This is a genomic window from Mycobacterium sp. D16Q13, from assembly GCF_002013375.1.
GTDB lineage: Bacteria > Actinomycetota > Actinomycetes > Mycobacteriales > Mycobacteriaceae > Mycobacterium.
On record NZ_MAEW01000003.1, the window covers coordinates 513,142 to 628,484 of the forward strand.

107 protein-coding genes, 1 pseudogene and 1 riboswitch (2 of these 109 only partly in view) are annotated in these 115,343 nt (G+C 64.7%); of the genes and pseudogenes, 36 read left to right on the forward strand and 72 right to left on the reverse strand.

Going from position 1 to position 115,343, the window contains the following annotated elements; genetic code table 11:
* The 5 genes from B4400_RS05180 to thiO all read right to left on the reverse strand — a co-directional run.
* Positions 1–638 carry the 5' portion of an ABC transporter gene (locus tag B4400_RS05180; protein WP_078307614.1) on the reverse strand. The gene continues 115 nt to the left of window position 1, outside the view, so 638 of the gene's 753 nt are visible here — the first part of the coding sequence; the start codon lies at positions 636–638; its stop codon lies off the left edge, out of view.
* Entirely contained in the window at positions 638–1,612 is a 975-nt protein-coding gene (locus B4400_RS05185; protein WP_078307612.1) for an ABC transporter ATP-binding protein, read from the reverse strand. Before B4400_RS05185 ends, B4400_RS05180 begins: the two co-directional genes overlap by 1 nt.
* A 17-nt stretch (positions 1,613–1,629) precedes the next feature.
* Positions 1,630–2,352, reverse strand: coding sequence for a thiazole synthase (locus B4400_RS05190; protein ID WP_502688383.1), 723 nt, complete (start codon positions 2,350–2,352; stop codon positions 1,630–1,632).
* A gap of 65 nt (positions 2,353–2,417) precedes the next feature.
* Entirely contained in the window at positions 2,418–2,615 is a 198-nt protein-coding gene (thiS, locus tag B4400_RS05195; RefSeq protein WP_078290201.1) for a sulfur carrier protein ThiS, read from the reverse strand.
* Positions 2,612–3,673 (reverse strand): glycine oxidase ThiO, encoded by a 1,062-nt coding sequence (thiO, locus tag B4400_RS05200; RefSeq protein WP_078307606.1) that lies wholly within the window; start codon positions 3,671–3,673, stop codon positions 2,612–2,614. The genes thiS and thiO overlap by 4 nt, the downstream gene beginning before the upstream one ends.
* A riboswitch (TPP riboswitch) is annotated at positions 3,672–3,787 on the reverse strand. (Overlaps the previous gene by 2 nt.)
* Positions 3,788–3,811: 24 nt before the next feature.
* On the opposite strand from thiO, the gene thiE reads away from it, so the two are divergent.
* Positions 3,812–4,486 (forward strand): thiamine phosphate synthase, encoded by a 675-nt coding sequence (gene thiE, locus B4400_RS05205; protein ID WP_078307604.1) that lies wholly within the window; start codon positions 3,812–3,814, stop codon positions 4,484–4,486.
* 56 nt (positions 4,487–4,542) lie between these two features.
* On the opposite strand, the gene B4400_RS05210 is transcribed toward thiE, so the two are convergent.
* On the reverse strand, positions 4,543–4,914 hold the full coding sequence (locus B4400_RS05210; protein ID WP_078307602.1) for a hypothetical protein: 372 nt from the start codon (positions 4,912–4,914) through the stop codon (positions 4,543–4,545).
* 9 nt (positions 4,915–4,923) lie between these two features.
* On the reverse strand, positions 4,924–5,463 hold the full coding sequence (locus tag B4400_RS05215; RefSeq protein WP_078307686.1) for an NUDIX domain-containing protein: 540 nt from the start codon (positions 5,461–5,463) through the stop codon (positions 4,924–4,926).
* Positions 5,464–5,540: 77 nt separating this feature from the next.
* Here B4400_RS05215 and B4400_RS05220 point away from each other — a divergent pair, with 77 nt between their 5' ends.
* The 3 genes from B4400_RS05220 to B4400_RS05230 are packed head-to-tail and all read left to right on the forward strand — an operon-like array spanning position 5,541 to position 10,125.
* Positions 5,541–6,869: a GlnX family signal transduction membrane protein gene (locus B4400_RS05220; RefSeq protein ID WP_078307600.1), complete on the forward strand. Its 1,329-nt coding sequence runs from the start codon at positions 5,541–5,543 to the stop codon at positions 6,867–6,869.
* A complete protein-coding gene (locus B4400_RS05225) occupies positions 6,866–7,849 on the forward strand; it encodes a glutamate ABC transporter substrate-binding protein (RefSeq protein ID WP_078307683.1) in 984 nt (327 codons plus the stop codon). Before B4400_RS05220 ends, B4400_RS05225 begins: the two co-directional genes overlap by 4 nt.
* On the forward strand, positions 7,849–10,125 hold the full coding sequence (locus B4400_RS05230) for a serine/threonine-protein kinase PknG (protein WP_078307680.1): 2,277 nt from the start codon (positions 7,849–7,851) through the stop codon (positions 10,123–10,125). The genes B4400_RS05225 and B4400_RS05230 overlap by 1 nt, the downstream gene beginning before the upstream one ends.
* Here the strand turns inward: B4400_RS05230 and B4400_RS05235 are convergent.
* The 5 genes from B4400_RS05235 to fgd are packed head-to-tail and all read right to left on the reverse strand — an operon-like array spanning position 10,114 to position 17,738.
* Positions 10,114–11,232: an acetate kinase gene (locus B4400_RS05235; RefSeq protein WP_078307598.1), complete on the reverse strand. Its 1,119-nt coding sequence runs from the start codon at positions 11,230–11,232 to the stop codon at positions 10,114–10,116. The two genes, B4400_RS05230 and B4400_RS05235, sit on opposite strands and share 12 nt — an antisense overlap.
* Positions 11,229–13,316 carry a phosphate acetyltransferase gene (gene pta / locus B4400_RS05240; RefSeq protein WP_078307596.1) on the reverse strand — a complete coding sequence of 696 codons (2,088 nt, stop codon included), beginning with the start codon at positions 13,314–13,316 and terminating at the stop codon, positions 11,229–11,231. Before pta ends, B4400_RS05235 begins: the two co-directional genes overlap by 4 nt.
* The gene (locus B4400_RS05245) at positions 13,313–16,315 is read right to left on the reverse strand and encodes an alpha-mannosidase (protein WP_078307594.1); all 3,003 of its coding nucleotides are present in this window, start codon (positions 16,313–16,315) and stop codon (positions 13,313–13,315) included. The genes pta and B4400_RS05245 overlap by 4 nt, the downstream gene beginning before the upstream one ends.
* A 30-nt stretch (positions 16,316–16,345) precedes the next feature.
* Entirely contained in the window at positions 16,346–16,696 is a 351-nt protein-coding gene (locus B4400_RS05250) for a PNPOx family protein (RefSeq protein ID WP_078307592.1), read from the reverse strand.
* A 28-nt stretch (positions 16,697–16,724) separates the two neighbouring features.
* Positions 16,725–17,738 (reverse strand): glucose-6-phosphate dehydrogenase (coenzyme-F420), encoded by a 1,014-nt coding sequence (fgd, locus tag B4400_RS05255; protein WP_078307590.1) that lies wholly within the window; start codon positions 17,736–17,738, stop codon positions 16,725–16,727.
* Between the two features lie 68 nt (positions 17,739–17,806).
* Here fgd and B4400_RS05260 point away from each other — a divergent pair, with 68 nt between their 5' ends.
* Positions 17,807–18,538, forward strand: coding sequence for an MBL fold metallo-hydrolase (locus B4400_RS05260; protein WP_078307588.1), 732 nt, complete (start codon positions 17,807–17,809; stop codon positions 18,536–18,538).
* Here B4400_RS05260 and B4400_RS05265 read toward each other — a convergent pair.
* The 9 genes from B4400_RS05265 to B4400_RS05305 all read right to left on the reverse strand — a co-directional run bounded on the left by B4400_RS05265 (position 18,500) and on the right by B4400_RS05305 (position 26,175).
* Positions 18,500–19,858: an NtaA/DmoA family FMN-dependent monooxygenase gene (locus tag B4400_RS05265; protein ID WP_502688378.1), complete on the reverse strand. Its 1,359-nt coding sequence runs from the start codon at positions 19,856–19,858 to the stop codon at positions 18,500–18,502. The genes B4400_RS05260 and B4400_RS05265 overlap by 39 nt on opposite strands.
* Positions 19,843–20,955 (reverse strand): LLM class flavin-dependent oxidoreductase, encoded by a 1,113-nt coding sequence (locus tag B4400_RS05270; RefSeq protein WP_078307586.1) that lies wholly within the window; start codon positions 20,953–20,955, stop codon positions 19,843–19,845. The genes B4400_RS05265 and B4400_RS05270 overlap by 16 nt, the downstream gene beginning before the upstream one ends.
* Positions 20,952–21,992 (reverse strand): LLM class flavin-dependent oxidoreductase, encoded by a 1,041-nt coding sequence (locus tag B4400_RS05275; protein ID WP_078307674.1) that lies wholly within the window; start codon positions 21,990–21,992, stop codon positions 20,952–20,954. Before B4400_RS05275 ends, B4400_RS05270 begins: the two co-directional genes overlap by 4 nt.
* A gap of 89 nt (positions 21,993–22,081) precedes the next feature.
* Positions 22,082–22,276, reverse strand: a complete 195-nt coding sequence (locus tag B4400_RS05280; RefSeq protein ID WP_078307670.1) for a hypothetical protein — start codon at positions 22,274–22,276, stop codon at positions 22,082–22,084.
* Positions 22,277–22,287: 11 nt separating this feature from the next.
* Entirely contained in the window at positions 22,288–23,052 is a 765-nt protein-coding gene (locus tag B4400_RS05285) for a DNA polymerase beta superfamily protein (protein ID WP_078307584.1), read from the reverse strand.
* Between the two features lie 58 nt (positions 23,053–23,110).
* Positions 23,111–23,605, reverse strand: coding sequence for a GNAT family N-acetyltransferase (locus B4400_RS05290; protein ID WP_078307582.1), 495 nt, complete (start codon positions 23,603–23,605; stop codon positions 23,111–23,113).
* A 1-nt stretch (position 23,606) separates the two neighbouring features.
* Positions 23,607–24,539 (reverse strand): ABC transporter substrate-binding protein, encoded by a 933-nt coding sequence (locus tag B4400_RS05295; RefSeq protein WP_078307579.1) that lies wholly within the window; start codon positions 24,537–24,539, stop codon positions 23,607–23,609.
* On the reverse strand, positions 24,536–25,297 hold the full coding sequence (locus B4400_RS05300; RefSeq protein WP_078307577.1) for an amino acid ABC transporter ATP-binding protein: 762 nt from the start codon (positions 25,295–25,297) through the stop codon (positions 24,536–24,538). The genes B4400_RS05295 and B4400_RS05300 overlap by 4 nt, the downstream gene beginning before the upstream one ends.
* A complete protein-coding gene (locus B4400_RS05305) occupies positions 25,294–26,175 on the reverse strand; it encodes an amino acid ABC transporter permease (protein ID WP_078307575.1) in 882 nt (293 codons plus the stop codon). The genes B4400_RS05300 and B4400_RS05305 overlap by 4 nt, the downstream gene beginning before the upstream one ends.
* Before the next feature lie 123 nt (positions 26,176–26,298).
* On the opposite strand from B4400_RS05305, the gene B4400_RS05310 reads away from it, so the two are divergent.
* A complete protein-coding gene (locus B4400_RS05310) occupies positions 26,299–26,694 on the forward strand; it encodes a PPOX class F420-dependent oxidoreductase (protein ID WP_078307573.1) in 396 nt (131 codons plus the stop codon).
* Here the strand turns inward: B4400_RS05310 and B4400_RS05315 are convergent.
* A complete protein-coding gene (locus tag B4400_RS05315) occupies positions 26,691–27,311 on the reverse strand; it encodes a TetR/AcrR family transcriptional regulator (RefSeq protein ID WP_078307571.1) in 621 nt (206 codons plus the stop codon). The two genes, B4400_RS05310 and B4400_RS05315, sit on opposite strands and share 4 nt — an antisense overlap.
* 96 nt (positions 27,312–27,407) lie before the next feature.
* Between B4400_RS05315 and B4400_RS05320 the strand changes: the two genes are divergently transcribed.
* Positions 27,408–28,913, forward strand: coding sequence for a carotenoid oxygenase family protein (locus tag B4400_RS05320; protein WP_078307569.1), 1,506 nt, complete (start codon positions 27,408–27,410; stop codon positions 28,911–28,913).
* A gap of 15 nt (positions 28,914–28,928) precedes the next feature.
* Here the strand turns inward: B4400_RS05320 and B4400_RS05325 are convergent, their stop codons facing one another.
* The 7 genes from B4400_RS05325 to B4400_RS05355 all read right to left on the reverse strand — a co-directional run bounded on the left by B4400_RS05325 (position 28,929) and on the right by B4400_RS05355 (position 36,375).
* Entirely contained in the window at positions 28,929–31,922 is a 2,994-nt protein-coding gene (locus tag B4400_RS05325) for an MMPL/RND family transporter (RefSeq protein ID WP_078307567.1), read from the reverse strand.
* Between the two features lie 10 nt (positions 31,923–31,932).
* A complete protein-coding gene (locus B4400_RS05330; protein ID WP_078307565.1) occupies positions 31,933–32,406 on the reverse strand; it encodes a hypothetical protein in 474 nt (157 codons plus the stop codon).
* Between the two features lie 62 nt (positions 32,407–32,468).
* Entirely contained in the window at positions 32,469–33,701 is a 1,233-nt protein-coding gene (locus B4400_RS05335; protein ID WP_078307666.1) for an O-succinylhomoserine sulfhydrylase, read from the reverse strand.
* On the reverse strand, positions 33,698–34,111 hold the full coding sequence (locus tag B4400_RS05340) for a rhodanese-like domain-containing protein (protein ID WP_078307563.1): 414 nt from the start codon (positions 34,109–34,111) through the stop codon (positions 33,698–33,700). Before B4400_RS05340 ends, B4400_RS05335 begins: the two co-directional genes overlap by 4 nt.
* Before the next feature lie 46 nt (positions 34,112–34,157).
* Positions 34,158–34,607, reverse strand: coding sequence for an Rv0361 family membrane protein (locus B4400_RS05345; protein WP_078307561.1), 450 nt, complete (start codon positions 34,605–34,607; stop codon positions 34,158–34,160).
* Positions 34,604–35,995 (reverse strand): formate-dependent phosphoribosylglycinamide formyltransferase, encoded by a 1,392-nt coding sequence (purT, locus tag B4400_RS05350; RefSeq protein ID WP_078307559.1) that lies wholly within the window; start codon positions 35,993–35,995, stop codon positions 34,604–34,606. The genes B4400_RS05345 and purT overlap by 4 nt, the downstream gene beginning before the upstream one ends.
* Before the next feature lie 62 nt (positions 35,996–36,057).
* Positions 36,058–36,375, reverse strand: coding sequence for a UBP-type zinc finger domain-containing protein (locus tag B4400_RS05355; protein WP_078307557.1), 318 nt, complete (start codon positions 36,373–36,375; stop codon positions 36,058–36,060).
* A gap of 60 nt (positions 36,376–36,435) precedes the next feature.
* Here B4400_RS05355 and B4400_RS05360 point away from each other — a divergent pair, with 60 nt between their 5' ends.
* Positions 36,436–38,016 carry a Na+/H+ antiporter gene (locus tag B4400_RS05360; protein WP_078307555.1) on the forward strand — a complete coding sequence of 527 codons (1,581 nt, stop codon included), beginning with the start codon at positions 36,436–36,438 and terminating at the stop codon, positions 38,014–38,016.
* Positions 38,017–38,020: 4 nt separating this feature from the next.
* Here B4400_RS05360 and B4400_RS05365 read toward each other — a convergent pair whose 3' ends face one another.
* Together B4400_RS05365 and B4400_RS05370 are read right to left on the reverse strand one after the other, a co-directional pair.
* Entirely contained in the window at positions 38,021–38,683 is a 663-nt protein-coding gene (locus B4400_RS05365) for a PaaI family thioesterase (RefSeq protein WP_078307552.1), read from the reverse strand.
* A complete protein-coding gene (locus B4400_RS05370; RefSeq protein WP_078307550.1) occupies positions 38,680–39,975 on the reverse strand; it encodes an adenylosuccinate synthase in 1,296 nt (431 codons plus the stop codon). Before B4400_RS05370 ends, B4400_RS05365 begins: the two co-directional genes overlap by 4 nt.
* A 159-nt stretch (positions 39,976–40,134) precedes the next feature.
* Here B4400_RS05370 and B4400_RS05375 point away from each other — a divergent pair, with 159 nt between their 5' ends.
* Both B4400_RS05375 and B4400_RS05380 read left to right on the forward strand, forming a co-directional pair.
* Positions 40,135–40,806, forward strand: coding sequence for a diacylglycerol kinase family protein (locus tag B4400_RS05375; RefSeq protein WP_078307663.1), 672 nt, complete (start codon positions 40,135–40,137; stop codon positions 40,804–40,806).
* Between the two features lie 9 nt (positions 40,807–40,815).
* Positions 40,816–41,580 carry a site-2 protease family protein gene (locus B4400_RS05380; protein WP_078307548.1) on the forward strand — a complete coding sequence of 255 codons (765 nt, stop codon included), beginning with the start codon at positions 40,816–40,818 and terminating at the stop codon, positions 41,578–41,580.
* Between the two features lie 13 nt (positions 41,581–41,593).
* Here B4400_RS05380 and B4400_RS05385 read toward each other — a convergent pair whose 3' ends face one another.
* Positions 41,594–42,514 carry a cation diffusion facilitator family transporter gene (locus tag B4400_RS05385; protein WP_078307546.1) on the reverse strand — a complete coding sequence of 307 codons (921 nt, stop codon included), beginning with the start codon at positions 42,512–42,514 and terminating at the stop codon, positions 41,594–41,596.
* A gap of 156 nt (positions 42,515–42,670) precedes the next feature.
* Entirely contained in the window at positions 42,671–43,099 is a 429-nt protein-coding gene (locus tag B4400_RS05390; RefSeq protein WP_078307544.1) for a DUF3151 domain-containing protein, read from the reverse strand.
* Positions 43,100–43,203: 104 nt separating this feature from the next.
* On the opposite strand from B4400_RS05390, the gene B4400_RS05395 reads away from it, so the two are divergent.
* Positions 43,204–43,983 carry an Rv0361 family membrane protein gene (locus tag B4400_RS05395; RefSeq protein ID WP_078307542.1) on the forward strand — a complete coding sequence of 260 codons (780 nt, stop codon included), beginning with the start codon at positions 43,204–43,206 and terminating at the stop codon, positions 43,981–43,983.
* Between the two features lie 52 nt (positions 43,984–44,035).
* On the opposite strand, the gene fbaA is transcribed toward B4400_RS05395, so the two are convergent.
* Positions 44,036–45,094, reverse strand: coding sequence for a class II fructose-bisphosphate aldolase (gene fbaA / locus B4400_RS05400; protein WP_139360136.1), 1,059 nt, complete (start codon positions 45,092–45,094; stop codon positions 44,036–44,038).
* A gap of 119 nt (positions 45,095–45,213) precedes the next feature.
* Here fbaA and B4400_RS05405 point away from each other — a divergent pair, with 119 nt between their 5' ends.
* Together B4400_RS05405 and B4400_RS05410 are read left to right on the forward strand one after the other, a co-directional pair.
* Positions 45,214–45,873, forward strand: coding sequence for a DedA family protein (locus tag B4400_RS05405; RefSeq protein WP_078307657.1), 660 nt, complete (start codon positions 45,214–45,216; stop codon positions 45,871–45,873).
* The gene (locus B4400_RS05410; protein ID WP_078315164.1) at positions 45,819–46,337 is read left to right on the forward strand and encodes a hypothetical protein; all 519 of its coding nucleotides are present in this window, start codon (positions 45,819–45,821) and stop codon (positions 46,335–46,337) included. The genes B4400_RS05405 and B4400_RS05410 overlap by 55 nt, the downstream gene beginning before the upstream one ends.
* A 109-nt stretch (positions 46,338–46,446) precedes the next feature.
* Here the strand turns inward: B4400_RS05410 and B4400_RS05415 are convergent, their stop codons facing one another.
* From B4400_RS05415 to B4400_RS05445, 7 genes are all read right to left on the reverse strand, one after another.
* Positions 46,447–47,580: a DUF262 domain-containing protein gene (locus B4400_RS05415; RefSeq protein WP_078307538.1), complete on the reverse strand. Its 1,134-nt coding sequence runs from the start codon at positions 47,578–47,580 to the stop codon at positions 46,447–46,449.
* 76 nt (positions 47,581–47,656) lie between these two features.
* Positions 47,657–48,088 (reverse strand): acyl-CoA thioesterase, encoded by a 432-nt coding sequence (locus B4400_RS05420; RefSeq protein WP_078307536.1) that lies wholly within the window; start codon positions 48,086–48,088, stop codon positions 47,657–47,659.
* Between the two features lies 1 nt (position 48,089).
* Positions 48,090–49,187, reverse strand: coding sequence for a glycoside hydrolase family 76 protein (locus B4400_RS05425; protein WP_078307534.1), 1,098 nt, complete (start codon positions 49,185–49,187; stop codon positions 48,090–48,092).
* Positions 49,188–49,219: 32 nt separating this feature from the next.
* Positions 49,220–49,894, reverse strand: a complete 675-nt coding sequence (locus tag B4400_RS05430) for a TrmH family RNA methyltransferase (RefSeq protein WP_078307532.1) — start codon at positions 49,892–49,894, stop codon at positions 49,220–49,222.
* Positions 49,887–50,789: a hypothetical protein gene (locus B4400_RS05435; RefSeq protein WP_078307530.1), complete on the reverse strand. Its 903-nt coding sequence runs from the start codon at positions 50,787–50,789 to the stop codon at positions 49,887–49,889. The genes B4400_RS05430 and B4400_RS05435 overlap by 8 nt, the downstream gene beginning before the upstream one ends.
* Positions 50,786–51,358, reverse strand: coding sequence for an orotate phosphoribosyltransferase (gene pyrE, locus B4400_RS05440; RefSeq protein WP_078307528.1), 573 nt, complete (start codon positions 51,356–51,358; stop codon positions 50,786–50,788). The genes B4400_RS05435 and pyrE overlap by 4 nt, the downstream gene beginning before the upstream one ends.
* Entirely contained in the window at positions 51,345–52,109 is a 765-nt protein-coding gene (locus tag B4400_RS05445) for an SDR family NAD(P)-dependent oxidoreductase (protein WP_078307526.1), read from the reverse strand. The genes pyrE and B4400_RS05445 overlap by 14 nt, the downstream gene beginning before the upstream one ends.
* Positions 52,110–52,325: 216 nt before the next feature.
* Here B4400_RS05445 and B4400_RS05450 point away from each other — a divergent pair, with 216 nt between their 5' ends.
* Positions 52,326–52,793, forward strand: a complete 468-nt coding sequence (locus tag B4400_RS05450) for an MmpS family transport accessory protein (protein WP_078307524.1) — start codon at positions 52,326–52,328, stop codon at positions 52,791–52,793.
* Positions 52,793–55,591, forward strand: coding sequence for an MMPL/RND family transporter (locus B4400_RS05455; protein WP_078307522.1), 2,799 nt, complete (start codon positions 52,793–52,795; stop codon positions 55,589–55,591). Before B4400_RS05450 ends, B4400_RS05455 begins: the two co-directional genes overlap by 1 nt.
* On the opposite strand, the gene ttfA is transcribed toward B4400_RS05455, so the two are convergent.
* From ttfA to B4400_RS05480, 5 genes are all read right to left on the reverse strand, one after another.
* Positions 55,588–56,322 carry a trehalose monomycolate transport factor TtfA gene (gene ttfA, locus B4400_RS05460; protein ID WP_078307520.1) on the reverse strand — a complete coding sequence of 245 codons (735 nt, stop codon included), beginning with the start codon at positions 56,320–56,322 and terminating at the stop codon, positions 55,588–55,590. The genes B4400_RS05455 and ttfA overlap by 4 nt on opposite strands.
* Before the next feature lie 168 nt (positions 56,323–56,490).
* Positions 56,491–59,037: an ATP-dependent chaperone ClpB gene (gene clpB / locus B4400_RS05465; RefSeq protein WP_078307518.1), complete on the reverse strand. Its 2,547-nt coding sequence runs from the start codon at positions 59,035–59,037 to the stop codon at positions 56,491–56,493.
* Positions 59,038–59,178: 141 nt separating this feature from the next.
* Entirely contained in the window at positions 59,179–60,096 is a 918-nt protein-coding gene (locus B4400_RS05470) for an SRPBCC family protein (protein ID WP_078307515.1), read from the reverse strand.
* A 39-nt stretch (positions 60,097–60,135) separates the two neighbouring features.
* Positions 60,136–60,672: an SRPBCC family protein gene (locus B4400_RS05475; RefSeq protein ID WP_078307512.1), complete on the reverse strand. Its 537-nt coding sequence runs from the start codon at positions 60,670–60,672 to the stop codon at positions 60,136–60,138.
* A 37-nt stretch (positions 60,673–60,709) separates the two neighbouring features.
* Complete coding sequence (locus tag B4400_RS05480; RefSeq protein ID WP_078307509.1) at positions 60,710–61,282, reverse strand: SRPBCC family protein; 573 nt, start codon at positions 61,280–61,282, stop codon at positions 60,710–60,712.
* A 424-nt stretch (positions 61,283–61,706) separates the two neighbouring features.
* Between B4400_RS05480 and B4400_RS05485 the strand changes: the two genes are divergently transcribed.
* Positions 61,707–62,861, forward strand: a complete 1,155-nt coding sequence (locus B4400_RS05485; protein ID WP_078307506.1) for an FAD-binding oxidoreductase — start codon at positions 61,707–61,709, stop codon at positions 62,859–62,861.
* On the opposite strand, the gene B4400_RS05490 is transcribed toward B4400_RS05485, so the two are convergent.
* From B4400_RS05490 to dnaK, 4 genes are read right to left on the reverse strand one after another with little or no spacing between them, the layout of a single operon-like run.
* Positions 62,858–63,250 (reverse strand): heat shock protein transcriptional repressor HspR, encoded by a 393-nt coding sequence (locus tag B4400_RS05490; RefSeq protein ID WP_078307503.1) that lies wholly within the window; start codon positions 63,248–63,250, stop codon positions 62,858–62,860. The two genes, B4400_RS05485 and B4400_RS05490, sit on opposite strands and share 4 nt — an antisense overlap.
* Positions 63,247–64,431 (reverse strand): molecular chaperone DnaJ, encoded by a 1,185-nt coding sequence (gene dnaJ / locus B4400_RS05495; protein ID WP_078307501.1) that lies wholly within the window; start codon positions 64,429–64,431, stop codon positions 63,247–63,249. Before dnaJ ends, B4400_RS05490 begins: the two co-directional genes overlap by 4 nt.
* Positions 64,432–64,475: 44 nt before the next feature.
* The gene (grpE, locus tag B4400_RS05500) at positions 64,476–65,198 is read right to left on the reverse strand and encodes a nucleotide exchange factor GrpE (protein ID WP_078307498.1); all 723 of its coding nucleotides are present in this window, start codon (positions 65,196–65,198) and stop codon (positions 64,476–64,478) included.
* Complete coding sequence (gene dnaK, locus B4400_RS05505) at positions 65,195–67,063, reverse strand: molecular chaperone DnaK (RefSeq protein WP_078307496.1); 1,869 nt, start codon at positions 67,061–67,063, stop codon at positions 65,195–65,197. Before dnaK ends, grpE begins: the two co-directional genes overlap by 4 nt.
* Before the next feature lie 229 nt (positions 67,064–67,292).
* Here dnaK and B4400_RS05510 point away from each other — a divergent pair, with 229 nt between their 5' ends.
* Positions 67,293–68,009: an oxygen-binding di-iron domain-containing protein gene (locus B4400_RS05510; protein ID WP_078307495.1), complete on the forward strand. Its 717-nt coding sequence runs from the start codon at positions 67,293–67,295 to the stop codon at positions 68,007–68,009.
* Between the two features lies 1 nt (position 68,010).
* On the opposite strand, the gene B4400_RS05515 is transcribed toward B4400_RS05510, so the two are convergent.
* Both B4400_RS05515 and B4400_RS05520 read right to left on the reverse strand, forming a co-directional pair.
* Complete coding sequence (locus tag B4400_RS05515) at positions 68,011–68,862, reverse strand: cytochrome c biogenesis CcdA family protein (protein ID WP_078307493.1); 852 nt, start codon at positions 68,860–68,862, stop codon at positions 68,011–68,013.
* A 15-nt stretch (positions 68,863–68,877) separates the two neighbouring features.
* A complete protein-coding gene (locus tag B4400_RS05520) occupies positions 68,878–69,393 on the reverse strand; it encodes a redoxin domain-containing protein (RefSeq protein ID WP_078307491.1) in 516 nt (171 codons plus the stop codon).
* A gap of 113 nt (positions 69,394–69,506) precedes the next feature.
* On the opposite strand from B4400_RS05520, the gene B4400_RS05525 reads away from it, so the two are divergent.
* The 3 genes from B4400_RS05525 to B4400_RS05535 are packed head-to-tail and all read left to right on the forward strand — an operon-like array spanning position 69,507 to position 71,475.
* Complete coding sequence (locus B4400_RS05525; protein WP_078307489.1) at positions 69,507–70,442, forward strand: LLM class F420-dependent oxidoreductase; 936 nt, start codon at positions 69,507–69,509, stop codon at positions 70,440–70,442.
* Between the two features lie 25 nt (positions 70,443–70,467).
* A complete protein-coding gene (locus B4400_RS05530; RefSeq protein WP_078307487.1) occupies positions 70,468–70,935 on the forward strand; it encodes a hypothetical protein in 468 nt (155 codons plus the stop codon).
* 57 nt (positions 70,936–70,992) lie between these two features.
* Positions 70,993–71,475 (forward strand): hypothetical protein, encoded by a 483-nt coding sequence (locus B4400_RS05535; protein WP_078307654.1) that lies wholly within the window; start codon positions 70,993–70,995, stop codon positions 71,473–71,475.
* Here B4400_RS05535 and B4400_RS05540 read toward each other — a convergent pair.
* From B4400_RS05540 to B4400_RS05565, 6 genes are all read right to left on the reverse strand, one after another.
* Positions 71,469–71,873 (reverse strand): hypothetical protein, encoded by a 405-nt coding sequence (locus B4400_RS05540; protein WP_078307485.1) that lies wholly within the window; start codon positions 71,871–71,873, stop codon positions 71,469–71,471. The two genes, B4400_RS05535 and B4400_RS05540, sit on opposite strands and share 7 nt — an antisense overlap.
* A 77-nt stretch (positions 71,874–71,950) precedes the next feature.
* Positions 71,951–72,604 (reverse strand): hypothetical protein, encoded by a 654-nt coding sequence (locus B4400_RS05545; RefSeq protein ID WP_078307651.1) that lies wholly within the window; start codon positions 72,602–72,604, stop codon positions 71,951–71,953.
* Between the two features lie 19 nt (positions 72,605–72,623).
* Positions 72,624–73,280 carry a hypothetical protein gene (locus B4400_RS05550; RefSeq protein ID WP_078307483.1) on the reverse strand — a complete coding sequence of 219 codons (657 nt, stop codon included), beginning with the start codon at positions 73,278–73,280 and terminating at the stop codon, positions 72,624–72,626.
* A gap of 4 nt (positions 73,281–73,284) precedes the next feature.
* Positions 73,285–74,778: a dynamin family protein gene (locus B4400_RS05555; protein ID WP_078307481.1), complete on the reverse strand. Its 1,494-nt coding sequence runs from the start codon at positions 74,776–74,778 to the stop codon at positions 73,285–73,287.
* Entirely contained in the window at positions 74,775–76,634 is a 1,860-nt protein-coding gene (locus B4400_RS05560; RefSeq protein WP_078307479.1) for a dynamin family protein, read from the reverse strand. The genes B4400_RS05555 and B4400_RS05560 overlap by 4 nt, the downstream gene beginning before the upstream one ends.
* A gap of 126 nt (positions 76,635–76,760) precedes the next feature.
* Positions 76,761–77,978 (reverse strand): IniB N-terminal domain-containing protein, encoded by a 1,218-nt coding sequence (locus B4400_RS05565; RefSeq protein WP_078307477.1) that lies wholly within the window; start codon positions 77,976–77,978, stop codon positions 76,761–76,763.
* A 344-nt stretch (positions 77,979–78,322) separates the two neighbouring features.
* Between B4400_RS05565 and B4400_RS05570 the strand changes: the two genes are divergently transcribed.
* The 5 genes from B4400_RS05570 to B4400_RS05590 are packed head-to-tail and all read left to right on the forward strand — an operon-like array spanning position 78,323 to position 81,663.
* Positions 78,323–79,012, forward strand: coding sequence for a DsbA family protein (locus B4400_RS05570; protein ID WP_078307474.1), 690 nt, complete (start codon positions 78,323–78,325; stop codon positions 79,010–79,012).
* Positions 79,009–79,890 (forward strand): cytochrome c biogenesis CcdA family protein, encoded by an 882-nt coding sequence (locus B4400_RS05575; protein WP_078307472.1) that lies wholly within the window; start codon positions 79,009–79,011, stop codon positions 79,888–79,890. Before B4400_RS05570 ends, B4400_RS05575 begins: the two co-directional genes overlap by 4 nt.
* A 17-nt stretch (positions 79,891–79,907) precedes the next feature.
* Positions 79,908–80,270: a BlaI/MecI/CopY family transcriptional regulator gene (locus B4400_RS05580; RefSeq protein ID WP_139360138.1), complete on the forward strand. Its 363-nt coding sequence runs from the start codon at positions 79,908–79,910 to the stop codon at positions 80,268–80,270.
* Positions 80,267–81,190 (forward strand): M56 family metallopeptidase, encoded by a 924-nt coding sequence (locus tag B4400_RS05585; protein WP_078307470.1) that lies wholly within the window; start codon positions 80,267–80,269, stop codon positions 81,188–81,190. Before B4400_RS05580 ends, B4400_RS05585 begins: the two co-directional genes overlap by 4 nt.
* Before the next feature lie 47 nt (positions 81,191–81,237).
* The gene (locus B4400_RS05590) at positions 81,238–81,663 is read left to right on the forward strand and encodes a DoxX family protein (protein ID WP_078307468.1); all 426 of its coding nucleotides are present in this window, start codon (positions 81,238–81,240) and stop codon (positions 81,661–81,663) included.
* Here the strand turns inward: B4400_RS05590 and B4400_RS05595 are convergent.
* Positions 81,660–82,301 (reverse strand): Rv0340 family IniB-related protein, encoded by a 642-nt coding sequence (locus tag B4400_RS05595; protein ID WP_078307644.1) that lies wholly within the window; start codon positions 82,299–82,301, stop codon positions 81,660–81,662. The two genes, B4400_RS05590 and B4400_RS05595, sit on opposite strands and share 4 nt — an antisense overlap.
* A gap of 180 nt (positions 82,302–82,481) precedes the next feature.
* Between B4400_RS05595 and B4400_RS05600 the strand changes: the two genes are divergently transcribed.
* The 4 genes from B4400_RS05600 to B4400_RS05615 all read left to right on the forward strand — a co-directional run bounded on the left by B4400_RS05600 (position 82,482) and on the right by B4400_RS05615 (position 91,291).
* Complete coding sequence (locus tag B4400_RS05600; protein WP_078307466.1) at positions 82,482–84,311, forward strand: Hsp70 family protein; 1,830 nt, start codon at positions 82,482–82,484, stop codon at positions 84,309–84,311.
* A 74-nt stretch (positions 84,312–84,385) separates the two neighbouring features.
* On the forward strand, positions 84,386–86,782 hold the full coding sequence (iniR, locus tag B4400_RS05605) for an isoniazid response ATPase/transcriptional regulator IniR (RefSeq protein ID WP_212566636.1): 2,397 nt from the start codon (positions 84,386–84,388) through the stop codon (positions 86,780–86,782).
* Positions 86,783–86,943: 161 nt separating this feature from the next.
* Positions 86,944–89,973, forward strand: a complete 3,030-nt coding sequence (locus tag B4400_RS05610; RefSeq protein ID WP_078355996.1) for a (Fe-S)-binding protein — start codon at positions 86,944–86,946, stop codon at positions 89,971–89,973.
* Positions 89,974–89,980: 7 nt separating this feature from the next.
* Positions 89,981–91,291, forward strand: a complete 1,311-nt coding sequence (locus B4400_RS05615) for a pyridoxal phosphate-dependent aminotransferase (protein ID WP_078307395.1) — start codon at positions 89,981–89,983, stop codon at positions 91,289–91,291.
* An 85-nt stretch (positions 91,292–91,376) separates the two neighbouring features.
* Here B4400_RS05615 and B4400_RS05620 read toward each other — a convergent pair whose 3' ends face one another.
* From B4400_RS05620 to B4400_RS05640, 5 genes are all read right to left on the reverse strand, one after another.
* The gene (locus tag B4400_RS05620; RefSeq protein WP_078307393.1) at positions 91,377–92,720 is read right to left on the reverse strand and encodes a UDP-glucose dehydrogenase family protein; all 1,344 of its coding nucleotides are present in this window, start codon (positions 92,718–92,720) and stop codon (positions 91,377–91,379) included.
* Between the two features lie 97 nt (positions 92,721–92,817).
* Positions 92,818–94,563: a DUF7159 family protein gene (locus B4400_RS05625; protein ID WP_078307391.1), complete on the reverse strand. Its 1,746-nt coding sequence runs from the start codon at positions 94,561–94,563 to the stop codon at positions 92,818–92,820.
* A 117-nt stretch (positions 94,564–94,680) separates the two neighbouring features.
* Positions 94,681–95,250, reverse strand: a complete 570-nt coding sequence (dcd, locus tag B4400_RS05630; protein WP_078293146.1) for a dCTP deaminase — start codon at positions 95,248–95,250, stop codon at positions 94,681–94,683.
* 51 nt (positions 95,251–95,301) lie between these two features.
* Positions 95,302–95,982 (reverse strand): L,D-transpeptidase family protein, encoded by a 681-nt coding sequence (locus tag B4400_RS05635; protein ID WP_139360142.1) that lies wholly within the window; start codon positions 95,980–95,982, stop codon positions 95,302–95,304.
* A 43-nt stretch (positions 95,983–96,025) separates the two neighbouring features.
* Complete coding sequence (locus B4400_RS05640) at positions 96,026–96,733, reverse strand: L,D-transpeptidase family protein (RefSeq protein ID WP_078307389.1); 708 nt, start codon at positions 96,731–96,733, stop codon at positions 96,026–96,028.
* A 23-nt stretch (positions 96,734–96,756) separates the two neighbouring features.
* Here B4400_RS05640 and B4400_RS05645 point away from each other — a divergent pair.
* Positions 96,757–97,511, forward strand: a pseudogene (locus B4400_RS05645) (alpha/beta fold hydrolase).
* Here B4400_RS05645 and B4400_RS05650 read toward each other — a convergent pair.
* The gene (locus tag B4400_RS05650) at positions 97,504–97,923 is read right to left on the reverse strand and encodes an MmpS family transport accessory protein (protein WP_078299721.1); all 420 of its coding nucleotides are present in this window, start codon (positions 97,921–97,923) and stop codon (positions 97,504–97,506) included. The pseudogene B4400_RS05645 and the gene B4400_RS05650 sit on opposite strands and share 8 nt — an antisense overlap.
* Before the next feature lie 77 nt (positions 97,924–98,000).
* On the opposite strand from B4400_RS05650, the gene B4400_RS05655 reads away from it, so the two are divergent.
* The 3 genes from B4400_RS05655 to B4400_RS05665 all read left to right on the forward strand — a co-directional run bounded on the left by B4400_RS05655 (position 98,001) and on the right by B4400_RS05665 (position 101,257).
* Positions 98,001–99,428, forward strand: coding sequence for a DoxX family protein (locus tag B4400_RS05655; RefSeq protein ID WP_078307385.1), 1,428 nt, complete (start codon positions 98,001–98,003; stop codon positions 99,426–99,428).
* Positions 99,429–99,445: 17 nt separating this feature from the next.
* Positions 99,446–100,324: a formylglycine-generating enzyme family protein gene (locus tag B4400_RS05660; protein ID WP_078307383.1), complete on the forward strand. Its 879-nt coding sequence runs from the start codon at positions 99,446–99,448 to the stop codon at positions 100,322–100,324.
* Between the two features lie 129 nt (positions 100,325–100,453).
* Positions 100,454–101,257, forward strand: a complete 804-nt coding sequence (locus tag B4400_RS05665; protein ID WP_078307381.1) for a transglutaminase-like domain-containing protein — start codon at positions 100,454–100,456, stop codon at positions 101,255–101,257.
* A gap of 31 nt (positions 101,258–101,288) precedes the next feature.
* On the opposite strand, the gene B4400_RS05670 is transcribed toward B4400_RS05665, so the two are convergent.
* Positions 101,289–101,501 (reverse strand): CsbD family protein, encoded by a 213-nt coding sequence (locus B4400_RS05670; RefSeq protein WP_078307379.1) that lies wholly within the window; start codon positions 101,499–101,501, stop codon positions 101,289–101,291.
* A gap of 347 nt (positions 101,502–101,848) precedes the next feature.
* On the opposite strand from B4400_RS05670, the gene B4400_RS05675 reads away from it, so the two are divergent.
* A complete protein-coding gene (locus B4400_RS05675) occupies positions 101,849–104,356 on the forward strand; it encodes an arylsulfatase (RefSeq protein WP_078307377.1) in 2,508 nt (835 codons plus the stop codon).
* Between the two features lie 104 nt (positions 104,357–104,460).
* Positions 104,461–104,931 (forward strand): nucleotide triphosphate diphosphatase NUDT15, encoded by a 471-nt coding sequence (locus tag B4400_RS05680; RefSeq protein WP_078307375.1) that lies wholly within the window; start codon positions 104,461–104,463, stop codon positions 104,929–104,931.
* Between the two features lie 653 nt (positions 104,932–105,584).
* Here the strand turns inward: B4400_RS05680 and B4400_RS05690 are convergent.
* The 5 genes from B4400_RS05690 to B4400_RS05710 all read right to left on the reverse strand — a co-directional run bounded on the left by B4400_RS05690 (position 105,585) and on the right by B4400_RS05710 (position 113,468).
* Positions 105,585–105,857, reverse strand: coding sequence for a DUF2218 domain-containing protein (locus B4400_RS05690; RefSeq protein ID WP_078307371.1), 273 nt, complete (start codon positions 105,855–105,857; stop codon positions 105,585–105,587).
* Between the two features lie 32 nt (positions 105,858–105,889).
* The gene (locus tag B4400_RS05695; RefSeq protein WP_078307369.1) at positions 105,890–108,499 is read right to left on the reverse strand and encodes a LuxR C-terminal-related transcriptional regulator; all 2,610 of its coding nucleotides are present in this window, start codon (positions 108,497–108,499) and stop codon (positions 105,890–105,892) included.
* Positions 108,500–108,555: 56 nt separating this feature from the next.
* Complete coding sequence (locus tag B4400_RS05700; RefSeq protein ID WP_078307456.1) at positions 108,556–109,833, reverse strand: S1C family serine protease; 1,278 nt, start codon at positions 109,831–109,833, stop codon at positions 108,556–108,558.
* A 303-nt stretch (positions 109,834–110,136) separates the two neighbouring features.
* Positions 110,137–113,040 (reverse strand): MMPL/RND family transporter, encoded by a 2,904-nt coding sequence (locus B4400_RS05705; RefSeq protein ID WP_078307367.1) that lies wholly within the window; start codon positions 113,038–113,040, stop codon positions 110,137–110,139.
* Positions 113,037–113,468, reverse strand: a complete 432-nt coding sequence (locus B4400_RS05710; protein WP_078307365.1) for an MmpS family transport accessory protein — start codon at positions 113,466–113,468, stop codon at positions 113,037–113,039. The genes B4400_RS05705 and B4400_RS05710 overlap by 4 nt, the downstream gene beginning before the upstream one ends.
* Positions 113,469–113,633: 165 nt before the next feature.
* Between B4400_RS05710 and B4400_RS05715 the strand changes: the two genes are divergently transcribed.
* Positions 113,634–114,302 (forward strand): TetR/AcrR family transcriptional regulator, encoded by a 669-nt coding sequence (locus B4400_RS05715; protein WP_078307363.1) that lies wholly within the window; start codon positions 113,634–113,636, stop codon positions 114,300–114,302.
* A 20-nt stretch (positions 114,303–114,322) separates the two neighbouring features.
* Here the strand turns inward: B4400_RS05715 and B4400_RS05720 are convergent, their stop codons facing one another.
* Positions 114,323–115,343, reverse strand: partial view of a serine hydrolase domain-containing protein gene (locus tag B4400_RS05720; protein ID WP_078307453.1) — the 3' portion only. 203 nt of this gene lie beyond the right edge of the window; 1,021 of the gene's 1,224 nt are visible here — the last part of the coding sequence; its start codon lies off the right edge, out of view; its stop codon occupies positions 114,323–114,325.

Here is a 115,343-nt window from a genome sequence, read left to right on the forward strand (position 1 = left end):
GTGTACCAAGGCACGCCGGTAAACCTGATGCCGTTGGCGAAAGGAAGAAAGGGCTGCAACGCCTTTCCTGCGTCAGTGAGCCAGCCCAACATCAACTCGAGCACCGTCGGCCACAAGAGGAGTACCGCAACAGCGCCGGCGGTGTGTTTCAGCAACACTCCCACCGCCACCGCGAGAACGGCACACAAGAACGCGTACACGGTCACCGACCCGACCGTGTTCCACACGCCGGGTCCGTCGAGCGCCAGATTGGCACCGGCCACCGGACCAGCCATGGCACGCACCAGCACGATCGAGGTCAGCGCGGTGACCGCGGTGACCACGGCCACCCAGAGCCCCGCCACCAGGGCCTTGGCACCGATGACCGACAACCTGTTGGGCGTGGCCTGAAAGGTGGTTCGCACCATCGCGGTTCGATTCTCGTTGGTCACCGTCATGGCGGCCAGTACCATCAGGAGCGGAATCCCGACAACGGTCGCCCCGCCCGCGGCGTCGCCGGGAGAGATCGGCGTATAGACGGAGGCCGACCCACCCTGTAGGCCCGCTAATCCCAAACCCAATGCCAGGGCGAGCAGGCTGCACCACACTGCCGAGCGAGAGGTGCAGACCTTGATCCGTTCGGCCGCGATAACCCCCATCAGCGAGCACTCTCCGCGTCGGCGGGCACATCGGTAGCGGTTTCCGGCACCACGCCATCAACCCGGCTGCGGTACTGCACGGCATCGTCGGTCAACGACAGATACGCATCCTCCAGCGAAACTCGTTGTGGGGAAAGTTCGTACAACGTCACACCGCGACGTGCCGCGAGCTCGCCGACCTGCTCGATGAGAGCACCGCTGACTTCCAACACACTTTCTTCTCCACTGCGTTCCGAGACCTTCACCGAGAACCCGCTTTCCTCCACCGCCGCGCGCAGGATGTCGATCTGGGGGCTGCGCACCCGCACCACGTCGGCACCGGCCCGGCTCACAAACTCATGCATGGACGTCGCCGCGATCAGGCGGCCCCGCCCGATGACCACCAATTGGTCTGCGGTATTGGCCATTTCGGACAGCAGATGACTTGAGACCAGCACCGTGCGCCCCTGCGCGGCCAGGCTTTGCATGAGCGTCCGGATCCAGTGGATGCCCTCGGGGTCCAAACCATTGACGGGCTCGTCGAACAACAGCACCTGAGGATCACCGAGTAACGCCACGGCAATGCCCAACCGCTGGGACATCCCCAGCGAGAAGGTGCCGGCGTGCCGATTGGCAACTTCGGTAAGGCCGACCATCTCCAGCACTTCATCCACGCGTCGGGAGGGAATGTCATTGGCGGCGGCGATCCATCGCAGGTGGTTGCGTGCCGACCGGTTGGGGTGAAACTGCTTGGGATCCAACAGCGCACCGACCTCGCGAAGCGGATGGTCGATCTCGTGGTACTGCTTGCCGCCGATCGTCGCCGTCCCGGAGGTCGGACGCGCGAGCCCGACGATCATCCGCAGCGTGGTCGACTTACCTGCCCCATTGGGGCCCAGGAACCCGGTCACGACGCCTGGCTCGACGGTGACGGAGAGGTCGTCGACCGCCGGGGTCTGCCCATATACCTTGGTCAGCGACCGCAGTTCGATCATGCGGCCCACTATGCCAGCTATTGCTGCGTGCTTCCGTCCGGATCCGGGCTGGAGGCCTGCGCCCAAAAACGGCGGGGTATGCGACCCGCGTGACGGGCGAGGTGGCCAGCGGTCACGGCCGCCGCCATCGCCGCCGCCATGCGTTCAGGATCGGCAGCGCGGGTCACGGCCGTCGCAAGCAGCACGGCATCGCAGCCAAGTTCCATCGCGAGCGCGGCGTCGCTGGCGGTGCCGATTCCCGCGTCCAGGATCACCGGTACTCCGGCCGACGCCACAATCATCTCGATGTTATGTGTGTTGGTGATGCCCAACCCGGTGCCGATGGGGGCCCCGAGCGGCATCACCGCCACGCATCCCACGTCTTCCAATCTGCGAGCCAGCACCGGATCGTCGTTGGTGTAGGGCAGTACCACGAACCCGTCATCGACAAGCTGCTCTGCCGCACGCACCAACTCGACGGCATCGGGCAGCAGGGTGCGTTCGTCGGCGATGACCTCCAACTTGATCCAGTCGGTCCCAAGGGCCTCGCGCGCCAGCTGCGCGGTCAGCACGGCCTCGGCCGCACCCCGGCACCCCGCGGTGTTCGGCAACGGCATGATGTCCAGCCGCTTGAGCAGATCCAGCACCCCGGTGCCTCCGGCGGCATCGACTCTGCGGATGGCGACGGTGGTCAACTCGGTGCCGGAGGCGATCAGCGCCCGTTCCAGAATCGAGAGATTCGCGGCACCCCCGGTTCCCATGATGAGCCGGGAACCGAAGGATCGACCCGCGATACACAGCGGCTTATCTGCACTGGCCACCGCGCCTATCCCCCCTGCACCGCGGTGACGACGTCGACCAGGGCGCCATCGGAAACAGTGGTGTCCCAGTCGGATTTGGGTACCACGGTGTGATTGACGGCCACCGCGATACCGCACTCGGGAAAGCCCAGCTGGTCGAGCAGCTGCCAGATGTTGGCACCCTCGGCGACCTCACGCGCATCACCATTTACCTGAATGTTCATCGGGCCTCCTGACTATGTGCCTTCTCGAACCGGCGGGGATCGACGGCGGCCGGCGACTCGCCACCGTCAAGCAGCGCCCCTATCGTCTTCGCCGTCCACGGCGCGAGGAGAAATCCGGACCGGCCATGCCCGGCCGCCACGAGGGTGCGGTCATCGATCCTGCCCACCAAGGGCAGATTGTCCTCGGTCATCGGGCGAAGCCCCGCCGCGCATTCGGCGAATTCGTACTCGCCCAGACAGGGCAGCACCGCGCACGCGTCATCCAGCAGGTCCCGCACTCCCGCCACGGCCGGCGCGGTGTCGTGGCCGTGCTCGTACTGCGTGGCGCCGACGACGACGCCGTCCTCCCGGGGCACCAGGTAGACGTGTCGCCCATGGACCCGCGCCCGGATGACATGTGTGGGGGGCGGCATCGCGCCGGGACGCCGCCGGAGCCGCAGCACCTCACCCTTCACCGGGCGAACCGGCAGATCTGCGAGCGTTGCCGCCGCTACCCCGTTGGCGACCACGATCTGGTCGTCCGGCACCTCATCGACCGTGGCAACCGGCGCGCCCCTTCGCACACCGAGCGCCTCGCAGTCGGCGGTCAGGGCGTGCAGCACCTTGCGATTGTCGACGGCGAGTTCCTCGGGCGCGGTGAACCCGCGGCGGATGTTCTGCGCCAGCAGCGGCTCGACATCCCGGGCGTTGGCGGTCTCTGCGACGGTATGGCCCCGCCCGGCCAGCCAGTTGATCATCGTGCGCAGCTCGCCGACATCGGCGGTGTCGACGGCCACGGTAAGCGACCCCCGCGCGGTGATCACGGTGTTTTCCACGCCTTCGTCGATGAAGCCGTCCCGCCAGATCCCGAGGGATTCGATACCCAGACCCAGCAGGTCATCCTCACCGGGCCACGCCTCGCTGTACGGCGCGAGCATCCCGCCCGCCACCCATGACGGGCCCTTGCGGCCGTCATCGTGAACGGTGACCCGCCAACCCCGACGGGCGGCTTCACGTGCCACGGAAAGGCCGATGACACCGCCGCCGATCACGGCGACCGAGCCTTGTTGAGACGACATCACAATCGGAGTCACTCCCTTCGCCGGCATGACCCGGATCAGGTCGGACGGTCAGGGCTGGATTCGTTGGCCCACTCTCAGCCCGCTCATCCCGGGGCTCCCGCGTTACTTACACCTACAACGCTAGCGTCTTCGACTATGCACCCGCGTTCGACCCGTCTTGAGTCCGCTCACCTCTATCTCTGCACCGATGCCCGTCGGGAGCGCGGCGATCTCGCCGAGTTCGTCGACGCCGCCCTCGCCGGTGGGGTCGACATCGTGCAGCTGCGCGACAAGGGCTCGGTGGGTGAGCAGCAGTTCGGCCGCCTCGAGCCCCTCGAGGAGCTCGAGTATCTGGCGATTCTCGGTGCGGCCGCGGCCCGTCACGGTGCACTGTTCGCGGTCAACGACCGCGCCGATATCGCCCGGGCAGCGGGGGCCGACATCCTGCACCTCGGCCAGGACGATCTGCCGCTTTCGGTCGCCCGGGAGATCGTCGGACCCGATGTGCTGATCGGCCGGTCGACCCATGACGCCGACCAAGCCGCGGTGGCCGCAGCCGATGACGAGGTCGGCTACTTCTGTTGCGGACCGTGCTGGCCGACGCCCACCAAGCCGGGCCGCACCGCGCCCGGGTTGGGTCTGGTGAAAGCGGCCGCTGATCTTGGGACTTCTCAACCCTGGTTCGCGATCGGCGGCATCGACGAGGCGCGGGTGCCCGACGTGGTCGCCGCCGGAGCGTCACGAATCGTCGTCGTGCGCGCGATCACCGCGGCAGCCGATCCCCGCGCGGCGGCAGCGTCGCTTCGCGAGCTGGTCCTTCACCGAGTGTGAAGCTGCGGCGCGATTTCAGCCGAATCGTCGCCATAGCTTCACACTCGGCGTGAGCGTCAGGGCCAGATCTGCGCGGGGGCGTCCGGATACTTCGCCTTCCACCCCACCCAGGGCACGTCGGTGGGCCCGATCGCGCTCTCGAGAATGGTCCACTTCGGCCCGGTCTTTCTGAGCAGGCCCTCATACCGGGTCGGGTTGGAGCCGCCGGTGTCCTGCAGCTGACCGTCGATGAGCGCCCAGTCGTCAGCACTCTTGAACATCTTCACGTCGAGTTTGACGGGTTTACCCAGGTCAGCCTCGACGCGAGCGAGCGCGGTGGCCACCACCTCGTTGCGGTCACCCGGCCCACTCTCGGCTTTCTCTGAGCCGCAGGCGCCCATCAGCACGCTCGTGATCATCGCCAACGTCAGAAGAAATCCGATGCGCATAACGGCACGCTACGGCAGTTGCCAAGCGAAACGCCCGGGCTCAAGCTCGACAGTGCCGAGCCCATCCACGCCACTTGGCAACATTTCGACAACCCGCAGCATTGGCCAGGCCGATTTGAACCCGGGATGCAACCGCATCCCCTCGATTTTTTCCTCGGGCACCCACCGCAGCTCGGTGCTCTCGTGATTGGCCTCCGTGGGCAACAACTCGGTGGCATCGGCAACGACCGTGGTGTACGTCCAATGCGCCTGACCATCAATGCGTTTCGTCACCACCGAGGAGCGGATGGTCATCGCACCAGGTGCGATGCCCGCCTCTTCGGCTGCCTCCCGAAGCGCGGCCTGCTCGGCGGACTCATGGCTGTCCCGTGCACCCCCGGGCAATGCCCAGGTACCTCCCTGATGGCTCCACCAGGCGCGATGCTGCAGCAGGACAGCGGGCTGGCCGCTCGCCAGTGGTGCGCGCAACAGCAAACCCGCCGCACCGAACCGTCCCCAGAATCGTGCACCCGTGTCAGCGACAACCCATCCGTCACCGTCGCCACGCACAGAGTCCACAGTAGAGCCACCAAAGGCTAAATATGCTCTTAGACTTTCCATTAAGGCCGGGGAGAGGAAGGTAAGAGGTGACTGTCGGGACGACGCGGTTAGCGCACCCGTCGACCGAGCCCGTCGGCGCGACCACACCGGTCGTGCCGGCTCATCCGTGGTGGTGGTTTCTCAAGTCCACACCCGGCAAGATTCTGATGCTCGGTATCGTCCTGGCCACCGCTGGTGTGCTGTCCGCGGTGGCCACTTCGGCGAGCGTGCAGAACCGGCAACTCGCCCTGAGCACGGTGCTCAACCACACTGAACCCTTGGCCTACTCGGCCGGACAGCTGTACAGCACCCTGTCGGTCGCCGATGCCGCCGCGACCACAGCGTTCATCGCGGGCACCGAACCTCAGGGTGTTCGGGAACGGTATGAGCAGGCGATCACCGATGCCTCGACCGCACTCGTCGCCGCGTCCAGCGGTCTGACCGACAGACCGATGCAGGAGCTGCTGAGCCGGATCAACGCCGAACTGTCGGTCTACACCGGATTGGTCGAGACCGCGCGCACCAACAACCGGGCAAGCAATCCCGTCGGCGCCTCGTATCTGAGTGAGGCGTCCGCGCTGATGCAACACACGATCCTGCCCGACGCGCAGCTTCTCTACGAGGAGACGTCCAATCGGGTCGACCAGGAGACCAGTGCGTCCACCCGGGTGCCCTTCCCCGTGATCGTCATCGTGCTGGGCACCATGATCGGCGGGGTCTTCGGCCATCGCTGGTTGTCCAAGAAGACTCGGCGCATGGTCAATCCCGGCATGCTGGCCGGTGGTGCGGCGCTACTGCTTATGGTGGTTTGGGTGGGTATCGCATTGGCCGTCTCAGCCTCCCTGGGCACCGATGCGCGCAATGGCGGCGCTCATTCGCTGAAAACCATCACCCAACTGGTCATCTCGGCCCAGCAGGCACGTGCCGACGAGACCCTTGCCCTCATCCGTCGCGGCGACGAGAACGTCCGCAAGAAGTCGTACTACGACCGCATCGACGAGATGGAACGCAAGATCGACGAATACCTGAAGAATCCGGATGCCATCGCCCGGGCAGACCTGGAGCGGGCGCAGCAGCTGCTCACCAGGTGGCGACTGGCGGATGACCGGATCAACGCCTATATCGGCGTCGGCAACTACCAAGCCGCGACCCAGGTGGCTCTGGGCAGCAGTGAATCAGACTCGACGCCGGCCTTCGACAGTCTCGACGCGGCACTGCGCAACGGTGTGCAGGACAGCCGGCGTCAGCTCCGCTCGGGTGTCCTCAACGCCGAGCGCGCCTTGACCTTGTCCTCGGCGGGAGCGTTGATCCTCTCGGTGGGCGGTGCGATCTGCGTGGGAGTCGGCCTGTGGCCGAGGCTGAGCGAGTACCGATGAGCGGCGAAGTGACGCGGGGCAAGGCACGCAGGCTGGCGGCGCTGGCGGTCATCGCCACCGTGCTGGCCGGATGCACGACGCCCGAGAATTCCACCCCGTTGCCGCAACTCACCGTGCCGAGGCCAACCCCGGCAGAGATGACCGAACAGGAACCCAACCGGGCGCTCCTGGACAAGGTGGACACCTCATGTGACCCGACCGCGAGCCTGCGGCCCACCAATGACAGGGCCGCCAATGACGATGCGGTCGCGGCGATCCGCAAGCGTGGCCGGCTCATCGTCGGGCTGGACATCGGAAGTAACCTCTTCAGCTTCCGCGACCCGATCACCGGTGAGCTGACTGGATTCGACGTCGATATCGCCGGAGAGATCTCCCGCGATATCTTCGGCACCCCCGAGCGGGTGGAGTACCGGATCCTGTCCTCGGCGGATCGCATCGCCGCCCTGAAGAACTCGACCGTCGACATCGTGGTGAAGACCATGACGATCACCTGCGCACGGCGCAAGGAGGTCAACTTCTCGACGGTCTACCTGATGACGTACCAGCGGATTCTGACCTCACGCGATTCGGGTATCACCAACGCGCAGGACCTCTCCGGCAGACGTGTGTGCGCCGCGCGCGGCACCACCTCCCTGAACCGGCTCTCGCAGATCACGCCGCCCCCGGTCATCATGTCGGTGGTGACGTGGGCGGATTGCCTTGTGGCACTGCAGCAGCGGCAAGTCGATGCGGTGAGCACGGACGACTCGATCCTCGCCGGCCTGATGTCCCAAGACCCCTATCTCCATATCATCGGGCCCAACATGAGCGATGAACCGTATGGGATCGGCATCAGGCTCGAGAACACCGATCTAGTCCGGTTCGTCAATCGCACCCTCGAGCGCATCCGGCGTGATGGAACATGGAATGCCTTGTACCGCAAATGGTTGAGCGTGCTCGGGCCCGCACCCGCACCTCCGAGCGCAAGGTACCGGGACTGATGAGTGAAGATCCCGATGGCCAGGAAGACGAACCGGCCAACAACGCACCCGAGGACGAGGGCCCCGGGACGCGGCCCGCATCCCTCGCGGACCTAGACGCCGACTCCGCCTCCACGATGCGGCCCATGGCCACTCAGGCCGTGTTCCGCGCACCGGACTCCACTCAGCCCACGACGCAACCCACCACCCAGCCCGAGGCCCGCGCCACCACCACCCGGGTTCGGCTTTCCCCCACCCGCCGTCTCGGTGGCGGACTGGTCGAGATCCCCCGCGTTCCGGAAATCGATCCGCTGGCCGCCTTGATGACCAATCCCGTTGTCGAGGAATCCAAACGGTTCTGCTGGAACTGCGGTAAACCGGTGGGGCGGTCAACGGACAGCAGCCCCGCCCAGAGCGACGGCACCTGCCCGGCCTGCGGCTCCACCTTCTCCTTTCTGCCACAACTGAATCCGGGCGACGTGATCGCCGGACAGTACGCCATCAAGGGCTGCATCGCCCACGGTGGTTTGGGGTGGATCTACCTCGCGGTGGATCGCAATGTCAACGACCGGCCGGTGGTGCTCAAGGGCCTGGTGCACTCCGGTGACGCCGAGGCACAGAACATCGCGATGGCCGAGCGACGCTTCCTCGCCGAGGTGGCGCATCCCTCGATCGTGAAGATCTTCAACTTCGTCGAGCACCCGGACCAGCACGGGAATCCGGTTGGGTACATCGTGATGGAGTACGTCGGCGGCACCTCGCTCAAGCAGCCCAAGGGCAGCGCCCTTCCTGTCGCACAGGCCATCGCCTACATGCTGGAAATCCTTCCCGCACTGGGATTTCTGCATTCTGTCGGACTTACCTACAACGACCTCAAGCCCGAGAACATCATGATCACCGAGGAGCAACTCAAACTCATCGACCTGGGTGCGGTGGCCTCGCTGAACGCCTACGGCAACCTGTATGGAACTCCCGGCTACCAGGCGCCCGAGATCTCCAAGACCGGCCCAACCGTCGCCTCGGACATCTACACGGTGGGGCGGACCCTCGCGGTGCTGACCCTGAGGATGCCCACCCGCAAGGGCCGATACAAGGACGGTTTGCCGGGCGAAGACCCGGTGCTCACCAAATACGACTCCTACCACCGGCTCTTACGCCGCGCCATCGATCCCGATCCCGCCGCACGGTTCGGCAGTGCCGAGGAGATGGTCACTCAGCTGGTGGGGGTGCTTCGCGAGGTAGTGGCTCTGGACTCGGGCACGCCACGGCCGGGTATGTCCACGCTGTTCAGCCCGTCCCGCTCGACGTTCGGGGTTGACCTACTGGTGGCGCACACCGACGTGTACGTCGATGGGCTGGCCCATCCGCCCAGCCTGACAGCGCCGGATATCGTGACGGCCCTTCAGGTTCCACTTCTGGATCCCACCGATGTGGGCGCCGCGATCCTGCAGGCAACCGTGCTGAGTCAGCCTATCCAGACCCTCGAATCACTGAAGGCCGCGCGCCTGGGCCGGATCGACGCCGACGGCGTGGATCTGACCGAATCGATGGAGCTACCGCTGATGGAGGCCCGTGCGCTTCTGGATCTGGGCGATGTCGCCAAGGCCAACAGCAAGCTCGATCAGCTCGAAGACCGAGTGGGCACACCGTGGCGACTGACCTGGTACCGCGGCATGGCGGCACTTCTCAACGGCGACTACGACCAGGCCACCAAGCATTTCACCGCCGTCCTGGACTACCTGCCGGGCGAGATCGCCCCCAAGATGGCGCTGGCGGCGACTGCCGAACTTGCCAGTGACGAGAAGAATCTCGACTTCTACCGCACCGTGTGGTCCACCGACAACAGCGTCATCTCCGCGGGCTACGGGCTGGCCCGCACCCTGGCCGCACGCGGGGAACGGGCCGAAGCGGTGCGCATGCTCGACAACGTGCCCCCCACCTCGCGCCATTTCACCACCGCGCGCCTCACCAGTGCCGTCACGCTGTTATCCGGCCGCACCCTCTCAGAGGTCACCGAGGACGATATCCGCGAGGCGGCGCGCAGGGTCGAGGCATTACCCGAGACGGAGCCGCGCGTGCTGCAGATCAGGGCGCTGGTGCTCGGGACCGCACTGGACTGGATCAAGACCAATCATTCAACGGGACACCACATCCTGGGTGTTCCGTTCACCAAACGCGGCCTGCGCCAGGGTGTCGAGAGAAGCCTGCGGGCACTGGCACGCCGGGCTACCGAACGCGCCCACCGCTACGCGCTGGTCGACCTTGCCAACTCCACGCGCCCGACATCACTGCTTTAGAGCCGCCCCCACCGCCGCCCTGGCGATGGCCAGTTCCTCGTTAGTGGGCACCACCAGCACCGTCACCCGTGAAGCATCGGTGGAGATGCGGCGAATATCGCTGGATCTCACCAGGTTTCGTTCGGAATCGATCTCTATGCCGAGCACTTCGAGTCCGGCCATGGCATCGGCGCGCAGCACCGCATCGTTCTCGCCCACCCCGGCGGTAAACGAGATGACGTCGGCGCCACCCAATGTCGCGATGTAGGCGCCGATGTACTTACGGAGCCGATGTACGTACACGTTGTAGGCGAGCTCAGCCGCGCCATCCCCGGCCTCAATCAGGCGATGAATCTCGCGGAAATCGTTGGCACCGCACAGCCCGAGCATGCCCGAGCGGCGGTTGAACACCGTGTCGATCTCGTCGATGCTCATGCCATGGCGGGCCAGATGGAACACGATGCCCGCGTCGATATCACCGGTGCGGGTGCCCATCACGAGACCCTCGAGCGGCGTGAGCCCCATCGAGGTTTCCACGGCGCGGCCGTGCAGGATCGCCGATGCCGATGCCCCATTGCCCAGATGCAGCACGATCTGGTTGATCTCGGCGTACCCGCGCCCCAGGAAGCCGGCCGCCTGCTGGGACACATACTGATGCGAGGTGCCGTGGAATCCGTAGCGCCGCACGCCATAGCGCTCGGCCACCTCACGATCGAGCGCGTACGTGGCAGCTGCGGGCGGCAGGCTATAGAAGAACGCGGTGTCGAACACCGCCACCTGCGGCACATCGAGAAGCAGGCGGCGAGCGACCTCGATGCCCTGGACACCCGCCGGGTTGTGCAGGGGCGCCAGTGAGGATAGCTCGGCGATCTGCGCGACCACCGCATCGTCGAGCACCGTCGGCTCATGGAACTTTTGTCCGCCGTGCACCACCCGGTGGCCGACCACTTCCACATCGTCGGTGTTGATGGAGTCGAAGACGAGCCGCAGTGCCTCTTCGTGATTACGGACGGGTTCCTCGCCAATGCGCTCCACCAGCCCGTGGGCATCCACCCGGCCCGAATCCGGTTCGATGAGCTGATATTTCACCGAGGACGAGCCGCAGTTGAGAACGAGCACCGCACTCATCGGGTCAGATCCTGTGCCTGGATCGCGGTGATGGCGACGGTGTTGACGATGTCCTCCACCAGTGCCCCACGGGACAGGTCGTTGATGGGCTTGCGCAACCCCTGCAGGACCGGCCCGATGGCGATGGCACCGGCACTGCGCTGCACGGCCTTATAGGTGTTGTTCCCGGTGTTGAGGTCCGGGAAGATCAGCACCGTCGCACGTCCGGCGACCGGGGAGTCGGGCATCTTGGTGGCCGCCACCGAGGGCTCCACCGCCGCGTCGTACTGGATGGGCCCTTCCACCAGCAGCTCGGGCTGCCTGGCGCGCACCAGTTCGGTGGCGACGCGCACCTTTTCGACCTCGGCACCGCTACCGGAGGTTCCCGTCGAGTAGGACAGCATCGCGACCCGCGGGTCGATACCGAACTGTGCGGCCGTGCGCGCCGAGGAGATGGCGATATCGGCCAACTGCTCGGAGGTCGGGTCGGGCACGATGGCGCAATCGCCGTATGCCAACACCCGGTCGGCCAGGCACATCAAGAAGATGCTGGACACTGTAGAAACACCGGACGTCGTCCTTATGATTTCGAACGCTGGCCTAATCGTATGCGCGGTGGTGTGCGCCGCACCCGAGACCATGCCATCGACGATGTCGTTGTAGACCAGCATGGTGCCGAAATATGAGACGTTGCGCATGATCTCGCGCGCCCGATCGGCCGTCATGCCCTTGTGCTTGCGCAGCTCGAAATACTGGCCCGCGAACTGCTCGGCGAGCTCGCTTGTCTTGGGGCTGACGACCAGGGCGTTCGAGATATCGACACCGAGCTCGGCAGCACGGGAACGAATTTCGGCCTCTTCACCCAGGATCGTCAGATCAGCGACCTGACGTTGCAGCAGCCGGCCCGCCGCCTTGAGAATCCTGTCGTCGTCGCCCTCGGGCAGCACAATGCGCTTGCGGTTATCCCGCGCCCGGTCCAGCAGCTGATACTCGAACATCTGCGGTGTGGTGACAGACGGTATCGGGATGGCAAGCTGCGCGATGAGATCTGCGCCGTCGACATGCCTGTCCATCAACGCGAGCGCGGTGTCGATCTTGCGGGCGGAGGCGGCGGTCACCCGGCCACGGGCATGCGCCGCCGCACTCGCAGTCTCGAACGTCCCCGAATCCGTCGCGATGATCGGCAGCCTCAGTCCGATACCGTCCACCAAGTCGGCGATCCTCGGATGCAGCTTGAGTCCGCCGTTCAGAATGATGGCGGACAGCGATGGAAATCCCTCCGCCACATGAGCACTGGCCACCGCGAGCAACACATCGGAACGGTCCGCGGGGAAGATGACGGCTTGCCCCTCCTGCAGTCGTTCCAGGCAATGCTCGGCCGTCATGCCCGCGACCATGAAGCTGGTGGCCTCACGTGACACCAGCGCCTCGTCACCGCTGACCAACGAGCCGTTGACCGCCTTCATGAGTTCTTCAACCGACGGCGAGAACAACAGCGGCACCTCGGGCAGCACCCAGGCCGGCTTGTCGAACCGCGACAACGCCTGGCGCACCTCGGGCAGCTGATCGGGGTCACACCGGTTGGCGACAATGGCCGCGGTGTGCGCACGCTGCGCCTTGAGCTCTCCGAGGCAGACCTCGGCAAGAGCCGCTATCTCCTCGGGAGTCCGATCGAATCCCTTGATGGTCAACAGGACCGGGGCACCGAGATTGACGGCGATGCGCGCGTTGGTGCTCAGTTCGCTGGGACTGGCGACATCGGTGTAGTCACTGCCGACAATCACCACGGCGTCGCAGCGCTCCGCCACCGAGTGGTATCTGTCGACGATCGCGGCGATCGCCGCGTCCGGATCCTGGTGCAGATCGTGGTACGAGACGCCGAGACAGTCCTCATACGCGATGTCGGCGGTGCTCTGCTCCAGCAGCAGTTCCAGGATGTAGTCCACACTTTCCCCGGACCGCGCGATCGGGCGGAATACACCCACGCGCGCCACCGTGGCGGCCAGCCGATGCATCACACCCAGTGCGACGGTGGACTTTCCGGTGTCGCCTTCGGGCGAGGCAATGTAGATACTCGATGCCTTCAATCCTCTAGCCTCGGTCATGCGCGCCTTTCTACGCCGGGAAATCGCAGCGTCAAGATCTTGAACGGTCGGAGTGTCAGGTGCATCGCCTCACCGTCAAAACTGACGACACCGGCTGCGTCGGAGGGTTCAACGGAACGCTCCAGCAGGTCGGTGACGAGCGCCCGTTGGTGGTCGAAGTTCGTCAGGAGTGTCGTCTCGGCCCGTCCGCCGCGCGACTCATACAACCGCACGATCACATCGCCGGAGCCGTCCAGCGCCAGCTTCACCGATTCCACCACGACGGCCGGGTTATCCAAGCTGACAAGCGGTTCGATGTTCCGCACTGCGCCGCCGACAACGCGCGAGGCGAGGTTGCGCCGGTATCCCTGCTCGACGGCGTCGCCGATCATCGCGGCCGGCCGCACCGAGAACTTCAGGCGGTGATGCCCTTGGTCGCAATCGGGATCTGGGAACAGCGGGGCGCGCAGCAATGACATCCGCACGACGGTGGTGGAACCACTACGGCTGATGTCGTGCCCGTAGGTGGAATCGTTGGCCACCGCCACCCCGTAGCCGGATTCGCCCACATGTACCCAGCGGTGCGCGCATATCTCGAACTTGGCTTCGTCCCATGAGGTGTTGGCGTGCGTGGGCCGATACACATGGCCGAACTGAGTTTCCGATGCCGACCGGTCGGCCTGCACATCGAAGGGGAAGGCCAGCTTGAGCAGCTTTTCGGTCTCGTGCCAATCGATGTCGATGTCGATGTCCAGTGCGGGCGACTCGGCCTGCAATGTTATTCGTTGCACCACATGCGAATTCCCGAATGTCCGCTCGATGACCAGCGCACCGTCCACGACGGTGACCGAGTCCGCCGACGTGAGATGGGTGACGGTGTTCCGGTAGAAGCCGTCGATATCCCAGGCGTCCCATTGGTTCGGCGTATCACGATGCAACTGCAGCAGATTCCCGGGTGCGGCCATGGCCTCCCGGCCGGTGGCCGCGTCGACGAGCGAGACCAATAGCCCGTCGGCATCGAAGGTGGCGGCGAGAATCCCGTTGTCCAGCAGGAATCCTCTCCCGATCTTCGCGGGAGCGACCTGCCGCGGCTCGTCGACGGCGGCAGCGCCCAGGGCGGGCACCCCGTCGCGATCGTGCGGCGCGGCATTGAAGATCAGCCTGTGGTCACCCTTACCCGCCAGGGCCCGTGTCGCCGACTCGATGATGGTTTCGAGTCTTTTCGCGATGGCCGCATAGTTCCGCTCGGCGTCGCGGTGAACCCAGGCTATGGAGCTGCCGGGCAGGATGTCGTGGAACTGCTGCAGCAGCACCAGCTTCCAGATCTCGTCCAGCTCGACGTACGGGTACTCAAAGCCGGTGCGCACCGCGGCCGTGGCCGCCCACAGCTCGGCCTCCCGCAACAGATGCTCGCTGCGACGGTTGCCCTGTTTCGTATTCGCCTGCGAGGTGTAGGTGCCGCGGTGCAGCTCCAAATAGAGTTCACCGGACCAGCGCGGTGGGTTGACGTACTCGGCTTGAGCGGCGGCGAAGAACTCTGCCGGGGCCCCCAGGGACACCGTTGGGGAACCTTCCAGGGAACGTTTTCGCGTGGCATAGGCCAGCATTTCCCGCGTGGGGCCGCCGCCACCGTCGCCGTAGCCGAAGGGCACCAGCGACATGGTGCCCGCACCGGAGTCGCGATAGTTGCGCTGGGCATGAGCGAGGTCGCCGCCACCGAGGTCGGAGTTGTAGGTGTCGACGGGCGGGAAATGCGTGAACACCCCGGTGCCGTCGATCCCCTCCCAGATGAAGGTGTGATGCGGCATCCGGTTCACCGAGTTCCAGGAAATCTTCTGTGTCAGAAAGTATTCCGAACCTGATGCAGCAACAATCTGGGGCATGGCCGCGGAGTAGCCAAACGAATCGGGCAGCCACACCTCCGGGGTGTCGATCCCGAACTCGTCGAGAAAGAACTGCTTGCCCGCCACGAACTGGCGTGCCATCGCCTCCGCCCCGGGCATGTTCGTGTCGGCCTCCACCCACATGCCACCCACCGGAATGAACTGTCCCGCAGCGACCTTCTCCTTGATACGGGCGAACAGCGTGGGGTACGTGTCCTTGATCCACGCGTACTGCTGCGCCGAGGAGCAGGCGAAACGGAAATCGGGATGCCGGTCCATGAGGTCGACCATGTTCGAGAAGGTTCGCGCGCACTTGCGGACCGTCTCACGCACCGGCCACAACCAGGCGGAGTCGATATGGGCGTGCCCGACAGCGGTGATCCGATGGGCACTGGCATATGCGGGGCGCGCCAGCACCTCGGCAAGTTCGGCACGTCCGGCAGCCGCGGTGCCCGCGAGATCATCGGGATTCACCGTGTCCAGCGCGCGTTCCAGGGCGCGCAGGATCTCGTGCCGGCGCGGCAGATCCTCGGGGAGCGTGTGCATCAGCCCGTCGAGGGTGGCGATGTCCTGTTGCAGCCCCCATAGGTTCAGGTCTCGTAACGCGAGATCGATACCACCCAACCGATACAGCGCCTCGTCACCGGAGGTGGCCTTGTCTCCCAACGGCATTGGTGACCAGAAGTGCTTACCGATGTCCGGGTTGGCGGCGGCCTCGATGTAGAAGTCCACCGGGGCAGCCGGATCGTCGATGGGCACGAACGCGTTGCGCGGCGCGATGCCCTTCACCACGGTGCCGTCGGGCCGGTACACCAGCCCCTCGGCGTTGAAACCCGGCCCTCCGGTGAACCCGAGTTCCACCCTCATCTCCGGGGCACCCTCGGAGCGACCGCGCCACTGTTCCGGAACGGTGCCCGTCACGTGCAGCCACATCGTCGACCACGGTGGTCCCCATGGCGTCCCGGGAGTGATCTCGGTGAAGTCCTGTGTCGCCGCCTCGGCGAACGGCACGGGCTCCCCGGGCACGGCCCACGCCGTCAGCATCAGCGGTGCCGAATCCACATAGACGGCACTGTTCAGGCGCTTGTCGACAAAACGCCGGATGCGGTCCTCAACGATTCGCCGGTCGTCATGCATGAACTGACCCTATCGGCTAACTATTTCGCTCTAGGCACTCTCGCCCAGACGGACGGTCACCGTCACGCGGCCACTGTCGTCTTTTCTCGCGATTCCGTAACCGGGCACGTCAACGCCATTGAGCCGGAGCTGCAGGGGCCTGCCTTCGCCGAGGAAGTTGCGCCACCACTTCTTGGTTTCGGGGATGCCGACCCAGATCACGATGTCGTCTCCCGAGCGCCAGTAGTTCACCGGCGTGCTGAAGATCTGCCCGGATCGGCGGCCGGTGTAGGTGACGACGGTGAAGTACCGGCCCGCCAGGCTGCGCAGCCCCGGCACGTTCAGCGCTATCACCGGCACGGTGTTGACCGCGTCGACAAAGCGTCGAAGTAGGGAACTCATCGGTGCCTAACGGTCTTCGCGCGAGCGCTCATCCCAGCTTCCGCAACCGGGGTTCGAGGTCGTTCTTGAACAGCTCCAGGAACCGCTTCTGGTCGTGACCGGGCGCGTGGAACACCAGGTGGTTCAGGCCCCAGCCCACGTAGTCGGCGACCTTGGCGACCGCCTCGTCCGGGTCGGAGGCGACGATCCAGCGCTTGGCGACCTGCTCGATGGGCAGCTCGTCGGCGGCACGTTCCATCTCGATGGGGTCGTGGATGCTGTGCTTCTGCTCGGGAGTCAGCGACAGCGGCGCCCAGAAGCGGGTGTTCTCCAGTGCCTTCTCTGGATCCGGGTCGTAGGAGATCTTGATCTCGATCATCCGGTCGATGTCGTCGAAAGATCTCGACGCAGCCTCTGCGCCTTCGTGGACGGCGGGGATGAGCTTGTCCTTGTACAGCTCCTCGCCCTTGCCGGAGGTGCAGATGAATCCGTCGCCGGCGCGTCCCGCGTACTTCGCGACGACGGCGCCACCTGCGGCGATGTAGACGGGGATGCCGTCCTCGGGCACGTCGTAGATGGCGGCACCCTTGGTGCGGTAGTACTCGCCCTCAAAATCAACACGCTCACCGGTCCACAGTTCGCGCATGAGCCGGACGGATTCGCGCAGCCGCGCGAAACGCTCCTTGAACTCCGGCCACTCACCGATGAACCCGGTGGCGATCTCGTTGAGCGCCTCGCCGGTGCCGACACCCAGGAAGATGCGGCCCGGGTACAGGCAGCCCATGGTGGCGAAGGCCTGGGCGGTGACGGCCGGGTTGTATCGGAATGTCGGGGTCAGCACCGAGGTACCGAGCTGTAGGCGCTGGGTGCGCTCACCCACGGCGGTCATCCAGGCCAGCGAGAACGGGGCGTGACCACCGTTGTAGCGCCATGGCTGGAAGTGGTCGCTCACGGTGGCACTGTCAAAACCGTGCGACTCGGTGGCGACCGCCAACTCGACGAGCTCACGCGGCGCGAACTGCTCCGCCGATGCCTTGTATCCCAGCTTCAGTTCCCGTGCCATCCGCGCGCTCCTCGCCTCAATGTGAGTTCTCCAACCACCCTAACCAAACCCCGGATAGTCTCATTTCCATGGTCGAGATCACCCAGGTCAGCGACGCCGTGCACGTAGTCAACGGGGAGGCGGTCAACTGGGTGATCGCCTCGGACAGCTCGGGAGTCACACTCTTCGATTCGGGCTACCCCGGAGATCGTGACGACGTACTGAAATCGATTGCGGCGCTGGGACACAAACCTCAAGACGTGCGCGCGGTGGTGCTCACGCACGGACATATCGACCACATGGGGACGGCGATCTGGTGGGCCGCCGAACATGGCGTCCCGGTGTATGCCCACAACGCCGAGTTGGGCAATGTGCGGCGCGATTACGTGGACCAGGCCGAACCCTTCAGGGTGGTACTGAATCTGTGGCGGCCCGGATGGCTGCCGTGGGTCATCCACGCGATGCGTCTCGGAGCCGGGGTCCGTGACGGCATTCCGACGGCTGCTCCGATCGGTCCCGAGCTCGCGGATCTGCCGGGCGCGCCCGTTCCCATCCCGACACCCGGGCATTCCGGCGGTCACTGCTCGTACCTGGTCGCCGGTCACGTGCTGGTGGTCGGGGACGCCATCATCACCGGGCATCCGATCGCGACCCGTTCGGGACCTCAGCTGCTGCCCGCACCTTTCACCAGAGACATGGAGCAGGCGCGGCGCAGTGCCGAGGCCCTTGCCGATGTAGACGCCGATGTGCTGGCTCCCGGGCATGGTCCGGCGTGGACGGGATCACTGCGCGACGCGGTCGAGATCGCCCTGCGCCAGTGAGGTGACGGCGTCGAGCCCGAGATGCTCGCGCAGGGTGTCACCCTGGTACTCGGTGCGGAAGGCGCCGCGCTCCTGCAGCAGCGGCACCACGGTGTCCACGAAGTCATCGAGGCCCGCGGGTGTCAGATGCGGGACGAGGATGAATCCGTCGCAGGCATCGGCCTGGATGTAGCGGTCCACCTCCGTAGCCACCTGTGACGGGGTACCGATGAACTGCTGGCGCGAAGTGACTTCTTTGATCAGCTCGCGGATCGACAGGTTCTTGGCCTCCGCGAGCTCCCGGTACTTGGCGGCAATCTCCCGCGGATCGCCGTGGCGAGCCTTGCCGCGGGTAATCGACTCGTCCCCGGTCGGCTCCACGTCCGGCAACGGCCCGTCCGGGTCGTACCCGGAGAGATCACGACCCCAGACCTGTTCGAGATAGGCCAGGGCGGTTTGCGGGCCCACCTGCTGGTCCCTGATATACGCCGCCTTCTCGATCGCCTCGTGTTCGGTATCACCGAGCACGTACGTGACGCCCGGAAAGACCTTGAGTTGATCCGGGTTTCGACCGTGCGCGACGGCACGAGCCTTGACGTCGGCGTAGTACTTCTGCCCCGCGGGAATCGAGGAGTGGATGGTGAACAGTGCGTCGGCGTGCTTGGCGCCGAAGTCCCGCCCGTCCGCGGAATCCCCGGCCTGCAGCAGCACCGGATGCCCTTGCGGAGACGTCGGTGCGGTCGCCACACCGCGGACGGTGAACTGCGGGCCCTTGTGGTTTACCGGGTGGATGTCGTTGTCCCAGCTGTCCCAGAATTCGCGGGCCACCGTGATGAATTCCTCAGCCCGGTGGTACCTGTCGGCGTGGTCCAGGAAACCGCCGCGCCGGAAGTTCTCACCGGTGAAGGCATCGGACGAGGTCACCATGTTCCAGCCCGCACGCCCGTCCGTCAGATGATCGAGCGAGGCGAACTGCCTTGCCACATTGAAGGGTTCGTTGAAGGTGGTGTTGATGGTCCCCACCAGTCCGAGCCGCTCGGTGACGGCGCCCAGCGCGGACAGCACCGTGAAGGTATCGGGCCTACCGACCACGTCGAGGTCATGAATCCGGCCCCGATGCTCGCGCAATCGCAGGCCCTCGGCGAGAAAGAAGAAGTCGAACAGTCCACGCTCGGCGGCGCGCGCCACATGCACGAAGGAGGTGAAATCGATCTGACTCCCCGACGCGGGATCGGACCACACCGTGGTGTTGTTGACCCCCGGAAAGTGTGCGGCGAGGTGAATCGGCTTGCGGTGCACACCTTCCCGGACCTGGGTGTCCGTCATCAGATCAGCCCCCATTCCTTGGCGATGAGTTCGTAGGACCTGCGCCGGTCATCGTGCCGGTGGGTGATGGAGGTGATCACGAGCTCGTCGGCACCCGTGACCCTGGCCAGCGTGTCCAGCCGCTCAGCGACCTGGCCTGCATCGCCGACGAATTGAGTGGCGATGCGATCCTCCGAATGACGGCGTTCCTCATCGGTAAGTGGTTGTGCACCATCGGGATCGGGGTACGGAATGGCTCCATTCCCCGACCGGATCGAGTGCACCCAGCGACCAAACGTACTGGTGAGGTGGGCAGCGGTGTGCTCGTCCTCGGCGGCCACAGCATCAGCCGAGACGATGACATAGGGCTCGGCCAGCGCTTTCGACGGCCGGAACGCCTCGCGGTACGCCTGCACCGCCTCCAGGGTGGACCAGGGGGTGACGTGATAATTCGCCACGAACGGCAGACCACGCCGTGCCGCCACCAGAGCCGATTCGCCCTTGCTGGAGCCGAAGAGCCATAGCGGCAGATCGGCGCCCTCTCCTGGGCGGATATGCAGCGCAACACCTTCCGGGCTGACGTAGGTGCCGTCGAGGAATGCCAGGATATCGGACACCTGCTGGTCGAAGTCGGCGATCTGCGCGCCCGGCTGCTGGAGGGCGGCAACGGTGGCCCGCAGTTTTGGGTTGTCCTTGATGCCGAACTCTGTCGGCGCCTGCGGGATGAACAACCCGTCTACCTCATGTGCCGGTGCCGGTTCGGGCTTCTGCTCGTTTCCGGCGAGGCGGTCCCTGATGCGATGACCCGTGCGCCCGAGCCCCAGATCGATGCGCCCCGGGTAGAGCGCATCGAGGATGCCGAAGCTCTCCACGACTGCGGCGGCTGTAGTCGATGCGATCTGAACGGCACCGGCACCCACCCGGATCCGTTGAGTGGCGGCGGCGATATGGGCAATGACCAGAGCGGGAACGGTGCTCGCCACCGAGACGAAATGATGCTCGGCGAGCCAGTATCGCCGGTATCCCCATTGCTCTGCGTGCTGGGCCAGGTCGATCGAGTTGCGCAATGCCGCCGTGGCGTCCGATCCTTCGCTGACCGGAGACAAGTCCAGAACCGAGAGCGGGACGTTCATGCCGACTTCCTTGCGTAGCGGTTGGTGGCGGTAGGCAGGCCGAGCCGATCGCGCAGCGTTCCGTTTTCATACTCGGCGCGGAACCCGTGATGGGCCTGAAGAAGGGGCACGAGTTCGTCAACTATGACCGGGACGTCCAGCGCATTGACCGCGGGACGCAGGCGTACACCGTCGATACCCCATTCGTGCCATTGGGCGATGAGTTCGGCCAGTTCGGGAGCCTGTCCTGTGAAAATTGCTGCATCCGAATGGAACTCATCCTCACGGCCGAATGAGACCACGAGATCCGCCAACACCTTGATGATGCGATGACCTGCTGTGTTGTGCAGGCGGGCGGGGATCTCGGCGGCCGAGGCCCCGTCATGGGGGGTGACGAAGACGACGTCGGCGTTCTTGGCGGCGAAGGCCTGCCCGGGGCGGCTGCGCGCCAATGCCGCGATCACGGATTGGCCCTGCGGGGACCTGGGCGTGATGGAGGGCCCCTTCACCGAGAAAAACCGGCCCTCGAAGTCAATGTAGTGCAGCTTGTCCCTGTCGATGAAGCGCCCCGTCGCCACGTCTCTGATCTCGGCATCGTCCTCCCAGCTGTCCCAGAGCCGTCGGACCACCTCAACGGAGTCGGCGGCCTCCTCCAGCAGATCTTGCAGCGGCAGCACCTTGGTGCGGCCGAACGCGTCGGCCTCTTCCCCGGTGTCGGCGATGGTTACCTGCCAGCCGGCGCGGCCGCCGGACACAATATCCAGGGTCGCAATCGATTTGGAGATGTGAAACGGCTCGTTGTGGGTGGCCGGCGCGGTGGGAATGAGCCCGATGTGGTTTGTCACAGGCGCCACCCGGGCGGCGGTGAGTATCGCGTCCAGACGCCCGCCACGTGTACGCGCGAACGAATCCTCGAACGTCACGAAATCCAGCAGCCCGCGCTCGGCGAGCTGCACCTGCTGGGTCCAGTACTTGCCGGTCAGGGGGCTACCGGCATGCCTATCCGCGTCCGGATGCCAACCGTGTCCGTCCAGAGCCAGGCCGAGCAATGTCGTCACGACCTGTTCAACGGCTACGACCGGCACAATGACGGCGTTAATCTCAGCCTGAGGAAAAGGGCCGCGGCGCTGTCTGGTTCGCAGTGGCCCTACTCGCCGAATTCCTCCTCGACGCGGGGCCGATAGTAGCTCCACGGCTGAAATCGTTCCGGACGCTCCGAGACCATCTCCGATAACAGGTCCAGCTGGTAACGCGCCTTGTCGGCATGCGGATCATTGTCGATCGCGTCCAGTGTCACCTTAATATCGGCAATCGCCTTGCGAATCTGCCTGGGCAGCTTCATATCCGGATCCACTATGCCTCCCAATGGCGCTGGTATGTCTGGACCAGCCAGTTGTCGATGATCACCTGGTCCGGCTGCTCGGGCAGATCCGCGGTCGCCGTCAGAGACTCCAAACGTGCCGTCACCTCGTCGAGCCAACCCAGCACATCGGGCAGCGTGTACTTACCCTGACGCACGTCAACCAACTGGCTCCGGTACGGCTGTGGCATGGGCAGAGTGATCCTGCCGTGCTCCATCAGCTCGATTCCCTGAATGCCGAGACGTAAGGCGTGATACGCGAATTTGGTGTCGAACCCGTACCGCTCGATCAACTCGGGCCGATTGGTGCGACGCGAGAGGTCACCAGTCAGCCGCCTACGTTGGGAGTTCAGGTAGCCCAGAAACTTGCGGCCCGCCACGCGCGACAGGAACCGTTCGGGGTGCCGTTGCACGTCGTGTCCCACGTCGGTGCTGACCGTGAGCTCCTGATCGGGGATGAATAGCAGCAGCAGCACGGTCGGGTTGCCCGCGGCCGCGAGCCTCGCCCACTTGCGCAGTGAGTACACGACCAGGTCCAGGTCACCCGGTCCTGATCTGACACCCTCGGGTTGCGTCCGGAAGATGTACTGCTCGAATCGACGCAGACCGATCACGCATTCCGGGGGTTCGATGCACACGCCCATCTCGTCGCGATCATCGTCGCCCGTGGTGACGCCGTGCAGCCCAGAGCCCACCTGTCCGCGCAGGACGGTGTTCCCTTCGGCAATCAGACGGTGCTCATCACTGGAGTGCAACATGCAGCAGATTTCATCAGGAACGCCCTCACGTGGGCAACCGAAATTCGTTCCTGCCGAGTTAGGCCTCGAGGTCCTTCTCGAACGGGTGGATGCCAACCTCGTCGGCGGACAGGGTCTGGTCGTAGAGCGGTCGGTATCCCGCGGCGAGATACAGCGCCTTCGCTTCGGGCTGGCGCGGCCCGGTCGTGAGGTAGATGCGCCGGTACCCGCGGCTGCGGATCTCCAGCTCCAGCGCGCCCAGGGTGCGCACTGCCAGGCCCTGCCGACGGTGAGCGCTGGACGTCCAGATGCGTTTGAGCTCCGCGGTATCGGCGTCATAGCGCTGGAACGCGCCACCGGTCACCGCCACACCTGCTTGCACTCCGATCAGCAGCCCTCCATCGGGAGCGCTGAAGTGGACGGCCGGATAGTTGACCAGGAACTCATGATGCTCGTCGAGTGTCCCGCCGTAGCGCGTGCTGTATTCCACCGCCAGCTCGGCCAGTAGCGGGGCGGCCAGCGGATCCTGCTGCTGGACCGTGACGAACTGCAGTAGGTCCTCACATGCCGTCATGTCATCCTTGCCTGGGTAGTCCGCGGGGATTGATCTCCGACGTGGCGACCGCCTCGCTTTCCAATCCCCAGCGCTGCAACACCTTACGATACGTGCCGTCGGCAATAGCATGGTTGATGGCATCGGCGATTGGCCGCACCAGCCCGTTGTCCTTCTTGGTGAGCACCGCGATCTCGCCCTGCAGCGCCTCTCCCGCGCCGGAAAAGCTACCGATCAACTTGGTCTGCCCGGTCGCCTGGGAATGGAACACCGCCGTCGGGTTGGGACCCACATACGCATCGATGCGCCCCGACGCCAATGCCAGGTAGTAGCCGGTGGTCTGCTGAAAGTACTTCAGGTCTGCGGCCGGAAGACCCGCTGCGACATTCTGTTCGTTCCACTGCACCAGCAATGCTTCCTGGTTGGTACCCGACCCGACGCCGATGGTCTTGCCCGCGATATCCCTGGCACCCTGGACCTTCCAGTCCAAGGATCGCCGGACCTCAAAGGTGACGTTGTCCAAACGGTAGGTGGCGAAGTCGAACTTCTCCTTACGCTCCTCGGTCACCGTCACATTCGAAATGAACGCGTCGACCTCACCGGAGTCCACCTTGACGAAGTTCTGCGCCCAATCCGCCGAACGCAGATCGATGCGCAGGCCCAGAATGTCGGCCACCAGATAGGCGAAGTCCGTTTCGATCCCGATCATCGTCTTGTCGTCATCGGCGTAGAACCGCAGCGGCGGTGCGGAATTAGCATCTCCGGTGACAATCAGGGTGCCACGCTTGCGGACGGCATCGGGCACCTCGGCGGCGATGCCGTCCGCCTTCGCCGCACGCACCCGATCCTGGTTCGGGCTCAGATTGAAGGACGAGGATGCGCCCGGCTCCGCGCCCCCAGCACAACCGGTGAGCACAACGATCGCCGTGCAGAACAGCGCGATAAGCCCCCTCACGCGAGCACCTTCGACAGAAAGCCAATGGTCCGTGGATGTGATGGGTTGTCCAGCAGATCTTCTGGCGGTCCCTGCTCGACGATGGCACCGTGATCCATGAAGACCACGGTGTCGGCGATCTCCCGGGCAAGACCAATCTCGTGCGTGACGATCACCAGGGTGGCACCGTCACGGGCCAGCTGGCGGATCACATCGAGCACCTCGGTGACCAGCTCCGGATCTAGCGCGGACGTGGGCTCGTCGAACAGAATCACTTTGGGCTGCAACGCCAAAGCACGGGCGATAGCCACCCGCTGCTGCTGGCCACCGGAGAGCCGGCGCGGATACTCCGCCAGCTTGTCGGCGACCCCCACCCGTTCGAGCAGCCGGGTCGCCTCGGCCACCAGTTCGGCGCGCGGCGCCCGCCGCGCCGCCAGTGGCGCCTCGATGACGTTCTCCAGCACCGTCATATGCGGGAACAGGTTGAAGTTCTGGAAGACGAAGCCGACCTGCGAACGCTGACGCAGAATGGCCCTTTCCGAGAGCTCGTAGAGCACCGATCCACGCTGCCGGTAACCGATGAGCTCACCGTCGATGCGGATGGTCCCGCCGTCCACCTTCTCCAGGTGATTCAGGGTGCGCAGCAGCGTCGACTTCCCTGAGCCCGAGGGCCCGATGATGACTGTCACCTCCCCCTGTCGCACAGTCAGATTCACATCACGCAGCGCAACCACCTGGCCGTAGGACTTGCGCACACCACGCACCTCGATGGTGCTCATCGGTGCGTTCCCCGGGCGTAATGCCGTTCGATGTAGTACTGCACGACGGTCAGCACCGAGGTGATGACGATGTACCAGACCGTCGCCACCATGAGCAGTGGCACCACGCGTCCGTTACGCCCGAAGATGACCTGCACCTGGTAGAAGAGATCGGCGATAGCCATAGTGGACACGATGGATGTGCCCTTCACCAAACTGATGACCTCGTTGGCGGCGTTGGGCATGACCGACCGCATGGCCTGCGGCAGCACGATCCGGAAGAACTGGCGGCGCCGGGGAATCCCCAGGGCCGCAGCGGCTTCCAATTGCCCCTCGTCGACGGACAGGATTCCGCCGCGGATGATCTCGGCGAAATACGCGCCCTGGTGCAGGGTCAACCCGATCACGGCGGCGGTCAGACCGCTCAGTAGCTCATTGGTGTCGACGGTGATCAAGCCTGGCCCAAATGGGATTCCGAAGCTGATGCTGTCGTACAGGTAGGCGATGTTGAACCAGAACAGCAGCTGCACGATCAGCGGTATGGAACGGAAAATCCACACGTAGGTCCACGAGATGACCTTCAGAACGGGATTGTTGGACAGGCGCGCCGCCGCCAGCGCCACCCCCAGCACGAACCCCAGCACCGTGCCGTAGATGGTGAGCCGGATGGTCAACCACAGGGCCGCCAGCACCGACTTGGCGGTGAAGTACCGCGCGAATGTCGGCCAGTCCCACCCCGGGTTTCGCACCAGACCGTGCACGAACATGGCCACGAACAGCAGCGCCACGGCCGAGAGGATCCAGTTGCCCGGACGCGCCCGGCGCCGCACCCGCAGCACCGGCTCGGCGGCGTCATCCGACGCCCGGGCGCGCGGCGGCGCAGCGGGTGCCGATGTCATGCGGTCGAACCTAGGAACACCGACCAGTGCACAACAGTCTTTGGCTCCCGGCGAATCGAACGGCGGCTATCCGTCATGTCCGGCCGGGGAAGAATCCGCGCCGGCAGAGTGTTCAAATAGGTCATGCCAGAAATCCCCGCGGGCTTCGAAGATCTCCTGGAACAGCGCCTCTACGGTCACCTGGCCACGGTCGGTGGCGACGGTGGCGCGCAGTCCAGTCCGATGTGGTTCAGCTGGGACGGCGAACGGGTCCGGTTCACCCACACCAATAAGCGGGCCAAGTTCCGCAATATCCAGACCGAACCCCGCGTCGCCTTCTCGATCCTGGACCCCTCCAACCCGTACCGGTACCTGGAGGTGCGCGGCACCATCGACCAGATCGACGACGATCCGACAGGGTCCTTCATCCAAGAGCTTGCCCACCTGTACCAGGCGCCCTGGGCAGGGACGAGCACCGGTGACGAGGCAGACCGCGTCATTCTGTACCTGCGGCCCACCAAGTTCGTGAGCCACGGCTAGGCCAGCGGCCCCAGCAGGCGCATACACATGTCGGTGGCCTTGGCTCCCAGTTCACCGGCGCTGCACCTATTTTCATCGGCAAGCCAGTCCTCCATGAGGAGAGTGACGCCCCCAACGCCGAACACGGCGGCATCGAGCAGGGCAGGCTCCGGCTTGGACACCTCTGGCGCGATGGTCAGGAGTATCGCCCGCGCGACGCGGTGCTGAAGGCTTCGGCGTTTGGCGGCAAGTCCGGGATATCCGGCCAGGTCGGATGTCAGGATCCGCAGCACCGCCCGGTCCGCGACCGACTGCTCCAGGTACGCCGTGAGTCCCGCCGTCAGCTGCGCGTGGGGGTTGTCACCGGCCACCCGACCGGCTTCTGCCATCGACGCGAACAGTTCGGCGAACACGTCGTCCACGATCTGCAGAACCAAATCGCCGATTACCTCGAACTGCTCGTAGAAGTACCGATCGGTCAGCCGGGTCCGGGCACACACGCCCCGAACGGTGACCGCGGCCAGGCCCTTCTCACTCCACAGCTCACGGCCCGCACGCAGCAGGGCCACGCGCCGCTCATCTCGGCGCTGCTCTCGCGTCTTGCCACCGTACGTGCGGTGAATCTGACCGTTCGTCACGCGTAAACGCCCTTCGTCTTGACATAGGCAACCTACTCGCTAATGTTGAGGACACCCGTCATCAGAAACTGCCGACAATGCGGTCTAGGAGAGTTCATGACACTTGCGCCCGAGCATTCAGCCTCCGACACGGACTTCGAGGAGCTCGTCTCCCGGCCCTTCGAGTCCCAGCTGCGTGAATACGACTACGAGGTCACAGAGATCGACGGCACCCTGCCGCCCGCGCTGACCGGCACGCTCTTCCGCATTGGCCCCGGCAAGTTCGAGGTGGGCACCACCGTGCTGCGGACGATGTTCGATGCCGACGGCATGGTGTCCCGATTCATCCTGGACGGTTCCTCGGTCCGCTTCACTAACCGATATGTGCGCACTCAGCAGTTCCGGGACGGGCTGCAGCAGGGCCCGATGCGCAGACCCGGGATCACCACCCAGGTGCCCGGGAAGCTACTCGCCAACCTCCAGGTGCCGGCGAACACCGCGAACACCAACATCGTGTCGCTGGCCGGGGAAATGCTGGCACTCTGGGAGGGCGGCCCGCCACACCGGCTGGATCCCGATACCCTGGAAACGCTGGGCACCAACGACTTCAAGGGCAAGCTCGGGTATGTCGGCGCCTTCTCGGCACACCCGAAATGGGATCCTGTCACCGGCGAGATGTTCAACTTCGGCCTCGACGTCTTTCCCACACCACGACTGCGCTGCTACCGGGTGAGCCCCAGCGGTCAACTCTCGCAGATCAATTCGGTAACCCTGTGGGATATGGGCTGGAACCATGATTTCGCGCTGACCGAGAAGTACCTGGTCTTCGTGCTCGATCCGATTCGCCCCAACGTCGGCCAGCTGCTGCGCGGCAAGCGTTTTGACGAAAGCCTCGAGTACCAGCTGACCAATGGCAGTACCAAGTTCATTCTGGTGCCACGCGACGGGTCGAAGCCGCTCGTCATCGAACACGCCCCCCAGACTCATATCCATGTCACCAACGCCTTCCAGGACGGCCCCGATGCGGTGGTCGAATTCGTCAGATATGAAAGCCTCGAATTTTTACGACGAACACTGGACTCCGCCATGGGACCGAAAGACCACCCGAATCCTCATCACCATCTGGTGATCCGCGAATGGCCGGACAGTCACCTGGTGCGCTTCCGTATCTCACCCAGCGGCAAGATTACCGAGGAAGTGGTGTCACAGTCCGCGAAAATCGAATTCCCGCAATATGACTGGCGCCAGTCCACTCGCAATCATCAGATCACCTATACGGCCGGGACGCTGGAACGCAAGGGCCACTACAACGGCATCTTCAAGTTCGACCATCGCACCGGCACCATGACACACTGCGACTTCGGGAAGGCCTCGGTGTGCGAACCCCTCTTTGTGCCGCGCGACAAAGACTCCGCACAAGATGACGGCTGGCTGCTCGCGGTCAATCACGATCTCGTGGAAAATCGTTCGCAGTTAGTCATTCTCGATGCGCGTGATGTCGAGCGAGGTCCATTGGCGGTGGCGCACCTGACCCATCACTTGCCGATAGGGTTCCACGGAACCTTCACCAGACGGGTTGCCAATCCCGATGCGCCGCTGCCGCATCCGGGACTAGTGGCCTAGCGGGCCCGTGCCCGGTCACGCCTTGGAGGGCCACCAGCTCAGCTTGCCGAATGCCTGAGCAAGCGTCGGCACCATCAGGGTCCTGACGATGAAGGTGTCCAGCAGGATGCCCACCCCGATGATGAACCCCATCTGCACCATCTGATTGACCGACCCGACCATCATGCCCAGCAGGCTGGCGGCGAACACCAAACCGGCCGAGGTGATCACCGATCCGGTCTGACGCACGGTCCGGATGATGCCCAGCCGCATGCCCCGGGCGCTCTCCTCCCGCAGCCGCGAGATGAACAGCATGTTGTAGTCGGCCCCGACGGCCACAATCAGCACAAAGGTCATCGCCGGGACGGCCCAATCCAACTGTTGCCCAAGGAGAACCTGAAACACCAGCACACCGATGCCCAGTGACGCGATGTAGGTGAGGAGCACCGTGCCCAGCAGGTACAGCGGCGCCACCACCGCCCGCAGCAGCAGACACATCACCACGAAGATGATGAGCAGTGTGACCACGATGATCTCGCGCAGATCACTGTCGTAGGCCTTCTTCAGATCGGCGTTGATGGCGGGAAAACCGCCCACCGACACCGTGGCACCGGCCAGCGCGGTGTTGGGCGTGGCCTCGTTGCCGACGCGTTCCATGTCACGGCTCAGCTGCATCGCTTCGGGTCCATAGGGGTTGAGCGGCGACTGCACCAGATACATGGCGGTACGCCCGTCGTCCTGCAGGAAGGCCGAACTCAGCTCCTTGAATCCGGGATTCTGCAGCATCGCCCCTGGCACGGAGAATCCGGATGCCGCAGGAGAATTGGAGTCCTTGCCGATCGTCTGCAGGGTCACCGCGGCCTCGCCCATGGACCGCGCGGCGTCCTCGAGTTGGGTGTTCAAATCGCGGATCCGCACGCCCATCGTCTTGACAGAGTTCATGTCGACGCCCAGCCCCTTCAGCTGCTGGAAGTACCCCGATATGCGTTCGAATTTGCGTTCCATCTCGGGCAATTTCACGAGCAATCCGCGAATCTGCTTGAACTGACTGTTCATATCACCCAGCAGCTGGGTAATCGTCTTGCCGCCGGTGACCGTCCGCACCGACTCTCGCAGGCTCTCCACCGACGAGAGCGGCCCCGTGTCGCGCAGCGCCACCAGCTGATCGCGCAGCTTCACACAATCGGGCTGCACCGGACAGAACGGGGATTCGGTGAGCGTCTGGGTCAACGACACCCCGGCATCGAGCGCCGAGAAGGTCGCCTCGACCGAGGGCCCCATCGTGGCCAGCTGATCCACCATCCCCGCCACCGTGCCCATCTGGGATATCAGCGACTGATACCGGTCAAGCTGCCCCTCAACCTCTTTGGCCATCGACAACATCTGCGGCATCATCTGCTGCATCCGGGCCAGATCCCCGTCGCCCAGCTCGTTGGTCATGGCCGACATGACATCGGCGAGCTGGGACATCCGTTCGAGCTGTGGCCGCAGGTCGGCGTTGACCTGTCCACTCGTCTTGTCGATCTGCGTTCCCATGTACCCGATCTGCCACGCCAGCGTGGCCTGGGTGAGCTTGTTCCCATCGGGCCGGGTGATGCCGACAACCTTCCCGACTCCCTTGAGCTGGGAGATCCGCTCGGCCATCTGGTCAAGATCGCCCAGCGCACGCGGATTGCGCAGATCCGAAGGCGCCTGGATCAGAAGGTATTGCGGCATCACCGAATTGGCCGGGAAATGGGCGTTCAGGATGTGCATACCCTGGTTTGACTGGGCCGAATCGGGCAGTACCCGCGACATGTCGAAACTGGGTCGCATAAACGGGACGAAGGACGCGGCCGCCAACAGGATCACGATGGCCACACCGAAGACGGGCCAGGGGTGCCGCACGACGTTCGCACCCATGCGGTGCCAATACACCCCCGCCCGATCAGGTCCCGGCAGTCCCAACCCGCGCGTGGCCGCCAGGCTCAGCGTCGCCGGCAGCAGCGTGGTGACCACGAAGAACGCGACGATCACACCCATGGACACCGCCGGACCGGCCGCCGCGAGGAAGGCCAGCTTGGCGGTCAACTGCGCGATGTTGGCGATCGCCACGGTCGCGGCCGTCGCCAGGATGACCCTGGTCATCGAGCCACAGGCATGCGCCAGGGCCTCCGGCGGCTCCTCCCCCGCGCGTATTCGTTCGTGATACCGGCTGACCAGGAACACCGTGTAATTGACGCTGGCCCCCATCAGCACGGCCATCATCAGTCCGGCAGATACCGAGGACACCGGAACCAGGCTCCGATCGGCGAGCCCAGCGATGACGCCGCGGGCGATGAGCAGGCTCATTCCCATCACCAACAGCGGCAGCATTGCGGTGAACCACGATCGGAACACCAACAACAGGATGAGACCGATGACCACCACGGTCACCGCACCGATCTTGGGCAGGTCACCCAACGCGGCGTTACCCATATCGGTGATGGTGCCCGCCGCGCCAGTGATGTTCGCCGTAGTCGCCGATCCGGCGAAGGTCTGTTTCACCAAGTCATCGACAGATCGATATGACCTCTGCGCCAACGGAGTACCAAGATCCCCCGCCAATCCCGCCATCGCGTACCAGGTGGTGCCGTCCTCGCTGAGCACTTGCTTACGTGCCACCGGGTTGTTGCGCATCCGGGGATCGCCCAGCTGATCCTGGACGAAGGTGACGTACTCCTTGTTCCCGCCCAGCCGATCGATCAGCGCGGAGTACCGGGCCTGTGCGTCGGCGTCAAATCCCTTGTCGCTGTGCATCACGATGATGACGGCGTTGTCGATTCCGGGGCGGCCGAACGCCTTTCCCATCTCCTTCATCGATGCCAGCGCCGGGCTCACCTCACCCGTCGGCAGCGGACTGACCGAGTGCTCGTTGGCCACCCGCTCCAGCTGCGGCCAGGCGGTATTGACAAGAACCCCGACCGCAATCCAGGCCAGTATCACCAACTTTGCGTGCTTGGCCACCAGGCGTCCCGCCCGCTCGAACGCCGGACTGTATTGGTGCGACATGGTCGGCTCCTCAGATCAACGGCGGGAAGGTGACACTGGGCATGCCCGGCACACCGGTCATCGGCATCACGGTGTAGCGCAGGGTGAAGGCTCCACCGAGGTCGTCGCCGACCACCAGCACGGTGTACTTGTTGTTGAGATAGGCGTCCTGGCCCATCACGGTTTGATGTTCGAATCCGGCGTCGGTCAGCAGCTTGCCCGCTGCGGCCGTGGCCGATGCGTCGACACCGCTGACCGCCAGGGTCCGAGAATCGCCTTCGCCGTCCTGGCGATAGGTTCCCTTGACGACCGGGATATCGCGCGGAAAATCCGCAGGCAGAACGCTGGCACCCGGAGGGGGCGGCGGAATGGGCGTGATCGGCGGATATGTGGTGCGCTCCACGGCGCCGCCCACGAAATCGGACATCGAGCAGGCAGTTACTGCCGTCGTCATGACCACTGCGGCAAACACCAACACCGCGACATGGACGCTTCGTTGCGTCATGACGGGATACTACAAAGGAACTCCCAGGAATGCTAGCCCCTGCTAACTAAAGCTAGCCCGAGTTAGCTCAGCGCCCGATCCAGGTCCGCGATGACGTCCTCCGTCGACTCGAGCCCGACCGACAAACGCACCACACCGTCGGAGAGCCCGATCGCCGCGCGGCCCTCCGGCCCCATGGCGCGGTGGGTCGTGGTGGCGGGGTGAGTGATGAGCGACTTGGAGTCGCCCAGGTTGTTCGAGATGTCGATGAGCGAGGTCCCGTCGAGCACCTCGAAGGCGCGCTGCTTGCCCGCGTCGCCGTCGGCGTCGAGTTCGAAGGTAACGACGGTGCCGCCGCCGCTCATCTGCCGCTTGGCCAGCTCGTACTGAGGATGGCTCGGCAGGAACGGGTAACGCACCCAGCGCACCGCAGGATGCTGTTCCAGGAACTGCGCGAGCTTGGAGGCGGACTCGTTGGCATGCCGCACCCGAAGATCCAGCGTTTCAAGCCCTTTCACGAGCGTCCAGGCATTGAACGGGCTGAGCGCGGGCCCGGTGTGCCGCATCAGCGTCTTGACGGGACCCTCGATGTATTCGGTGTCACCCAGGATGGCGCCGCCGAGCACCCGGCCCTGCCCGTCGATGTGCTTGGTGCCGGAGTAGACCACCACATCGGCACCCAGCGGAATACCCTGCTGCAACAGCGGGGTGGCAAAGACGTTGTCCAGCACCACTTTTGCACCTGCGGCATGCGCCAGATTGCATACCGCCTCGATGTCGACCAGCGATTGCATGGGGTTGGAAGGAGTTTCGAAGAAGACTGCCTGAGTGGGAACGGACAGCGCCTCTTCCCACTGGGAGAGGTCCTCACCGTCGACGAACACGGTCTCCACGCCCCAGCGCGGCAGGATCTCATTACAGACCACGAAACAGGAACCGAAGAGACTGCGCGCAGCGACAAGTCTGTCACCAGCACCGAGCAACGCACCCAGTGCGGTGAACACCGCCGACATCCCTGTTGCTGTCGCAAACGCCGCCTCGGCACCCTCGATGAGCCGCAGCCGCTCCTCGAACATGGAGATCGTCGGGTTGCCGTATCGGGAGTACACATACCGGTCGACCTCGCCGGTGAAGGCGCGTTCTGCGGCGGCAGCACTCTCGTACACATACCCGGAGGTTAGATACATCGCCTCGGCGGTCTCTTCGAACTCGGAGCGCAACAGGCCACCGCGTACGCCGATGGTCGCCTGGCTCACGCCCTCGGGCAGCGCCCTGGGAATCCGCACCGAGGGGATACCGTCCGGCGTCTGGCTCATGACTGCCGCCATGGCAGACCGATGGCCCGCCAGCCGACGCCGCCACGGTGCCCGTTCTCATCCAGGTTGCCCTCGAACCCGTCAAGCACGTTGTAAGACGGGGCGATTCCCGCCTCGGTGGCCAGTTCCGCCGAGCCGATCGACCGGTTACCGGACCGGCACAGGAACACCACCGGGCGCTCGCCGGGTGTTACCCCGGCCGCGGTCAGCTCGTCGAGGAACTGCTCATTGCGTTCGCCGTTGGAGCGCACCCACTCGATGTACACGACATCGCGGCCGAGTTCGGTGAGGTCGGGAACCCCGACCCACTTCCACTCCGCCGACGTGCGCACATCAACCAGCACGGCTTCCGGGTTTTCCTTCAGCAGCGCCCACGCCGCCTCGGGGGTGATATCTCCTGCGTAGCCCACGAAGAGCCAGTGTATTGGTTGCGATGAACCGCTTGCGTGAAGACCTTCAGTACTGACTGCAGACCCTCCACGAGCCGTCTTCCTTGACGAAGGAGACGTCCGCGGTGAGCTTGTTGTCCTCGGATTTCATGTAGTGATAGGTCACCGTCGCGGTCGCGGTATCCCCGCTGATCTTCACGTCCTTGACGTCGTCCACGTACCGGTTTCCGTGCGATGCCTCGGATTTGTCCTGTGCGGCAATCACATTCTTTTCCGGCGTGACAATGGCCCGGCAGCTGTTCGCCACATAGTCGGCATACGCACGTCGCTGCAGCGCGTCATTCTGCGCGACCACGGACTGCCCCACCCTGCCCTCTTCGGTGAGGCCGTCGCCCGTCCGGAAGAACGCCGATATCGCGATACCGATCACCACGATTCCAAAGATCGCCGCCCCGGCGATGAATGGTGCAGGACTCCCGGTGTCCTCGTGATCGGCGGCCTGCTCGTCGGGTGTCACCGCAGATGCCGGGCGACCTGTTGGGCACGGCTCAGCGCCAGCGCGGTGTTGGGTGCGGTCGCCAGTGCCACGCCGACGCGGCGACGCCGGTGGATCTCCGAATGCCCGAACATCCGAAGATCGCTCTCCGGTATCTGCAGCGCCTCGTCGAGCTGCCGCGACGAGGGACCAGGGCCGTCGCCGTAGACCACCTCGGCGGCCGCCGGCGACACCAAAATGGTGTCGATCGGCACACCCAGCACCGCGCGCGCGTGCATATCGAACTCGGACAAGCGCTGCGATCGCACGGTCACCAGCCCGGAGTCATAGGGCCGCGCACTCACGTCGCAGAAGTACACCTCGTCGCCGCGGACAAATAGTTCGACGCCGTAGACACCATGCCCGCCAAGGGCATTGACCGCCCTGGCGGCAATCGACCGGGCCAGCTCCAGGGCCGCCTGACTCAGCGGTTGCGGCTGCCACATCTGCAGCGCATCCGTGCCGCTCTGCCGATGCGCGATGGGCTCGCAGAAATACAGTCTGGTCGCCCCGCCGACCCCGGCTGTCCGCACCGTGAGCAGCGTGATCTCGTAGTCGATCTCCACCACGGTTTCCACCAGCACCCGCTGGCTGCCTCCGATGTTCGACGCGACGGCCTGATCCCACGCCGGTTCGGCATCACTGTCACGCAGCACCACCGATTGGCCTTGGCCGTAGGCGGCCGACACCGGACGCACCACAACCGGGAAACCCGCGGTCTCGAGAACCTTGTGCAGCTCCTCGACCGAGTTCGCGAACCAGTACGCGGGCGTGGGCAGGCCCAGGTCCTCGGCGGCCATCCGCCGCATCGCCTCGCGATCGCCGGCCATCCGGACGGCCTTAGCCGTCGGAATCACCTGGGTGACCTTGCCCTCGGCCAATTTGTCGAGCGCCTCGCCCGACGCCGTCTCGACCAGCGGCACCACGAATCGGGGCCGTTCTTTCTCGACGAGCGCCAGCAGGCTCTCCGACTCACCAATCGGCGCGAGCACCGAACGGTCTGCGGCGGTATGGGCAGGTCCGCCCTCGCCGGTATCCACCACGACCACCTCAGCGCCCAGACGCTGGAAGGAGATGGCCAGTTCCCTGGCCAATTCACCCGACCCCAGCAGCATGACGGTGGTGCGGTTGACGGCCACGGGTTCCGGTGCCTTCGACGCCGGGGACTCGGTGCTGGCCAGTTCGGAGAGGGGTTTCACGCTGTTGGCAGCCTTAGCAGCCTTAGCGGACTTGGCGCCATTGGTGGCACGCACGGCGTCTTCGGTCACCGGCGCGGCCTCGGCGGGCCCGGGCTCGACGGTGCCCGTGGAACCCGTCGAGCCGTGCTCGCTGGGGGGCGAACCCTCCTGCGTCACCACGATGCCTTTCACGCCTTCCGGTCGACCTGTAGCCCTATTGGACCGTGCCTAGCGTGCCAGATTGCCACACATCCTCAACCGAGAGTGCTGTGGACATAACACCAGCGCCAATCCTCACCCGGCTCGTGTGACCGCATCACCGGATGCCCCGAGGCATGAAAATGTGCGGTGGCGTGCTGGTGGGGGCTCGAATCACAGCAGCTGACCCGGCCGCATTCCAGACACAACCGCAAATGGGCCCACACCTGCTCACCCAGTGCCGCGCAGTCCTCGCACTGCCCCGGGGTCCGGGGCTGTGGGTCTTGCCCGGTGGCGGCGGCCAGCTCAGGACAGAGGCCTTCGCCCTGTGTCGACTCGGGAGCGGCGGATCCACGCCGGAACAGCCGCTTCATATATGCCCTCTCAACATGCCCGCTTAGGCGCCAGAACCGCTCTCCGCACAGAATACGAAGGTGAACGTTTCCCTGCTGGCGGTACTGACGGTTGCCCTGGTCCTGGCCGCGATTTCCCGGCGATTTGGGCTTCCGACCCCGTTGGTGCTGGTCGTAGCCGGATTAGCGGCCACCGCCATCCCCGGCCTGCCGTCCATCGAGATGGATCCGGACCTCGTCCTGTTCGTGATCTTGCCGCCGCTGCTGTACACGACGGCGCTCGAAAGCTCCTACGTCAACCTGCGCAAGAACATGCGGGCGGTCAGCAGCCTCGCCGTGCTGCTTCCGCTGCTCACCACCGTTGCGGTCGGGTTCGTGGCCTTTTACACCGTCCCCGAGCTGCCGTTGGCCGGCGCACTCGTGCTGGGTGCCATCGTGGCACCGCCCGACGCGGTATCGGCCACCGCGATCGGCCGGCGCCTGGGGCTGCCGCGCAACATCATGACGCTGCTGGGCGGCGAAAGTCTGCTCAATGACGCGACAGCGCTCACCGCGTACCGGGTGGCGATAGCCGCGGCGATCGGGCTCGGCGCCACCGTGGCCGACGGGCTCAAGATTTTCGCGCTCGCGGCCATCGGCGGGGTGCTCGTCGGGTTCATCATCGGCAAATTGGTCAACATCATCCGGTGCAAGCTCGATGATCCTCTGTCCGAGAGCGCCATCGGCCTGGTGGTGCCGTTCTTCGCGTACCTGCTCGCCGAGGAGATTCATGGCTCGGGCGTGATCGCCGTCGTGGTCGCCGGGCTCATGCTGGGACACCGCTCGGTGCACGCCGGATACGCCACCCGGCTCCAGGACGACGCGGTGTGGAAGGCCGTGCAGCTGCTGCTGGAATCCTTCGCCTTCCTGCTCATCGGGTTGCAGCTGCCCAAGGTCGTCGAAGGACTACGAGGCCTGTCCTTCGCCACCATCGTGCTGTCTTCGATCGCGGTGCTCTCCACGGTGATCGTGGTGCGCATCCTGTTCGTCTTCGCGTTCGCGTATATGCGTCCACCCGGCCAACGACCCTCGGCGCGTGGGGTTTTCGTGGTGGCATGGGCCGGAATGCGGGGCGTGGTGTCCCTGGCGATGGCCTTCGCGGTACCACTGACCACCATCACCGGCGAGCCCCTGCCCGGGCACCCGCACATCGTGTTCCTGACCTTCGTCGTGGTGGTGGGAACCCTTCTGTTGCATGGGCTTACCCTGCCGTGGGTGATCCGGGTACTCGGCGTGCAAAGCGATGACGAACGCAAGGACGCGCTCGCCGAGGCCGCCGCTCAGGACAAGGCCGCCCGTGCGGCCGCGGACCGTCTCGAGGAACTTCTCGATGACAATGACGGCATCGAGGACACCAATGTGCGCAGCCGCGCCGCAGAAATCCTGCGGCACTGGAACACCCGCCGCCGCAACGCGGCGTGGGAGCGCCTCGGTCGCAGCGACGAAGACGCCGGCGAGAGCCCCATGGCGGCATTCCGGAATCTGCGGCTGGAGATGCTCGAGAAGGAGCGCGAGGTGTTCATCGCCGAACGCGACGCGGGCAATATCGACGACGAGGTGCTGCGCACCGTGCTCCGCGGACTCGACCTCGAAGAGGCCACCATGAATCAGGCCGACCGGTAGCCGCTCACGGCTGTCCGGGCAGTAGCTGCACCATCAACCCATTCGCATCGGCCAGCACCGTGCCCTGCGCGTCGTAGAGCTCTGCTGAGACGAACGCCTTGCGGCGATCCACCTCGTCGATGCGGCTGCTCGCCGTCAGGGCCACACCCACCGGCACCACCTGGCGATAGTTGACGTGCAGGAAGGCCGTACGGCTGATGGTGCGGCCCGCCATGATCACCGTCATCCCGAAGAGATGATCGAACAGCAGCGGCAAAATGCCGCCGTGCACGGCGCCGTTGCCGCCGAGGTAGAACCGCGGAAAGTCGCCGTGAGCCTGGATACCGTCCGGACCGGCCTTGTCGATGAACCACGGCGGCAGCAGCAGGTGCCCGTTGGCGGGCTCGTCGGCGACCCGGTTGGCGGGTCCAACGCCTTCGGGTGCCTCATACGGGTCCATCAGCTCGACGAGCTTCTCGGTGAGATCGGCCGCCTCGTCCCAGCGCGGGTCGTCCATATCGGCGGATACCGCGAGATCCTGCAGCCGCCGCACGGCAGTCAGGAAGCGCCCGAACCCCGGCCCCACCGAGGAGGGCGAGTACTGCGGGAATCCCCCGCCACGGATTTCACGGATCGCCCGATTCATCTCTTCATGCAGTGCGGCGAGTCTGTCCCCGTCGGCGGTCATGACCTCGAGAGTATGTCCCGCCGCACAATCGTCTGATCCCGGCCCGGCCCGACACCGATGCACGACATCGGCGCACCGGCGAGCTCTTCGAGGCGCAGCACATAGTCCTGCGCCTTGGCGGGCAGATCGCCGAACTCGCGGGCACCGGAGATGTCCTCCCACCAACCCGGAAGCTCTTCGTAAACCGGTGTGGCGCGGTAGATCTCACTCTGGGTCATCGGCATCTCGTTGGTGCGCTTGCCGTCCACCTCGTACCCGACGCAAATCGGGACGGTCTGCAGGCTGGACAGCACGTCCAGCTTGGTCAGGAAGTAGTCGGTGATGCCGTTGACCCGGGTGGCATACCGGGCGATGACGGCATCGAACCAGCCACAACGCCGGGCACGCCCGGTGGTCACGCCCACCTCGCCGCCGGTCTTGGCCAGGTAGGCACCATGCTCGTCGAACAGTTCGGTGGGGAACGGACCCGAACCCACCCGCGTGGTGTAAGCCTTGAGAATCCCGAGCACGGTGGTGATCCGGGTGGGGCCGATGCCGGACCCCACGGATGCACCGCCCGCCGTGGGGTTCGAGGACGTCACAAAGGGGTACGTGCCGTGATCGACGTCGAGCAGGGTGCCCTGCGATCCCTCCAGCAGCACCGTCTCGCCACGTTCCAGCGCCTGGTTGAGCTCAAGACGCGCATCGGCGATACGGTGCTTGAATCCCTCTGCCTGCTCGAGCACGCCGTCGACCACCTGATCCGGGTCGAGCGCCTTGCGGTTGTAAATCTTGACCAGCACCTGGTTCTTGATTTCCAGTGCGGCATGGACTTTTTGGCGCAGAGATTCCTCGTCGAGAACATCGGCGACCCGGATCCCGATGCGCGCCACCTTGTCCTGATAACAGGGGCCGATACCGCGGCCGGTGGTGCCAATCTTCTTGGATCCCAAGTATCTTTCGGTCACCTTGTCGATCGCGACGTGATACGGCATCAACAGATGCGCGTCCGCGGAGAGAATGAGGCCCGAGGTGTCGATACCCCGCTGCTCCAGACCCGCGAGCTCGGTGAGCAGTACGCCGGGATCCACAACGACCCCGTTGCCGATGACGTTGGTCACTCCCGGGGTGAGGATTCCCGACGGGATGAGGTGGAGGGCGAAGTTCTCGCCATTGGGTAAGACCACGGTGTGTCCGGCGTTGTTACCGCCTTGGTAGCGGACTACCCATTGAACCGAGCCACCGAGCAGGTCGGTTGCCTTGCCTTTCCCCTCGTCACCCCATTGGGCGCCGATCAGGACTATTGCCGGCATGTGCGTTATCTGCGCTTCCCTGTTGGCAGCACACACTGTCCTTCCGGCTGGGCGAAGGCGGCGCGACGCTGCGCGTGCAAAATGTTGTTCAGCCGGTGAGCCACTGTATCGCAGGCCACGGGCTTTGTACGTATTCGCCACCGACGAAGGAGTTCCATGGTGAGTGCCCCGAGCGGCACCGAAACGGGGTCCGTACGGGTTTTGCTGTTCGGTGTACGTCGGCTGCCCCGCGCTCTCCGGGACCTCCCCGTGCACCGGGTGCAGGATTCGGACGCCGTCCGCGCGCTCGTGGACGCGCTTCCGGACGGCACGATACGGCTCATCGTCGTCGGCGGGGACGGTGAGCTCGGACAGGTGCTGACCCGACTGATGCGCGCCGAAAGACTGGACGTGGAACTGGGTTTTGTACCGGACCGCCGTTCACGCGCGCGCCGGATCTATCGGATCGGGATCGGTGCGGCACGGCGGGCCCGCGCGGGCCATGCGCGCCGGGTGCCGCTTATCCGGGATGACACCGGCACCGCCCTCGCCGGACGTGCCTCATGGCAGAGCATCGACGGCGACGGGGTCACCGGTGAGGCCACCGTCGATGACACCCTGCTGTTCGAGGGCATCGCCGCCGTCGACGTCGAGCCCATCGAGTCGCTGCCCGGCCTGCGGGCCTCCGTACGGGGCCGAGCGGGGCTGGTTCCCCGTCGCTGGGTGACCGGACGAGCCGCTCAACTGGGCACCGAGGCCGCCGTAGTCGTCCGTGACGGTGTCGCGGGCCCTCGTCCCGTCACCCGGTCCACCTTCTATCGGCACCAGCAGGGCTGGTTGCTCGTCCGGTAGCTTTTGCCCGTGAACGTCACGCAGTCGGTCCGGCCCAGCCCTGTCTTTCTCGCGCTCGTCGCAGTCACCGTCGCCGGGGCGGTGCTCGCATGGCTCGGCGGCAATTCGACCGAGCTGCTGGCCCGCGGCGGAGTGTTTGTCTTCGTGTTCGCCGGCTGGGTGGTGTCCCTGTGTCTGCACGAGTTCGGGCATGCCTATACCGCGTGGCGTTTCGGCGACACCGGTGCGCGCGGATATCTGACGTTGAACCCGCTGCAATACACCGATCCGGTGCTCTCCATCGTGTTGCCCCTCGTGTTCATCGCCCTCGGCGGCATCGGGCTCCCGGGTGGCGCCGTGTACGTGCACACCGCGGGCATGAGCAACCGGCAGCGCACCCTGGTGAGCGTGGCCGGGCCGAGCGCCAACGCCATCCTCGCGGTGCTGATTCTGGGAACGACGGCGCTTTTCGCCGACCGCGAGCACATCGTGTTCTGGGCAGCCATGGCCTATCTGGGTTTTCTTCAGGTGACGGCGGTGGTGCTCAACCTGCTGCCGGTGCCGGGCCTGGACGGTTACGGTGCGCTCGAACCCCATCTGAGCCCGAACACGCAGCGCGCGCTCGGCAATGCCAAGACGTTCGGATTCTTGATCCTGTTCGTGCTGCTGATGTCGCCACCGATCAACAGGGCATTCTTCGACGCCGTCTACTGGATCGTCGCGTCATTGGGTGTCGACCCCGATCTCTCCCGCGTGGGCGGCTGGCTGTTCCGCTTCTGGGGCAAGCTGCTCTAACCGCGCCCGATCCCTACCAGTTGGCGTGCTCTTCGCAATGCTCTTGCGCCTCAGGTGGTTCCACCTGAATCGTGGCATGGGGAAGACCGCGCTCGGCGAGCACGGACCGCGCCCCGGCGAGCACCTGCGCCGCGTCGGCGGTGCTGGTCAGGTGCGCGGTGGCCATGTCCTTGCCGGGCACCAGGGTCCACACATGCAAATCGTGCACGCTGGTCACACCGTCGACCGCCAGCAGCGCGGCACGTAGTTCTTCGACGTCGATGTGCTTGGGCGACGTCTCCGTCAGGATGCGCAGCGCGGCCCGCGCCAGCGAGAACGCCCGCGGCAGAATCCACAGCGAAATCAGTACGCCAACAACGATATCGGCGTACTTCCAGCCGGTGGTCAGGGTGATGATGGCGGCCACGAGCACCCCGACGCTGCCGACGGCATCGGCCAGCACCTCCATGTACGCGCCGCGCACCGCAAGACTGCTCTCGGCGTGTGAACGCAGCAGCCAGATCACCACCACGTTGGCGGCCAGCCCGGCCAGTGCGACAACCATCATCGGCAGCCCCGGCACTTCCGGAGGCGCGCCACTGGTGAGACGTTCCACCGCCTCGTACATCACGAACGCCGCGATGCCGGTGAGCAGCGCCGCGTTGACGATCGCGGTGAGCACCTCTGCCCGGTGCCATCCGTAGGTCCTTGCCGCCGAGGTGCTTCCGCGGCGGGCCAGCAGAATGGCGCTGAGCCCCATGATGAGCCCGACCAGGTCGGTGAGCATGTGCCCGGCATCGGCCAACAGGGCCAACGAGTTGATCAGCAGGGCGACGACGAGTTCGAGCACAAAGAACGAACCGACAATGCCCAGCGAGACGCACATGCGTCCCACTCGGACATCGGCCGGATTGGCTGAACTGGCGACGTGCGAGTGATCGTGTCCGGCTCCCACGGTGGCTCCTCTCGACCTCTCGAACTTATATGCAAAAGTTCGCATAGGCCAATGGGTCCGCTCGTCCGCCCCTTACCCCGCCGACACGCCGTGACATGCCGAACGATCCGCGCATAACGCGGCGTGTCGGCGAGAAGGTTTTAGGGAGCGCCGACGTCAGGACGTGAGCAACGCGGGGCGGGCCGCCGGATCGCAGTCATCGAGCAGATCGCAGCACCGCGCGAACTCGTGGTTCTCGCCGATCAACTGAGCGGCACGCGCGAGGGCCGCCACCGCCCGCAGGAAGCCACGATTGGGCTCATGCGAATACGGCACCGGACCAAAGCCCTTCCATCCGTTCCGTCGCAACTGGTCCAGGCCGCGGTGATACCCGGTGCGCGCGAAGGCGTAGGCGGTGACGGTGCTGCCGACGGACCCGTCACCGTCCAGCGCGTTCTCGGCCAGTTCGGCCCAGGCGATCGAGGCGGACGGATAGGCCGCCGCCACCGCGGCGGGATCCTGCCCGTTGAGCAGGGCTGACTCGGCGTCCTCATCTCCGGGTAGCAGCACCGGCTCGGGACCCAGCAGATCATGCATTGGACTCATGGAAACCATTCTGACGCGAACCGCCTCCCGCGATCGCGATAGGGTGGGCGCGGTCGATCGCGCCTGCGCAAAAGAGCGCTCAGCACGGATAAGGAACGAGACGCATGGCGAACCCCACCGGTGGAAATTCCGAGGCCAAGCCCGACTCACAGGGCGAGAAGCCTGCGGACTCCGCCGAGCAGCCGGAAGGCGCCGCGAATACCCCGGAGATATCCGACACCGCCGACACCGGACCGGTCCCCTCGCTCGATGACGCCCAGACCGTCGTGATGGCTCCCGCTAAGCCCGACGTTCCGCGCTACACGGCACCGGGATTCGACGCCAACAAGACCGAGATGATCGCGCCCGTCGGCGACGATCCGAAAACCGAGCTCATCGCGCCGCTGGCGACCCAGGCCCGCCCGAAGGTCGCCACCCCCGAGACGATCGCTCCTCGCAAGGAGGAGAAGCGCAGCTGGGGCTGGGTGATCGCGCTGGCACTCGTCGTCGCCGCGCTGGCGGCGGTGATCGTCCTTGCCGCGGTCGTCATCTCGCGCACCACCGCACCGAAGGCGTCACAAGAAGAGCTGGTGCGCACCAGCATTCAGAACTACGACAACGCCATCCAGACCGGCAACCTGGCAGCGCTGCGGACAATCACGTGCGGCGAAACCCGTGACGGTTACGTCCGCTACCCCGACGCCGAGTGGTCCCAGACGTATCAGAAGGTGGCGGCCGCCAAGCAGTATCCAGTGGTAGCCAGCATCGACGAGGTTGTGGTCAACGGTGAGCACGCTGAGGCCAACGTCACCTCCTTCATGGCGTTCGCGCCGCAGACCCGCTCATCGCGCAGCTTCGATCTGCAGTTCCGCGACAAGGAATGGAAGATCTGCCAGTCCGATTAAACGCATGTCGCCGAGTGCGAGCGGTGATGCTCACACTCGGCGAAAACAGCGACTACGCCATTCCGGCGGAGACCGACCGGCCCGCCGACTTCAGGTCGTTGCAGGCCTCGATGACCCGCTCAGTCATGCTGGCCTCGGCCTTCTTCAGGTAGCTGCGCGGATCGTAGGTCTTCTTGTTGCCCACTTCACCGTCGATCTTGAGCACACCGTCGTAGTTGGCGAACATGTGCCCGGCGATCGGCCGGGTGAAGGCGTACTGGGTGTCGGTGTCAACGTTCATCTTCACCACGCCAAAGCGCAGCGAGTCCTCGATCTCCGACTTCAGCGAGCCCGAGCCGCCGTGGAACACGAAATCGAACGGCTTGGAGCCCTCCGGCAAGCCGAGCTTGGCCGAGGCGACGCGCTGCCCCTCTTCCAGCACCTCCGGCTTGAGTTTGACGTTGCCTGGCTTGTAGACACCGTGCACGTTGCCGAAGGTGGCCGCCAGCAGGTACCGGCCGTTCTCGCCGACACCGAGCGCATCCACCGTCTTCTCGAAGTCCTCGGACGAGGTGTAGAGCTTCTCGTTGATCTCGGCCTCGACACCGTCCTCTTCGCCTCCCACCACGCCGATCTCGACCTCGAGGATGATGTGAGCCTTTGCCGTGGCGGCCAGCAGTTCCTGCGCGATCTCGAGGTTTTCGCCGATCGGCACCGCCGAGCCATCCCACATGTGCGACTGGAACAACGGGTTCTGGCCAGCTGCCACGCGCTCCTGCGAAATGGCGATCAGCGGACGCACAAAGCTGTCCAGCTTGTCCTTGGGGCAGTGGTCGGTGTGCAGGGCGACGGTAATGCCGTACTTGGCCGCGATGACGTGCGCGAACTCAGCAAGCGCGACCGCGCCGGTCACCATGTCCTTGACACCCAGACCGGAACCGAATTCCGCACCGCCGGTGGAGAATTGGATGATGCCGTCGCTGCCCGCGTCAGCGAAACCCTTGATCGCGGCGTTGATCGATTCCGATGAGGTGCAGTTGATTGCCGGGAAGGCAAAAGAATGCTCCTTGGCCCGGTTCAGCATTTCGGCGTAGACCTCGGGCGTGGCGATGGGCACTTCGACGACCTCCATGTCAGCTCTGCGGATTCGCCCCTCACCATAAGGCAGCCAGGTTGACGATAGATATCGACGGTACTGTTGGCGCCGTGAACTTGCTGGCAGCACCCGAATCCGTCACCACCCTGGCGCTCATGCCGGATTTCCTGGATCCGATCAAACTGCTCGGTCACTTCGGAACCTTGGCGCTGCTCGGGTTGCTAGTGGTGATCTTCGTGGAGTCGGGGGTGCTGTTCCCGGTGCTGCCTGGCGATTCATTGTTGTTCGTGGCCGGGATGCTGGCAGCAGGCACCGCTGCCGCAGCTGCCGACGGTGCTTCGCAGGCCAGTTTTCAGCTGTGGCAGCTGCTGGTCTTCATCCCCATCGCGGCAATCCTGGGCGGCCAGGTTGGCTATTGGATCGGCCGGGGCATCGGCACGTCGATGTTCAAGCCGGAGGCCCGCTTCCTCAAGCAAAAGTACCTCGACGAGGCGCACGCCTTCTTCGAAAAGCGCGGACCGTTCGCCATCGTGATCGCCCGGTTCGTGCCGATCGTGCGGACCCTGGCTCCGATCACCGCCGGCGCAGCCAAGATGAGCTACCCGATCTTCGCGCTCTACAACATCCTCGGCGCCGTGGTGTGGGGCGTCGGTCTCACGCTGCTCGGCTATTGGCTGGGCCAGTTCGAGATCATTCAGAAGCTGCTCGAACCGATCTTCATCCTGATCGTGCTGGTCTCGGTGGCCCCGATGTTCTTCGAATGGATGCGCCGCCGCAAGGCCGCGAAGAGCCCGGAGGCAGCACCCGAGGCCTAGGCACCCTCGAGCAGAGTTTTCTGACGGTCGTCGAAATTTCATTCAGCTGGGCGAAACTGTTCAACTATCCAGGAAACGATCTCGTCTGCAGTGTCAGACCATCTCATCGATCGCAGGATCGTTACCTGCTCACCGTCACCATGCGCAACCTTCTTCCTCGCATCAACGAGACCTGCCAACAAATCTCGACGATCTTCGTCCTCGAGAAACCTTGTGAACTCGGCTTTCCAGGCTTGGTCGAAACTCCCGATGAACGCCTCCAACTGACCAGGATGGACGCCCTCTCCCCTACGAAGCCCATGCGCAACTCGCGCTCGTACCCTCGGGTGTCCCACCCGATCCGCATAACAATCCGCAACGTCATCACGAACTGCCTCAATGAATCCAGCGGAGCGGATCGTCAGAAATCTAGCGAGAGATCTCTCGATCTCATCATCGAGCGCCGCGGCATCGCGATCGTCTGACTTCGCCTTCCTGCTCGCGGCGACATGGGTGGTGATGGCCTTCACGAGACTTCGATGCGCCGACATTCGCTGATGCACTGAGAGAGGAGGCCAACTTCCGGTCGCGCCATTAGACACTCCGCGACAACCTGTCAGTCGCGAGATCGAGCCGCTTGACAACAAATTCGTTGTCTGCAGTTGATCTAGTCGTCACGGTGATGAACTCCGCATCATCCTTTAGAGACTGAATCTTACTTCTCAGGTCTTCTGGGACGGCACCATTGGCAACTGCCCTCATCACACCGACAACGATGGCCTCAGCCTGAGCCGTGTTGACCTGGCGCCCTTCTCGACTCCTAAAAGCGCTAGGTCCTGCTGTCGAATTGATATGTCTGCACGCAGCCAAGAACTCTGCGCCATGCACATCCGACTCCTGCCGATAATCACGAGCAAAATTATTCAAGAATCCCTTGAGAGGACGCTTGTAGCTAGCCGAATCAACATATAGCGCAAGAATACGCGTGATCAATTCATGGTCACGAATACGCTTCGACTTAATCCCGAATAGATCACGCCAATTTGGATCATTGTTGAATACCTCAATGCAATCAACAAGTGGCCCCGCGTAGAGTGCGACTCTAATTTCATGTGGAGTAAGTTGCGTGCCTCCTGAGTTCAATCGCTCGAAGATTTGAAACACGGCCTCACTAACTTCAGAAGATCCATCCGTCGGCACAATAGTGGCTTGCATGAACGAATCATCAATCTTGAGCCCAAGCGACTCGTCTAAGGTTTTGTACGTTAGTCCTTTGAACTGATCACTTACGTTGGTAAGAACAAACTCCTTCTTGTCGTGCACACCTTCGTAGAATCTACGGAGCGTTTCGAGGCGTTGTTGGCCATCGAGAACGAGCATTACATTGTCAGTCTCTTGCTTCACTAGAAAAATTCCAGGAACCGGGTACCCCAGCAATAGCGATTCTATAAATCTATCCATCTGAGCCTTGGACCAAACGAAGCCTCGCTGAAACCCCGCTGTCAACGAGGTACTATCTTCTCCGCCGAATTGCGGAACCTTCATCGCACCACTATTTAGTCGTTTCACCAGCCCGTCAACTGGGTAATCCTGTGTCGAGAATGTAACTGGCGTAGGTGCGGCCGACTCCGATGTAGTGACATCATCAAATTCATCCTCAGTCAAGCTCCGGTCGAATATCAGCTCGAGATCGTTATCGTCCGAATCTGACACGTCTGCATGGCTCATCCATCAATAGTAATCTGTGCTCACGTCTTCGTGCATACAGAAACAAGAAACCTAGCAGGGAGTCCGCAACAATCAATCAGCTCAGTCGAACAGGAGTTTTCTCGAATTCGGCCACCTTGTCCCGGAAGGCATCCGGAAAGGGGGCGGAGTTGCCGTCGATCGCATGCACGTACACCGTCTCGCCGGTGATGAGATGGTCTACGCCGCGGTGAATTTCAAAGTGACAGGCCATGCTCGCCCTCCCCATCCGGGCGATGCGCACGCCAATGTCGAGGACGTCGTCGAAGCGGGCGGGCCCGTGATAGTCGATGACCGACTTCACCACGTACATATGCTCGAAGACCCCGTCGCCGGCGGCGTTGCGGGCACCGGTCAGGGCGGCCCAGTACTCGGTGAGCGCGGCATCGAAGTACGCCAGATAGTGGGCATTGAAGACCACGCCCTGCATATCGACCTCGGCCCATCGGACCCGCAACGGATGAAAGAAGCTGAAATCCTGGCGCGCCACCTCAGGCCACCACGTGCGCCGCTTCGAGCAGCATCCACCCGGACAGCTGTACCGACAGGTCCCGTTCGGGCACCGTCGACGGATTGACCGCACCGGCGATAAACCGCGAGGCTTGCGAGTGCGGGGTCGGCAGATCCGCCGTCCGCGTCCAATCCGCCCCGAACAGCGGAAGATCTTCCACCGTCAGCCGATTGGCCCAGGCGGCCTCCGCCGAGGTCAGCAGGATGTCACGGGCGACGGCCCGGGCATCGGTGTCCTGCGGGGAGTTCTGCGGCAGCGTGGTGACCACCAGCGCCAGGTAGCGGGCGAGAATGCCGTTGAAGAGCCCGCCGTCTCCGCCACCGCTGCCACGAATTACGCCTTCGGACGTCATGTGATCCTTGACTGCGTGCACAAGCCGATGCACACGCTCAGCATGTCGGGATTCCCCGGTCCGCACGGCAAGCTCGGTCTCCAGCCCCAGCACCACACCCTGGCAATAGGTGTAGGTAGCCCGTTCCAGGGTGCCGTCCTCCTGGATGCCGTCGATCACCAGATGCGATTCGGGGTCGACGAGAGTGTTGTCGATCCAGTCGGACATCACCTCGGCCCGCCACACTCTTCCGGTGCGCGCCAACACAATTGCCGCCGGGCCGTTGGCGGGGGTGTTGAAGAACCTGTCCTGTTTGCGCCACGGTATGCCGCCCCCGTACTGCGGCATCCAGGCATCGAGGAACTGCTGCCGCAGCCGGTTCAGCGCACGGGGACGCTCCAGGCCCAACAGCTCGGAGGCGCGTTGCATCGCCAGCGCCAACCAGGCCATATCGTCGTAGTACTGGTTGGTCCACATGAACACGTTGCGGAAGCGGTGTGCGCGTTGCATATCCGCGATGTACTTGAGCCGGTCGGGGCGCGGGTCGCGCAGCTGCGCATCGATCAGGCAGTCCTGCAGATGCGCCTGCCACCAGTAGTGCCAGTTCTTGAACCAGGTGGCACCCGGCGCGGGCGGCCAGGTGACGATGCCCAGGCGCATGCGCGGTAGATGCCACAGCGGCGAGAAGTGCCTGGCGGTGATTGCGGCTTCGGCGCTACTGGCGCGGTTGGCCCACAGCACATCCATGCACTCGATACTAGGGGTGGCTCATCCCCGGGTCACCACGCCTCGGTCAAGTCGGCGTGCTGACGGATCCAGGCATGCATGGCTATACCTGCGGCGACTCCTGCGTTGATACTGCGCGTAGATCCGAACTGGGCAATCGAAACCGTCATCACCGCACCGCCTTTCGACAACTCGGTGACACCCGGCCCCTCCTGCCCGAACACCATCAGGCAGTCCGCGGGCAGTGCCGCGGTCTCCAGGGGTACCGATCCGGGCACGTTGTCGACGGCCACCACCGTCAGGCCGGTCAGCTTCGCGTACTCCAGAAGCTGCTCGGTGCTGTCATGGTGCATCAGGTGCTGGTAGCGATCGGTGACCATGGCGCCACGCCGATTCCAGCGGCGCCGGCCGACGATATGTACGGTGCGCACCGCGAAGGCGTTGGCCGTGCGCACCACCGTCCCGATATTGGCGTCGTTTTCGAAGTTCTCGATGGCTATATGCAGCCGGTGCCGGCGCGTATCAATATCCGCGACGATCGCCTCACGTCGCCAATACCGGTAGGCGTCAACCACGTTGCGGGCGTCGCCATCACGCAGGAGCTCTGGGTCATATCGCGGGTCCGCCGGCAGCGGCAGCCCCCGTTCTGCCAGCCATGGCCCCACTCCGTTGCCACTGGCACCCCAGAGGGACGGTTCAGCAGGCCCGTCCTTCGAGTCCTCACTCACGGTTCATCCAGACCGCCGCGTGGGTGCCGATCACCGAGAGCGTCCCGGCGAGCACCGCGGCGTTGATCTCCCCTTGGAGGCACAACGACGGCTGCAGCTGCACGGCGTCCAGGGCAGCGTCCGGAAGCACCAGCACCGACGCCCCATAGATCGCACAGCTGCGCGCCAGCCCCTCCCCGGGCAGCGTCGGCGTCACCGTCACCATGAGGGGACCACCACGCTCGGCCGACTCGTCGCGGTAGCGTGCCGCAAGCCCCGAGATATTCAGGCCCAGCAGCGAGAATCCGTTACCGGTAAAGGCATTCGAATCTCCCAGATCCACCTGGCTAATCTGCTGCCCGCTTGCCCTCCACGCCTCCATGCTCTTGGTGACGATCACCAGACCGGAGTCGTTCTGCGGCGTGGGCAACAGCCCCATCGGGTAGGCCACCGGGTAGGCCACGGTGGTTCCAGCGATGCGATCCTTCACCGAGTACGCGTACACGCCACGTACGGCGCTCTGGTTCTGCATCGGCCCCAGGCATACCGTGCCGGTCAGCTGATCGGGAGTCGGTGCGGTCAGCGGATGCACGGAAAGATCGGCCACGTCACGACAACCGTTCAACGCCGGCACTTCCAGCGGATGCGCCAAAGACCCGTACAACCCGAAACGTAAATCCTGGGCGGCGGCGGGCTTCTCCCCCGGCTTGGCGGCCGCCCCCGTGATGTCGACCAGCACATACCCGTTCTGGAATCGCAGGTTGGCGACACTGAGATTCCAGCCCAACAGACTCTGTGTTTCACCGACCTTGGCGGTCTGGGCGCCGTAAACCAGTTGTTTTTCAGGGTCTTTCGAGCAGCCCGACACGATCAGGGCCCCGGCGAGCAGCGCGGCGAGGGCCGGGCGGAAGATCACGATCCGGCCAGGCCGAGATCCGCCAGTCCCAACACATACCGATACGGAACGCCCTCCGCGCGAATGGCCTCGGCGGCACCGGTGTCACGGTCGACAACGGTGGCCACCCCGATCACCTCGCCCCCGGCCTCACGCACCGCATGCACGGCCGTGAGTGCGGACCCGCCGGTGGTGCTGGTGTCTTCGACCACCAGGACCTGTTGCCCGGACACATCGAAACCCTCGATAAGCCGTTGCATACCATGGGCTTTCACCGACTTGCGCACCACGAACGCATCGATCGGACGTCCGGGGGCATGCATAACCGCTGTCGCGACGGGATCTGCGCCGAGAGTCAGTCCACCCACACCGGCATAGCCCCAGTCACTGGTCAGCTCGCGCACCAGCCGCCCGATCAACGCACCGGCACGGTGATGCAATGTGGCCCGTCGCAGGTCGACGTAGTAGTCGGCTTCCTTGCCCGACGACAACGTGACCTTGCCGTGCACCACCGCGATATCACGAACCAAGGCCGCCAGCTCGTCGCGCTCGGCCGCATTCAGATCCGGTCCTAAATCAAGTTCTGCCACGACCCCGTCCTACCACGCTGTTGAATTTCCGCACCAAACCTCTTGGTATTACCCGCGTTACCGATGTGATCGCCTTGTATTGCACACCGGGAACGCTGAGCACCTTACCTGCGGCGATGTCCTGCAGGCACGCGTTGACCACGTCGTCAACCTGGAGCCACATGAATTCCGGGATGGTGCCCATCTCGATTCCGGCCCGCTCGTGAAACTCGGTATGGATGAATCCTGGGCACAACACGTGCATGCCAACACCGGTACCCAACAACCCATTTGCCAGTCCTTCGGTGAAGGAGACCACCCAGGCCTTCGACGCCGAGTACGTCGAGCCGCGCCCAGACACCAGGCCTGCCACGCTCGCCACGTTGATGACGGTGCCTGCGCCGGCCTCGACCATCGAGGGCAGGGCCGCACGGGTGAGCTCCATGACCGCGGTGACATTGACGTCAAGCTGCGCGTGCAGCAGCGCCGGCGCTGCTGTCCAGAACTCGCCGGCGGTGGCGAAGCCGGCGTTGTTGACCAACACCGACACCCCCGCGGCTACGCGTTCGGCGACCTTCGCGCGATCGGCGGCGTCGGCCAAATCGGCGGGCAATGTCTCGGCGTGGACGCCATACCGGCAGGTGAGTTCGTCGGCGAGCGCGTCCAGGCGCTGTTCGTCACGGGCGACGAGCACCACGTCGTATCCGAGCGAGGCGTATTTACGGGCGAAACCGCCCCCGAGACCCGAGGTGGGGCCCGTCACCAGCGCCACGGGGCGTACGGAATTCGTGGCAGGCGCGGATGAACCGCTTGCGTGAAGACCATCAGGCGCGGATGAACCGCTTGCGTGAAGACCATCAGCCATGGTTGGTCAGCGTACCGGCTGCACACGCGCCTCTTACCGGGCATATAACCGGTACTAGAAGTTACTAGTACAAATTGTCCGGAATCAGCCGCTTGCGTGAGCAAGCGTTGCTAGCATCGCGAAATGTTCGACCGGCTTGTGGTGTGGCTCATCGCGCGTCAGCGCTGGATCTACCCGGTACTCGTCGCGTTGTGGATTGCTGCGGGCACCTACATAACCACCGCACCCAAGGTTGCACTGCCAACCCCGGAGGCCACCCCGACCGCCCAAGCCATCAGCGCCATGTCGCTCAGTCAACCGAAGACTGTGACGTATGAGGTGTCCAGTGACGGCCGGCCTGTCACGGTGTCCTATCTCGATGAGAAGGGCCAATCCAAGCTCTTCAACGGCCCCGCTCCCTGGCGCACCAGCTTGACCACCAGCGACCTCGGATTCACGGCAGGCGTGACCGCGATATCGACCGACACCGTCACCTGCCGCATCACCGTCGACGGCACGGTCGCCGACGAGAAAACCGACATCGGCCGCACTCCCTCCGTGAGCTGCAATCTCGTCGCATTTCAGAAACTCGAACCACAAGGCGGTCACTGATGCACGACAGCCCTATATTCGGCCGCTTCGCCGGTGTCATCAGCAGGCATGCCGCCGTGATCATCGGGCTCTTGATGATGGTGGCCGGGGGGCTGATGGCATCGGCACCCAACCTCGAAGAACTCGCCCTCACCCACGGCAGCCCCATGATGCCGACCAACACCCAATCCGCCGCGGCGCTTAAACACATGGCTAAGGCGTTCGGGGAGTCCGAGTCGAACAACACCGCCGCGGTCGTCGTCGTCAAGGATCAGCCATTCACCGAGGAGGACCGCCAGTTTCGTGCCCGCCTGATGAAGGAGCTGCGAGCCGACACCGTGCACGTCGAACCGGGTATGGACATGTGGTCCGATCCGCAATTCGCCACCGCATCCGAAAGTCCGGACAAGAAGGTGGCGCTCGCACAACTGCAGCTGGCCGGGGAGATCGGCGGGCCCAAGGCCATGGAATCCGCCAAGTCCGTGCAGCACATTATCGATAACATCGCGAAGCCGCCCGGCACCACGGTCTATGCCACCGGCACAAGCCAGGCCGCCGCAGACCAGATCAACACGATGATGCGGGACGTCGTGATCATCGGAGGGCTCTCACTGGTGCTGGTGGGCGGTCTGTTGCTTTTGGTCTACCGCTCACTGGTGGTCGCGTTCCTGCCACTGATCACCGTGGGTGTTGCCGTCGGTATCGCGACCCCGGTGACCAGCTTCCTCACCTTGGCGGGGCTGATTCCCACATCCATGATGACCAACGCGTTGATGGGTGCGCTGGCACTGGGCGCCGGCACCGACTACTCCATCTTCTTCATCGGCCGCTATCAAGAGGGCAGGCGTGCCGGCCTCAGCGTCGACGATGCGTTCCGCGCCAGTTACCGGGGTGTGGCGCCGGTGGTGATCGCGTCTGGGCTGACCGTCGCAGGTGCGTTGTCCTGTATGTCATTCGCGCAACTGGACATGATGAAATCCATGGGCCTACCGGGGGCCATCACGATGATCTTCACCGTGCTGTCCGCGGTGACGGTGACGCCCGGCGCACTGCTCATCGGGGCTCGTAGATTCGGGTGGTTCGAGCCCCGATCGACCATCCGATCGACTCGACTGTGGCGCCGGGTCGGTATCCGGGTGGCGCGTTGGCCCAAACCGATATTCGTCACGACATTCACCGCCTTGATCCTGCTCATGATGGTGATCCCCAGCGCCTCTTTCAATTACGACGAACTCCAGTTCATCCCCAAGGACATGCCCAGTGCGGCAGGCATGAACGCGATTCAGGAACACTTTCCCGCGGGGCAGATGAATCCCGACATGATCTTGATCCGGGCCCCGGAGGACCTGCGCACGTCTGCCAACATCGGGCTCCTGGAGAAGGCCGCACAACAGATCACCAAGCTGGACAGCGTGGCATCGGTGCAGTGGATCACCCGGCCCACCGGCATGCCGATGGATCAAACCTCACTCATGTACAGCGTGCGGATGGCCGGAACGATGATGTCGCAGAACAAGATTGTCATGGAACAACGGCAGCAGCGGATGCACGCCATGACCAGCGATATGAACTCGATGATGACGACGCTGCAAGGCCTGCAAGGCACCTTACGGACCGCGCAACAGGGCGCCAAGCAATTCAGTGCCGCCGCCCAGCCCATCCAGTCCAGCCTGAATCAGCTTAAGTCACAGCTTAATTCGGCGATGGGACCCGTTCGTGAAGCAGTGCGGGCCCAACCCAACTGTGCCGCCGATCCGATGTGCGTGGGCGCGCAATCGACCCTGTCCAACTTCGAGAACATGTCGAGTGTCACCGACCAGATGCGCAGCCTCGTCAGCACTTCGGGTTCCATGACCGGGGGTTTGAGCCAGGCCGCGCGGACGATGCCGCGCATGGTTGAGTCCATGTCCTCGATGCAAGATCTGATGACCGAGACCAACGAGCAGATGACTCAGATGATGTCGCAGATGGATACCATGACCTCGCTCATGCAGGACCTCGGCCGAAGCAGCGCCGGCACCGGGGACTACTTCTACTTCCCCGCGCAGATGCTCTCGGACCCGCGATTCAAGCCGTACTTGAAGATGATGTTCTCCGAGGACGGCACCACCACCCGCATGATCGTCATCGGCAGCGGCAGCAGCTACGGCGACGAAGGCATCCAGCGCGTCCGGGACCTGGCACGTGAGATGAAGTACGCACTCAAGGGCACTCGCCTGGAGGGCAGCGTGATCGAAATCGCCGGGCCGGCAGCGTTGATCGGCGATATGCGGATGATGCTCGACCGCGACGAGAAGCTGATCATGATCGGCTGCCTCACCGTGATCTTCACAGTGGTACTGCTCCTGCTGCGCGGGCTGGTGGCGTCGCTGATCGTTATCGGCTCGGTCTTGGTGTCCTTCGCGTCCACCCTCGGGTTGGCCCTGGTGATCTGGCAGCACGTGCTCGGCATTCAGCTGCACTGGTCGGTGCCGGTCGCGGTGTTCGCGATCCTGATATCGGTGGGCGCCGACTACAACCTGCTGGTCGCCTCGCGCTTCAAAGAAGAGATGAGCGCGGGTATCCGCACGGGTGTCGTCCGGTCCATCGCCGGTACTGGCGGGGTGGTGACCACGGCGGGACTGGTGTTCGCGATGACGCAATTCGCCATGATGGGGTCGAGTCTGGTCAATATCGCACAGATGGGTTCGACGATCGGGTTGGGCTTGATCATCGACACCTTCGTGGTGCGCACCTTCACGGTGCCGACACTGGCGGTAATCCTCGACAAGAAGTTCTGGTGGCCGCTGCCGATGAACCAGCTGTGGCGGCGTTCCTAGCGACTGTGCGGCGGGACGCCCTGACCCACGGGAGCGGGCTGCCGGTCTCCGGCGGGGGCGGAACTGCTGCCGACGGGCCGGCTGGGGCGTTCCGCGGCCTGGATGGGCGACGGCGCCGACTCCCCGGACGGGGGCAGCACCCGCAGCAGGTCGTTGAACTGGCGGACGGCCTTGAGGCCCTCGTCCCACTGCTCACGGTTGCTGTTGATCGGCAGCGCGGCCAGCGTCCAGTGTTGTTCGTTCCACAACACCTCCGCCGTCTCGGTCGCGGTATGGGCGAAGGTGACCATGCGCCGGTCACAGGCCCGACGGGCGGCATCCAAGTTGGTGGAGTACACCATGCGCGGGCCGATGGCACCCAGCAGCCAGATATCTGATTCGCGGGGTTCCTGCATGACCTTGAGCCGCAGGTCCACCATGACATTGGTGCCCACCTTGCGGTGCAGCGCGATGATGGTCGCGACATCTTCCAGGTCGAAGACGTAGACGGCCTCGCCGCGGATCTGACCGAGCACCACGTTGGCGGCCGCGGCCGACCCCGCACTCGACATCACGCCGCGGTTCCAGCGCTTGACGATCTCTTTGTCCTGCGACATGTAGTCGAAGCCGTGAGATCGCGCCCAGGCCTTCCGGCGGTGTCCGCGGCTACGGCGGCGGCCGATATCGACGTACAGCAGCACGCCCGCACAGACGAAGCAAAGTGCGGACAGCGTGAACCAAAGTAGAGCCATCCGCGACAGCCTAACCGGTACCGGCCCAACTACCGCGCGGTGCGCTCGGATCGTGACCGAGAGTTACCGGTCCGTGATGGGCGAAACAGCACCGCGAGCGTGCCCTCACTGCGGGATATCAGCCGAAATCTCGCGGCGGAGGCACACTCGCGGTTACCTGCTGAAGCGTCAGCCCAGGATGAGCGAGTCGCCGTCGGCGCTCACGTTCACCGGAACGACGTCGCCATCGTGCACCTCACCGGCCAGCAGCTGCCTGGCCAGCTTGTCGCCGATCGCCTGTTGCACCAGGCGCCGCAACGGACGCGCCCCGTAGATCGGGTCGAATCCGCGCTGGGCCAGCCAATTCTTGGCGGGCCCCGACACCTCGAGTGTCAGCCGCCGTTGGGCCAACCGCTTCTGCAGCTGTCCCAGCTGGATGTCGACAATCCGCACCAGCTCCTCGGGGTTCAGCGGCTCGAAGATGAGCACGTCGTCGAGCCGGTTGATGAACTCCGGCTTGAACTTCGCACGCACCGCGGCCATCACCTGCTCCTCGGAGCCGCCGGCCCCCAGGTTCGAGGTGAGGATCAAGATGGTGTTCCGGAAATCCACCGTGCGGCCCTGGCCGTCGGTGAGGCGTCCCTCGTCGAGCACCTGCAGTAGCACGTCAAACACGTCCGGGTGGGCCTTCTCGACCTCGTCGAACAGCACCACCGTGTACGGGCGTCGCCGGACCGCCTCGGTCAGCTGGCCGCCGGCGTCATATCCGACGTATCCGGGTGGGGCACCGACAAGCCTTGCGACCGAGTGCTTTTCGCCGTACTCGGACATATCGATGCGCACCATGGCGTGCTCGTCGTCGAACAGGAAGTCCGCGAGGGCCTTGGCCAGCTCGGTCTTGCCGACGCCGGTGGGTCCCAGGAACAGGAACGAACCGGTGGGCCGGTTGGGGTCGGCGACGCCGGCCCGGGCGCGGCGTACCGCATCCGAGACCGCCTCGACGGCCTTCGTCTGACCGACGACCCGCGCCCCCAGCACGTCTTCCATGCGCAGCAGCTTGGCGGTCTCGCCCTCCAGGAGCCGCCCGGCCGGGATACCGGTCCAGGCCGACACCACGTCGGCGACATCGTCGGGACCCACCTCTTCCTTGAGCATGACGCTTTCGCGTGCCTGTGCCCCGGGAAGCGCGGCCTCCAGTTGCTTCTCCAGGTCGGGGATGCGCCCGTAGCGCAGCTCCGCGGCCTTGCCGAGATCGCCATCGCGCTCGGCGCGATCGGATTCACCCTTGAGGGTTTCCAACTGCTCCTTGAGATCACGGACCACGTCGATGGCGTTCTTCTCGTTCTGCCAGCGGGCGGTGAGCTCCGCGAGACGCTCCTTCTTGTCGGCCAGCTCTTCACGCAGCTTCACCAGGCGCTGCTTCGAGGCCTCGTCGTCTTCCTTGGACAGCGCCATCTCTTCGATCTCGAGACGGCGCACGATGCGCTCGACTTCATCGATTTCGACAGGGCGCGAATCGATTTCCATGCGCAGCCGGGATGCGGCCTCGTCGACGAGGTCGATGGCCTTGTCCGGCAAGAAACGCGAGGTGATGTACCGGTCGGACAGAGTCGCGGCGGCCACCAGCGCAGAGTCGGTGATCCGCACGCCGTGGTGGATCTCGTAGCGTTCCTTGATACCGCGCAGGATGCCGACGGTGTCCTCCACCGAGGGCTCGCCCACCAGTACCTGCTGGAACCTACGCTCCAGAGCAGCGTCCTTCTCGATGTATTTGCGGTATTCGTCGAGCGTGGTGGCGCCGACCAAACGCAGCTCACCGCGGGCGAGCATCGGCTTGATCATGTTGCCGGCGTCCATCGCCGACTCACCGGTCGCGCCGGCACCCACAATCGTGTGCAGCTCGTCGATGAACGTAATCAACTGTCCCGCAGAGTTCTTGATCTCATCGAGGACGGCCTTGAGGCGTTCCTCGAACTCACCCCGGTACTTGGCGCCGGCGACCATCGAGCCCAGATCCAGCGATACAACGGTCTTGCCGCGCAGGCTTTCCGGCACGTCACCGGCGACGATGCGCTGCGCCAGTCCCTCGACGATGGCGGTTTTGCCGACACCGGGCTCGCCGATCAACACCGGATTGTTCTTGGTGCGCCGGCTGAGCACTTGCACAACGCGGCGGATCTCGGTGTCACGACCGATGACGGGGTCGAGCTTGCCTTCGCGGGCAAGCGCGGTCAGGTCGGTGGAGTACTTCTCCAACGCCTGGAACGTCGCTTCGGGCTCGGCGCTGGTCACCCGTCCGCTGCCGCGCACCTGAACAAAGGCATCGCGCAGCGCGTGAGGAGTGGCGCCATTGTTGGCGAGCAACTTGGCGATATCGGAATCACCGGTGGCCAGACCCACGAGCAGGTGCTCGGTGGAGACGTAGTCGTCATTGAGCTCGGTGGCGAGCTGCTGCGCCGTGGTGATCGCTGCGATGGAATCACGCGATAGCTGCGGGTTGGCACTGGCATTGCTGACCTGGGGTAGCCGGTCGGCAATGGCCTGCGCCTCGTTGCGCACACTCGCGGGGTCTACGCCCACAGCCTGCAGGAGTGGCGCGGCAATGCCATCGGTCTGGCTCAGCAGCGCCACCAGCAGATGTGCGGGACGGATTTCGGGGTTGCCGGCTGTGGTGGCTGCCTGGAGCGCAGCTGTCAGGGCGGCCTGGGTTTTGGTGGTCGGATTGAACGAGTCCACAACACCTCCGTTGGTTGAGAGAAATGCTTGTCAGTAGTTCTAACGCCGTCAACCTTGAGTCTGTTCCGCTCAACTTTGAGAATTTTCGCGGTGCCGTGTCTAGCTCATCACACCTACCGGCGCTCGGAACTAAATCCGGAATCACACGCGGTGGCCGCGACCCTCGAGAAGCTCGCCGACGCGCGACAACACCGGAAGAGCCCCGCCGCGCAGAATCGATCGGAGCTGGCGATTGAGCGGGGACTGCGGGTCGAATCCGCTCAGCGTGAACCACAGCTGGGTGCCGCCGATCCGGGGAATCAGCCGCCACGTCATGCGCAGAGCGGTGATTCCCCCCAGGATCGGAATCGTGAAGGTGGACGTGATGAGCTCGGGCTCACGCACCTCCAGGAACTCCATGTCGACCCTCCCGGCGAATCCGAGAAGCGGAATCGGATAGGTGGTTATCGACAGCCGCCCACCAGTTTCCACGGACGCCAGATCGTGGTCGTTCACCAGGTCGCCAACGAACTCCTTCGAGGTGATGACCTGCCACACGGTGCGCGATGAGTAGCGGTAGAACTCGCCCAGGCTGAATGTCGTCGCATCATCGGGCGGGGGATCGCCACCCGGCTCCGGAACACTCAAGAGCTCTTCGATGCGCGACATGACCAATGCCCAGATATCGCGAACGAGAACGCGCAACCGCCCATGAGCTGGATTGGCGAGGTCAAATCCATCATGCACAACCAGTAATCGCGTCCCGCCAGGCTCCGGATGGAGCGTCCATGTGACACGCAAATCCCAGGAGTCCTCCGGCGTGGTGAATCGATAGACCAAGCGCTCGCCTGGCGCGACGTCAGTGAACTCGCACTCCCCGCGCCCGCCGAAGTTCACCTCCGGCATCGGGAAAGTGGTGAACGCGAAGGACTTACCAACCGCCACCGAGTCCTCACCGAGGTCGGTAGTCCAATCGGAGATAGAGGCGGCCGATGTGATGGCACGCCACACCTGATCGGCCGGATACGCGAAGAACTGCCCAACCGTCACCGATGTCAGGTCATCCCGCGACGCGGTCATACCCCTGAGATACCGCACATACGTGATCTGTGTGGGCGATCAGGCGGATACATCGGTGACCAGACAATGCGGAGGCCAGTCCCGGCGAGACGGCGCACTATCGATACATCGCCCAAGCTTGCCCATCGTCCCGGGCCAACCGCGCTCGGAGATCGTCCGATAGACACGCGAGGCGGAATCGCTCATATCGAATCCCTCGTGACGCAGCGTGACCATGGTTCCGCCCGGAACCTCGTGGAGGGTCCACGTCACCGTCCACACCGTCTGCCGCGACGACTTCATATCCCACCAGCGGATCGACAGCACTCTATTCGGGGTAGCCGCGAGGACCTCACACGACAACGCGCCCGAGAAGTCGGCCATGGGCAAGGGAAAGGCGCGGAAACGGAACCGGGTCCCCACCTGCGGCCGAAAACCCGTCGGGTCCATCAGCCATTCCTCCATGGCGTCAGGACACGCCATCACGCCCCACACGCGCGCGGGCGGATGCGGATAGAACTGATCCAGGATGATGGTGGCGATGTCGTTCGCGTCGTCGGGCACAGCACTCTCCAGATTGATGGGGTTACCTTTCATACCCCATTAATCTGGGTCACCGCCGTGTTCTCATCTGTTAGCCAGGCAAACTCGACCCAGAGGAGGGTTCGATGGTGTCGTCATCGGTAGAGATAGCCGCTGCACGATCGATAAGACGCCCGAGCTTGGTCATCGCAGTCGGCCAGAATCGATCGGAGAGGGCAGCCATCCGGCGCACAGCAGGGTCATCGCTACTGAATGCCGGCCGGCTCAAGACCACCCTGGTTCCGTTCGGCACCGCGCCCAGAGTCCATGTGGTTCGCCAGGCCACCGGGGCGGGAAGTTTCGTATCCCACCAGGAAATCGCCAGCATTTCGTTTGGCGTAGCCACCAAGACTTCGCAGGCGATGTTCCCCGAATAGTTGGCAATCGGCACGGGAAGATCCGCGAGCCGGTACCGCGTACCCGCCACCGGATGGAACCCGACCTGTTCGACAAACCAATCCCCCATGACATCGGGGTCGACCAGAACACCCCACACTCGGCCGGGAGAGTGTGGGTAGAAGAAATCGGCGACAACATCGGCCGGATCGTGTAAATCGCCCACAGCGCACACTCCATCGTCGGTGGTGACACCTTTGTACTCCGCGAAACTGGCAAGCGCCGACATTGAGACGATTAGCTAAGCAAACCTCTTCGGAAACAGGTCCAGCCGGGGTAATCCTGATCTGCCAGGCGGCGCCTGGCAGCACGGCCCGCACTCGACGGAGTGCGAGCAGTGTGCGGTCGGGCGGGTTGGCGGTGTATCGGAGCTGGTCTAGCTCCGCATGAGATGCCGAGTTAGGTGCCGACACGAATTTCGTGATTCCCCCTACACCGGCGACCGTAGATACTGGCAAACACCGTGCTGTGCGCATCACCGGTCTTGTAGTCGCTAAACCGGGACGGAAGGGCACTACCCAGCACACGAATGCGTCGCCGCCGAACTGGCCCCTTCGCGATCTGAGCTCACGCAGTCCCAGACGGGCCGGGAACTTCCCTCCTAGACTGGCGGGTCGGTAGGCAGGACCCCGGAAAGGTGAGGCAACGAGCTCGTGGGGCTTGAGGACGTCGAAGCGCTGCACGACTTGGTCGGCGGAGTCGAGCTATCGGGGGACAAACTTGTCAGAAGCTTCTATAGCCGCTGGTTCGCCATCGACCCCTCCGTCGGCGATCTCTTCCCCGCCGACATGTCATCGCAACGCGAGCATTTCCGTCAGGCACTGCAGTTCGTGCTCTGGGAGATGGCGGCGTACCGCACCGAGGGCCTGGTCAATTTCCTGGCCCAGCTAGGTCGCGATCATCGGAAGTTCGGGGCCACCGACAGCCAGTACGGCACCATGCGGCAGGCCCTGCTCGACACCACACGTGAGGTGCTGCAACCGATTTGGGATCAACGGATGGAGGCCACCGCCACCGAGGTCTACACGGTGATGATCGAGGTGATGCGCAGCGCAGCGGCCTCCGATAGTGGCCAGCCTTGGTGGGACGGGAAAGTCATCGAATACCACCGAACCTCAAGAGATCTCGCCTTGATCCGGCTGAAGCTCAACGCGCCGATGAACTACCACTGCGGGCAGTACGTTCATGTGCAGGTGCCGCAGAGCCCGCGGAACTGGCGCTATCTCAGCTTGGCGATTCCACCGGATCCCGAGGGCTACATCGAATTTCACGTCAAGGCGGTACCCGGCGGCCTCGTCAGCGGCGATATGGTCAACAAGACCAAGGTGGGCGACACCTGGCGGATCTCGCCTCCGCTCGGCGCGCTGTCAGTGAACCGCGACGGTGGAGACGTACTGATGGTGGCGGGCAGCACCGGTATCGCACCGCTGCGGTGCCTCATCATGGAGCTGTCCCAATGGGCCGAGAATCCACGGGTCCACCTGTTCTATGGGGCACGCTATCCGCAGGAACTCTATGACCTGTGGACTCTGTGGCACATCGCCTCGATGAATCCGTGGCTGTCGGTCACACCGGTCACCGAGTACCCACGAAACCCGGACTGGGCCAATGAATACCACGATCCGACGCCGCCCCGCGGCCTCCATGTCCGGCAGACAGGGCTGCTCTCCGAGGTAGTGACCGCCTACGGGGGTTGGGGTGATCGCCAGATTCTGCTCGGCGGCTCGGCATCGATGATCCAGGCCACCAAGGAGGCCCTGGTCTCAAAAGGGGCCGACGCCTCCAGAATTCAGCACGACCCGGTCTAGCGTTGCTGACGCGGCTGCCAGACGACGACAGCGGTGCTCTTGGGGATGATCGCGACCTCGCGACCCGATGTCGCCGCGCGCAGCTGGGCTACCTCGGCCGCCAATTCGGACACCTTGGCCTGCAACGCCTCAACCTGGTTGGTCAGTTCGATAACCCGTTTGATACCAGCAAGATTGACGCCCTCGTCCTGCGACAGTCGCTGCACTTCGCGCAGCAGATCCACGTCACGCTGCGAGTAGCGCCGCCCTCCGCCACTCGTGCGTTCGGGGCTGACCAGCCCAAGCCGGTCGTAGGTGCGCAGGGTCTGCGCGTGCATTCCGGCGAGCTCGGCGGCCACCGAGATCAGGAAGGTGCGAGCGCCGCGCTCAGGCTGGCGGCGGGGCGTCATCGCGCACCCGCCCAGCCAGCCCGCGGATCGAATCCACTCGCCTTTTCGGCCACCTGGTAGCGCTGCAATGCCTCCAGCGCACTGTCCTCCAGCTTCGAGGGCACCGCGACCTTGACGGTGACCAGCAGATCGCCGTTACCGCCCGCCCGCTTCGGGATACCGCGCCCACGCACCCGCAGGATGCGCCCGTCGGACGTGCCCGCAGGCACCTTCACCCCGACACGGCCCTCCAATGTCGGCACGGAAACCGTCGCGCCCAAAGCCAATTCGGTGAAACTCACCGGAACGGTGAGAGTCAAATCGTCCCCGTCGCGGCTGAAGACCTTGTCGGGCCGCACATGTACGGTCACATACAGGTCGCCGGAAGGAGCGCCGCGCAGACCGGCCTCACCCTGCCCGGCCAGCCGAATACGTTGCCCGTCGTCGACTCCCGGCGGAATCCGCACGGTGATGGTGCGGGTTCGGGTGGTCACCCCGGTGCCCTCGCAGTCCGTGCAGGGGTTCTCGATGATCGAGCCTGTACCGCGGCAATCGGTGCAGGGTTCGGAGAATCCGAAGGCGCCCTGGTTGCGATTGATGACCCCGCTGCCGTTGCACGCACCGCAGACCTTCGGGCTGGTGCCGGGGCGAGCTCCGCTGCCGTGGCAGGTGGTGCATGGCGCCGGACTGGTGAGCCGCAGCGGAACCGACACACCCTTGGAGGCCTCGACGAAGTCGAGCTGCGTTTCGGTCTCCAGATCGTTTCCGCGGCGCGGACGGCTGGCGCGCGGCTGCGCGCGCTGCCCGAACAGTCCACCGAACAAGTCGCCGATGCCGCCTCCACCGGAGGTGTCGGCATTGCCGAAGAGGTCGTTCAGGTTGAACTCGGCGCTGTTACTGCCACCGCCAAAGCCACCGCCGCCGCCAAATCCGTTGTCGCCAAATCGCCGTCCGAAACCGCCACCGGCGAAGAGCCGACGGGTCTCGTCGTACTCCTTGCGCTTGGCCGTATCCGACAGCACATCCTTGGCCTCGCTGACGGCCTTGTAGCGATCTTCGGCGGCCTGGTTGCCCGGGTTGCGGTCCGGGTGATTTTCGGCCAGCAGCTTGCGCGCGGCCTTCTTGATCTCGTCTTGGGTCGCGGTGGAGGAGACGCCGAGCTCCTTGTAGAAGTCCTTCTCGACCCATTCACGTTGCGTCACCCGACATCACCTCCTTCGCGTCCATCGGTCGTGCTGTGCAGTTCTTACTCTGATTCTGTCTTGGATTGTGTTTCGGCACCCGCCGTTTCGGGCTGATCCTGCGCCGTGTCGCCGCTTTCGGGCGTGGCCGGATCTTTCGGACTGCCGTCGGTTACCACGACCATCGCGGTCCGAAGTACCCGATCACCCATCTGGTAGCCCTTGCGCAGTACCGCAGCCAGTACGGGGTGGCCGTCCTGGCCATCGTGCTGAACCGCCTCGTGCAGCGAGGGATCGAAGTCGTCCCCCTCGGCACCGAATGTCACCAACCCCAGCCCTTCAAAAGCTGCGGTCAGCTTGTCCGAAACACTGCGCAGCGGACCTGATTCCAGGTCGCCGTGCTCCCGCGCGCGGTCGAGGTCATCGAGCACGCCCAGCAGCTGAGTGACCACGGATGCCTTGGCCGAATCGATGACGGCCTGCCGATCCCGTTCCACCCGCTTGCGGTAGTTGGCGAAGTCGGCATGCGCACGCTGCAGGTCGGCCGTCAGTTCGGCCACCTTGGCATCCGCATCCGATTCACCCTCGGAGGCCGCGGCCCCGGGTGCCGAAGCACCCGGTTCCGCTGCGGCAGCCTGCTTTTCGGGGTTGGATGTCGCCGACCCCGCGGCTCCGGCCGCCTTTGCCTCCTCGCGAACCGCGCCGGTGTTGGGATCGATCCGACGCTTATCGGTAACGGTCACCGGTTCGCGTTCTTCATCCCGATCTTGCCCACCTGACGGGGTCACTTGCTGTCCTTCTCCTCGTCAACGACCTCGGCATCCACGACATCGCTATCGGCAGCGCCAGCGCCACCTTCAGCACCGGCACCCTCGGCCTGAGCCTTGGCGGCCGCGGATTCGTAGATGGCCTGACCCAGCGCCTGTGACTGCTCGCCGAGCTTCTCCATGGCCTCCTTGATGGCGCCGATATCGGTGCCTTCCAGCGCCTTCTTGGCATCGGCGATGGCGTCGTCGACCTTGCCGAGAGTCTCGTCGGAGACGACCTTCTCGGCGCCTTCGGCGGGCTCACGCTGCTCCTTGACGAACTTCTCCGTCTGGTAGACCAGCGACTCTGCCTGGTTGCGGACATCCGCCTCTTCGCGACGCTTCTTGTCCTCGTCGGCGTGCGCCTCGGCGTCCTTGATCATCCGGTCGATCTCTTCCTTGGAAAGGCCGGAGCCTTCCTGGATCTTGATCGTGTTCTCCTTGCCGGTGCCCTTGTCCTTCGCGGTCACGTGCACGATGCCGTTGGCATCGATGTCGAAGGTGACCTCGATCTGCGGCACACCGCGCGGGGCCGGCGGGATGCCGGTCAGCTCGAAGGAGCCCAGGAGCTTGTTGTGCGAAGCGATTTCGCGCTCACCCTGATACACCTGGATCTGCACCGACGGCTGGTTGTCGTCCGCCGTGGTGAAGGTCTCCGACCGCTTGGTGGGGATGGTGGTGTTGCGCTCGATCAGCTTGGTCATCACGCCGCCCTTGGTCTCGATACCGAGGGACAGCGGGGTGACATCCAGCAGCAGAACGTCTTTCACCTCGCCCTTGAGCACACCGGCCTGCAGCGCGGCACCCACGGCGACAACCTCATCGGGGTTGACGCCCTTGTTGGGCTCCTTGCCGCCGGTCAGTTCCTTGACCAGATCGGTGACCGCGGGCATGCGGGTGGAACCACCCACCAGCACCACGTGGTCGATATCGGCCACGGAAACACCCGCGTCCTTGATGACCGACTGGAACGGCTTACGCGTACGGTCCAGCAGATCCTGAGTGATCTTCTGGAACTCGGCCCGCGTCAGCTGCTCGTCGAGGAACAGCGGGTTCTTGTCCGCGTCCACGGTGATGTACGGCAGGTTGATCGAGGTGCTCTGGCTCGAGCTCAGCTCGATCTTGGCCTTCTCGGCAGCCTCGCGCAGACGCTGCAGAGCCATCTTGTCCTTGGTCAGGTCGATACCGGCACTGGCCTTGAACTTGTCGACGAGCCAGGTCACCACGCGCTCGTCCCAGTCGTCACCACCGAGGTGGTTGTCACCGGAGGTCGCCCGGACCTCGACGACGCCGTCGCCGATTTCCAGCAGCGACACATCGAAGGTGCCACCACCGAGGTCGAAGACCAGGATGGTCTGTTCCTTCTCGCCCTTGTCCAGGCCGTAGGCCAGCGCGGCCGCTGTCGGCTCGTTGACGATGCGCAGCACGTTCAGGCCGGCGATCTGGCCGGCTTCCTTGGTGGCCTGACGCTGAGCGTCATTGAAGTACGCCGGCACGGTAATGACGGCATCCTCGATGTCCTCACCCAGGTAGGCCTCGGCGTCGCGCTTCAGCTTCTGCAGCGTGCGGGCGCTGATTTCCTGGGGGGTGTAGTTCTTTCCGTCGATTTCGACGGACCAATCGGTGCCCATATGCCGCTTGACCGAACGGATCGTCCGGTCGACGTTGGTCACCGCCTGGTTCTTCGCAGGCTGCCCGACCAACACCTCGCCATTGCGTGCGAACGCAACGACAGACGGGGTGGTACGAGAGCCTTCCGAGTTCGCGACAACTACCGGGTCGCCGCCTTCGAGGACGGCGACAACGGAGTTGGTGGTCCCGAGGTCGATTCCGACCGCACGAGCCATAGTTCATTCCTCCTGTTGGTTACCTCAATGCCTTCAGTGAGATCCGCTCAAGTTTGCCTCGTCCGGATCTTTTCGTCAAGCCATAGTTGAGCCTACATGACTCAAGTTCGACATACAGCTCAACGGACCACCGCGCATATTTGTTCCCACGGCTCCGAGCTGGGGTTTTGCTCACCCCGCCGCAACCGATTTCCTGGTCCCGCCGCATGCGCGGGCGCAGACTAAGGCCATGGACACCGCCGTCGACGAGATCGCAGATGGCATCTTCCGGTTCTCCACCTGGGTCCCGGATATCACCGAGCATGGCTTCACCTTCAACCAGTTTCTGCTGACCGGCGACCAACCGTTCCTCTTTCACACCGGCCAGAAGTTCCTGTATCCGAATGTTTCGCAGGCAGTATCACGCGTCATTGCCCTGGAGGCACTGCGCTGGATCTCGTTCGGTCATGTCGAGGCAGACGAATGCGGCTCCACAAACCAGTTCCTCGCCGCGGCCCCGCACGCCGAGGTCATCCATAGCCCGTTGGCGTGCATGCTCTCGCTCAACGACATGTGCGACCGGCCACCCGTCGCCGTGGGTGAGGAACCTCATGACATCGGTGGGCACCGGCTGAAGTTCCTGGCCACTCCGCATATCCCCCACAACTGGGAGGCCGGGCTCTGGTTCGACGACATCAGCGCGACGCTGTTCTGCGGAGACCTGTTCACCCACACCGGGCAGGGTCCCGCGCTCACCGAATCCGATTGCGTGGCGCCGGCCTTAGCGGCCGAGGGACTCTTCCACGCGACCGGCCTGACCACCACGCTGACGCCGACACTCGATCAGCTCGCCGCCCTGGATCCGACCACGCTCGCCATCATGCACGGATCGTCGTACGCGGGTGACGGAGCCGCGCAGCTGCGTTCCCTGCGGGACGAATACGCGGAACTCGCGGAGCGCGGGTAGCTCAGCGCCCCCTCCGGACGGCGTACGAACTCGCCGCCGCGACAACCACGATCAGCGCGATGCCGCCCACCAGCGGCCATACCCCGGTGTCGTCGACCACACTCACCAGCCAGGTCTGCACCTCGCTCGCGGCATTGATCACCGGATCGTCGGCACTCCCGTCACCGAAGTTCAGCCGAATCTCGTAATAGCCGTAATAGGTGACGTACAGCCCGGTCAAGAGCACGATCGCTCCGGCGATGCGCCCCACATAGGGCAGGATCTTGCGCATCGTGGTCTGTACCGAATTTCCCAGCAGCGCAACGGCTAATGCCGCGACGCCGACGGTCACGGCCATACCCGCACCGTAGGCGATGAAGGCCAGCACTCCCGAGACGATGGCTCCCTGTTTGAAGGTGGTGCTGATGACCGCCAGAAACGGCCCCACCGTGCAGGACAGTGATGCCACCGCGTAGGTGAGCCCGTAGCCATACATCGAGAGCAGCGAGGCGGTCGGCGCCCCACCGGACACTCTGGGCAGCATGACGGTGAGCTCTCGCCCGGACAGCAGCCAGATCGACAGCGCCACAAGCGCAATACCGATCACCACCGTCGCGAAGGGCATGTACCGACCGGCCGACGCGACCACCGGAGAGATGACAAGCCCAAAGATCCCGAACACAGTCAGGAACCCGGCGGCCATCGCCACGGTCGCGGTCGCCGCCCGGCCCACCGCGGTCAGCCTCGAGGTCGTGCCGTCGCTACCGGCTATCACCAGTCCGAGATAACCCGGGAGAAACGCGAAGCCGCACGGATTGAGCGCGGCCACCAGGCCCGCGCCCAGCGCGAAAGTGAGTGCTGCGGTATCAATCACGTCGGTAGCGCAGCCTCAGTGCAGCTGCCCGATCCTCTTGTCGAGCTCGGATCCCGAGAGCGGGCTCTTGACCACCTCGGCCTGGCCTTCAGACCCCAAAAATGCGAAGGCCGGCTGGTGGGTGACGTCGTAGAGGGCCCACACCTTGGCGTCGGTGTCCGCCAACTGAACAAAGGTGAGGCCGTACTTGGTCACGAAATCGCGCATCGCGGACACCTGGTCTTGTGCGGCCACACCCACAAAAGTGACATCCGGATGCGCGATGGCTGCCTTCTGCAGATCGGGGGCTTCCTTCTGACACGTCGGGCACCATGGCGCCCAGAACCACAGCACCGCCTTCTTTCCGGTCAGGCTGGTGCCCGCGAAGTCGGCCCCGTCGATGGTCTTGGCGGTGAAGTTCAGCAATCGTGAGGACTGCGACGACGACGAGCCAGCCGTGGACGTGTCGTTCTTGCCGGCCCCGGAGCAACCGGTCAGCCCGATACCCAAAGCCAGTACCGCGATAGCCGAAACCGCAACGCGTGATATCACTTTCCCTCGTTTCGCCGCATTCTCGTCAACTCACGCTCATCTCGCTCACCCACCGTAACCATCGACGCAACGCGCCCGCGCTCGGGTATGCGGCCTTACGTACGCTGGCAGTCATGGACTTCCGGGTATTCGTTGAACCGCAGCAGGGCGCCACCTACTCCGATCAGCTGCGCGTGGCACAAGCCGCCGAGCAGCTGGGGTTCACCGCGTTCTTCCGGTCCGATCACTACCTGGCGATGGGCGGTGCCGACGGGCTGCCCGGACCCACCGACGCATGGGTGACACTTGGGGCCATCGCCCGGGAGACCACCACCATTCGGCTGGGCACCCTGGTCACCTCGGCCACCTTCCGGCATCCGGGACCACTCGCCATCACCGTCGCGCAGGTCGACGAGATGAGCAGCGGCCGAGTCGATTTCGGCCTAGGCGCGGGGTGGTTCAGCGAGGAACACGAAGCATACGCGATTCCCTTCCCGCCGTTGGGCGAGCGGTTTGATCGGCTCGAAGAACAGCTCGACATCCTCACCGGACTATGGACCACACCCACCGGCGACACCTATTCCTATGCGGGCAAGCACTACACGGTGACCGACTCCCCCGGGCTCCCCAAACCGGTGCAGGAACCGCATCCGCCCATCGTCATCGGCGGCCTCGGGGTCAAGCGCACTCCGGCTCTCGCCGCTCGATTCGCCGCCGAGTTCAACCTGCCCTTTCAGCCTGTCGACATCATCACCGATCGGTATGCGCGAGTGGCACAGGCGGTGGAGGCCGCTGGACGGCCCGCCGATTCGATGATCTACTCGGCGGCCTTCGCGGTCTGCATCGGCGACACGGATGCAGACGTCGCCCGCCGCGCGGCGAATGTCGGCCGCGAGGTGGACGAGATCACCGAGAACAGCCCGCTCGCGGGCACACCCGATGCCGTGGTGGACAAGCTGGGCGCCTACGTCGACGCCGGTGTTCAGCGGGTCTATGTCCAGCTGCTGGACATGCAGGATCTCGATCACCTGGAGTTCTTCGCCTCGACAGTGATCCCGCAATTTGGCTGACTTTCTGAGTTAGGCTCCGCACCTGATGAGTGAGCACGAGACACCGAACGCTCCCGACGACGACGAGAGCTACTTCTCCGGGTTGATCGAGGAGAGCGAGAAGCCGACGCCCTGGTACCGAACCGGACCGGCCATTGTGGGCACCATCGCCGCGATCATCGCCATCGTCGCGGTGCTTATGACGATCGTGTTGTCTACGGATAAGCGTGTGGTCAACGACAACACGCCGTTGACGTCGACAACGCCCAGCACCACCACCGAACCCTCCGCAGAGTCCTCGACGACCGTCCCCACCACGGCCGCGCCGTCGTCGGAACCGGTGGCGCCCGCACCGACGTCCGAATCCACGTACTACGAGCCCCCGCCGGCCTCAGAGTCGCCGACGTATCGGTACGAAGCACCCTCAATTCCGTCACCACCGGCCATTCCACCGATCCCGGCGATACCTCCAATTCCCCAGATTCCGGCTATCCCGCAAATCCCCGGGCTTTAAGGAAGTTGGGTTACGCTCCGCACCATGTCTTATCCGGAGCCGCCAGAAGACCCGACGATATACAACGAGCATTACCACGATCAGGGGCCTGACCAGCCCAATCCTTGGTACAAACAGCCGGCAGTGCTCATCGCGCTGGCGGGCGCGGGCGTGGCCGTCATCGCCGTAATCGCCGCGCTGGTGATCACCAGTAGCGACAAGCCAGCCCCGGCCGGGAGCACCTCATCCGTCTCGTCCACCACAAGCTCCACACCCGCAGGTTCCGGCGGCGGCCACGAGGGCCATGGCGGTCACGGCGGGAACACTGGCGGCGACAATTCGACGGTGACCGAGACTCAAACGGTGTCGGAGTCGCCCACCAGCCAGGACACGACGACGACCGAGCCGACGACCACGACAACGACCACCACGACCGAGCCGACAACCACCACGACTCAACCGACGACGACGACTACCCCGCCGACGACCACCACTGGCCGGTCAGTAGTCATCCCGATTCCCGGTGGCGGCAATGTTCAAGTACCCGTTGGGGGTCAGTGAGCCACCCGCATGCCGGGCGGACCAGAAATCCCGCCGGGCGGCCCGGACAGACCATGATGGGTCTGTCCGGGACTGCTCGGAGAGTTCTCTTTCCACAAATGCCCTGCCGCGCATAGCGCGATCACGAACGACAGCACACCGATCGGAATGGCCCAGATACGCCGCGTATCGAGCTTGGCCGCGCATTGGTCGTGGTAGTTCGTCGACTGGTTCGTGGCGGAGCTCATCTTGTCCAGCTCCGCGGTCCGGGTAAGCCGGGGCCCGACGGGCATACCGCATGTCACCGACTGCGATCCGCCGCCCGTATCAACCTGAATCGACACCGGTGTCAACAACACAGCCATCGCGATGATCGTCGCGATACCGCATACGCCTGAAAGGACTCCGCGTCCGTGCATACCCCGGACGCTACGCCGTCAAGGGCACGCGTTGATGGTGATTCGGTATCCGAAGCGACAAAAAATGGACGCAAATTTCAGCAGGCGGTGCTCTTGGCGGTCCGGCAGATCGGGGCTGCCACGCTGCGCAGAACCTGCTGGTCGTCGGCGTCGACCCAGGGCGAAACGACGGCACCCGTGATGGCGTTTGTCACGGTCAGTTCGGCCACCGTTCCGGTGCCCGGCGGCTCCACGACGTACAGCCGGTATTGCGGTTGCTTGCCGCCCTGGGCCGGCAGGGTCACGGTGGCCGCATGCCCATTGGGTAGGTCGGCGACCGTCACCTGAGCGCCGACGGCGTTGAAGCAATGATCCAACCTGGCGCGCAGGGACCGATAGACGGTCGACGCATACTGATCGGTGAGCGCGGTGTCGCCAGGCCAGTGCGCGATCACCTGAACCGCCGTCCACCCGGACTCGTCGGAACTCACCGACGACGACGCTGATTCGGGCGATTGCGGCAGACTCTCTCCCAGCGAGAAGCAGAGATTCGCCGACCAGAAGGCAGGACGGTCAACCGAGGTTGCGTTGCGCGCCAAGGAACCCCAGTGCGAGACGTGGTCCATCGGAATGTCCCGCGGATTGGTCCACACGGTGTCGGGCACGGGCTTCGGATCCGCGGCCGCCGGAACCGCGGTACCCACGCAGGCAATCACGGCCATCGCCGAAACCGCCCACAGCCACCCGCGCATCGTCACAGGAAATCCCGCCCTAGCAGGAGCCCTTGCACAACGGCTGCGCGAGCGCGCGCAGAACCGTCGCATCATCGACGGGCTTCCACGGCGAGGGCTCACGACCCGTGCGGGGCACCGTGACCGCGAGCTCCGAAACGGTGCCCGACTCCGGCGGAACCACGTTGTAGATATGCACCTCGCTGGTGGGGTTGTCACGGTCCTTGCCCACCAGCAGGGTCGCCGCGAAGCCGTACCACGAAGGCGCAGGACGCAAGTCGACGCTGATGACTTCGCCGACTCCCGGGCAGTAGTTGAGCTGAGACCGAATACCGCTCTGGAAGGCCGCGGCCCCGCCCGTGTTTCCTTCGGGCCACTGCCCCGCCGCCTGCACGACGGACGCCGCGGTGCCCGACGCGGTCTGCGTAGCGATGGCCGACGCCGGCGGCAGCACGTCAGCCGACGTGGTGCCACAGAGCCGCATGCTGAGGAAAGCCGCCCTGCCCGTTGCGGTCGGGTTGGCCGCTGACCAGTGATATTCGCCGTTCATGGGAATCTCGCCGGGGCTGATCCACACACTGGCGGGCACAGGCCTGGATACGGGCCCGGCCGGATTGGGTGTGGGCTCGGCCGCTGCCGTCGCCGTGCTGAATCCCGCCACGAGGACCCCGGTCGCGGCGAACAGACGCATCATCATCTGCTCAGTATGCCGGGCGCTCGTGCGTAGACAACTGGGTGAGTATGCCTTCGGCACTGCGGACCGCGGCCAGACACAGCCGGCTGGTGAACGGATCGTTGAGCGGATACTCGGCCCGCACCCGCCAGCGTGCCACCGCATCAAGGGCGGCACGCCGCGGATCTGGGCGCGTCTCGTCCAGACCCAATCGGGCAGCGGCATCCGTGCCGGACGCCCCCAACAGTCTGCGAATGAGCACCGTCTCGTGTTCGGTGAGTGTGGTGGTCCGCGAGGAGAGCTCTGCCAGCAGCCGCAGTTCGTCGAAGGCGTGCGTGTCGGCGAGCAGCGGGTCGATGTCGTCGATGACCTGGCGCCCACCCTGGACCGGGTGAGCGGTCAGTACCTGGCGAGCCGACAGCAGCGCGGTGTGCGATTTGAGGATGCCCGCGCGCTGACCGAATTGGTTGGCGATGATGTTGTGCAGTTCCACCAGTCCGCTGCGTTCGAGGAGTTCAACGGCCAGTCCGGTCGCATCGGCGACTCCGACCCGGATGACGGCGACCGAGATCCGGATACCGAACATGCCGAATCGATGGAGCAGCGCGGCCCGGGTCTGCGCGTCGACCGGCAGCGAATCGTCCTCGCGCACAAATCTGTCCACCGACAGCAGGGCCTTGGCCAGCATCTGCGGATCCACTTCGGCCAGTTTCTGTAGCGCGACGAACTCGGCCTGTCGCAGCGTGCGCGCGGTCAGCGCCAGCAGACCCGCGACCGGCACCACGGCCTGACAGATCCCGGTGCGTTCCATCTCCCCGGCGAACCGGGCGGCCACCTCACGCGCGGACAACATCGCATCGAGCCGGCCCACCCCGATCTCGTCGGCACGCGAGACGACACCAACCACCGCGACAGCACCGCCAGCCTCGCCGCCGACCAGCTTGCCGATCTGGGTCAGCAGACCGATATCGGCGGCGTTGAGGCTGCGCAGCAGAAAGATCACCGCATCGACCCGTGGCACACCGTCTTCGGGCACCAGCAGCGCCAGACTGCGTTCGGAGACATCGGTGGACAGCGACGACGTCCCCGGGGTGTCTATCAGGGTGATCTCATTCAATTCCGGTGCGGGCCAATGGACATCAAGGTCGGACACCGATGCCGGGTCAAGCCGGTCGAGCTCGAAGGAAAGGCCGCCGTCACGACGAATCGGAATGTCCTGGCGTGCACCGCTGAACAGATTGGCAGTGACCTGCGGGGCGGCGCCGTGGCGAAACCAAGCCACGATCCGGGTGGCCTCCGTGGCGTCCGTAGGTGCGATGTCTTCTCCGACGAGCGCATTCACCAGCGTTGACTTACCGGCGTTGAGGGTTCCCGCGATGGCGACCCGGAGCGGTTCGTCGAGCCTGGCGGCGATGCGCCGGAGTTCCTCATGCGGCTCGGCGACCCGCGCGTACCGCGGATCGCCCTGGTAGGCGCGCATCGCATCACCGAGGATGACGCGAGCCAGATCGACGCTGCTCATGTGGATGGCCGCAGCCCTTCCAGTCCCCCAAGATGGGTGTTGACCTGACGAAGGATATGCAACTGGCGCTCCACCTCGCGGGTGCGCGCATCGCGATCCTCTGCCTCCAGCCGTGCCGACGCGATGGCGGCCTGCAGCGACTCGTTGAGTGAGCGCGTGGTCTGATTCGCGATGTCGCGGAAATGATCCCGAAGCTGACGCTGTACCAGCCGTAGCCGGTCCCGCGACTCCTTGAGTACCACAAAGGACACATCGTCGAGGAAACGGCGGACATTGGTCTTGGCCTCACCCCGGATGCGCAGCATCCGATTCTCCATGTCCTCGTTGTAGGTCTTCTTTCCCAGCATCGCACCGGCACCCAGCGAGATCAGGTTGAACATGCCAAGCCCGGCGACGGTGGTCAGCATGCCGAACATGATGACGCCACCGTAAGACCCGCGCAGTCCGGTGATCGCCTTGTGCCCCAGTTTGATCGGCTTGGCCTCCAGCTTCGACAGCGAGTTCAAGTCGCTCAGATCGGCGCCCATCTCGCTGGCCCGCAGGCGCGGCATCTTCACCGAGTCCATGCCGGCGGTGGCGAAGGTCTCGGCTACCTGGGCAGCCAGGTGCATCGCCCGCTGGTGCGCCCAGACGAAGTTGTTTCCCACTGAATTGGCCACGGCTTGTTCGAGTTTGGCGCCGACCTCGGCCCAGTTCTTGGTGGGGTCGGTGCGGTCGATTACCTCTTCTGTCCGCTGCAGGATGCGCCGGAATCGTGATTGCAGATCATGTTCGACATCGGTCGACACGTCGGTGATGCCATCGCCGAGAACCTGCTGCCACAGCGCGGTGTGGGCCAGCGCTTCCTCGGCTTCACGCTTGCGCCGTTCCAGATCCGAGGTGAGCTCATCGCGGCTCTGCGGGTCCTGCAATGCGCTGAGTTCGGCATCCAGAGTAAGTGTGAGATGTTCGGCTGCCGAGCCGATCTCGGCCACGGCCTGCTGCCGCGTGTTGGCTTGCTGGTCTGCGATGGCATTGCTCAGGAAGGTGACCAACGCGGGGAAGTTCGACTCCGCGTTGAGCTCCTTGTCGTTGAGCTGCAACGCGTGCGAGCGCAGCGCCGACGACACCGTGATGGCGGGAACGGTAACCTTGGCGCGCTGCAGATGTACGGAGTTGGCGGCCACCACTGACCGCCAGTGCGGGTACAGATCGGTCTTGGTGTTGACGATCGCCGCGACGGGGCACAGGTCGAGCGCCTGCTGGATGAAAACCAGTTCTGGTTCGGTGAATTCGGAGCTGAGATCGCTGACCATGAGCATGACATCGGCATCCGGCAACAGCCCGAGGGTGCTCGACAGGTGCGGCTGACCGAATCCGCCGACACCAGGCGTATCCACCAGGCAAAGACCACTTTTGAGCATCGGACTGGCGACCTTGACTTCCACCCGCAGCACCTCGCGGCCCTGGGCCTGCGGTGCCCGCTTGAGGTCCTTGCCGATATCGGCGACCGGAATCGGGATGATCTCGGGCTCTCCGGCCAGCCCACCGCCGTCGTACTGTTCAGCGGGAGCCACCACCAAGGCGGCCGAGGGTTGCTCACCGTAGCTGATAACGGTTGTCACCGAGGTGGTTTCGTCATCACCCACGCGCGCGACCGGCATGTTGAGCAGCGAGTTCACCAGCTGACTCTTACCCTGCTTGAGTTGTCCGGCCACCACCACCCGTAGCGGACGGTCCACGAGAAGTTGGTCCACCCGGTCCAGGCGATCGATCAGGTCGCCCCGATCGTTCTCGCCCGCGATCTTGCGCACATGCCCCAGCAGCTCGTTGACGAGCGCCAGCTGCTGCTGGCCGTCCTGTGCAGTGTCCGACACGGTTCCCTAACCCTTCTCGCTGGAAATTCTTCATTACTGTGCCATTTCTTGGGGCCGGCACAGTTCGATCCGGCATCCACGCCGATGCCCCGCACCAGTACTGGTGCGGGGCATCGCGCCCGGGGACTAGTGGTGCTCGGTTCCCGGAAGGGTGGTGTGGTCGGCGGCCGACGCGTGACCCTGGGCCTGCGCCTGGGCCTCGAATCCGGTGCCGGCCGCGCCATGCGAGCCCAGCGAGGAGTTGAACGACTCGTTCATCGAGGAGCTGTGTGATGCGTTGAGCGGGCTGCTCAGCGAGTCGTTGATGGCGCTGCTGTGCGAGTTGCTCACCGCGGCGCTGCTGGATGCGGAGTGCGAGGTGTTCAGCGAGTCGTTGATCGCGTTGGTGTGCGAGTTGCTCACCGAGGTGCCGGTGTGCGCCTGGTTGTTGGACGCGATGTCCGTGTTCACCTTGTTGTGCGACGCGATATCGGTGTTGGTGCTGGTGCTCGTCTGGTTGTGCGAGCCGATATCCGTCTGCGTCTTCACCTGGTTGTGCGAGGCGATATCGGTGTGGGTGGTGTTACCCGAGCCGATGTTCGTCGAGCGATCGGTGTTGAACGAATCGTTGATGTTGGTGGTGTTGCGCTGCGAGTGATCATCGACGACGGTCACGCTCTTGTCGATGCCGGCCGAGCCGTGCCCACTGACGTTGGTGTAGTCGCCGCCGACCCGAGTCTGGCTCTGGTCCACACCGACCTTGCTGCCGTGGTCGGCGTTGATGATGTTGCTATCGCGCACATCGCCGTTGACCGCGGTGGAGCCCTTGCCGGAGGCGATGGGTCCGGAGTTGCTTCCACCCACGGCCACCGCACCGTCGCCGATGGCGTTGGTGTCGCGGTTACCGAACTGCAGGTCGCCGAAGCTCAGGTCCAGCAGCGGACCGCGGTTGAAGCTGTCCACGTTCCCGCTCGGGCTCATGACCTGGTTGCCGCTCGCGATGGGGTTGTGGCTCGCGAACTCGGTGTCGTTGTGGCTCATGAAGTCGTTGTTGCGGGGGCTGAAGTTGTCCCGAGGGCTCAGCAGTGACGGCGACAGGATGCTCGGGGCATCGGGCTGCGCGGCGTAGTAGTTCTGCAGGTTGCCCGACAGGTCGTTCATCGGGTTGCCGGTGTTGACCCACTGTGACTGGTAGCCGTAGTTGGAGGCCACCGATTCGGCGACGACCGGCATGACCGCACCCACCTGTGCGGCGGTGACGGCCGACAGCCCGGCGTTGGCCAGCGAGGTCTGCGGGTCGGCGACGTAGCTTGCGGCCTGCACCGGATCGCGGAAGAGGTTGAGGATGAAGTCGATGATGGACATTTGAGGTCTCCTTGAGGGATCGGAGTCAACCGGGTCTGTCCGGTCGAACTGAATACAAACCTACGAACCTGCAAGTGCCCTGAAAACGGGAGAACTTCCCCTTCTCCGCCGATCCCCCACGGGGGTTCGTGACCGTCCCCATTAGGGGATTAGGGGATGCCTAGGGGCAGGGTGCGTCGGCCACCCTCCGCCGACACGAGCACCCGCTTCTCACTGCCAACATTGAGCGGCGGCAGCCCTCTGAACAGGGGAGATACTGTAATTACTATCCAACTTAGTAATTATCTACTATCTTTCCTAGTAGATAATTACTAAGTTGGATAGTAGGTCGAAAGAGGGAAACTGTGCGGCGAAGCGACAACCGTCAGCGTGATATCTGGATCGCCGGGATCTTGGGGGTCGTGATCATCGGGCTGGCCACGTACCTGTTCTTCGATCACAGCAGCGCGAGCACCGCGTCGGTCGACTCACCCGCGGCCACCAACCACCACAACAGCCTGGCTCGGCTGCACGCGAATGATCCGATGGCGCTTGGCCCTGTCGATGCGCCGGTGGTGCTGATCATCTACTCGGATTACCGCTGCCCCTTCTGCGCGAAGTTCAGCCGGGACACCGAACCACAACTCGTCGAGCGTTACGTCAAGACCGGGAAACTGCGGATCGAATGGCGCGATCTCCCGATCTTCGGCACACAATCGGTGCAGGCCGCCAAGGCCGGTCGAGCAGCAGCTGAACAAGGCAAGTTCTGGGAGTTCAACCGGACTGTGTATCGGCATGCGCCGGATCGCGGCCATGCCGAACTGACCGACACCGTCCTTCTCGAACGGGCTCGCGAAGCTGGAGTTCCAGATCTGCCCCGCTTCCAGGCAGCGCTCGCGGGCGATCGGCTGCTGCCCGCAGTGCAACAAGATATCCAGGAAGCAGTCGCGATCGGCGCGTCCTCTACGCCCGTGTTCGTGATCAACGACAAGCCCGTGGTCGGTGCGCAGCCCGTGGACGTCTTCGTATCGGTCATCGAGCAGGCTCAGCGGTGATCGATGTCGGAATCCTCGGCGCACTGCTCGGTGGGGTTCTGACGCTGGTCAGCCCATGCTCAGCGATGCTCCTGCCGTCGTTCTTCGCGTACTCCTTCGACCGAGCCGGACTGCTCCTGCGCAGGACCGCGCTCTTCTACCTGGGGATGCTGACGGTGCTGGTGCCATTAGGCGCGGGAGTGGGCGCGGTCGGCGCGCTACTTACCGAATACCGCTCCCGGGTGACAACGGCCGGAGGCCTGCTGATGATCGCACTCGGCGTGGCGATCATCGCCGGGTTCGGCTTCCGCATCGGCCCGGCCGCGCGCGCGGCGGCTCGCCTCGATCTGTCCTCGGGCCTGTCAGTCCTGATGCTCGGCACCGTGTACGCGCTCGCGGGATTCTGCTCCGGGCCGATACTCGGAAGCGTGTTGACAGTGGCCGCTATCGGCTCCAGCCCGATCTATGGCGCCCTGCTGATGTCGCTGTACTCACTGGGAATGGCAGCGCCCTTGTTCGTACTGGCATTCGCTTGGGGGCGGTTGGGGCTGTCGAACCGACGGTGGGTCCGTGGCAGCGAGATCCGAATCAGACGGTTCCGGACTCACTCCACCAACCTCGTCTCCGGCGGGATGTTCCTCCTGATCGGGGTATTTTTCGTTGCCACCGACGGGACGGCCGCACTGGGCGGGATCACCGGCAGCGATACTCAGTTCGACATCCAGGCGCGGCTGCAAGATCTCACCGCGCACCTGCCTAACGCTGCCGTGGCGCTCGGGATCGCCTGTACCGCATTCGTAGTAGTCCTGATACGTCTGCTGCGTCCCCGCGCCACTGCGGCGAGCGGCACCCGAAAGCGCAGTGACAGAACGAGGGAGGACGCCGATGACCGCGCCTAGACAGAAGGAGACGGCTGGTGCGTGACATGTTCGGCCTCGGCGAGCGGGAGGCGACGATCATGGAGGTGTTGTGGTCCGTGTCCGAGCCAGCGACCGTCCGTGATGTCCTGGATCGGCTGGACCGCCCCCTGGCATACACGACAGTCATGACGGTCCTCGACAACCTCCACAACAAGGGGCATGTCACGCGCGAGAAGGTCGGGCGGGCGTTCCGCTACCGAGCGGCCGAAACGCGCGAAGCTGCCGCGGCGCGCATGGTCCGGGAAGTCTTGGCCGCCAGCGGTGACGCCGAAGGGGTGCTCTTGCACTTCGCCGGATCTGCCTCACCCGAGGAATCCACGGTGCTGCGCAGGATCCTCCGCCGAGGTGGCCTGACATGACCATAGCCCTGGTGTTGATGACAAGTGCCGCCCTCATTGGTGTCGCAGGACCGGCCTGCCTACGACCGACCGTGCGTCCTACATTGCTGCCCGCCGCCGTGCTGGCGGCATGGCTCGGAGCCCTGATGGCCTTCCTTGTACTCACGGCGCTGTCCGCGATGTTGCTGCTCTTTCCTCACATACTGGACACCAGGGGTGTCACGACGCTCGTGGGCGGGTGCCTGAGCGGATCCATCCCGCACTCATCCTTCGGAACCCTTGTTCAGCTGGGGATCTCGCTGCTACCCCTGACCATCCTGGCGCGGGTCGCGGTCGTGGCGATTCGGAGCCTGCGGGCCGCGCGCCGGCACCGCGCCCGTCACTTCTGGATGCTGCGAGCGGCAACGTGTCACTCCGGGCAAGTCCATTGGATCGACGATCCCCGGCCGATCGCCTACAGCCTCGGTGGCGCTCGGCCAGCGGTGATAGCCACTCACGGCATCCGCCGCCTCGGCGAACAGCAGTGCGCGGCAGTGATCGAACACGAGTTGGCACATATCCGCGGCAGACACCACGTGGCCGTGCTGTGTGCCGATATCGCCGCGGTGGCACTTCCGATGCTGCCGTTGATGCGCCGCGCACCGGGAATGGTCAGGCTGATGGTGGAGCTGGCGGCCGACGATGCTGCGGCGCGGGCGCACGGGCCACGTACTGTGCGCGCCGCACTCCTGGCGATGAGTAAGTCAGGCGTGGCGATGCGTGGCGCTTTGAACATGTCCAGCGAGTCGGTGGCGGTGCGGCTCATATGGCTGCGGGCCCAGGGAGCGGCCACCCGCACACCGAGAGGGCGGGGGCGGCTAACGCTCGGCTTCGCATTGCTTCCGACAACCCTCGCGGGCGCCGCCCTGGTCGTGCTGTTCAGGGCGTACTGCACGTTCTGACACTCCGCGGCGCGGCACTGCGCCTATCGGATCAACGAGGAGAATCCATGAACATCCGGCGCGTCGGCCCGACCGCGCGATGGGTCATTCCCACGGGCGCCCGCCTCGTGTTCGGAGTCATCTTCCTCTTGGAGGGAACCCAGAAGATCTTTGGTTGGTGGAGCGGATCGCCCACCGGTTCCGGACACCCCGAGCCTTTCCTCAACTGGCCGTACTGGTGGGCGGGCGTGTTCGAGTTGACACTCGGCGTCCTGCTGACGGTGGGACTGTGGACACGCGTGTCCGCAATCCTCGCGGCGGGAATGATGGCCTACGCATATTTCTTCGAGCACCTACCGGTGCATTGGGAACCCATGCAAAACGGCGGGGCCTTCGCCGCCACGTTCTGCTGGGGGTTCCTGCTCCTGGCGCTCGCGGCGGACGACGCCCGGCTCTCGCTCGACCGCGTGCTGGTGCGGCGCGCCCCGCGCTAGAACTGGTCGATTCCGGGATTGTGATCGGTTCCGGGGTGATGCCCAAGATCTCCGTGGTCGAAGAACGGATCCTGCAGACCCGCATCGCCGGAACCGCCGGCCCCCAGTTCGGACCCGAGATGCGCAGGCTCGAACCCCGCCGCGTCCACTCCCGACGGAGCGTGCAACGGAGCCTGGAACTGGTCGATCGCAGCGACCGCACTGCCGGCCGACGGACTGAATTGGTCGGAGACGGTGATCGCGTCCTGACGAATGGCCTGGTCCGATACCGCACTGGTCGCGGCATGCAGACCCGCATCCAGGCTCGGGTCATGCGTTGGCGCGGTGAACGGTGAATCGAACGCCTCGAAGGCACTGGTCGCCGCGCCACTTGCCCAGATGTTGTCGGCTGGAATCGCCGTATGCACCGCATGCGTCAGATCGGCTGCCGCCGGGTTCGCGGCGAACTGCGAGGCCTGTGTTCCCAGAGCGGCCGGTATCGACTCGCTGACCACCGGGATCAGCGCGGAGACATCTGCGGGCTGGACTCCGTCCAGGTGGGCGTCGGCAATGACTTGTTCGGGATTGGCCGCGTATTGCGCAGCCATGTCCTGGTCACGGACCAGCGCCATGACGAAATCCAACAGGTTATTGCCCATGTCTGCGATGGTAGGAGCCACCCTGAGCCCCGGCTACGGGGCACGACCCGTTTCCCATCAACACCCATTGGGGGACGCGCGTTAGGGGATGTGTCGTCATTAGGGGATGTGACGACCGTCATCCCCTACTGTTGGGCTGCGGGGTGAAACACCACAGCGCCGCAATACGAACGGATAGGTATGGCCAACGCACTGGGACTGTCGATCGGCGCCACTCAACTGGTCGCGACAGCCGACGACCCGCAGAGCCAACCCGTCGTGCGCAGTTCGATCCTCACCCTGCATGAGGACAGTCCGCCCGAGGTGGGAGTTCCCAGCCATCCAGGATTGACGCTCACCGGATTCGTCGGCAGGGTCGGCGACCCCGTCGGCATCGTGGCGGCGGACGGATCGGTTCACCGGGCCGAATGGGCACTCACCGAGGCGATGCGCGTATTGATCGCCGACGCGGCCTCTGCTGCCGAATTCACCGCGCCTCCCGTGCTATCCGCCTCGGTCCCCGCCCATTGGAGCCCACAGACGGTCAGCACGCTGCGGGACGCGATCGACCGCGTTCCCGCCCTCGCTCCGGGCGGGCGGCAGCTGAAGTTGATCCCCGATGCGCGCGCCGCCCTCGAATCGCTGGCGGCCGGACCCGGGGTACCCGACCGCGGCGTCGTGGTGGTGTGCGATCTCGGCGGCTCGGGCAGCAGCATCACCCTCGCTGACGCGGCCCGCGGATTCCAGCAGATCGGGCAGACCGTCCGATTCGCCGAGTTCTCCGGTCAGCAGATCGACCAGATGCTGCTGACGCAGGTGCTCACGGATCTGAATCAGGATCCCGAGAGCACCACATCGGTGGGCGCGCTGACGAGGCTGCGCGAGCAGTGCCGTTTGGCCAAGGAGCGGCTCTCCGGCGAGACCGCAACCGCGGTGCCGGTCGAGCTTCCCGGGGTTACCACGGATGTCCGGCTCACTCGCGCCGAGCTTGAAGACCATCTGCGTGGACCGTTGTCCAACCTGATCAAGGCCATCCAGGACACCGTGGAACGCAACGGGATTCATCCGGCGAATATCAACGCTGTCGCATCGGTGGGCGGCGGTGCCAGCATTCCTCTTGTCACCCAACAGCTTTCCGAGCGGATGCGGGTACCGGTCATCACCGGACCGCAGCCGCAGCTCGCGGCCGCGCGCGGTGTGGCCCTGCTTGCCACCCGGCCCGATCTGCCCCCGCAGGACGCCACCGCGATGCGGCCGGTCGAGCAACCGCCGGGCGACGCCACCATGATGCGCCCGGCGCCGTCCGGCACCGGAACCTTCGCCGCTCCGGTGGCCGCGGCCGCCAACGAAACACCGGAATTGGCCTGGTCTCAAGATGATTCAGCCCCCGACCTCGCACCGCTGCAAGAGACGGGCTACCAGAGCGGGTACGACACCGGATACACCGTCGACCTCGACGATGAGTACCACGGCCCCATCGAACCCACTACCGCCCGCCCCGAGCTTCAGTTCAGTCATGAACCGTATGCCGCCGACGATGACTACGACGACTACCCACCGCTGCCGTGGTATCGCCGCCCTCTGGTGTGGTTCATCGCGGCGGCCGCTGTGGCCGGTATCGCCTTCACCGGAATGATGGTGTCCTTGACCAGCAATGAATCACCGGCTCCGGCCCCGACGACACCCAGTGTGAGCGTGGTGCCGAGCACGGGTGATGCCCCGCCCGAGCCACCTCCGTCACCAGAGCCTCCCCCACCGCCGCAGACCCACACCGTGACGCAGTCGGTGCAACCACCACCGCCATCGCCGGAGCCTCCTCCACCGCCACCGCCCACCACCACAACGACGACCACGACGACGACACCACCGACCACCACCACAACAACGACAACAACGACCACCACCACGACACCACCGACGACCACTACCCAGCCGACGACTACGACGACGCAGCCCGTCTCTACGTCGACACCACGCCCGGCGATCACGATCCCGGGCTTGCCCCCGATCCCGATCGGTCCGCGCAACTGAACGCCCCTCGGGACAACGGGCTCTCCGGGGCGTTCGACGGAATCGCCTCGGCGATAACGACTATCACGCAGGCGTTGTCCGCGGGCGGCTCCGTGAAGGTGCTCATCACCGGCACGGCAGGCAGCGGAAAGACATCCGTCCTGACGCGGGTTCGGGATGTCTTGAGCAACACCGGTTCAGCGCCGGTCAACCACGTCCCGGAGACGGCGCCCGGCGGGAAGGCCGGTCCCTTCGTCATCGACGACGCCCACTGTCTGACCGAGCGCCAACTCGATACCCTGCGCGCTGTCGTGGAGACCGATCCGGCGGCGATCGTGGTCGTGGCCGCGACACCCCGGCGCAATCCGGCCCTGCGTGCCCTCTTTCAGGCCTTGGAGCGCGAGTCACCCTCCATCACGCTCGACCCCGTGACCACGGGTGATATCACCCGGCTTTCGCCTCGCTCAGCTGCTTTTGCGGAGGAGATCGCCGCTGCCACCGGCGGTGTGCTGGCTCTGACGGCGGCGGCCATCGATCATCTGAGCGAGGCAGATCCACTCGAATCGGCACTGCGCGCGATCGATATCCGCATCGACGAACAACTGCGCCGACTATCGCCACCGGCTCAGGCCGCCGTGCTGCTGATGTCCCTGGACACCGGCATAGGAGCCTCCGATATCGCTGCGGCACTTACGCTTTCCGATGCCGAAGACCTGGTTGACGAGGCACTGGCGAGCGGATTGGTTCCCGGTCCCGGTCAGATCGCGTTCGCGTCGAGAGTGCACGGGTGCTGCGCACGACTACTCGGAGCGGCACGGCACCTCGATCTTGAGCGATCACTGCTGCGCACTCAGCTGGACATCGGTTCGGTGTCCGCCGACTTGGCCCTGGCCCTGGTAGCGCATGGACTGCGTGATCCGGCGATCGCTGGACTGTTAGCAGACTGGGCGGCAACCGAATCCGATCCCTTCAGCGCAGCCGATCTGTACCGGGCCGCCCTGGCAGCAGGCGCCCAGCCAGGCCCGCTCCGAGTGCCACTGGCCGAGTCCCTGGCTCGCGCGGGTGACTTGGCGGGGGCCGCCGCGCAGGCCGACGAGGTGCTCACCGCCACCGACCCACGACATCGCGCGGCAGCCGTACGTATCGCGGCGGCCATCGCATGCCATAACGGGGACTCCGGTCAGGCCGCCGCCTTGTACGACTGGCTGGGTTCGGATCTGGACGGCCAGACGGCCCTGTCCGCGGTGCCGGTTTTCGTCGGCACCGGCCAGTTGGTGCGCGCGCGGAAAGCACTGGAAGACAACGTAGGAGCGGCACCGACGACATCGGCCACCGCGACACGAAACGCCGCACTGGGGGTCATCGCCTCTGTTGAGAATCGGAGCCAGGAGGCGCTGTCGCTGCTGGGACAGGCCGTCACACAGCAGCCATCGATGCCTTCCTTCACCCCAGACAGCACGGTGGCCCTCGCGGCGTTGACCATGCTGCACGGCGGCGATACGGCACGGGCCCGCAGCATTCTCAGCGGAGCGATCCGCACCGACCTGCCGCATGATGTCTTCGCGGTGCGGCACCGGCTGCTCGCCGCCTGGATCGCCATGTTGTCCGGCGACCTCAGCGGAGCCACCCAATGGCTGCCCGGGGCCGAAGCCGAACTCTCCCGCCGCGACCGCCTGTTCGCCGAATCACTACGGACGGGCATCGCCCGCCGTCACGGAGACACCGGTCCGCTGCGCCAGCATTGGCGGGCCTCCATGGATGCCTTGTCGGCGTATTCGATCGACCTCTACACGCTGCTGCCCGTCGGCGAGCTCTGGGTGGCCGCGGCTCGGCTGCGCGCCCTGGACGCGATGGCGCACCATGTCGACCGTGCGTTCGCGGTTCTGGGGCAGCTCGGCGATCCCATCGCCTGGTCCGCGCCACTGCGGTGGGCAGGCGTGCACGCGGCGATCCTGACCAATTCGCCCGAGAGTCTCGCCCCGCACGGGCAGGCGCTTGCCGCGGCCGCGGGATCCAGCCCGTATGCACGCACGCTGGCGACCGCCGGGCGTACCTGGCTGCGGGTACTGGCCGATCAGGTGGACGGCGCAGAGGTGGACGGCGCCGCACGGATGCTGGCCGACGCCGGTCTGGGCTGGGATGCCACCCGCCTGGCCAGCCAGGCCGCGCTGCACGCGAACGATCCGAAGGTGGCCGCCGCGATGCTCGCACTGGCCCGCGATCTGCGGGCGCCGTCGGCCGCGACCGACAGCCCCGACGGGACCGCCCCGCCCTCCTCGGCTCCTCAATCGCCGACATCGACACGGCTCTCCGATCGCGAGCGCGAGGTTGCCGAGCTGCTGCTACGAGGCCTGCCCTATCGCGATATCGGTGCGCAGCTGTTCATTTCAGCGAAGACCGTCGAGCATCACGTCGCGCGCATCCGGCGGCGGCTCGGCGCCGAATCGCGCTCGGACATGTTCTCGATGCTGCGCGCGATTTTGGCGACATAAGTGCGAGAAAGTTCACCCATTGGGCGGGTTAGGTAAGCCTGACTAGGACTTTCGGCCCTGTCAATGCGACGATGGCCGGGCATCGGACATAAGTTACCCGCGAGTAACATTACACTTGTTACTGACGAGTAACTTCTCGGGACCGGGAGGTCAGCACCACCGTGAGTACCGCGACGATCATTCTCGGAATCATCGGCGTCACCTTCAGTCTGGTTGCCTGGGGCTCCTTCTTCGGCGGCGTCGTCAAAATGCTCCGTGTCGTCCTCTCCGGCCAGCCCGATCGCACCCGCTGGCGTCCGATCGTCCCGCGCGTCAAGACCGTCATCGTCGAGGTGGTCGCGCACACCCGGATGAACAAGTTCCGCACCGTCGGCTGGGCGCACTGGCTGGTGATGGTCGGCTTCCTGGGCGGCTTCCCGCTGTACTTCGAGTCCTACGGCCAGACCTTCAATCCCGAGTTCCACTGGCCGATCATCGGCGACACGTTCCTGTGGCACCTGTGGGACGAGATCCTGGGTATCGGCACCGTCATCGGCATCGTGACGCTGATCATCATCCGGCAGCTCAACCACCCGCGGAAGCCCGAGCGGCTATCGCGCTTCGGTGGTTCCAATTTCTTCGCCGCGTACACCATCGAAATGATCGTGCTGGTCGAGGGCCTGGGCATGGTGCTGGTGAAGTCCGGGAAGCTTTCCACGTTCGGTGGCGGCCACGCCGCGTCCGACTTCTTCACCATGAACGTCGCGCAGCTGTTGCCGGCGAGCCCGATCATGGTTTCGGTCTTCGCATTCATCAAGATGGTGTCCGGCGGCCTGTTCCTGCTGCTGGTCGGACGCAAGCTGGTCTGGGGTGTGGCATGGCACCGCTTCGCGGCCTTCTTCAACATCTACTTCAAGCGCAATGCCGACGGCAGCGTCGCGCTGGGAGCGGCCAAACCGATGATGTCCGGCGGCAAAGTTCTGGAAATGGAGAGCGCCGACCCCGACGTCGACGCCTTCGGAGCCGGCAAGGTCGAGGACTTCAGCTGGAAGGACTTGCTGGACATCACGACGTGTACCGAGTGCGGTCGCTGCCAGAGCCAGTGCCCCGCCTGGAACACCGGCAAGCCGCTGTCCCCCAAGCTTCTGATCACCTCGCTGCGCGACCACACCTACGCCAAGGCGCCGTATCTGCTGGCCGGTGAGGACAAGTCCAAGCTGAGCGAGGCGGAGATCGCCGAGGGCGAGCGCCAGCTGGTCGGCGGCGAGGGTGCCGTGATCGATCACGAGGTGCTGTGGAGCTGCACCACCTGCGGAGCGTGCGTCGAGCAGTGCCCCGTCGATATCGAGCACGTGGACCACATCATCGACATGCGCCGCTACCAGGTGCTCATCGAATCGGAATTCCCTGGCGAGCTCGCGGGCCTGTTCAAGAACCTCGAGAACAAGGGCAATCCGTGGGGCCAGAACTCCAAGGACCGCCTCAACTGGATTGACGAGGTCGACTTCGACGTACCGGTCTTCGGTCAGGACGTCGACAGCTTCGCTGACTTCGAGTACTTGTTCTGGGTGGGCTGCGCGGGTGCCTACGAGGATCGCGCGAAGAAGACCACCAAGGCCGTCGCCGAGCTGCTCGCACTCGCCGGAACCAAATTCCTGGTGCTCGGCGCGGACGAGACATGCACGGGCGACTCGGCCCGCCGCGCCGGAAACGAGTTCCTGTTCCAGCAGCTGGCCATGCAGAACATCGAGCTGCTCAATTCGGTGTTCGAGGGTGTGGAGCAGAAGCAACGCAAGATCGTGGTGACCTGTGCGCACTGCTTCAACGCCCTGGGCAATGAGTACCCGCAGGTCGGTGGCGACTATCAGGTGGTGCACCACACGCAGCTGCTGAACCGGCTGGTGCGCGACAAGAAGCTGGTGCCCGTCGCACCGGTCTCACAAGATGTCACCTACCACGACCCGTGCTACCTGGGCCGCCACAACAAGGTGTACACCGCTCCACGTGAGTTGATCGGCGCGTCGGGCGCCGCGCTGACTGAAATGCCAAGGCATGGAGAGCGTTCCATGTGCTGTGGAGCCGGTGGCGCCCGCATGTGGATGGAAGAGCAGCTGGGTAAGCGCATCAACATCGATCGCGTTGACGAGGCCCTGGCCACGCCCGCCTCCAAGATCGCGACGGGCTGCCCGTTCTGCCGCGTGATGCTGACCGACGGCGTGACCGCCCGCGACGATTCCGCGGCCGTGGAGGTCGTCGACGTCGCACAGCTGTTGCTCGAATCCGTGGGCCGCACCGATGAAATCCGGAAGGCTTTGCCCGCCAAGGGAACTGCCGCTGCCGCGGCAGCCGAGCGGGCTGCCACCAAGACCGCGGAGCCCGAACCTGTTGTCGCCGAGGAAGAAGCTCCGGCGGCCGAAACCGTTCAGGCCGCCGCCGCGCCGGCCGCACCCGCTGCTCCCGTCAAGGGACTCGGCGTGGCGGGCGGCGCCAAGCGCCCGGGAGCCAAGAAGGCCGCCGCTCCGGCCGCAGAAGCCGCTACCGAAACACCGGCTGCACCCGCAGCGCCTGCCGCTCCCGTCAAGGGACTCGGCATGGCAGGCGGCGCCAAGCGTCCCGGCGCTAAGAAGGCCGCCGCTCCGGCCGCAGAAGCCGCTACCGAAACACCGGCTGCACCCGCAGCGCCTGCCGCTCCCGTCAAGGGACTCGGTATGGCGGGCGGCGCCAAGCGCCCAGGTGCCAAGAAAGCCACCCCGGCCCCTGCTGCCGAGGCTGCTTCCGCCCCATCGGAGCCAGCGGAGGCACCGGCCGCAGCTGCCACCCCCGTACCGCCCGTCAAGGGACTGGGCATGGCCACCGGCGCTAAGCGTCCGGGCGCCAAGAAAGCGGCCCCCGCGGCTGCTCCTGCGGCACCGACTGCCGTGCCGACGTCCGAGCCGGCGGCAGCGGCACCCGCGGCAGCGGCGGCACCCGCCACTCCAGAGCCCGCGGTGAAGGGCCTCGGCATTGCCACCGGTGCGCGACGTCCCGGAGCCAAAAAGGCGGCTCCTGCGGCCGCTACCCCGGCTCCGGAACCCGAACAGCCCGCGTCCGCCCCGGAACCGGCCGCTGCGGCCCCGGAGGACGAGGCGCCCGAGGCCAACACGACGCCGGAGCCACCGGTGAAGGGCCTGGGTATGGCTCCGGGAGCACGCCGTCCCGGCCGCCGAAATTAGATATTGGCTGGACAGCAATGCCACCATTGAGACCGTGAGTACCGATAACTTGCCGACTGACGTGCCCCCGCGCGTGCCCGGTCTTTCGCCGCGGCAGCATCAACGGGTCTTTGCCCAGTCCACCAAGCTGCAAGACGTCCTGTACGAAATCAGGGGTCCGGTACACGCTCACGCCGCCCGGCTGGAAGCCGAGGGGCACCGCATCCTCAAGCTCAACATCGGCAACCCCGCGCCGTTCGGCTTCGAGGCGCCCGATGTCATCATGCGCGACATCATCCAGGCGCTCCCCTACGCGCAGGGGTACTCCGATTCCAAGGGCATCCTGCCCGCGCGGCGCGCGGTGGTGACCCGCTATGAACTGGTCGAGGGATTCCCGTACCTGGACGTGGACGACGTCTATCTGGGCAACGGGGTATCCGAGCTCATCACCATGACCACCCAGGCGCTGCTCGACAACGGCGACCAGGTGCTCATCCCGGCCCCCGACTACCCGCTGTGGACTGCCGCAACCTCGTTGGCCGGCGGCACCGCGGTGCATTACCTGTGCGATGAGACCAACGGCTGGATGCCGGATATCGAGGATCTGGAATCCAAGATCACCGAGCGCACCAAGGCCCTGGTCATCATCAACCCGAACAACCCCACCGGCGCCGTGTACACCCGCGAAATTCTCACCAAGATGGTGGCGCTGGCACGCAAGCATCAGCTGCTGCTCCTGGCCGACGAGATCTACGACAAGATCCTCTATGACGACGCCGAGCACATCAGCGTCGCATCGCTGGCCCCGGATCTGCTGTGCTTCACCTTCAACGGTCTGTCCAAGGCGTACCGGGTGGCGGGCTACCGATCGGCCTGGCTGGCCATCACCGGACCCAAGGATCACGCCGCCAGCCTGCTGGAGGGCGTCAATCTCCTGGCCAACATGCGTCTATGCCCGAATGTGCCTGCCCAACACGCGATTCAGGTTGCGCTCGGCGGGCATCAGAGCATCGATGACCTGGTGCTGCCGGGCGGTCGCCTGCTGGAGCAACGCGATGTGGCCTGGACCAAGCTCAACGAGATTCCCGGCGTCTCCTGCGTGAAGCCGAAGGGCGCGCTCTACGCGTTCCCGCGGCTGGACCCCGAGGTGCACGAGATCCACGATGATGACCAGCTCGTCCTGGACCTGCTCCTCAACGAGAAGATCCTGCTGACACAGGGCACGGGCTTCAATTGGCCTGAGCCTGATCATCTTCGGATCGTCACGTTGCCATGGGCCCGCGACCTGGCGGTCGCCATCGAGCGACTGGGCAACTTCCTGGCGAGCTACCGCCAGTAACCGCGCCCTCCGCCGACACTCCGGTTTTCGACGCGTTTCGCGAGTGCGACGCGCAGAACGCGGCGTGTCGGCGCGGCATCTGGGGTCAGGAGGCGTGCGGCAGCTCTTCCACACGCTTACCCAGGCAGAACACACGCCATCCGGCGTTGACCCACTTGGCGGCGTCCAGGCAATTGCGGCCGTCCACAATGACTTTGGTGCGCACAACCTTGGCGAGCTCATCGGGGTCGAAGTCGACGAACTCCTGCCATTCGGTGAGCAGCAGCACGGCATCGGCACGGTCGGCGGCCTCCAGCACCGAGGTGGCGTAGTTCAGCGTCGGGAACAGCCGGCGTGAATTGTCCAGGGCCTTCGGGTCGTACACGTTGACTGCCGCGCCATTGAGCTGCAGCAGACCGGCGACGTTGAGTGCGGGCGAGTCGCGCACATCGTCCGACTCCGGCTTAAAGGCCGCACCCAGCACCGCGATGTTGGCACCGAGTAGCGATCCACCGCAGGCCTTGGTGGCGAGCTCCACCATCCGGGTGCGGCGGCGCATGTTGATGCTGTCGACCTCGCGCAGAAAAGTCAGGGCATGGCTGGCGCCCAGCTCGCCCGCGCGGGCCATGAAGGCCCGGATGTCCTTGGGCAGGCATCCGCCGCCGAAACCCAGGCCCGCGTTGAGGAATCGTCGGCCAATGCGCGGGTCGTATCCGAGCGCGTCCGCCAGGGTGGTCACATCGGCGCCCACCGCCTCGCACACCTCCGAGATGGCGTTGATGAAGGAAATCTTGGTCGCCAGGAAGGCGTTGGCCGAAACCTTCACCAATTCAGCGGTTTCCAGATCGGTGACCAGGAAGGGAACTTCCTCGTCGAGGATCGGCCCGTACAGTTCGCGAACGAGCTTCTCGGCGCGGTCAGAATCCTGCTGCACACCCAGCACGATGCGGTCCGGGTGCAGGGTGTCCTTGACGGCGAAGCCTTCGCGCAGGAACTCGGGGTTCCAGGCCACCTCGACATCAACGCCCTCGGCCGCGAATCCTGCTGCCCGCTGGCCCAGTTCGCGTGCGGTACCCACGGGGACGGTCGACTTGCCGATGATCACCGCCGTCCGTGAGAGCAGCGGCACCAAGGTATCGATCACGGCGTGGACGTAGCACAGGTCCGCTCCGTATTCACCCTTCTTCTGCGGCGTACCGACACCCAGAAAGTGCACATCGGCGAATTCGGCGGCCTCGGCATAGCTCGTGGTGAAGCGCAGCCGCCCGGCTGCGATGTTGCTCTGCAGTATCTTTCGCAGCCCGGGCTCGTAAAACGGGATGTCGCCGCCGGAGAGCTTGGCGACCTTGCCTGGGTCAATGTCGACGCCGAGCACCTCATGACCAAGCTCGGCCATGCAGGCGGCATGGGTAGCTCCGAGGTATCCGGTTCCGAAAACGGTGCATCGCATACTGCCTATATAGGCCTCCAGGGTTAGCAACCTGGATACGCCGCACCATCGGTGTCCTAACGCCGGGTGTACGGCGAAAAGCATTGTGAATCAGGGATTAATGCCCGCCAAACGGCCAGGGGAACCCCGAGTTCGAGCCGCCGCCGGACCCGCTGCCCGATCCGCCGCCGTGAGAGCCGCCGCTGTCGCCCCAGCCACCGCGCGAACTGCCGCCGTCGCCCCAGCCACCGCGGGACCCGCCGTTATCGCCCCAGCCGCCGCGTGAGGACCCACTATCGGAGCCACCACCACGTGAGCCGCTGTCCGAACCGCCGCGCGAGCCGCTGTCACCCCAGCCGCCGCGACCGCTGTCCGAGCCACCACGCGAATTTCCGTCGTCGCCCCAACCACCGCGACCCGAACCACCACGCGATCCGCTGTGGGAACCGCTATCGGGGTTGCCGCCCCCGATCGGCGGCAGGCCGGGAATCGAGATAATCGGCGGCTGCTGAGTCTGGGCAGGGGGCGTGTACGTCGGGCGGTTGCGGTCCGGCCACCACGGATTCTCCTGGCGCCGCGGCTGCTCCCACACCGGCGGGAACAACGGAATCGGCACCGGCACGATGGCGGGCGGCGGCGCGGCGGGCGCGGGCTCCTCCGGAGCAGGTGCGGCGGGTGCCGGAGGTGCCTCCGGTACGGGCGCCGGTGCCTGCGGCGCCGGCTGAACAGGTGCGGGAGCCGCGGGCTTGGGGGCCGCCGGCGCGGGGTTGCGCTGCGGCGCCGGAGCCACCACCACCTGCTGTACGGGAGCGGGTGCGGCGGGCGCGGGTGCCTCCACCACCGGTGCCGGTGGTGGTTGTTGGGGGGCCTCCGGCGGCAACGCGTTTTGCACCGGGTTCTGCACGACGGCGCGGTCCGGCGAGGACGGCCCCTGGTCCACCGTGGAGCGCACCGTCACTGTCAGCGAGACGGCAAGCGCTATCGAACAAATGCCGAAGACCAGCAGCAATGGCGCACCCACCAGGAGGAACGGTTTGCGTTCGGCGGGTTGGTCATCGAAGTCCTCGTACTCGCGCAGGTCGGTCTGCGCTTCCCCCGGCTCGCTGGCGCTCTCGGTCACGGCGTCGGGGTGCACGAAGCCTGTTCCGGTGGGCCCTTCGAGCGAGTAAGCCTGCCCCAGCAGCGCGGTGTTGGCCTCGAAATCCGGTTCCTGCGCCGACGCCAGCGCGGCACCACGGGCAAGCGCCAGCTCGGGCTGGTCCGGAGAATTCACCGGCAGCGAGATCGCCTCGCCCAGCGGATCGGTGAGATCGGAGACATCAGTGCCCAGGCCCAGCAAGAACACTCCGTCGGGTGCGTTCTCGTGACCCTTGAGTGGATTCACCAGGCTTGCCAGCACCCCGGGGGTAACTCCGGTGATGAGCGGCTCGCTGGCCAGACCGACGATGGAGCCGTCGGCGGAGTCCACCACCGCGAGCGTCGCGTTCTCCGGCTCGATGACCAGCAGTGCCGATTTGTCGTACCCGGTCACATTGCTGGCCGCCTTGGCCAGCGCCCCGCCTGCATGCAGCGCGGAGAAGAATCCGACACCGTCGATCCCGCGGCTGGCCAGCGAATCGCGTAGCTCGGCGGCTTGGGCGTGATCGCTCCACACCACGCCGGTGGACACCAGGTGATGGCCGCCGTCGAGCATGCCGTCACGGGTGCCCACGATGGCGGAAAGTACCTGTTCGGAGGCGGAGCCTTCGCCGTCGGAAACGATGATGGTGTCGGTGTCGACGATCCTGCCGTCCGCACCCGCGCCCTCGACCAGTACCAGCCGGGCAGTCGTCGGTGTCATAGCGACACCAAGTACGACGTCCACGTCAGATCCTCCGCTACATATCGACAGGGGCACCCGAACAAACGCGCCAAGGCCGTCAAAAAGTTCGAGTTGTTGCCGATTGTGTATCGGTACGGCGCGTTTCCCCGTTACCCCCGGTTAGGGGTCGATGAAGTTCTGGTAGGAGCGCGACGGGGTCGGACCGCGCTGCCCCTGGTACTTCGACCCTACCCCGGCACTTCCATACGGGTGCTCGGCCGGAGACGTCAGGCGCAGCAGGCAAAGCTGCCCGATCTTCATGCCCGGCCACAGCGTGATCGGCAGGTTGGCGACGTTCGAAAGCTCCAAGGTGATGTGTCCGGAAAATCCGGGGTCGATGAATCCGGCGGTGGAGTGAGTCAACAGCCCGAGCCGCCCCAGCGAGGACTTTCCTTCCAGCCGTCCGGCAAGGTCGTCGGGCAGCGAGCAGATCTCCAGCGTGGACCCGAGCACGAATTCACCCGGATGCAGTACAAACGGCTCACCCTCGTCCGGCTCAACCAGACTGGTCAGCTCATCCTGGCGTTCTTTGGGGTCGATATGCGTGTAGCGGGTGTTGTTGAACACCCGGAACAGGCTGTCGAGCCGAACGTCGATGCTCGACGGCTGGATGAGGGCGGGATCAAGGGGCTCGATGCCAAGGCGCCCAGCGTCAAGCTCGGCGCGAATATCGCGATCGGACAGCAGCACGCGAGCAGCCTACCGATGGGCCGCCCGCATGAAGAGGTTCGGGCGGCGCACCTACCCCTTGATGGCGATGACGGCTCCCGGCCGCAGCCAGCCGATAAGTCGAACCAGCGCGGCATCGTCCAGCGTCACGCATCCGGCCGAGGGGCCGCCGTCGGAGGCGTGCACGAAGAACGCCGATCCGGCGCCGGGGGTATGCGATGCGTTGACGCCCATGACGATCGCGCGCGGGTAGCCGTCGAGCTCTTCACTCAGCGACGTGTCAAAAGCACACGCGGATTGAGCGCAACGCTGGTGCGTGTTGTAACCCGGGCTGGCGGGATCGCCGTTCCACCAATCGTCGGCGTCCACCTGCAGATAATCCAGGCCGTGCGCCACCGACGGTTCGGTGCCAAAGGCGTAGTCCAGGCTGAAGACGCCCGTGGGGGTCGCTGGATTGTCGTCGCTGGCGGTGTCCGCGAACCCGGCCGCGCCGACATCGGAGGGAAGGTTCTGTTCGACAGGCTCCCAGGTATTACCCGCTCGCTGCCAGATACCGATGACGGCCTTGGTACCGCCGGTTCCCTGGACCGATACCACTTGTGTTGCGGTACCGACAGATTCGGCAAACCACGGCGGCTGCGTGGCCTGCGCCGCCGCGGCCGGAACGACCGCGACCGGGCGCACCCCAGGACCGGTGCCGCACGCACCCGCCAGAAGCACAAGGCTCAGCGGCAGCAGACGGATCGGGGACACTCATCCATGGTGCTGGCTCAACCTGGAAAACGCCTGTCAGTAACTAACCTTTAACGGCAATGACCGCACCCGGCCGCAGCCAGCCGATCAATTGCACGAGCATCCCGTCGTCCAGGGATACGCAGCCCGCGGTCGGCCCACCGTCGGTGGTGTGGACGAAGAAGGCCGAGCCGCCACCGGGCACTCTGTCCTTGTTCACACCCATGACGATGGCGTGCTTGTACTGCGGGATCGGCAGGTTCTCGCTCTGTGAAGTGTTGAACGGGCACTCGGCCTTGGCGCACTGCTGATGCGTGTTGTAGGTGGGGCTGTTGCTATCCCCGTCCCACCAGTCGTTCGGTCCGACCTGGACGTACCGCAGACCGCTCGGGGGCGGCGGCGCAGTACCAAAGGCCCAGTCCAGCGAGTAGACGCCGTTGGGGGTGGCCGACGCCCCTTCGCGTGCCTTGTCGATAAATCCGGCCGAGCCCACATGCGCGGGGATTCCCGTGGACACGGCCTTCCATTCGTTGCCGCTGCGCTGGAACACGTCGATCTTGGCCTTGGAGCCGCCCGCGCCGTTGACCGCGACCACCTGCGTCGCGTTGCCGACGGACTGGGCGAACCAGGGCACGAAGGGTTCCGCGGCAGCAGATGTTGAGGTAGCCAGGGCGAGGAGGGCCGCACACAGCAGCGTCACAGGACGGAACACGAGACCATCTTCGCCGATGTTGTTCTCGAATCCTTCAAGGTTGGGACACGGTTGCGCCACAGACCGATCGGTATAGTTCGGCCATGGACGCCGAGCTCGAAGAATGGAAAGCCGCCGGGCACTACTTCGATTACCTGGGTTTCGACATCTTCTACCGCATCGAGGGCAGCGGGCCTCCCCTGCTACTCATCCACGGCTATCCGTTCAATTCATGGGATTGGACCCTCCTCTGGCCCGAGTTGGTGCAGCGGTTCACCGTCATCGCACCGGACATGATCGGCATGGGCTTTTCCGACAAGCCCGTCCAGTACGGATACTCGGTTCTCGATCACGCCGATATGCATGAGGCGCTGCTGTCCTATCTGGGCATCGAACGGGTGCACCTGCTCACCCACGATCTGGGCAACTCCGTCGGCCAGGAGTTGTTGGCGCGCTTCGAATTCGAGGAACAATCGCGCGGCCGGGTACCCATCGACTCGGTGACGTGGCTCAACGGCGGGCTGTTCATCGAGGCCTACCGTCCCCGGATCGCCCAGACCTTGATGTCACGAACACCGTTGGGCGACTTGGTCAGCAGATTCCAGGGCACGCCGGTGTCGCGCCGGATCCTGGATGCCGCCGTGAGCGAGATGTTCGGCCCCGACACCAAGCCCTGCGGATGATCGACGGACCGATCGACCCGAACTCCGGATTGCACATGGCCGAGCGCTATCTCGAGGTCATTCACGACCCCGACGTCGTGCTACTCGACGACAACATTGGCCATTGGCCACAGATCGAGGCGCCCGAGGCGGTGCTCACGCACTTCCTCGCGCACATCGATCGGGTGACTACTTAGGCGGCGCCGGCGGGGCCATGTCCATGAACGACGAGAAGGTCGCGTAGTTACAGTCGGCCTCTCCGGTGCCGGTCGTGCTCTGGCAGACCACCTTGTCGTTCAGATAGATGCGCACCGTCACGGCGGCGTCCGGGGTCGCGGTGGAACGCCAGTCGGCCTTGACCTCCGCATGGTTGGGAATCTTGGCGCCACGGGACAGATCGCCGACGGTCGCGTCGACCTTCCAGGGCAGGGTCACGCCGTCGGCGGGCTGCATCTCGGTGCCGTCCCAGTACTGGACGTTGGCCGTGGTGGCGGTGGACGAGATGACCTCGTAGGTCACCGTCTTGTCATCCGCGTGTGCCGCCGCGGGGAAGCTGAGCGCAGCGGCTGAGGCCACGGCAGACGCGGCAAGTAATTGACGGACGGTCATGGAACACCTCGAGATGTCAGTTAGGTTTACAGATCGTTAGGCAGGCTACAGGGATTTTCTGGGCGTCTGCTGAGGCCGTGATCGAGAGCACTTCCGCCCGTCTACTTGAGCAAACGCCGATCGGTCCGGACGATGGGGTAATGAGCAATACGGGGGGCACCGACCTGGATGACCCGGTCCGCGACGACGACGAAGCGCCGGTGTGGGGTACCGCGACGCTGGTCGCCTTTCGCCTCGGGACCTGCTACTTCGGAACGTTCGGGCTGGTCGTGGCGATCGGTCTCATCCCGGTCATCCTGAAGGGCATCGGGATCGACGGCCCGTGGTCGGTGATTCGCGGTCTGTTCCACGCCGCGAGGGCACCGATCGCATGGATCGGCGAACATCTCCTGGGCCTGAGCGTGCAGAGCACCCAGGTGGGTAGCGATAGCGCGTTCCAATGGACGGCGCTGTTCTGCATCGCCTTCCTGGCCGCCGTCGCGACAGCGACCTGGACTGTGCTCGATCGGGGACGCCAACGCTACGACCGCCTGCAGGCCTGGATATGGACAATCCTGCGGCTGGTACTCGCCACCGCGATGTTCTATTTCGGGATGGCGAAGGTGATCCCGACGCAGATGCCCTTCGTACTCAACCGGCTCGTGGAGCCGTATGGAAACTTCAGTCCGGCCGGTGTGCTGTGGGCACAGGTGGGTATCTCGCAGCCGTATCAGATCCTGCTCGGTCTGGCCGAGGTATTCGGTGGCTTGCTCCTGCTGCTGCCCCGCACCACCGCAGCCGGGGCGCTGGTGTGTGTGGTCGACCTGACGCAGGTCTTCCTGCTCAACATGACCTACGACATCCGCCTCAAAACGGTGTCCTCGCAGCTGCTGCTGTTGAGCCTGTTCCTGCTGGCTCCCTATGCACAACGGCTGTTCACGGCGTTCTTCACCGACCGCGCGGTTCCAGCAGCGACCATGCCGCAGTTGTTCGCGCGCCCCCGAGCCAACCGGATCGCGCTGGCGGCCCAGCTGGTGGTGGGCCTTGCGCTGTTGGCGGCTTTCGGCGGACAAGGGTGGCAGCAGTTCACCAGACCCACGCCCAACCTGTATGGCATCTGGCAGGTGGAGACGTTCTCGTCCGAGGGGTATCCGCGCGATCCGTTGATTACCGACAAAATCCGTTGGCGCAGAGTCATATTCGACAGACCTTTTCATGTATCCGCGCCGGTGATGGTGACGGTACAACGCATGGACGATTCGTTCGAGGTCTTCGGCGGCACCATCGATGCGCGCAAGCACTTCATCGATCTCAGTCACCGGATCGAGCTGGGCACATACCGGGAGACCCCGGTGCGGATCAGGCTCACCTACTGGTGGCCCGGACAACCGAATCAGATGATTGTCGACGGTGACGATTACGCGGGTCACACAGTCCATCTGCGCGTCACCAGGATGGACCCCGCGTCGTTCCCGCTTGTCGAGCGCGGTTTCAACTGGGTGCAGGAGGAGCCCTACAACCGGTGATCTGATAGAACGGGTGGATGGCACTGACCGAGCTAGTGGAGCTACCGGGTGGGCCATTTTCCATGGGCTGCAACAATTTCTACCCCGAGGAACGGCCCGCACGCAGCGCGTCGGTCGGTGCCTTCGCTATCGAACGGCACCTTGTCACCAACGCTCAGTTCGCGGAGTTTGTCGCCCAGACCGGCCACGTGACTGTCGCCGAACGTGCCCCCGATCCGGCCCTCTACCCAGGCGCCTCACCCGACGATCTGGTCCCCGGGGCGATGGTGTTCAGGGCAACCAGCGGCCCGGTGAATTTGCACGACTGGCAGCAGTGGTGGGACTGGGTTCCGGGCGCCTACTGGCGGCAGCCAACCGGGCCGGGCAGCGATATCGACAGCGCCGCAAACTATCCCGTCGTCCAGGTGGCGTACACCGATGCGGCGGCCTACGCCCGCTGGGCGGGCAGGCGGCTGCCCACCGAGACCGAATGGGAGTACGCCGCGCGCGGTGGCGGCGATACAACTTACGCGTGGGGCGACGAGGTGTCCCCCGGAGGGCAACTGATGGCCAATACCTGGCAAGGCAGGTTCCCGTATCGCAACGACGGCGCACTGGGCTGGCGCGGTACCTCCCCCGTCGGCACGTTCCCACCGAACCAATTCGGCCTTCTCGACATGATCGGCAATGTCTGGGAATGGACCTCGACGCGATTCGAACCCGGCCCAGATGCCCCCACGTCGTGCTGCAGCCCTTCCGATAACCCCGACCCGTCGGTGATCCAGGCACTCAAGGGTGGCTCGCATTTGTGCGCGCCCGAGTACTGCCACCGCTATCGTCCCGCGGCGCGCTCGCCACAGTCTCAGGACAGTGCGACGACCCATATTGGATTCCGCTGCGTGGAGAGCCGGGCGTAACACATACCCTGTACTGGCACCCACCACCGCAGGGCGCCACTAGCAGCAAGCGGGCCGATGGTTCCGATGTCAGACTGATCCGGTCTGACGGCAACGCACATCATCGTATTGACTTGTGGGAGGAACTGTATGAAACGTGATGTTGGAGCCCAACTCGACGTCGACATCTTGGCGCCATCAACATTGGAGTTCCAGATCGCTGTGTCGCCGCTACCCGGCGCCCAGGTGACGGAGAGCTTGTCGCTGGAGCTGAACGGACAGCAGGTGGAGGCCCAGGAGGTCGCGGGCGAGCACGGCAACCGTATTCACCGGCTCGATGTCGGGCAGGGAAACCTCAAAGTCTCTTACACGGCAACCATTCTCGGACAGGCCGACGAAGTGCCCGTCGAGGCCGCGGACCTGTCGACGTACTTGCGGCCGAGCCGCTACGCCGAGGCCGACAAGTTCTACGGTTTCGCGGCAACCGAATTCGGTGATCACACCGACCCCACGGTGCTGCTGGAGAAGGTCTCCTCCTGGGTCGGGTCCCGGTTGACGTATTCACCGGGATCGAGCGATCCCATCGACGGCGCCGTCGACACCCTCCTGGCGGCGGCAGGGGTCTGCCGCGACTACGCACACCTCGTGGTGGCGCTGCTTCGAGCCGTCAAGGTACCGGCCCGGCTCGTCGCGGTATATGCGCCGGGTTGCGACCCCATGGACTTTCACGCTGTTGCCGAGGCAGTCGTCGACAACCGTTGGCAGGTGGTGGACGCGACCTGTCTGGCACCGCGACAAACGATGGTTCGCATCACCACCGGTCGCGACGCCGCAGACACGGCGTTCCTCGACAACCACGGTGGGCAGATCGTATTGAACCAATCGTTCGTCACCGCCGTGGTCGACGGTGACCTACCCGAGGATCACGTCGATCAGCTGGTCTCCCTGCGATGACACCCGAAGAGAGACCAGCTGAGACAGAGGGCTAGGAGTTCCCGGTCAATTTGTCCTTGACCGCGTCCACGCCTTCCTTGAGCTTGTCCGCGGCGTCGGTCAGCTTCTGCTTGACCGAGGCGATTCCCTGATCGACCTGACCTTCGGCCTTCAGATCCTCGTCGCCCGTGGCAGCTCCAACGGCTTCCTTGGCGCGGCCCTTGAGATCCTCGGCCGTGTTCTTTGCGTCGTCAGCAATTCCCATGTGTTTCAAACCTTTCTGTATTCCACTCGAGACAGGCGCGAGCCGAAGGTTCATCACATCGATTCCCGGCAGTTATCGTCAACGCCACTTCCGACACTACGCACGAAATCTCCCCAGTGCGGCGAGTTCAGTTCACGGGCTTTCTGAAGAATCACCCGAAAAGGGTGATGCTCGCCCCTGCCCTGCTCACTAGCCTCGGTGTAAGCATGTCTATTCACATTTTCACGCCATTCTTCGCGACCACCTTCCGCTTCCGGATCTTGGCGAGACACAATGAATCACGTTGACGAATAGCGGCGCGGTGACGCCACTGCTGACCCAGATTCTTCGCTCCGAGAGGACTATCCATGGAACCCACCAACGGGGACACCGCCAAACCCGCCGATAACGGCAAGGGCGGACGTGTCTCGCGGCGTTCGATTCTGGGCGGTATCGCGGCCGCAGGTGTCGGCGCCGCCGCGGCGACCGCCGCGATCAAGGGATTCGACGGCACCGATCACGCGACAGGTGCTGGTACGCCGGGAACAGGGCCCACCAACGAGGACTTCCACGGGAAAATCGCCCTCGATGTGCGCGATTCCACGCCCGACTGGACTCCTTACGAGTTGAAGCGTGCGCCGGAGGGGGCGCCCAACGTCTTGGTGGTGCTCTACGACGACACCGGACTGGCCGCATGGTCGCCGTTCGGCGGACGCATCAACATGCCGGTCATGCAGCGCCTCGCCGACAACGGGCTGCGGTACTCGCAGTGGCACACCACCGCACTGTGCTCGCCGACGCGGTCCTGTCTGTTGACCGGACGCAATCATCATGTGAACCGCTCGGCGTCGATTACCGAGGCCTCCAACGGATTTCCCGGTGCCGCGGGTCGACTGCCGGCCGAGTGCGCCACCATCGGGCAGGTGCTGCAGGACAACGGGTACAGCACGTTCTGGGTGGGCAAGAACCACAATGTGCCCGTCGAAGACATCGCCGGGGGCGGCAGCCGGTCCGAGTGGCCCCTGCAGAAGGGCTTCGACCGCTACTACGGGTTCCTGGGTGGGGAGACTAACAACTGGTACCCCGACTTGGTCGAGGACAATCGGTTCATCGAGCCGCCGTCCACTCCTGAGGACGGCTATCACCTGTCGAAAGACCTTGCCGACCAAGCGCTTCGGATGCTGCGTGACCAGCGCGCCACCAACCCGTCCAAGCCCTGGTACCTGTGGTACTGCCCCGGCGCCAACCACGCACCGCATCACAGCCCCGCCGAGTACACCGAGAAGTACAAGGGCAAGTTCGACGACGGCTACGAGGCGTATCGCGACTGGGTGCTGGCCCGCATGGTGGACAAGGGCGTCATCCCGAAGGACACCAAACTCACCCCGCTAAACCCCATGCCCGCAGACGTCGCCAACGAAGCGGACTCAGTGCGGCCGTGGAACACCCTGAATGCCGATGAGAAGCGCCTGTTCTCCCGGATGGCCGAGGTGTATGCCGGGTTCTCCGAGTACACCGATGCCCAGGTCGGAAGAGTTATCGATTACCTCGAGCAGAGCGGCCAGTTGGATAACACCATCGTGTTCTACTGCGCGGACAACGGCGCCTCGGGCGAGGGTTCCCCCAACGGCTCGGTGAACGAGAACAAGTTCTTCAACGGCTATCCCGACGAGCTATCGGAGAACATGCAGTATCTGGACAAGCTCGGTAGTCCCGATACCTACAACCACTACCCCACCGGATGGGCGGTGGCCTTCTCCACGCCGTTCCAGATGTTCAAGCGCTACTCACAGTTCTCGGGCGGCACCTGCGATCCCCTGGTGATCCACTGGCCCAAGGGCATCAAGGACAAGGGCCAAGTGCGCCATCAGTATCACCACGTCACCGACATCGTTCCCACCATCCTCGACGTCACGGGTCTGAAGATGCCCGAGACCTACCGCGGCGTCACGCAGTACCCGGTGAACGGGGTGTCGATGCGGTACAGCTTCGAGAAGGCAGACGCACCCACCACCAAGAAGCGGCAGTACTACGCGATGCTGGGCACCCGCGGAATATGGGAGGACGGTTGGAAGGCGGCTGCCCTACACGCACCGATCAGCGGCAAGGGTCATTTCGACCAGGACAAGTGGGAGCTGTACCACGTCGATGAAGACCGTTCCGAGTCAACGAATCTGGCCGACAAGTACCCCGACAAGCTCAAGGGGCTGATCGCCGCGTGGGCCGAGGAGGCCGACAAGAACTTCGTGCTGCCCCTCGACGACCGGTCGGCCACCGAGCTGCTGACGATCGAGCGGCCCACGACCGAGCCGAAGCGCAACCGCTACATCTATTACCCCGATACGGCACCCGTTCCCGAGGCCGTGGCGGTCAGTATCCGGGGCCGGTCCTACAAGATCATCGCCGATGTCGAAACCACCAAGGATTCCCAGGGCGTGATCTTCGCCCACGGCTCACGCTTCGGCGGGCACTCCCTGTTCATCAAAGACGACAGGCTGCATTACGTCTACAACTTCCTCGGCATCAAGCCGGAGCAGGTGTTCATCTCACCGCCGCTGACTCCCGGTAAACGCACACTCGGTATGGAGTTCGTCCGCCATGACAAGGGTAAGTACGGCGAATCCTTGGGAACAACAACGCTATACGTTGACGGGAAGGCGGTGACGAACGGCCCGATGCGGACGCAGCTGGGTAACTTCACCCTTTCCGGCGACGGGTTGTGCATCGGTTACGACAGCGGCGACAACGTGTCGCAGCTCTACAAGCACCCCGGGACGTTCACCGGGGGCACCATCAAGGGTGTCGCGGTCGACGTCAGCGAGGAGACCTTCGTCGATCTGGAGCAAGAGGCACGCGCAGCATTCGCGCGGGACTGAGCTCGCGTGTGGGGTGAGATGCCGCTGGGCTCGGGCTGGCCATCGGGAAGCTGGTCCGTCCGAGTCCAGCGGCGTTGAAGTCGTTTCAGCGCAATATTGTTCTTATGACGAACAACCGTGAGATGTGCGATCGGCCGCACCCCGGCGTGGGCTGTTTCGTACTACGGGACGGCCGGTTCCTGATGGGTCGGCGCCATGGCGCCCATGGGGCAGGCATGTGGTCTGTGCCGGGTGGCTGGATCGAGAGGGGCGAGAGTCCGGAATCGGCAGCGATTCGCGAGGTCTGGGAGGAAACGGGCGTGCGGATCACCCATCCTCGAGCCGTCGGCGCCACCACAACTGTCCACCCGGAAGGCTTGTGTTCTCTTACGGTCTGGGTGGTTTCGCGTTGGGATTCCGGTGAACCGGCCTCCGTGGAGCCGGATAAATTCGTTGAACTGCGTTGGTGCACATGGGAGGAGGGTCTGCCCGCACCCCTGTTCGATGTGTGGACTGATCTACTGGCCTCGCCCACCTACGCACAACTACGCGAGGTGTTGGCCGCGGCGTCGGCTAAACGCTACAAAAGGCCCTAAACACTCTCGCTGTGCTTTGACAAAGTAACTGCGAGAGGGCATCACACAGCGATATCCATCGACTGACCGGTTTGCTACGCTCTCGCAGGGTCGGGCACGCGTTAGGCGCTATGTAGTTCCTCATAGGGGATGCGTCTCTGCGTGATCTGACGATGAGGGGGATCGCTGTTGTTCGCAGAGCGGATATTTCCGCATGCTGCCGGCCGTGTCTGGTCGGTGTTCGCTGCAGGCGAGGGGGCGCATGCATGGGCGTTCCGGGTCCCGGGTTACCGCGGCGTTCCCGGCAATCAGTTTGACCTGATGTATCTGCCGATTCTCGGCACCAGATTCACGGGCCGTTTCCGATGTGAGTTGACCCGGTTTCAGCCATCCCATACCTGGGAGTGCCGCACTGTCGCCACGGTCAAATACGGGGCCACGGCCGATTGGGTGAACCGCGTCGAACTTACCGACCACCCGCGAGGCACGCTGGTGCGATGGGCGTTGTCAGGCACGAATCTCACTGACGGGCACGAACGCGTGCTTTACCGCGTCTACACAGGCCATGTCCGCAAGACGCTAGGCGATCTGGGTCGGTATCTGGATCAGAACCCCCACAGCGAGCGCCTCTACCAACCACAGCTGTGACGACTGCGGAAACGTCGCGACAGGCGCTAGTCAACCGCCCAGGTCAGCGTGAGCTCGTCGCGGGTGCCGAACCGCTCCAGATGACGTTTCACAACGTCACCGAACTCCGCGGAGCTTGCCTCGACATGCAGTTCTCCCGGCTGTGGACGCAGCACGGTGACCGCGTCGGGGCTCATCTCGATCTGTACCGCACCGCCGTCGAGCTCGGTCACCGCGCTCTTGGCCGCCCAGTGCTGCGCGAGTTGTTTTGCGTAGCGCTCGGGACGGTCGGTGACGATCACGCCGTGAACAGTGGCCATCTCCCGATTCTTCCAGGTTCTGCGCGAGGGTGTCAGTGCGGCGCAATACCGATGGCCTCGCGGCGGTTCGATGCCTGGAGTTTCCGGTAAATAGAACGCTGATGTGTCTTGAGGGTGTTGACCGACACCGAGAGCTTCGCGGCAATTTCCGCCGTGGTCATGGGAGTGCGCAGGTACGCCAACACTTCTCGTTCCCGCGAGGTCAGTGCCACGGCGGGGTTCTCCGATGCGCCCGTCTCGCACGCCAGCAGGCATTCGCCGAGAAAGTCCGGATAGGCCGTCTGGGAGCTGTGCGCCCCCAACAGCCCCCGGCACGGCTGGTCGGCGTTGTCCAGGAACGGGTAGCGCACGGATTCGGGGGCGGCCAGTGCCAGCGAATCCTCCAGGAGCCGGTGGGCCTGGGTGTGGTCGGCACGCTCCCACGCCAGCAGTGCGCCGATCAGCAGGGCGTAGGCGCGCGTGTACGGAGCCACCGACTCGCCACGTGCGTTATCGGCCAAAGCCTGTGCCAACTCGAGGTTCCCGAGTCGCCGACATATACCGGCGACGATCGCAGAGGCCATGGGCAGCGGTGTCACACCCACGAGCCTCGCCGCCAACTCGAATGCCTCCCCGGCGTGCCCGCGCATCTCTGCGATCCTCGCGAGTGCGGCTGTGCGGAAGCTGCCCAACGGGACGGCCCTGTTGTCTCCCTCACCGATGCGCATGGCCACCGCTTCCAGCTGCGGCAAGGCGGCGTCGCACCCCTGGTTTCGCAGCGCCGCAGCAGTGAAGACCAACATCATGCGGCCGATGTCCGGATAGCCCTCTCCCACCGCCGCATCCACCACCGTGAAATCCTCGAGCGCCCCAGCCAGCTCGCCCTGCCACAGCTTCATGAATCCCGTAGTGAAAGAGGCTATCCCGCCGCCCTCGTGGGAGAGCCACGGAACTTCTGCCATGCTCAGGGATCGTTGGGCGCGGCCGAACTGCCCGGCATGGACATGGGCGAAGGCCAGGCTCTCCGTGGCCCTGTCCGCGACCGCTGTGAGCCCCAGCGCGCGGCCTTCCTGAGCGGCCGATTCCAGCAGCCGCATCGAGTGACCGACATCGCGCCGCAGCCGGGTTTCAGCCCAGCCCAACAGGAACAGTGCACACGCATACACCCGGTCGGGCACGAGCGCCCGATCGGTGAGGGCTTCGGTGACAGCGTCGACGGCGCCCGCCATGGTGCTGTGGTCATCGGAGATCAGGATGCGGCTCAGATCCGCGACTAGGCGCACACGCCGAGACTCGGCGTTGTCATGTGCCAAGGTCTGGGCGCGTTCGAAATGCAGCAGTGCGCCGAGGCGGTCGCCCGCGACCTCCCGGCAGCAGGAACGCACCATCGCCACATCGGCACTCTCCCCGAATGCCTCGGCCACCTGGATGCAGGCGCCCTCCAGCGCCACAGATCTGGCCTCCAGCAGCAGCTCGAGCCAGTGATCGGTGATGGTCTCCGCGGCCAGCTGCGCGTCCGCCCCGCGGACGGCGTGCTCGACGGCATCCAAGGGGTAGCGGTCTCGCAATTCGCGTGCGGCTAGCAGATTCAAGGCGCTCCAGCGCGCGGGATCCGATTGCCTCAGCACTTCGCCGCAGCCCTGCGCGAACATCGAATGCCATTGGTAGACAGCATCTTCACCAGATCCGAAGCGTTCGATGAACAGGCTGGATGACGCACATTCGGCGAGAAGCCCGGCGGCATCGGCACGCCCGGAGAGCACACCGGCCAGGCGTTGGTCCACCCGCGTACATACCGTCACCGCGAGCACGAACTCGGCCAGCTCCGGGCGCAGCCGCCCGAGAACAGCGGCACGGATGTACTCGGTGAGATCGAAATCATCTAAGGCACTGGGCGTTTGGCCGTCCAACAAGGCCAGCCGCACGGCTGCGGGCCAGCCTCCGGTGCCGCGCACGATCTGTTCGGCATCCCCGGCCGAGAGGTTCTGGCGTACTTGGCCGGCGGCCGTGAGCACATCCGCAGCGGTGAAAGCCAATTCGCCCGCCGCGATGACTGCCACCTGGCCATGTACCCGCAACCGGGTGAGCAGTGTCTCGGGCGCCTCCGTGGTGATCAGAACCAGTCGCAGCCAGGGCGGGCCGTGCTCAACGAACTCGACGAACTCCGCGGACTGCGTGACGGCAATGGCCTTCTGGAAATCGTCGAGCACGATGGTGACCGGGCCCGGCATGTCGATCGTGGACAGGGCGGTGAACACCAGTCCCGGAGACGGCAGCTCGAAGGCGGTGGCCAGAGCCCGCCGGACTTGGATGTCGGCGCCGTCACCCACCGCGTGGCGCAGCGCGGTCATGACGCCGCGAACCAATTCGGGGAAGTCTGCCGCCTGCTCTGTCACCGTCAGCCATCCGATCGAGCCCGGCTGCCGCAGCCGGCGCGCTGCGGCCCATTGCCCCACGGCGACGGTCTTGCCGAAACCCGATGGCGCGAGCACCACGACGGCCCGCGACTGCTGAACATGCACGTCAAGAGCACTATGGACGCCTGAGCGGGCGATCATCTCGGGGCTCGCCGACGGCGGTGTAGCCAGGAACCACGGTGCCGGGCTCCACGCCGTCGAACCGGTGGGCTTGCCGCCTGCGGTCAGATCGACGCGGTCAGCCATCCACTCATTCTCGCCCTGCCCAGCTGAGACGAGTTAGCCGGGCAGGGCCAGCGCCGTCAGGTCTGCGACTGCCCCAGGGTGACCTGGACCGTGCGCGAGGTTCCCGACGGGTCGTCGTAGGTGAGCGCCATGGTGTCGCCAGGAGCCTTGGAGCGGACCGCGGCCACCAGAGCCTCGGGGCCGTCGATCACCTGGTCGTCGACCTTGGTGATCACGGAACCCTTGGGCACGCCGGCGGTTGCCGCCGCGCTGCCGCGCGCAACTCCTGCCACCAGTGCGCCACGTGTGTCCTGGTCGGAGCCGAGTTGGACACCCAGCGAGGCTTGCCGGACGGTTCCGGTGGCCACCAGTTCATCCGCGATGCGCTTGGCTTGATCCACCGGAATGGCGAAGCCCAGGCCGATCGAGCCGGCCTGTCCGCCACCCTGCGAGTCCTGGCCCCCACCCAGCGACGCGATCGCCGAGTTCACACCGATGAGGGAACCGTTCATATCGACAAGCGCGCCGCCGGAGTTGCCGGGATTAATCGCCGCGTCCGTCTGGATGGCATTCATCACCGAATGCTGGCCGCTCTGCTCATCGCCGGTAGCGACCGGGCGCCGCAGCGCGCTGATGATGCCGGTGGTCACCGTTCCCTGCAGGCCCAAGGGTGAGCCGATGGCGACAACGTTCTGCCCCACCTTCAGGTCTTTCGACGAACCAATGGTGATCGGGGTCAGGTCGGAAACGCCCTGAGCACGGACCACCGCGATGTCATCGGCGGGATCGGCGCCGACCATGGTGAACGGCACCGTACGGCCGTCGGCCAGGGTCACCGTTGCCTTGACACCGTCACCGGTCCGGGCAGAGGGCGGAGTGGTACGCCCGTCGGAGCCGTCCAGTTCTGAGCCGTCGCGCCCGTCCCGGTAACCGCCGGGAAGCTGTCCGCCCGGGAGGATGCCGGGCGGAAGGTTGGAGAGTGGCCCGCCGGGCGCGGGAGCCGAGGGCGCAAGGTCGCCGCTGCCCGACATGGCCGCGGCCACCACATGGTTATTGGTCAGGATCAATCCGTCGGAGCTCAGGACGACGCCGGACCCCTCCTCGCCCTGCTGTCCACTTTGGATCTTTAGTTGCACCACACTGGGCAACACCTTGGCCGACACCTCTTCGACTGAGTTGCCCGCGGGCGTGCTGCCAGGTTTTCCGAGTATTGAACCCGTTGGCAGTGAGGGCTTTCCGACGGGTGCGGGACTCGACACCTGCGCTACGGGGGCGGGATGACCGGAGCGGTTCACCACGACGACGGCCGTGGTGGCGCTGGCAGCGATGGCCACCACAACGGCGCCGCACGTCAGCCCCATGGCGCGAAGACGTTTCCGGCGCAGAGGGTTCGGAGCCAGTTCGGCACGGTCCGGGAATGTCTCGCCATACGCGTAGCGCGTCCGGGTGTCGGTGGATGCACCGTGCACCTGCCGATAGCCGTGCTGGCCCAACGGGAATTCGTTTCCGTACGGCGGATGCCCAGGCTGGTAATTCATCGATAGTTCCTTCTTCCTCAAGATGCAGTCAGGGCACTGTCCGCCTCTGGTACGCACTGTCACAGTGCCTGTATCCACTGAGGCCAGGCTGAGAATTTCCTCTCTGCAGCCCAAGACTTTTCAGGGGGTAGTGGGAGTAGGTGGCGGTTGCTGTCCCGTATCCACCACCGCGAGGGGTGCCGTCGCCGGTTCGGGCGACGGCACATCGCGGCCACGCCGGACAATCTCAAAGACATTGATCGGCCACCAGAACCAGCGTCCCAATGCCGCGGCGATCGCGGGCGTCATGAATGCCCGAACGATCAGTGTGTCGACAATCAGTCCGATACCGATGGTCGTTCCCATCTGGCCGACGACACGCAGATCGCTGACGACCATCGACATCATGGTGAACGCGAACACCAGGCCTGCGGCGGTGACGACGCGACCGGTGGCGCCCATGCCGCGGATCATGCCCGTGTGCAGCCCGGCGTGGATTTCCTCCTTGAGCCGCGATACCACCAGCAGGTTGTAGTCCGAACCCACCGCCAGCAGGATCACCATCGATAAGGGAATCACGATCCACTGCACGCCCAGGCCAAGGATGTCCTGCCACAACAGCACTGTTAGGCCGCAGGCCGTGCCCAGGGATGCCGCGACGGTGCCGACGATCACCAGGGCGGCCACCACACTGCGGGTGATCAGCACCATGATCGCGAAGATCAGGATCATCGAGGCGATGATCGCGACCATCAAATCGATGGAAACACCGTCCTGCATATCGGCAAACATTGATGCGGTGCCCCCGATCGAGACCTTGGCATTGGACAGCGGAGTGCCCTTAACCGCGTCGGCGACAACACCTTTGAGGTCACGGACGTGTTGGATTCCTTCGACCGACGCCGGGTCTCCCTCGTGGGTGATGATGAAGCGGACAGCCTTGCCATCCGGCGAGACGAACATCTTGAGCCCGCGTTTGAAGTCGGGGTTGGTGAACACGTCTGGCGATATATAGAAGAAATCGTCGTTCTTGGCCTGATCGAAGTACAGACCGATTTCCGTGGCACCCTTGGCCATTTCCTGTTGCTGGGCTTGGATACCGGCCGTCACACTATGCGTCGAGATCATGAAGTCGCGCATCCTGATCATCGAATCGATGGTCGTCCTCAGCACCGGAAGCATCTGCGGCATCAGCTGATCCATCTTGTCCATATCCGCGATAAGGCCGTTCATTTGGTCGGCGAGCACGTCAACGCTGTCCAAAACATCGAAGATCGATCGCAGCGACTGGCAGATCGGGATATCAAAGCAATGCTTCTCCCAGTAGAAGTAATTGCGCAGCGGCCGGAAGAAGTCATCGAAATTGGCTAAGTTGTCACGCATCTCCTGGATGGTCGCGTTCATCTCGTGGGTCCGGCCCACCATGCCGTGCATGGTGCCCGTGAGCTCCTGCATGAGGCTGTACATCCGCTCCATGGTGGCAACGGTCTTACTCAGCTCGTCGGCCTGTTCGAGCATCTGCGCCGAGTTGTCGCTGTTGAACTTTGACGTCTGCAGGGTACCCGCGTTCTGCGCTCCCATCAGGAACGGGAGCGAGCTGTGCTCGATCGGCGCCCCGAGCGGACGGGTGAGGGTCTGCACCCGTTCGATACCGCGCATACGCACGATGCCCTTGGCCACCTTGTCGATGACCAGCATGTCGGCCGGGGTGCGCAGGTCGTGATCGGCCTCCAGCATCAGGAGTTCCGGGTTCATCCGGGCCTGGGAGAAGTGCCGGCCGGCGACCTCCATGGCAAGGTTGGCCGGCATGTCGGCGGGCGTGAACTTCTGGTCGTTGTACTGCGGCACGTACGTCATGAGGCTGACGAATCCTACGATCGCGATCAGGCTGGTCAACACGATGATCGGAATGGGCCAACGCACCACCGACGTACCGACCCTGCGCCAGCCTCGTGCGGAGAGCGTGCCCTTGGGTTCCAGCAGCCCAAACTTCGAGGCCACCGTCAGCACCGCGGGCGCCAACGTCAGCGCGGCGACCACGATCACCAGCATCGAGATCGCACACGGCAGCGCCATGCTCTGGAAGTACGGGAGCGTGGTCATGGTCAAGCACAGGCACGCGCCGACGATGGTCAGACCGGAACCCAGAATGACGTGAGAGACACCGTGATACGCCACGTAATACGCGTCTTCCCGGCTCAGTCCCTTCGACCTCTCCTCGTGATAGCGACCGAATAGGAAGATCACGTAGTCCGTGCCGGCCGCCAGCGCCAGCGCCGTCACCATGCTCACCGCGTAGGGGGTCAGTCCGATGAAGTTCAGGTAGCCCGCTGTTGCCGTAACACCTTGGGCGGCAATTAATTCCAGACCAATAATGACCATGGAGATGAGCATGGTGACGATGGAGCGGTAAATGAACAGGAGCATCACGATGATCACGCCGACCGAGAGCATTTCCAAGATCGCCATGCTCTGCTGACCAGCCACACTGGTATCGGCGTTGAGTGCGGTACTGCCGGCAACATACGCCGTGATGCCCGGCGGCGCAGGCACGGAATCGACTATCTGGCGCACCGCGGCCACCGATTCATAGCTGGCGCTGGTGCCCTGCGACCCGTTGAGGAAGATCTGCACATAGGCGGCCTTGCCGTCCACACTTTGTGAGCCCGCCGCGGTCAGCGGATCGCTCCAGAAGTCCTGGACGTTCTGCACGTGTTCCTGATCGGCCTTGAGCTTCTCGACGATCTGGTTGTAGTACTTGTGCGCGGCATCGCCCAGCTTGTCGTCACCTTCCAAAACGACCATCGCCGAAGAGTCCGAGTCGTATTGCTGAAACACCTTGCCGATGTTCAGCATCCCTTGGTACGACTCGGAATTCTGCGGGCTTAGCGGCACCGAGCGGGACTCCGCGACGTCGTTGAGTGACGGAATCAAGGCGCCCAGAATGACCACGAGCGCCACCCAGAACAGGATGATCGGTACCGACAGGAGCCGGATCGTGTGGCCGAGGAGCGGCCGGTGCGGACTCACGTGCGAATTGCTCATACGGATTTCACCAAGCAGTAGATGAACGGTTTGACTTTGTCTGTGCTGGTTCGGTCATCGCGCGTCTCGCCATCGACCGTGACGCGGCAGCCGAGGCTGGTGACGTCGCCATCACCCTGAGCGACGATGTTGGCCGACATCGACGGCACCGTCGTCACAATCGTGAACGACCAAGGGAGCACGGAATTTTCGATGAGATGGGGTTGACCGTTCTCGTCGAGGTAGTTGATGTTCGCGGCGCCACCCGACCCCACGATCTCGTAGGTGACGCGCTTGGGGTTGACGTTCGCGGTGACGCCGGATCCCTCGCCGAGTTTCGGCGGACGAGGGGCAGCGGAACTGCGGATCTGCGTGATCGCGTAGCCACCGATCCCGACGACAACCACCAGGAGCAGCGGAATCCAGAACCGCTTCAACAGTCGATACACCCGTGCATCCCTCCTGCCTCTCCATGCCCGAGCGCAAGCGCCTGCCGGTGAGGCGACCGGTCGCGCCGCATTGTGTACCGGCGGTCTATTACGACACAGACCGTACCACGGTAATAGACCGTCGGTACGCTATGACGCCGCTGGGCGTCGGATTAGCATCGGGCCATGACCTTCCGCCGGGCGCGCAGCGAGGAGCAGCGCGAGATCCGCCGGCAAGCGATTCTGGGAACCGCGTCGTCGATGCTCAGCGATATGCCGGTCAGCCAGGTCAGCCTCAATGAATTGAGCCGCCGCACCGGCCTGGCAAAGTCTGCAATGGTGCGGTATTTCGAGTCACGCGAGGCCGTGCTCCTGGAGCTGCTGGGTACCTTGCTGCACAGCTGGGTGTCCGAAATTGCGGCGGAACTCTCCCACGAAACGCCCACCGGCTCGGCCCAGGAACGTGTCGATCGCTTGGCCGCCGTGCTCAGCCGCTCTCTGCAGCAGCATGCCGTGCTGTGTGACTTGATGGCCGCACAGCCAGGCGTACTGGAACACAATGTCTCGGCCGAGACGCTGCTGTGTTTCTGGCGCTCGACGTACGCCAGCGTCGCTCGGTTCGCCGAGGCCATCCGAAGCTTTATCCCCGAGCTTGACGAAGACGCCCACAGCGTGTCCGTCACCATACTGATGACCACCGGCGCGCTGTGGATGTACGCGCAACCGTCCGACAGCGCCGTCGCCGCCGCCGAGGCCGAACCCGAACTGGCAGTGGTCCACATGCGCTTCAACACCGACTTGGAGACCACGCTGGCCCGGCTCATCACCGGCGCCCTGGTGAAGCGCAGTTCCTGATCGCCTGTCCGTCCCAGATCTCAGCGTCGAGGTACGGCTCGCGCCGCGAGCGGAACCAGCCACAGGAACGCGAGGAGGTCGAAAAATATGGTCGACGGCAATCTGTTGTGCACCAGCGCTATCGACAACTCACGCGTCGGGTCCGCCCACCCGAAGCACCCGTTCAGTCCCACATGGCCGAAACCACTCGACAGCAGAGGTAGCGGCATCGAATGAAATCCCATGTGCCACATCATCGGAACGTGTAGTACGCCATCGACACGAAGACTCGGCTTTCGCGTGAAGGAGGCCACCGCGGACGGCGACAGTAGCCGCACGCCATCCACACTGCCGTCGCCTGCCACCGCCGCGTACAGCTTGGCCAGCGACTCGGCTGACGACACGGCGTTGACAGCGGGCATCTGCGCATCGAGGGCCACGGAGTCGGCGTCCACAATCGCCTGGGACATACCGGGACCGGCGTAGAAACTGCTCGCCAGCGATCTGACGAAAGCGGGGCCACGCGCGGCACGAGCGAGCCAGCGTTCCGAGAAAATACTGGTAAAACAGCCTATCGGGTCCACGAATTGCGCCAGCGGGATGGCTTGCAGCCCCAGTGGGCGACCCAGGTGCAGCTCCGCAAGACCCAACGGCGCGGCCAGTTCTTGTGCATAGAGGTCCCGCATATCTTGCCCGGTGACCGCCCGAGCCAAACCGGCGAGCAGCCAGCCGATGGTCAGCGCGTGATAGGCCGGTTTTCCGGCCAAGCGGTCCAAGGGTGCCGCGGCCAGACGCTCCTCCATCAGCCGGTGATCGAGTTCCTCGTCGAGGCTGTCAGCTATTCCGACGATTTGCGATAGTCCGGCCGTGTGGTTGAGAACGGCACCTACCGTGACGGCGCGTTTGCCGTTGGCGCCGAACTCGGGCCAGTACTGCGCTACCGGGGCGTCATAGTCGATGAGGCCGCGGTCGGCGAGACGGTGGATGACCAGGGATGAGAGCCCTTTGGATGCCGAATAGATGACGCCGGACGTCTCCGGCGACCACGGACGGGTGCCGTCC

Bases quoted from the DNA above. Each gene is read 5' to 3' on its own strand.
- dnaK (WP_078307496.1), bottom strand. From the start codon at position 67,063: ATGGCTCGTGCGGTCGGAATCGACCTCGGGACCACCAACTCCGTTGTC.
- B4400_RS05595 (WP_078307644.1), bottom strand. From the start codon at position 82,301: ATGGGCAATAACCTGTTGGATTTCGTCATGGCGCTGGTCCGTGACCAG.
- B4400_RS05510 (WP_078307495.1), top strand. From the start codon at position 67,293: ATGGACACCGCCGTCGACGAGATCGCAGATGGCATCTTCCGGTTCTCC.
- B4400_RS05550 (WP_078307483.1), bottom strand. From the start codon at position 73,280: ATGATGATGCGTCTGTTCGCCGCGACCGGGGTCCTCGTGGCGGGATTC.
- B4400_RS05690 (WP_078307371.1), bottom strand. From the start codon at position 105,857: ATGGCCACTGTTCACGGCGTGATCGTCACCGACCGTCCCGAGCGCTAC.
- B4400_RS05425 (WP_078307534.1), bottom strand. From the start codon at position 49,187: ATGGATGTGCTGTGGGCCAACCGCGCCAGTAGCGCCGAAGCCGCAATC.
- B4400_RS05540 (WP_078307485.1), bottom strand. From the start codon at position 71,873: ATGCACGGACGCGGAGTCCTTTCAGGCGTATGCGGTATCGCGACGATC.
- thiO (WP_078307606.1), bottom strand. From the start codon at position 3,673: ATGTCGTCTCAACAAGGCTCGGTCGCCGTGATCGGCGGCGGTGTCATC.
- B4400_RS05405 (WP_078307657.1), top strand. From the start codon at position 45,214: ATGCCGGATTTCCTGGATCCGATCAAACTGCTCGGTCACTTCGGAACC.
- B4400_RS05330 (WP_078307565.1), bottom strand. From the start codon at position 32,406: ATGACGCAACGAAGCGTCCATGTCGCGGTGTTGGTGTTTGCCGCAGTG.
- B4400_RS05310 (WP_078307573.1), top strand. From the start codon at position 26,299: ATGCCAGAAATCCCCGCGGGCTTCGAAGATCTCCTGGAACAGCGCCTC.
- B4400_RS05455 (WP_078307522.1), top strand. From the start codon at position 52,793: ATGCACGACAGCCCTATATTCGGCCGCTTCGCCGGTGTCATCAGCAGG.
- B4400_RS05665 (WP_078307381.1), top strand. From the start codon at position 100,454: ATGAAACGTGATGTTGGAGCCCAACTCGACGTCGACATCTTGGCGCCA.
- B4400_RS05265 (WP_502688378.1), bottom strand. From the start codon at position 19,858: ATGGGGGCTGATCTGATGACGGACACCCAGGTCCGGGAAGGTGTGCAC.
- B4400_RS05235 (WP_078307598.1), bottom strand. From the start codon at position 11,232: ATGAGTGCGGTGCTCGTTCTCAACTGCGGCTCGTCCTCGGTGAAATAT.
- B4400_RS05585 (WP_078307470.1), top strand. From the start codon at position 80,267: ATGACCATAGCCCTGGTGTTGATGACAAGTGCCGCCCTCATTGGTGTC.
- B4400_RS05650 (WP_078299721.1), bottom strand. From the start codon at position 97,923: ATGACCGTCCGTCAATTACTTGCCGCGTCTGCCGTGGCCTCAGCCGCT.
- B4400_RS05480 (WP_078307509.1), bottom strand. From the start codon at position 61,282: ATGTCGGCGCTTGCCAGTTTCGCGGAGTACAAAGGTGTCACCACCGAC.
- B4400_RS05695 (WP_078307369.1), bottom strand. From the start codon at position 108,499: ATGGCTGACCGCGTCGATCTGACCGCAGGCGGCAAGCCCACCGGTTCG.
- B4400_RS05555 (WP_078307481.1), bottom strand. From the start codon at position 74,778: ATGAGCAGCGTCGATCTGGCTCGCGTCATCCTCGGTGATGCGATGCGC.
- B4400_RS05450 (WP_078307524.1), top strand. From the start codon at position 52,326: ATGTTCGACCGGCTTGTGGTGTGGCTCATCGCGCGTCAGCGCTGGATC.
- B4400_RS05475 (WP_078307512.1), bottom strand. From the start codon at position 60,672: ATGAAAGGTAACCCCATCAATCTGGAGAGTGCTGTGCCCGACGACGCG.
- B4400_RS05705 (WP_078307367.1), bottom strand. From the start codon at position 113,040: ATGAGCAATTCGCACGTGAGTCCGCACCGGCCGCTCCTCGGCCACACG.
- B4400_RS05675 (WP_078307377.1), top strand. From the start codon at position 101,849: ATGGAACCCACCAACGGGGACACCGCCAAACCCGCCGATAACGGCAAG.
- B4400_RS05715 (WP_078307363.1), top strand. From the start codon at position 113,634: ATGACCTTCCGCCGGGCGCGCAGCGAGGAGCAGCGCGAGATCCGCCGG.
- B4400_RS05415 (WP_078307538.1), bottom strand. From the start codon at position 47,580: ATGAGCCATGCAGACGTGTCAGATTCGGACGATAACGATCTCGAGCTG.
- B4400_RS05230 (WP_078307680.1), top strand. From the start codon at position 7,849: ATGAGTGAAGATCCCGATGGCCAGGAAGACGAACCGGCCAACAACGCA.
- B4400_RS05320 (WP_078307569.1), top strand. From the start codon at position 27,408: ATGACACTTGCGCCCGAGCATTCAGCCTCCGACACGGACTTCGAGGAG.
- B4400_RS05370 (WP_078307550.1), bottom strand. From the start codon at position 39,975: ATGCCGGCAATAGTCCTGATCGGCGCCCAATGGGGTGACGAGGGGAAA.
- B4400_RS05470 (WP_078307515.1), bottom strand. From the start codon at position 60,096: ATGACCGCGTCGCGGGATGACCTGACATCGGTGACGGTTGGGCAGTTC.
- B4400_RS05620 (WP_078307393.1), bottom strand. From the start codon at position 92,720: ATGCGATGCACCGTTTTCGGAACCGGATACCTCGGAGCTACCCATGCC.
- B4400_RS05365 (WP_078307552.1), bottom strand. From the start codon at position 38,683: ATGACCGCCGACGGGGACAGACTCGCCGCACTGCATGAAGAGATGAAT.
- B4400_RS05260 (WP_078307588.1), top strand. From the start codon at position 17,807: ATGGTCGAGATCACCCAGGTCAGCGACGCCGTGCACGTAGTCAACGGG.
- B4400_RS05660 (WP_078307383.1), top strand. From the start codon at position 99,446: ATGGCACTGACCGAGCTAGTGGAGCTACCGGGTGGGCCATTTTCCATG.
- B4400_RS05525 (WP_078307489.1), top strand. From the start codon at position 69,507: ATGGACTTCCGGGTATTCGTTGAACCGCAGCAGGGCGCCACCTACTCC.
- B4400_RS05530 (WP_078307487.1), top strand. From the start codon at position 70,468: ATGAGTGAGCACGAGACACCGAACGCTCCCGACGACGACGAGAGCTAC.
- B4400_RS05680 (WP_078307375.1), top strand. From the start codon at position 104,461: ATGACGAACAACCGTGAGATGTGCGATCGGCCGCACCCCGGCGTGGGC.
- B4400_RS05245 (WP_078307594.1), bottom strand. From the start codon at position 16,315: ATGCATGACGACCGGCGAATCGTTGAGGACCGCATCCGGCGTTTTGTC.
- B4400_RS05185 (WP_078307612.1), bottom strand. From the start codon at position 1,612: ATGATCGAACTGCGGTCGCTGACCAAGGTATATGGGCAGACCCCGGCG.
- B4400_RS05325 (WP_078307567.1), bottom strand. From the start codon at position 31,922: ATGTCGCACCAATACAGTCCGGCGTTCGAGCGGGCGGGACGCCTGGTG.
- B4400_RS05305 (WP_078307575.1), bottom strand. From the start codon at position 26,175: ATGACATCGGCACCCGCTGCGCCGCCGCGCGCCCGGGCGTCGGATGAC.
- B4400_RS05490 (WP_078307503.1), bottom strand. From the start codon at position 63,250: ATGACGCCCCGCCGCCAGCCTGAGCGCGGCGCTCGCACCTTCCTGATC.
- fbaA (WP_139360136.1), bottom strand. From the start codon at position 45,094: ATGGAGGTCGTCGAAGTGCCCATCGCCACGCCCGAGGTCTACGCCGAA.
- thiS (WP_078290201.1), bottom strand. From the start codon at position 2,615: ATGAACATTCAGGTAAATGGTGATGCGCGTGAGGTCGCCGAGGGTGCC.
- B4400_RS05285 (WP_078307584.1), bottom strand. From the start codon at position 23,052: ATGTTGCACTCCAGTGATGAGCACCGTCTGATTGCCGAAGGGAACACC.
- B4400_RS05670 (WP_078307379.1), bottom strand. From the start codon at position 101,501: ATGGGAATTGCTGACGACGCAAAGAACACGGCCGAGGATCTCAAGGGC.
- thiE (WP_078307604.1), top strand. From the start codon at position 3,812: ATGCACCCGCGTTCGACCCGTCTTGAGTCCGCTCACCTCTATCTCTGC.
- B4400_RS05190 (WP_502688383.1), bottom strand. From the start codon at position 2,352: ATGGGAACCGGGGGTGCCGCGAATCTCTCGATTCTGGAACGGGCGCTG.
- B4400_RS05390 (WP_078307544.1), bottom strand. From the start codon at position 43,099: ATGAGTCCAATGCATGATCTGCTGGGTCCCGAGCCGGTGCTGCTACCC.
- B4400_RS05290 (WP_078307582.1), bottom strand. From the start codon at position 23,605: ATGACGGCATGTGAGGACCTACTGCAGTTCGTCACGGTCCAGCAGCAG.
- B4400_RS05210 (WP_078307602.1), bottom strand. From the start codon at position 4,914: ATGCGCATCGGATTTCTTCTGACGTTGGCGATGATCACGAGCGTGCTG.
- B4400_RS05335 (WP_078307666.1), bottom strand. From the start codon at position 33,701: ATGAGCCAGACGCCGGACGGTATCCCCTCGGTGCGGATTCCCAGGGCG.
- B4400_RS05410 (WP_078315164.1), top strand. From the start codon at position 45,819: ATGGATGCGCCGCCGCAAGGCCGCGAAGAGCCCGGAGGCAGCACCCGA.
- B4400_RS05600 (WP_078307466.1), top strand. From the start codon at position 82,482: ATGGCCAACGCACTGGGACTGTCGATCGGCGCCACTCAACTGGTCGCG.
- B4400_RS05250 (WP_078307592.1), bottom strand. From the start codon at position 16,696: ATGAGTTCCCTACTTCGACGCTTTGTCGACGCGGTCAACACCGTGCCG.
- B4400_RS05395 (WP_078307542.1), top strand. From the start codon at position 43,204: ATGGCGAACCCCACCGGTGGAAATTCCGAGGCCAAGCCCGACTCACAG.
- B4400_RS05280 (WP_078307670.1), bottom strand. From the start codon at position 22,276: ATGAAGCTGCCCAGGCAGATTCGCAAGGCGATTGCCGATATTAAGGTG.
- B4400_RS05355 (WP_078307557.1), bottom strand. From the start codon at position 36,375: ATGAAGCGGCTGTTCCGGCGTGGATCCGCCGCTCCCGAGTCGACACAG.
- B4400_RS05545 (WP_078307651.1), bottom strand. From the start codon at position 72,604: ATGCGCGGGTGGCTGTGGGCGGTTTCGGCGATGGCCGTGATTGCCTGC.
- B4400_RS05270 (WP_078307586.1), bottom strand. From the start codon at position 20,955: ATGAACGTCCCGCTCTCGGTTCTGGACTTGTCTCCGGTCAGCGAAGGA.
- ttfA (WP_078307520.1), bottom strand. From the start codon at position 56,322: ATGGCTCTACTTTGGTTCACGCTGTCCGCACTTTGCTTCGTCTGTGCG.
- B4400_RS05590 (WP_078307468.1), top strand. From the start codon at position 81,238: ATGAACATCCGGCGCGTCGGCCCGACCGCGCGATGGGTCATTCCCACG.
- pta (WP_078307596.1), bottom strand. From the start codon at position 13,316: ATGACCGAGGCTAGAGGATTGAAGGCATCGAGTATCTACATTGCCTCG.
- fgd (WP_078307590.1), bottom strand. From the start codon at position 17,738: ATGGCACGGGAACTGAAGCTGGGATACAAGGCATCGGCGGAGCAGTTC.
- B4400_RS05300 (WP_078307577.1), bottom strand. From the start codon at position 25,297: ATGAGCACCATCGAGGTGCGTGGTGTGCGCAAGTCCTACGGCCAGGTG.
- B4400_RS05565 (WP_078307477.1), bottom strand. From the start codon at position 77,978: ATGTCCATCATCGACTTCATCCTCAACCTCTTCCGCGATCCGGTGCAG.
- B4400_RS05225 (WP_078307683.1), top strand. From the start codon at position 6,866: ATGAGCGGCGAAGTGACGCGGGGCAAGGCACGCAGGCTGGCGGCGCTG.